The sequence below is a fragment of the uncultured Gilvimarinus sp. genome, from assembly GCF_963975215.1.
Taxonomy (GTDB): domain Bacteria; phylum Pseudomonadota; class Gammaproteobacteria; order Pseudomonadales; family Cellvibrionaceae; genus Gilvimarinus.
Genome location: NZ_CAXBFW010000005.1, coordinates 57,672 through 173,014 on the forward strand (window position 1 = coordinate 57,672; position 115,343 = coordinate 173,014).

General features: G+C 53.4%; 102 protein-coding genes, 2 pseudogenes and 1 riboswitch (2 of these 105 cut by a window edge). Of the genes and pseudogenes, 72 read left to right on the plus strand and 32 right to left on the minus strand.

What is annotated here, in order from left to right; translation table 11 throughout:
- Both AAC019_RS05370 and AAC019_RS05375 read left to right on the plus strand, forming a co-directional pair.
- On the plus strand, positions 1-1,026 hold the 3' portion of the coding sequence (locus AAC019_RS05370) for a fumarate hydratase (RefSeq protein ID WP_339897573.1). 495 nt of this gene lie to the left of the window's left edge; 1,026 of the gene's 1,521 nt are visible here — the last part of the coding sequence; the start codon falls outside the window, past its left edge; its stop codon occupies positions 1,024-1,026.
- Between the two features lie 213 nt (positions 1,027-1,239).
- Positions 1,240-1,572: a 4a-hydroxytetrahydrobiopterin dehydratase gene (locus tag AAC019_RS05375; protein WP_339897574.1), complete on the plus strand. Its 333-nt coding sequence runs from the start codon at positions 1,240-1,242 to the stop codon at positions 1,570-1,572.
- Between the two features lie 28 nt (positions 1,573-1,600).
- Here AAC019_RS05375 and AAC019_RS05380 read toward each other — a convergent pair whose 3' ends face one another.
- Both AAC019_RS05380 and can read right to left on the minus strand, forming a co-directional pair.
- The gene (locus tag AAC019_RS05380) at positions 1,601-2,326 is read right to left on the minus strand and encodes a spermidine synthase (protein WP_339897575.1); all 726 of its coding nucleotides are present in this window, start codon (positions 2,324-2,326) and stop codon (positions 1,601-1,603) included.
- Positions 2,327-2,383: 57 nt separating this feature from the next.
- Positions 2,384-3,013 carry a carbonate dehydratase gene (can, locus tag AAC019_RS05385; RefSeq protein WP_339897577.1) on the minus strand — a complete coding sequence of 210 codons (630 nt, stop codon included), beginning with the start codon at positions 3,011-3,013 and terminating at the stop codon, positions 2,384-2,386.
- Positions 3,014-3,113: 100 nt separating this feature from the next.
- Here can and sbcB point away from each other — a divergent pair, with 100 nt between their 5' ends.
- The 17 genes from sbcB (at position 3,114) to AAC019_RS05470 (ending at position 22,351) form a co-directional block, all read left to right on the plus strand.
- The gene (sbcB, locus tag AAC019_RS05390) at positions 3,114-4,592 is read left to right on the plus strand and encodes an exodeoxyribonuclease I (protein ID WP_339897578.1); all 1,479 of its coding nucleotides are present in this window, start codon (positions 3,114-3,116) and stop codon (positions 4,590-4,592) included.
- Between the two features lie 108 nt (positions 4,593-4,700).
- Complete coding sequence (locus tag AAC019_RS05395; RefSeq protein WP_339897580.1) at positions 4,701-6,593, plus strand: methyl-accepting chemotaxis protein; 1,893 nt, start codon at positions 4,701-4,703, stop codon at positions 6,591-6,593.
- Positions 6,594-6,783: 190 nt separating this feature from the next.
- Positions 6,784-8,004, plus strand: a complete 1,221-nt coding sequence (locus AAC019_RS05400) for an argininosuccinate synthase (RefSeq protein WP_339897581.1) — start codon at positions 6,784-6,786, stop codon at positions 8,002-8,004.
- A gap of 230 nt (positions 8,005-8,234) precedes the next feature.
- On the plus strand, positions 8,235-9,683 hold the full coding sequence (gene ccoN, locus AAC019_RS05405) for a cytochrome-c oxidase, cbb3-type subunit I (RefSeq protein ID WP_339897582.1): 1,449 nt from the start codon (positions 8,235-8,237) through the stop codon (positions 9,681-9,683).
- Between the two features lie 12 nt (positions 9,684-9,695).
- The gene (gene ccoO, locus AAC019_RS05410; RefSeq protein WP_339897583.1) at positions 9,696-10,307 is read left to right on the plus strand and encodes a cytochrome-c oxidase, cbb3-type subunit II; all 612 of its coding nucleotides are present in this window, start codon (positions 9,696-9,698) and stop codon (positions 10,305-10,307) included.
- A 2-nt stretch (positions 10,308-10,309) separates the two neighbouring features.
- A complete protein-coding gene (locus tag AAC019_RS05415) occupies positions 10,310-10,519 on the plus strand; it encodes a cbb3-type cytochrome c oxidase subunit 3 (RefSeq protein WP_339897584.1) in 210 nt (69 codons plus the stop codon).
- A 2-nt stretch (positions 10,520-10,521) separates the two neighbouring features.
- Positions 10,522-11,427, plus strand: a complete 906-nt coding sequence (gene ccoP, locus AAC019_RS05420) for a cytochrome-c oxidase, cbb3-type subunit III (RefSeq protein ID WP_339897585.1) — start codon at positions 10,522-10,524, stop codon at positions 11,425-11,427.
- A 92-nt stretch (positions 11,428-11,519) separates the two neighbouring features.
- The gene (gene ccoG / locus AAC019_RS05425; protein ID WP_339897586.1) at positions 11,520-12,941 is read left to right on the plus strand and encodes a cytochrome c oxidase accessory protein CcoG; all 1,422 of its coding nucleotides are present in this window, start codon (positions 11,520-11,522) and stop codon (positions 12,939-12,941) included.
- 32 nt (positions 12,942-12,973) lie between these two features.
- Positions 12,974-13,504: a FixH family protein gene (locus tag AAC019_RS05430; protein WP_339897588.1), complete on the plus strand. Its 531-nt coding sequence runs from the start codon at positions 12,974-12,976 to the stop codon at positions 13,502-13,504.
- A 12-nt stretch (positions 13,505-13,516) separates the two neighbouring features.
- The gene (locus AAC019_RS05435; protein ID WP_339897589.1) at positions 13,517-15,904 is read left to right on the plus strand and encodes a heavy metal translocating P-type ATPase; all 2,388 of its coding nucleotides are present in this window, start codon (positions 13,517-13,519) and stop codon (positions 15,902-15,904) included.
- A 19-nt stretch (positions 15,905-15,923) separates the two neighbouring features.
- Positions 15,924-16,175: a cbb3-type cytochrome oxidase assembly protein CcoS gene (ccoS, locus tag AAC019_RS05440; RefSeq protein ID WP_339897590.1), complete on the plus strand. Its 252-nt coding sequence runs from the start codon at positions 15,924-15,926 to the stop codon at positions 16,173-16,175.
- Positions 16,168-16,995: a sulfite exporter TauE/SafE family protein gene (locus AAC019_RS05445; RefSeq protein ID WP_339897591.1), complete on the plus strand. Its 828-nt coding sequence runs from the start codon at positions 16,168-16,170 to the stop codon at positions 16,993-16,995. The genes ccoS and AAC019_RS05445 overlap by 8 nt, the downstream gene beginning before the upstream one ends.
- Before the next feature lie 272 nt (positions 16,996-17,267).
- Positions 17,268-18,956, plus strand: a complete 1,689-nt coding sequence (locus AAC019_RS05450; protein WP_339897592.1) for a hypothetical protein — start codon at positions 17,268-17,270, stop codon at positions 18,954-18,956.
- A 70-nt stretch (positions 18,957-19,026) separates the two neighbouring features.
- A complete protein-coding gene (gene gloA / locus AAC019_RS05455) occupies positions 19,027-19,407 on the plus strand; it encodes a lactoylglutathione lyase (RefSeq protein WP_339897593.1) in 381 nt (126 codons plus the stop codon).
- A gap of 30 nt (positions 19,408-19,437) precedes the next feature.
- Positions 19,438-20,361, plus strand: a complete 924-nt coding sequence (locus AAC019_RS05460) for an MBL fold metallo-hydrolase (protein WP_339897594.1) — start codon at positions 19,438-19,440, stop codon at positions 20,359-20,361.
- Between the two features lie 95 nt (positions 20,362-20,456).
- The gene (locus AAC019_RS05465; RefSeq protein WP_339897595.1) at positions 20,457-21,779 is read left to right on the plus strand and encodes a DUF945 family protein; all 1,323 of its coding nucleotides are present in this window, start codon (positions 20,457-20,459) and stop codon (positions 21,777-21,779) included.
- Between the two features lie 119 nt (positions 21,780-21,898).
- Positions 21,899-22,351 carry a Spy/CpxP family protein refolding chaperone gene (locus tag AAC019_RS05470; RefSeq protein ID WP_339897597.1) on the plus strand — a complete coding sequence of 151 codons (453 nt, stop codon included), beginning with the start codon at positions 21,899-21,901 and terminating at the stop codon, positions 22,349-22,351.
- Positions 22,352-22,452: 101 nt separating this feature from the next.
- Here the strand turns inward: AAC019_RS05470 and AAC019_RS05475 are convergent, their stop codons facing one another.
- From AAC019_RS05475 to metG, 10 genes are all read right to left on the minus strand, one after another.
- Complete coding sequence (locus AAC019_RS05475) at positions 22,453-23,763, minus strand: HAMP domain-containing sensor histidine kinase (protein ID WP_339897598.1); 1,311 nt, start codon at positions 23,761-23,763, stop codon at positions 22,453-22,455.
- A complete protein-coding gene (locus AAC019_RS05480) occupies positions 23,760-24,431 on the minus strand; it encodes a response regulator transcription factor (protein ID WP_339897599.1) in 672 nt (223 codons plus the stop codon). Before AAC019_RS05480 ends, AAC019_RS05475 begins: the two co-directional genes overlap by 4 nt.
- A gap of 106 nt (positions 24,432-24,537) precedes the next feature.
- Positions 24,538-25,383 (minus strand): mechanosensitive ion channel domain-containing protein, encoded by an 846-nt coding sequence (locus AAC019_RS05485; protein WP_339897601.1) that lies wholly within the window; start codon positions 25,381-25,383, stop codon positions 24,538-24,540.
- Positions 25,384-25,621: 238 nt separating this feature from the next.
- Positions 25,622-26,338: an electron transport complex subunit E gene (locus AAC019_RS05490; protein ID WP_339897602.1), complete on the minus strand. Its 717-nt coding sequence runs from the start codon at positions 26,336-26,338 to the stop codon at positions 25,622-25,624.
- Positions 26,331-27,002: an electron transport complex subunit RsxG gene (gene rsxG / locus AAC019_RS05495; protein ID WP_339897603.1), complete on the minus strand. Its 672-nt coding sequence runs from the start codon at positions 27,000-27,002 to the stop codon at positions 26,331-26,333. The genes AAC019_RS05490 and rsxG overlap by 8 nt, the downstream gene beginning before the upstream one ends.
- Positions 27,002-28,054 (minus strand): electron transport complex subunit RsxD, encoded by a 1,053-nt coding sequence (gene rsxD, locus AAC019_RS05500; protein ID WP_339897605.1) that lies wholly within the window; start codon positions 28,052-28,054, stop codon positions 27,002-27,004. The genes rsxG and rsxD overlap by 1 nt, the downstream gene beginning before the upstream one ends.
- A 22-nt stretch (positions 28,055-28,076) precedes the next feature.
- Positions 28,077-30,389, minus strand: a complete 2,313-nt coding sequence (rsxC, locus tag AAC019_RS05505; protein ID WP_339897606.1) for an electron transport complex subunit RsxC — start codon at positions 30,387-30,389, stop codon at positions 28,077-28,079.
- Positions 30,389-31,027, minus strand: coding sequence for an electron transport complex subunit RsxB (rsxB, locus tag AAC019_RS05510; RefSeq protein ID WP_339897608.1), 639 nt, complete (start codon positions 31,025-31,027; stop codon positions 30,389-30,391). Before rsxB ends, rsxC begins: the two co-directional genes overlap by 1 nt.
- An 18-nt stretch (positions 31,028-31,045) precedes the next feature.
- Positions 31,046-31,621 carry an electron transport complex subunit RsxA gene (gene rsxA, locus AAC019_RS05515; RefSeq protein ID WP_041522876.1) on the minus strand — a complete coding sequence of 192 codons (576 nt, stop codon included), beginning with the start codon at positions 31,619-31,621 and terminating at the stop codon, positions 31,046-31,048.
- Positions 31,622-31,841: 220 nt separating this feature from the next.
- Complete coding sequence (metG, locus tag AAC019_RS05520) at positions 31,842-33,860, minus strand: methionine--tRNA ligase (protein WP_339897610.1); 2,019 nt, start codon at positions 33,858-33,860, stop codon at positions 31,842-31,844.
- Positions 33,861-34,101: 241 nt separating this feature from the next.
- Here metG and apbC point away from each other — a divergent pair, with 241 nt between their 5' ends.
- The 3 genes from apbC (at position 34,102) to AAC019_RS05535 (ending at position 38,180) form a co-directional block, all read left to right on the plus strand.
- Complete coding sequence (gene apbC, locus AAC019_RS05525; RefSeq protein ID WP_339897611.1) at positions 34,102-35,193, plus strand: iron-sulfur cluster carrier protein ApbC; 1,092 nt, start codon at positions 34,102-34,104, stop codon at positions 35,191-35,193.
- A 494-nt stretch (positions 35,194-35,687) separates the two neighbouring features.
- Complete coding sequence (locus AAC019_RS05530; RefSeq protein ID WP_339897613.1) at positions 35,688-36,578, plus strand: lytic polysaccharide monooxygenase; 891 nt, start codon at positions 35,688-35,690, stop codon at positions 36,576-36,578.
- A 177-nt stretch (positions 36,579-36,755) separates the two neighbouring features.
- Positions 36,756-38,180, plus strand: coding sequence for a mechanosensitive ion channel family protein (locus AAC019_RS05535; RefSeq protein WP_339897614.1), 1,425 nt, complete (start codon positions 36,756-36,758; stop codon positions 38,178-38,180).
- Positions 38,181-38,195: 15 nt separating this feature from the next.
- On the opposite strand, the gene AAC019_RS05540 is transcribed toward AAC019_RS05535, so the two are convergent.
- Positions 38,196-39,104 carry a ChbG/HpnK family deacetylase gene (locus tag AAC019_RS05540; RefSeq protein ID WP_339897615.1) on the minus strand — a complete coding sequence of 303 codons (909 nt, stop codon included), beginning with the start codon at positions 39,102-39,104 and terminating at the stop codon, positions 38,196-38,198.
- 235 nt (positions 39,105-39,339) lie between these two features.
- Here AAC019_RS05540 and dcd point away from each other — a divergent pair, with 235 nt between their 5' ends.
- The 3 genes from dcd to AAC019_RS05555 all read left to right on the plus strand — a co-directional run bounded on the left by dcd (position 39,340) and on the right by AAC019_RS05555 (position 42,082).
- The gene (gene dcd / locus AAC019_RS05545) at positions 39,340-39,909 is read left to right on the plus strand and encodes a dCTP deaminase (RefSeq protein WP_339897616.1); all 570 of its coding nucleotides are present in this window, start codon (positions 39,340-39,342) and stop codon (positions 39,907-39,909) included.
- Positions 39,910-40,237: 328 nt separating this feature from the next.
- Entirely contained in the window at positions 40,238-41,089 is an 852-nt protein-coding gene (locus AAC019_RS05550) for a putative porin (RefSeq protein ID WP_339897618.1), read from the plus strand.
- Positions 41,090-41,251: 162 nt separating this feature from the next.
- Complete coding sequence (locus tag AAC019_RS05555; protein WP_339897619.1) at positions 41,252-42,082, plus strand: putative porin; 831 nt, start codon at positions 41,252-41,254, stop codon at positions 42,080-42,082.
- Positions 42,083-42,160: 78 nt separating this feature from the next.
- On the opposite strand, the gene aroA is transcribed toward AAC019_RS05555, so the two are convergent.
- Together aroA and AAC019_RS05565 are read right to left on the minus strand one after the other, a co-directional pair.
- On the minus strand, positions 42,161-43,444 hold the full coding sequence (gene aroA / locus AAC019_RS05560) for a 3-phosphoshikimate 1-carboxyvinyltransferase (RefSeq protein WP_339897620.1): 1,284 nt from the start codon (positions 43,442-43,444) through the stop codon (positions 42,161-42,163).
- Positions 43,445-43,550: 106 nt separating this feature from the next.
- Positions 43,551-44,543, minus strand: a complete 993-nt coding sequence (locus AAC019_RS05565; protein WP_339897621.1) for a Gfo/Idh/MocA family oxidoreductase — start codon at positions 44,541-44,543, stop codon at positions 43,551-43,553.
- 86 nt (positions 44,544-44,629) lie between these two features.
- On the opposite strand from AAC019_RS05565, the gene AAC019_RS05570 reads away from it, so the two are divergent.
- The 6 genes from AAC019_RS05570 (at position 44,630) to AAC019_RS05595 (ending at position 51,029) form a co-directional block, all read left to right on the plus strand.
- Positions 44,630-45,178 (plus strand): NUDIX hydrolase, encoded by a 549-nt coding sequence (locus tag AAC019_RS05570; protein ID WP_339897622.1) that lies wholly within the window; start codon positions 44,630-44,632, stop codon positions 45,176-45,178.
- Between the two features lie 217 nt (positions 45,179-45,395).
- Positions 45,396-46,523 (plus strand): porin, encoded by a 1,128-nt coding sequence (locus tag AAC019_RS05575; RefSeq protein ID WP_339897623.1) that lies wholly within the window; start codon positions 45,396-45,398, stop codon positions 46,521-46,523.
- 33 nt (positions 46,524-46,556) lie between these two features.
- On the plus strand, positions 46,557-48,551 hold the full coding sequence (gene betT, locus AAC019_RS05580; RefSeq protein ID WP_339897625.1) for a choline BCCT transporter BetT: 1,995 nt from the start codon (positions 46,557-46,559) through the stop codon (positions 48,549-48,551).
- A 47-nt stretch (positions 48,552-48,598) separates the two neighbouring features.
- Positions 48,599-49,309, plus strand: a complete 711-nt coding sequence (locus AAC019_RS05585) for a divalent cation transporter (RefSeq protein ID WP_339897626.1) — start codon at positions 48,599-48,601, stop codon at positions 49,307-49,309.
- Between the two features lie 40 nt (positions 49,310-49,349).
- Entirely contained in the window at positions 49,350-50,093 is a 744-nt protein-coding gene (locus tag AAC019_RS05590) for a TIGR01458 family HAD-type hydrolase (RefSeq protein WP_339897627.1), read from the plus strand.
- A gap of 30 nt (positions 50,094-50,123) precedes the next feature.
- On the plus strand, positions 50,124-51,029 hold the full coding sequence (locus tag AAC019_RS05595) for a Gfo/Idh/MocA family oxidoreductase (RefSeq protein WP_339897628.1): 906 nt from the start codon (positions 50,124-50,126) through the stop codon (positions 51,027-51,029).
- 72 nt (positions 51,030-51,101) lie between these two features.
- On the opposite strand, the gene AAC019_RS05600 is transcribed toward AAC019_RS05595, so the two are convergent.
- Both AAC019_RS05600 and gltS read right to left on the minus strand, forming a co-directional pair.
- The gene (locus tag AAC019_RS05600) at positions 51,102-51,488 is read right to left on the minus strand and encodes a hypothetical protein (protein ID WP_339897629.1); all 387 of its coding nucleotides are present in this window, start codon (positions 51,486-51,488) and stop codon (positions 51,102-51,104) included.
- 27 nt (positions 51,489-51,515) lie between these two features.
- A complete protein-coding gene (gltS, locus tag AAC019_RS05605; protein ID WP_339897630.1) occupies positions 51,516-52,724 on the minus strand; it encodes a sodium/glutamate symporter in 1,209 nt (402 codons plus the stop codon).
- A gap of 336 nt (positions 52,725-53,060) precedes the next feature.
- Between gltS and AAC019_RS05610 the strand changes: the two genes are divergently transcribed.
- Together AAC019_RS05610 and AAC019_RS05615 are read left to right on the plus strand one after the other, a co-directional pair.
- Entirely contained in the window at positions 53,061-54,959 is a 1,899-nt protein-coding gene (locus AAC019_RS05610; protein ID WP_339897631.1) for a metallophosphoesterase, read from the plus strand.
- Between the two features lie 325 nt (positions 54,960-55,284).
- Entirely contained in the window at positions 55,285-56,265 is a 981-nt protein-coding gene (locus AAC019_RS05615; RefSeq protein ID WP_339897632.1) for a malate dehydrogenase, read from the plus strand.
- Between the two features lie 78 nt (positions 56,266-56,343).
- Here AAC019_RS05615 and AAC019_RS05620 read toward each other — a convergent pair whose 3' ends face one another.
- Positions 56,344-57,435, minus strand: coding sequence for a CvpA family protein (locus AAC019_RS05620; protein WP_339897634.1), 1,092 nt, complete (start codon positions 57,433-57,435; stop codon positions 56,344-56,346).
- A gap of 122 nt (positions 57,436-57,557) precedes the next feature.
- Here AAC019_RS05620 and AAC019_RS05625 point away from each other — a divergent pair, with 122 nt between their 5' ends.
- Positions 57,558-58,361: a putative RNA methyltransferase gene (locus tag AAC019_RS05625; protein WP_339897635.1), complete on the plus strand. Its 804-nt coding sequence runs from the start codon at positions 57,558-57,560 to the stop codon at positions 58,359-58,361.
- 434 nt (positions 58,362-58,795) lie between these two features.
- A complete protein-coding gene (dkgB, locus tag AAC019_RS05630; protein WP_339897636.1) occupies positions 58,796-59,611 on the plus strand; it encodes a 2,5-didehydrogluconate reductase DkgB in 816 nt (271 codons plus the stop codon).
- On the opposite strand, the gene AAC019_RS05635 is transcribed toward dkgB, so the two are convergent.
- The gene (locus tag AAC019_RS05635) at positions 59,605-59,862 is read right to left on the minus strand and encodes a Rho termination factor (RefSeq protein WP_339897638.1); all 258 of its coding nucleotides are present in this window, start codon (positions 59,860-59,862) and stop codon (positions 59,605-59,607) included. The genes dkgB and AAC019_RS05635 overlap by 7 nt on opposite strands.
- A 306-nt stretch (positions 59,863-60,168) precedes the next feature.
- Between AAC019_RS05635 and AAC019_RS05640 the strand changes: the two genes are divergently transcribed.
- From AAC019_RS05640 to AAC019_RS05690, 11 genes are all read left to right on the plus strand, one after another.
- Positions 60,169-60,702, plus strand: coding sequence for a sigma-70 family RNA polymerase sigma factor (locus AAC019_RS05640; protein WP_339897639.1), 534 nt, complete (start codon positions 60,169-60,171; stop codon positions 60,700-60,702).
- Positions 60,699-61,403, plus strand: coding sequence for an anti-sigma factor (locus AAC019_RS05645; protein ID WP_339897640.1), 705 nt, complete (start codon positions 60,699-60,701; stop codon positions 61,401-61,403). The genes AAC019_RS05640 and AAC019_RS05645 overlap by 4 nt, the downstream gene beginning before the upstream one ends.
- Positions 61,404-61,759: 356 nt before the next feature.
- Entirely contained in the window at positions 61,760-63,349 is a 1,590-nt protein-coding gene (locus AAC019_RS05650) for a DUF4331 domain-containing protein (protein WP_339897641.1), read from the plus strand.
- Positions 63,350-63,359: 10 nt separating this feature from the next.
- On the plus strand, positions 63,360-63,887 hold the full coding sequence (locus tag AAC019_RS05655; protein ID WP_339897642.1) for an Ig-like domain-containing protein: 528 nt from the start codon (positions 63,360-63,362) through the stop codon (positions 63,885-63,887).
- Between the two features lie 61 nt (positions 63,888-63,948).
- Positions 63,949-65,169 (plus strand): hypothetical protein, encoded by a 1,221-nt coding sequence (locus AAC019_RS05660; protein WP_339897643.1) that lies wholly within the window; start codon positions 63,949-63,951, stop codon positions 65,167-65,169.
- Positions 65,170-65,171: 2 nt separating this feature from the next.
- On the plus strand, positions 65,172-66,293 hold the full coding sequence (locus tag AAC019_RS05665; RefSeq protein ID WP_339897644.1) for a HupE/UreJ family protein: 1,122 nt from the start codon (positions 65,172-65,174) through the stop codon (positions 66,291-66,293).
- A 529-nt stretch (positions 66,294-66,822) separates the two neighbouring features.
- Positions 66,823-68,103 carry a TolC family protein gene (locus tag AAC019_RS05670; protein ID WP_339897645.1) on the plus strand — a complete coding sequence of 427 codons (1,281 nt, stop codon included), beginning with the start codon at positions 66,823-66,825 and terminating at the stop codon, positions 68,101-68,103.
- The gene (locus AAC019_RS05675) at positions 68,100-69,038 is read left to right on the plus strand and encodes an efflux RND transporter periplasmic adaptor subunit (protein ID WP_339897647.1); all 939 of its coding nucleotides are present in this window, start codon (positions 68,100-68,102) and stop codon (positions 69,036-69,038) included. Before AAC019_RS05670 ends, AAC019_RS05675 begins: the two co-directional genes overlap by 4 nt.
- A gap of 14 nt (positions 69,039-69,052) precedes the next feature.
- Positions 69,053-70,537: an efflux RND transporter permease subunit gene (locus AAC019_RS05680; RefSeq protein WP_339897649.1), complete on the plus strand. Its 1,485-nt coding sequence runs from the start codon at positions 69,053-69,055 to the stop codon at positions 70,535-70,537.
- Positions 70,538-70,605: 68 nt separating this feature from the next.
- Entirely contained in the window at positions 70,606-72,147 is a 1,542-nt protein-coding gene (locus AAC019_RS05685; protein WP_339897650.1) for an efflux RND transporter permease subunit, read from the plus strand.
- Between the two features lie 84 nt (positions 72,148-72,231).
- The gene (locus AAC019_RS05690; RefSeq protein WP_339897651.1) at positions 72,232-73,110 is read left to right on the plus strand and encodes a chemotaxis protein; all 879 of its coding nucleotides are present in this window, start codon (positions 72,232-72,234) and stop codon (positions 73,108-73,110) included.
- Positions 73,111-73,145: 35 nt separating this feature from the next.
- On the opposite strand, the gene AAC019_RS05695 is transcribed toward AAC019_RS05690, so the two are convergent.
- Positions 73,146-74,408 (minus strand): DUF2254 domain-containing protein, encoded by a 1,263-nt coding sequence (locus AAC019_RS05695; protein ID WP_339897652.1) that lies wholly within the window; start codon positions 74,406-74,408, stop codon positions 73,146-73,148.
- A gap of 124 nt (positions 74,409-74,532) precedes the next feature.
- Here AAC019_RS05695 and AAC019_RS05700 point away from each other — a divergent pair, with 124 nt between their 5' ends.
- Positions 74,533-76,536 carry an alpha/beta fold hydrolase gene (locus AAC019_RS05700; protein ID WP_339897653.1) on the plus strand — a complete coding sequence of 668 codons (2,004 nt, stop codon included), beginning with the start codon at positions 74,533-74,535 and terminating at the stop codon, positions 76,534-76,536.
- A gap of 119 nt (positions 76,537-76,655) precedes the next feature.
- Here the strand turns inward: AAC019_RS05700 and AAC019_RS05705 are convergent, their stop codons facing one another.
- A complete protein-coding gene (locus AAC019_RS05705; protein ID WP_339897655.1) occupies positions 76,656-77,138 on the minus strand; it encodes a hypothetical protein in 483 nt (160 codons plus the stop codon).
- Positions 77,139-77,641: 503 nt separating this feature from the next.
- Positions 77,642-78,133, minus strand: a complete 492-nt coding sequence (locus AAC019_RS05710; RefSeq protein ID WP_339897656.1) for a hypothetical protein — start codon at positions 78,131-78,133, stop codon at positions 77,642-77,644.
- A 498-nt stretch (positions 78,134-78,631) separates the two neighbouring features.
- On the opposite strand from AAC019_RS05710, the gene AAC019_RS05715 reads away from it, so the two are divergent.
- The 13 genes and pseudogenes from AAC019_RS05715 (at position 78,632) to AAC019_RS05775 (ending at position 93,196) form a co-directional block, all read left to right on the plus strand.
- Positions 78,632-81,562: a TonB-dependent receptor gene (locus AAC019_RS05715; RefSeq protein WP_339897657.1), complete on the plus strand. Its 2,931-nt coding sequence runs from the start codon at positions 78,632-78,634 to the stop codon at positions 81,560-81,562.
- Positions 81,563-81,741: 179 nt separating this feature from the next.
- Positions 81,742-82,902, plus strand: a complete 1,161-nt coding sequence (locus AAC019_RS05720; protein ID WP_339897659.1) for a Wadjet anti-phage system protein JetD domain-containing protein — start codon at positions 81,742-81,744, stop codon at positions 82,900-82,902.
- Between the two features lie 135 nt (positions 82,903-83,037).
- Positions 83,038-83,349, plus strand: a complete 312-nt coding sequence (locus AAC019_RS05725) for a helix-turn-helix transcriptional regulator (protein WP_339897660.1) — start codon at positions 83,038-83,040, stop codon at positions 83,347-83,349.
- Positions 83,349-84,560: a type II toxin-antitoxin system HipA family toxin gene (locus AAC019_RS05730; RefSeq protein WP_339897661.1), complete on the plus strand. Its 1,212-nt coding sequence runs from the start codon at positions 83,349-83,351 to the stop codon at positions 84,558-84,560. Before AAC019_RS05725 ends, AAC019_RS05730 begins: the two co-directional genes overlap by 1 nt.
- Before the next feature lie 255 nt (positions 84,561-84,815).
- On the plus strand, positions 84,816-85,859 hold the full coding sequence (locus AAC019_RS05735) for an NADP-dependent oxidoreductase (RefSeq protein WP_339897663.1): 1,044 nt from the start codon (positions 84,816-84,818) through the stop codon (positions 85,857-85,859).
- A gap of 30 nt (positions 85,860-85,889) precedes the next feature.
- Positions 85,890-85,958: pseudogene (locus AAC019_RS05740) on the plus strand (type 1 glutamine amidotransferase domain-containing protein); the annotation flags it as partial.
- Between the two features lie 279 nt (positions 85,959-86,237).
- Positions 86,238-86,831: pseudogene (locus AAC019_RS05745) on the plus strand (type 1 glutamine amidotransferase domain-containing protein); the annotation flags it as partial.
- 341 nt (positions 86,832-87,172) lie between these two features.
- Positions 87,173-87,949, plus strand: a complete 777-nt coding sequence (locus tag AAC019_RS05750; protein WP_339897665.1) for an ion channel — start codon at positions 87,173-87,175, stop codon at positions 87,947-87,949.
- Between the two features lie 380 nt (positions 87,950-88,329).
- On the plus strand, positions 88,330-88,800 hold the full coding sequence (locus AAC019_RS05755; RefSeq protein WP_339897667.1) for a hemerythrin domain-containing protein: 471 nt from the start codon (positions 88,330-88,332) through the stop codon (positions 88,798-88,800).
- A gap of 14 nt (positions 88,801-88,814) precedes the next feature.
- Entirely contained in the window at positions 88,815-89,675 is an 861-nt protein-coding gene (locus AAC019_RS05760) for an SDR family oxidoreductase (protein ID WP_339897668.1), read from the plus strand.
- Between the two features lie 77 nt (positions 89,676-89,752).
- Complete coding sequence (locus tag AAC019_RS05765) at positions 89,753-91,120, plus strand: MBL fold metallo-hydrolase (protein ID WP_339897670.1); 1,368 nt, start codon at positions 89,753-89,755, stop codon at positions 91,118-91,120.
- A gap of 232 nt (positions 91,121-91,352) precedes the next feature.
- Positions 91,353-92,714: an Nramp family divalent metal transporter gene (locus tag AAC019_RS05770; RefSeq protein ID WP_339897728.1), complete on the plus strand. Its 1,362-nt coding sequence runs from the start codon at positions 91,353-91,355 to the stop codon at positions 92,712-92,714.
- Between the two features lie 275 nt (positions 92,715-92,989).
- Positions 92,990-93,196, plus strand: coding sequence for a hypothetical protein (locus AAC019_RS05775; protein WP_339897672.1), 207 nt, complete (start codon positions 92,990-92,992; stop codon positions 93,194-93,196).
- Positions 93,197-93,291: 95 nt separating this feature from the next.
- On the opposite strand, the gene AAC019_RS05780 is transcribed toward AAC019_RS05775, so the two are convergent.
- The 4 genes from AAC019_RS05780 to AAC019_RS05795 form a co-directional block, all read right to left on the minus strand.
- Positions 93,292-94,482: a zinc-dependent alcohol dehydrogenase gene (locus tag AAC019_RS05780; RefSeq protein ID WP_339897674.1), complete on the minus strand. Its 1,191-nt coding sequence runs from the start codon at positions 94,480-94,482 to the stop codon at positions 93,292-93,294.
- Between the two features lie 177 nt (positions 94,483-94,659).
- The gene (locus AAC019_RS05785; RefSeq protein WP_339897676.1) at positions 94,660-95,352 is read right to left on the minus strand and encodes a hypothetical protein; all 693 of its coding nucleotides are present in this window, start codon (positions 95,350-95,352) and stop codon (positions 94,660-94,662) included.
- Between the two features lie 181 nt (positions 95,353-95,533).
- On the minus strand, positions 95,534-95,974 hold the full coding sequence (locus AAC019_RS05790) for a DUF2383 domain-containing protein (protein WP_339897677.1): 441 nt from the start codon (positions 95,972-95,974) through the stop codon (positions 95,534-95,536).
- Positions 95,975-96,360: 386 nt separating this feature from the next.
- Complete coding sequence (locus AAC019_RS05795) at positions 96,361-96,759, minus strand: CBS domain-containing protein (RefSeq protein WP_339897679.1); 399 nt, start codon at positions 96,757-96,759, stop codon at positions 96,361-96,363.
- Positions 96,760-97,017: 258 nt separating this feature from the next.
- Between AAC019_RS05795 and AAC019_RS05800 the strand changes: the two genes are divergently transcribed.
- Positions 97,018-98,022: an SDR family oxidoreductase gene (locus tag AAC019_RS05800; RefSeq protein WP_339897681.1), complete on the plus strand. Its 1,005-nt coding sequence runs from the start codon at positions 97,018-97,020 to the stop codon at positions 98,020-98,022.
- Positions 98,023-98,118: 96 nt separating this feature from the next.
- Here the strand turns inward: AAC019_RS05800 and AAC019_RS05805 are convergent, their stop codons facing one another.
- The 4 genes from AAC019_RS05805 to coxB are packed head-to-tail and all read right to left on the minus strand — an operon-like array spanning position 98,119 to position 102,867.
- Positions 98,119-98,877, minus strand: a complete 759-nt coding sequence (locus tag AAC019_RS05805; protein WP_339897683.1) for a cytochrome c oxidase assembly protein — start codon at positions 98,875-98,877, stop codon at positions 98,119-98,121.
- Positions 98,878-98,915: 38 nt separating this feature from the next.
- Positions 98,916-99,347: a hypothetical protein gene (locus AAC019_RS05810; protein WP_339897685.1), complete on the minus strand. Its 432-nt coding sequence runs from the start codon at positions 99,345-99,347 to the stop codon at positions 98,916-98,918.
- Positions 99,347-101,863, minus strand: coding sequence for a cytochrome c oxidase subunit I (ctaD, locus tag AAC019_RS05815; protein WP_339897687.1), 2,517 nt, complete (start codon positions 101,861-101,863; stop codon positions 99,347-99,349). The genes AAC019_RS05810 and ctaD overlap by 1 nt, the downstream gene beginning before the upstream one ends.
- A complete protein-coding gene (gene coxB, locus AAC019_RS05820; RefSeq protein ID WP_339897689.1) occupies positions 101,860-102,867 on the minus strand; it encodes a cytochrome c oxidase subunit II in 1,008 nt (335 codons plus the stop codon). Before coxB ends, ctaD begins: the two co-directional genes overlap by 4 nt.
- Between coxB and AAC019_RS05825 the strand changes: the two genes are divergently transcribed.
- A complete protein-coding gene (locus tag AAC019_RS05825) occupies positions 102,859-103,314 on the plus strand; it encodes a DUF2231 domain-containing protein (RefSeq protein ID WP_339897691.1) in 456 nt (151 codons plus the stop codon). The two genes, coxB and AAC019_RS05825, sit on opposite strands and share 9 nt — an antisense overlap.
- A 52-nt stretch (positions 103,315-103,366) precedes the next feature.
- On the opposite strand, the gene AAC019_RS05830 is transcribed toward AAC019_RS05825, so the two are convergent.
- Positions 103,367-103,801 carry a CopD family protein gene (locus tag AAC019_RS05830; protein ID WP_339897692.1) on the minus strand — a complete coding sequence of 145 codons (435 nt, stop codon included), beginning with the start codon at positions 103,799-103,801 and terminating at the stop codon, positions 103,367-103,369.
- A gap of 625 nt (positions 103,802-104,426) precedes the next feature.
- Between AAC019_RS05830 and AAC019_RS05835 the strand changes: the two genes are divergently transcribed.
- From AAC019_RS05835 to AAC019_RS05860, 6 genes are all read left to right on the plus strand, one after another.
- Entirely contained in the window at positions 104,427-104,663 is a 237-nt protein-coding gene (locus AAC019_RS05835) for a hypothetical protein (protein WP_339897693.1), read from the plus strand.
- An 89-nt stretch (positions 104,664-104,752) separates the two neighbouring features.
- Positions 104,753-105,220 carry a DUF6650 family protein gene (locus tag AAC019_RS05840; RefSeq protein WP_339897694.1) on the plus strand — a complete coding sequence of 156 codons (468 nt, stop codon included), beginning with the start codon at positions 104,753-104,755 and terminating at the stop codon, positions 105,218-105,220.
- 19 nt (positions 105,221-105,239) lie between these two features.
- Positions 105,240-105,773: a hypothetical protein gene (locus tag AAC019_RS05845; protein ID WP_339897695.1), complete on the plus strand. Its 534-nt coding sequence runs from the start codon at positions 105,240-105,242 to the stop codon at positions 105,771-105,773.
- Positions 105,774-105,894: 121 nt separating this feature from the next.
- Entirely contained in the window at positions 105,895-106,941 is a 1,047-nt protein-coding gene (locus tag AAC019_RS05850; RefSeq protein WP_339897697.1) for a hypothetical protein, read from the plus strand.
- Positions 106,942-107,051: 110 nt separating this feature from the next.
- Positions 107,052-107,495: a hypothetical protein gene (locus AAC019_RS05855; protein WP_339897698.1), complete on the plus strand. Its 444-nt coding sequence runs from the start codon at positions 107,052-107,054 to the stop codon at positions 107,493-107,495.
- 110 nt (positions 107,496-107,605) lie between these two features.
- Positions 107,606-108,943 (plus strand): P-loop NTPase fold protein, encoded by a 1,338-nt coding sequence (locus AAC019_RS05860; protein ID WP_339897729.1) that lies wholly within the window; start codon positions 107,606-107,608, stop codon positions 108,941-108,943.
- A gap of 151 nt (positions 108,944-109,094) precedes the next feature.
- On the opposite strand, the gene AAC019_RS05865 is transcribed toward AAC019_RS05860, so the two are convergent.
- Entirely contained in the window at positions 109,095-110,192 is a 1,098-nt protein-coding gene (locus tag AAC019_RS05865; RefSeq protein WP_339897700.1) for a Gfo/Idh/MocA family oxidoreductase, read from the minus strand.
- Positions 110,193-110,357: 165 nt separating this feature from the next.
- A riboswitch (cobalamin riboswitch) is annotated at positions 110,358-110,518 on the plus strand.
- Between the two features lie 101 nt (positions 110,519-110,619).
- Here AAC019_RS05865 and AAC019_RS05870 point away from each other — a divergent pair.
- The 4 genes from AAC019_RS05870 to AAC019_RS05885 form a co-directional block, all read left to right on the plus strand.
- Complete coding sequence (locus AAC019_RS05870) at positions 110,620-112,458, plus strand: TonB-dependent receptor (RefSeq protein WP_339897701.1); 1,839 nt, start codon at positions 110,620-110,622, stop codon at positions 112,456-112,458.
- A gap of 413 nt (positions 112,459-112,871) precedes the next feature.
- Complete coding sequence (cobO, locus tag AAC019_RS05875; protein ID WP_339897703.1) at positions 112,872-113,477, plus strand: cob(I)yrinic acid a,c-diamide adenosyltransferase; 606 nt, start codon at positions 112,872-112,874, stop codon at positions 113,475-113,477.
- A gap of 20 nt (positions 113,478-113,497) precedes the next feature.
- Entirely contained in the window at positions 113,498-115,033 is a 1,536-nt protein-coding gene (locus AAC019_RS05880) for a cobyric acid synthase (protein ID WP_339897705.1), read from the plus strand.
- On the plus strand, positions 115,030-115,343 hold the 5' end (the start) of the coding sequence (locus AAC019_RS05885; protein WP_339897707.1) for an iron ABC transporter permease. Its footprint extends 709 nt past the window's final position; the window shows 314 of its 1,023 coding nt (coding positions 1-314); it begins with the start codon at positions 115,030-115,032; its stop codon lies off the right edge, out of view. The genes AAC019_RS05880 and AAC019_RS05885 overlap by 4 nt, the downstream gene beginning before the upstream one ends.

Consider the following 115,343-nt stretch of genomic DNA (forward strand, 5'->3'; position numbering starts at 1 on the left):
TCCGACTCAGTCGTCGATTGGGTGCTGGATATGGTGCCAAAAATGGGCGCCGGCTGGTGTCCGCCGGGTATGTTGGGTATTGGGATTGGCGGCACGGCCGAAAAAGCCATGCTGCTGGCCAAAGAGGCGCTGCTGGACCCGGTGGATATCCAGGACTTGCAAGCGCGCGGCGCCGACAACCGCAGCGAAGAGCTGCGCCTTGAGTTGTACGATAAAGTAAACCGTTTAGGGATTGGTGCGCAGGGCCTTGGCGGCCTGACGACTGTACTGGACGTTAAGGTTAAAGATTACCCCACCCACGCGGCCAACAAAGCGGTAGCGATTATCCCCAACTGCGCCGCCACCCGGCACGCTCACTTTACCCTTAAGGGTGATGGGCCGGCGCTGCAAACGCCGCCGTCGCTGGACGATTGGCCGGAGATCAGCTGGGAGGTGTCCGATACGGTACGCCGCGTCAATCTGGATACAGTCACCGCTGAAGACGTTAAGCAGTGGCAGCCGGGCGACACCATTTTATTGTCGGGCAAAATGCTCACCGGGCGCGATGCGGCCCATAAAAAAATGACCGACATGCTCGCCAAAGGTGAACAACTGCCCGTGGATATGACCGGGCGCTTTATTTACTACGTGGGCCCTGTCGACCCGGTGCGCGACGAAGTGGTTGGCCCCGCCGGCCCTACCACGGCTACCCGCATGGATAAATTTACCCGCACCATGCTGGAAGAAACCGGCCTGTTGGGCATGATTGGTAAAGCTGAGCGCGGCCCCGTGGCGATTGAGGCCATCCGCGATAACGAGTCGGTGTACCTGATGGCGGTTGGTGGCGCGGCTTACTTAGTAGCCCAGGCTATTAAGTCGGCTAAGGTGCTGGGCTTCCCGGAGCTGGGCATGGAGGCTATTTACGAGTTTGATGTAAAAGATATGCCGGTTACGGTGGCTGTGGACAGCAAAGGTGAATCGGTGCACAAAACTGGCCCGCAAATGTGGCGCGCCAAAATCGAAGAAGGCGTGGTTAGCGTTAGCTAATAACGCTGCGTTACGTACCTTGCACCCGCTGGCGATACCTGCTGGCGATACCTGCTGGTGGTGCCTACTTGTGGTGTTAAGGTACGTGATTGCGCGGCATGGCTAGTGGTAGTTCACAGCTGGTAATCCGCAGGAACGTCTTGCCGTTTAATGTGTCGCAGTGAGTGTGAAGAGACGCTAACTAATCACCACACGATTGATAGGAGATTGACGATGTCTGCATTACACCAGCAAACCTGCGAAGCCTGTAGCGCCGATGCGCCGAAGCTCACCCAGGCCGAAATAGACCAGCACTTAACCGATGTGCCCAACTGGACGGTAAAAACGGTTGAGGGGATTCCGGTGTTAACCCGGGTGTTTGAATTTAAAAACTTTGCCGAGGCGCTAAGCTTTACCAATCAGGTGGGCGAGCTGGCCGAAGACGTTCAGCATCACCCCAAGCTTGTCACTGAGTATGGCAAAGTCACCGTAGATTGGTGGACTCACAAGATCAAAGGCTTGCACAAAAACGATTTTATTATGGCGGCTAAAACCAGCACACTGTAGCGTGCCTGGGTGGCGTTTGCGCCATTATTTAGCTTTGGTGGGTGTGGGCAATATACACACTGTTGCTTGCCTCAACTTGAGCAAACGGGTTGTAAAAACTCACCAACTCGCTCGTTACTTTGGCAAAAACACTTTCTAGCAGTGCTATAAATTGCGCGTCCGGTGGGTTTTGGCTCCACATGGCAAATACCCCCCCGGGCTTTATTTGCTGCGCCATGGCGCGCAGGTTGTCGCCGGTATAAAAGCCGGCGTTTTCGCTGTTAAGAAATTCGCTGGGGGAGTGGTCAATATCCAGCAGGATGGCGTCGAACAGGGCGCCTGGGGTGTCTGGGTCAAAGCCCAGCTCGGGCTTGGCTAATTCAAAAAAGCTACCCAGTATATAATGGCAGCGGGTGTCGTTATTCAGTGCTTCACCCACCGGCACTAAAGCCTTTTTGTGCCAATCAATGACCGGCGCGAGTGCCTCTACCACTAGCAACCTTGCGATGCGCGGATCTTTTAACGCCGCTTGCGCCGTGTAGCCCAACCCCAGCCCACCCACGACGACCTTAAGCTGTTGCCCGGGTGTGGCTGCAAGCCCTAAATCCGCCAGAGCCACTTCCGCATCGACGAATAAACTCGACATTAAAAACTCGTCGCCAAGTTTTACTTCGTAAATGTAATCGTCCCCGAGCGTTGGGATCAGTCGCCGACGCAGGGAAATTTCTCCCAGGTGTGTCGGTTGGCTGTCGAGCTCGGCAAAAAGGCGGGCCACGTCAAATCCTTGGGCAGCCCGTGGGCTACAGTGTTGTATTGTTAACCGCTGAAGAGCTTATACTAGGCGGTAGCGCTCGCTGATATCGTCCAGCCCCACAATGGGGTCCATCAGGTCGCGAATGATGCCGTCTTTAATGCTGTAGCACCAGCCGTGCAGGGTGAGCTCCTGACCACGCTTCCAGGCGTTTTGCACGATGTTGGTGTGCGCCACATTGGATACCTGTTGCACAACGTTTAGCTCACACAGCCGATCGATACGATCATCTTCATCACTGATGGACTCAAGCTCTTCGCGGTGGGCATAGTAAACATCGCGAATGTTGCGAATCCAGTAGTCGACGATACCGAACTGTTGATTTTGCATCGAGGACTTAACCCCGCCACAGCCGTAATGGCCGGTTACCATAATGTGCTTAACCTTTAGTACATCCACCGCAAACTGCATCACTGACATACAGTTTAGGTCGGTGTGAACCACAAGGTTGGCGACATTGCGATGCACAAACAAATCGCCCGGCATCAAATCGACGATCTGGTTGGCCGGCACCCGGCTATCGGAGCAGCCGATCCAGAGATATTCGGGAGATTGTTGCTGTGACAGTTTAGAAAAAAAATCAGGGTCTTCTGCTTTGATTTTTTCCGCCCAGCGGGCGTTGTTGGCAAAGAGTTCTTCCAGTTTGTTCATTGGGCCCCCTTAAGTTTTTAAGCGACGCCATTATATTTCAATGCGCCGCCAAAGTGTTACAGTTGGGCCATATTTGTTGCAAATACTATAAGGAGTCGCGGTGACAACCACAGCATCTGGGCAAAACACCTTTTATTGGCACGACTACGAAACCTGGGGCGAGGTGCCGGCGGTTGACCGACCCTCACAGTTTGCCGGGGTGCGCACCGATGCCAGTTTAAATGTGATTGGCGAGCCCTTAATGATGTACTGCCGCCCGCCCGAGGATTTGTTGCCCAAGCCCGAGGCGTGTCTGGTGACGGGTATTGCGCCGCAACAGGCACTGGCACAGGGTTTGCCCGAGGCCGAATTTATGGCAAAAATTGCCGCCGAGTTTGCCGTGGCGGGCACCTGTGGGGTGGGTTACAACTCCATTCGCTTTGATGACGAGGTCACCCGCTACGGTTTGTATCGCAATTTTTACGACCCTTACGAGCGCGAGTGGAAAGGCGGTAATTCGCGCTGGGATATTATCGACATGGTGCGTATGACCCGCGCCCTGCGCCCCGAGGGGATCGAGTGGTCCAATTACGACGACGGCACGCCGTGCTTTAAGCTTGAGGCGTTGACGGCCGCTAATAACTTGGAGCACGGCTCAGCGCACGATGCCTTGAGCGATGTGTACGCCACTATTGCGCTGGCGCAGCTTATCAAGCGCCGCCAGCCCAAATTGTTTGATTACGCCTACCGGCTGCGCAACAAGCGCTTTGCCGGGGGGATGATTGATATCGACAGTTTTAAGCCGCTGTTACATATCTCGTCGATGTTTCCGTCCAGCCAGGGCAACTGCGCACTGGTGTTGCCCCTGGCGTTTCACCCGCAAAACAAGAACAGCGTGATTGTCTATAACTTAAGCGCCGCGCCGGATGATTTGTTTGAGCTTGAGGCCGAGGCACTGGCCGAGCGGTTGTTTGTGCGCCGCGATGAGTTGCCCGAGGGGGTAGAGCGGTTGGCCTTAAAAGAGGTACACCTTAATAAATCGCCCATGTTGCTGGCGCCGGCGATGCTCGACGACGCGGCTGCCAAGCGGCTTGGTATCGATAAGGCTCAGGCCGAGACGCACTGGCGCCGCTTTGCCGACATGACACTGGTGGAGTCCACCGCACTGCGGGCCAAACTGGCAAAACTGTATCAGATGAGCCAGTTTGCCGAGCGTACCGACCCCGAGCAAAAGCTCTACGATGGCTTCTTAGACGATCACGATAAACGCTTGCTTGCGCTGGTGCGGCGCAGCAGTGGCGCCGAGCTCGCGGCCTCGGCGCTGGACTTTCACGATGACCGGCTGCCGGAAATCTTATGGCGTTACCGGGCGCGCAACTACCCCGATACTCTTTCACCTGAGGAGCGCCAGCGCTGGCGAGCCTTTTGCCTGCAGCGCCTGACGGACCCCGCGGCCGGTGCTGGCTTGGTTAAGCCGGAGTTTGATCAGCGAGTGAAGGCGTTGTTGGCCGACGATCAGTTGCCGACGGCGAAGCGACAGTTGCTGGCCCAGCTGCAAGAGTACGGCGATACACTGCTGTCAAATGCCGCCGAAGGCTAAAGAAAAGGCAAATATGGACGTTACTACTATATAAGAGGGCGATCTTGACGTGGGGTAACCCTGATTTTCGCCGCTAATAATAATGATTTTCAGCTAAGGTGGGTGTTTATGAGTCTGTCCCTAAGAAAAAAGATAAGTGGCTCGGCTGCGGTAGCCTTGATTGTGGTGGGGTCCGTTGTGGCTTGGCTGGCGTACTCCGCCGCCATGAGTCAAATGGAGCGCAGTATCCATAGTCAGGTTAACGGGATCTCCGGGACATTCTCGCAGTATGTGAGTAGCTGGTTTGCCAGTAAGGGGCGAGCTTTGGAGAGTTTTCCCGGTGAGGCGCTCCCCGAGGATTATGTAACCCACCTTAATCAGGTCAAGCGTGCGGCCGATGTCGATAACGTATTTCTCGGCTTTGAGGATGGCGGCTTGGTCAATGCCAAGCAGTTGGTGTTGCCGGAGGGTAACAACGATCCGCGCATCTGGAGCTGGTACATTAACGCCAAGAAATCTCCCAATCAAACTGTCGTCGAGGACCCGTCGGTCGCCTCGGCAACGGGAAAAAATGTGGTCTCACTGGGGCGTGTGGTGCGCGATGGCAGTGGCCAGGTTATTGGCGTAATCGGCGCCGATGTGGTGCTGGACAGCATTATCGAGCAGTTGCGCAGCATCGATTTACCCGGTGATGGCTCTATGTTTATCGCCAAGCGCAAAGGCACTGTGTTTGCCCATAGCGACCAGGCGCTACTCAATGCCGAGCTCACCTCCATATCCCCCGAGTTAACCGCCAATCACCTGGAGCAGTTAATCCGCCGTGATGAGCTGATTGATTTACTGGAGATTGACGGCGACACCTACCAATTATTTGCCGCCGAGGTGCCAGAGTCCGAGCTGGTGCTGGTGATGATGCTCAATCGCGATGCGCTGGTGGCGCCTGTGCTGGCAAGTCTAACGCAGCAGCTGTTGGTTATCTTGCTGTTGGTGGTTATCAGTATTGTGGCGCTGAGCTGGCTGATTGGCCGGTTGTTTCGGCCCTTGCACCGGGTGTCGGACGCCTTGAGTGAGATTGCCTCGGGCGGTGGAGACTTAACCCGCCGTCTACCCGTTACCTCAAACGATGAAGTCGCCTCGCTCGCTGCCAGCTTTAATCAGTTTGTCGAGCATATGCACGATTTGGTGGAGCATATTCGGCTGCAGGCAACGGAGCTGGATGAGAATGCCACGGCCACGGCGGGCCGGGCCAGTGACTCGGTGCGTGAAATGCTGCATCAGCGCGAGCAAATCGATAGCGTTACCCGGGCGATGAGCGAGATGACGAACGCCACGGGCGAGATTGCCCACCACGCGGAGAACACCGCCAACTCGGTACATGATGTTGTCTCTGGCGCCAAAGACGGCAAAAGGCAGGTGGATGTTACCACTCAGTCGATTAACGCGTTGGCGCAAAAATTGGAGCAGGCCGGCGGGGTTGTGGGCTCGCTGAATGAGCGGGTGCAAGAGATCAACGGGATCCTGGCAACGATTCAGGCAATTGCAGAGCAAACCAATCTGCTGGCACTTAATGCCGCTATTGAGGCGGCGCGGGCCGGAGATCAGGGGCGGGGTTTTGCCGTGGTGGCGGACGAGGTCAGAGTCTTGTCCCAGCGCACCCACGCCAGCACCGAAGAGATTCAGGGGATGATCAGTGCACTGCACGATACCTCAAAAGATGCCGTGACAATCATGGATGATAGCCGGGATCTGGCGGCTGGCAGCGTGGATAACGCCCACCATGCATCGCAGTCGCTGGTTACGATCAACGATGCCGTGGCGGCGATTAGCGCTATGGCGACCCAAATCGCCACTGCCGCAGAAGAGCAAAGCCATGTGGTGCAAGAGGTTATGCAAAACATGCAAACGATCTCGGATGTGGCCGAGCGCTCGCTGGAAGAAGCCGAGCAGGGTCAATCCCGGGCCAAGGTATTAAAAGAACATTCAGAGGCGCTTACTGACAAAGTCTCGACCTTCCGTCTATAGTTTTACCCTGTGAGCTGCGAGTGGGGTGAGGTTATCCACAGCGGTGTTACCCATGTGTTTATCTGTGTAATTGGGTGACATTGGAGTGGGAATTTCTCCAATTTGCGGGTACAATTTCGCCGCGCTGTGTAAGGCGTTTGTAAAACTGAACTGTTTAGCCAGTACGGCTAGCCAATTGCGGGAGTTTTCTATGTCATCCATCAAAAAAGTTGTATTGGCCTATTCTGGGGGGTTGGATACCTCGGTAATCGTGAAGTGGCTGCAAGAAACCTACAACTGTGAGGTGGTGACCTTCACGGCTGACATCGGTCAGGGTGAAGAGGTGGCTCCGGCTCGCGCCAAAGCCGAGGCGCTGGGTGTTAAAGAGATCTATATCGACGATCTGCGTGAAGAGTTTGTCCGCGACTTCGTCTTCCCCATGTTTCGCGCTAATACCATCTACGAAGGCGAGTATCTGTTAGGTACCTCTATCGCCCGCCCGCTGATTGCTAAACGCCTGATCGAGATCGCCAACGAAACCGGCGCCGATGCCATTTCGCACGGCGCCACCGGTAAAGGTAACGATCAGGTGCGTTTTGAGCTGGGTGCCTACGCCCTTAAGCCCGGTATTCAGGTGATTGCGCCCTGGCGCGAGTGGGACTTAACGTCTCGCGAAACCCTGATGGCTTACTGCGAAGAACACAATATTCCGGTGGATTTTTCCAGCAAAAAGAAAAAGTCACCTTACTCCATGGATGCCAACTTGCTGCATATCTCGTACGAGGGCGGCGTGCTGGAAGACCCCTGGACCGAAGCCGAAGAAGATATGTGGCGCTGGAGTGTGTCGCCGGAAAACGCGCCCGACGAGCCAACCTACGTTGACCTTACCTTTGAAAAAGGCGACATCGTTGCTATCGATGGCGAGCGCTTGTCTCCGGCCACGGTATTGGAAAAGCTCAACAAACTCGGTGGCGATAACGGCATCGGTCGCTTAGACATTGTAGAGAACCGCTACGTCGGCATGAAGTCACGCGGCTGTTACGAAACGCCCGGTGGCAGCATTATTTTGAAGGCCCACCGCGCCATTGAATCTATTACGCTCGACCGCGAAGTGGCGCACTTAAAAGACAGCCTAATGCCTAAATACGCCGAGATTATTTACAACGGCTACTGGTGGAGCCCTGAGCGCAAAATGCTGCAAACCGCCATCGACGAGTCTCAGGAGCCGGTTAACGGCGAGGTTCGCGTGAAACTTTATAAAGGTGCGGTGCACGTAGTGGGCCGCCGCTCGGCTGACAGCTTGTTTGATGAAAAAGTTGCCACGTTTGAAGACGATGCCGGCGCTTACGACCAAAAAGATGCCGAAGGCTTTATTAAGCTAAACGCTTTGCGCATGCGTATTGCCGCCAGTAAAGGTCGCAACCTGCTGTAAAATTAATGCACTGGCCCGCCTGTGGTGGGCCAGTGCATTACTGCAATGCCTTAATTTACCCGCGTTGTCATATGCAGTGCTAATGTTTGTACTATAGTTGATGCAAATCAATGTATAAGCACCGTTGGGTGCGTACCTTGCTCAGCACAACAGGCGCTAGTGGGTGAATACCTCACTTCTAATAATACTTATTTAATTAACTGTGTTTTGCCAAATATAGGGAAGATCCTATGAGTAGTAACCTAACAGCGGTGGGTGATCACCCGACTTACGACTATAAAGTCGTGCGTCAGTTCTCGATCATGACAATTGTCTGGGGTATTTTCGGCATGGGGGTCGGTGTGCTAATCGCTGCCCAGTTGTGCTGGCCTGAACTGAACAACTTGTTTCAACCCTTTACTCATTTTGGGCGTTTACGCCCGCTGCATACCAACGCGGTGATTTTTGCGTTTGGTGGCTGTGCCTTGATGGGCACCAGCTTTTATGTGGTACAGCGCACGTGTCAGGCCAAGCTCTGGGGCGGCTGGTTAGTGCCCTTTACCTTTTGGGGCTGGCAGCTAGTGATTGTCTTGGCAGCAATTACATTGCCATTGGGGCTTACCACTACAAAAGAGTATGCCGAGCTCGAGTGGCCCATCGATATCCTTATCACGCTGGTCTGGGTGTCTTACGCATTGGTGTTTTTTGGCACGATTGTTAAGCGCAAAACCTCACACATTTATGTAGCTAACTGGTTTTACGGTGGTTTTATTTTAACCATCGCGGTGTTGCACGTGGTTAACAGTGCTGCGATTCCGGTGAGCTTGTTTAAATCTTACTCGGCCTACGCCGGGGCCGCCGATGCCATGGTGCAGTGGTGGTACGGTCACAATGCCGTGGGTTTCTTTTTGACCGCCGGCTTTTTGGGCATGATGTATTACTTTGTGCCCAAGCAGGCGGGTCGTCCGGTTTACTCTTATCAGCTTTCTATTGTTCACTTCTGGGCGCTGATCTCTATCTATATTTGGGCGGGTGCGCACCACCTGCATTACTCTGCTCTGCCAGATTGGGCTCAGAGCCTGGGTATGGTGATGTCGCTGATTCTGCTGGCCCCCTCCTGGGGCGGCATGATCAACGGTATTATGACCCTGTCGGGCGCCTGGCATAAGCTGCGCACCGATCCAACCCTGCGCTTTTTAGTGGTGTCCTTGTCGTTTTACGGTATGTCGACCTTTGAAGGCCCCATGATGTCGATCAAAACGGTTAACGCCCTTAGCCACAACACCGACTGGACTATCGGCCACGTACACTCAGGCGCTTTGGGTTGGGTGGCGATGATCTCTATCGGTGCGGTGTATCACTTGCTGCCCATCTTGTTTGGCCGCAAAGAGATGTACAGCGTGAAGTGGGTAAACGTGCACTTTTGGCTGGCCACCATCGGCACCGTGCTTTACATCGCGGCCATGTGGGTTAACGGCATTATGCAGGGCTTGATGTGGCGCGCCTTTAACAGTGACGGCACTTTGACCTATAGCTTTATTGAGGCGGTACAGGCCAGCCACAATGGTTATGTGGTGCGCTTTATCGGTGGCGTCTTCTTCCTGTCTGGGATGCTTTTAATGGCCTATAACACCTACCGCACCGCGCAAGCACCGCGCGAGGTGGCGTCAGATAACAGCCCACAAGCGCAAGCGGTTTAAGGAGGCCAATAGATGAAAAACCACGATATCGTCGAGAAAAATATTGGTCTGATGACCGTATTGGTTATTGTAGCCATCAGTTTTGGTGGCTTGGTAGAGATTGTTCCGCAGTTCTTTTTGAAGGAAACCACAGAGCCGGTCGCCGGGCTTAAGCCGCTTGGCCCGCTCGAGCTGGAAGGGCGCGACATTTATATCCGCGAGGGTTGTCACGTCTGCCATACGCAAATGGTACGTCCGCTGCGCGCTGAAGTAGAGCGTTACGGCCATTACTCGGTGGCCGGTGAGAGTGTTTATGAGCATCCGTTTTTGTGGGGCTCTAAGCGCACCGGGCCAGACCTTGCCCGTGTCGGCGGCCGTTACTCGGACGACTGGCATAAAGTGCACCTGTTTAACCCGCGCATTGTTGTGCCAGAGTCAAACATGCCGGAATTCCCGTGGCTGTATGACAACAAGCTGGATGGCAAGCACACCGAAAACAAAATGCGTGCACTGCGTAAAGTTGGGGTTCCCTATACCGACGAAGACATCGAGGGCGCAGGCGATAAAGTTCGTGGCGTAACCGAAATGGACGCGATTGTGGCCTATTTGCAGCAATTGGGTACGCTGCTTAAGGAAAAACGCTAGTTATGGATAAGGGTACCTGGGGCGCCATCAGCACGGTTTTAGTCGCTATTGCATTTGCCGGCGTGTGTTGGTGGGCTTTTGCCCCCAGCCGCCGTAAACGTTTTGACGACGATGCCAATTTGCCCTTTGCCGACGAGCAGGACGACGGCGCCACACAACAAAAAGCAAAAGATAACACCCCATCGACCGATGATGTAGCAAGGCGGAATTGATTATGAGCATTTTTTGGAACCTTTGGATTATCGGCCTGACTTTGACCAACTTAGCTCTGCTTCTTTGGGTGTTGTTGGCCAACCGTAAGGTGGCGGTAAAGGACGATGAAGCGCCTGAGAACCGCACAACAGGACACGTGTACGACGGTATTGAAGAGTATGACAACCCGCTGCCCAGCTGGTGGTTTAAGATGTTTATTGCCACTTTTATCTTCGCCGCGGCTTACTTGGTTATTTATCCGGGGTTGGGTTCTTTTAAAGGCGTCGCCGGTTGGACCTCGCACAATCAGCTAGAGGCCAAGCAGCAAAAAGCCGAGGAGCTTTACTCCGAGCAATTTGGCAAATACAACGCTATGCCCATTGAGGATTTGGCCCGTGACTCAGATGCCATGAAAATGGGGTTGCGGTTGTTCTCCAACAACTGTGCGGTGTGCCATGGTGCGGACGGCGGTGGTAATTTTGGCTTTCCCAATCTGACCGACCACGATTGGTTGTACGGCGGCGAGCCGGCGACTATCAAGCAAACCATTACCGGTGGGCGCAAAGGGGTTATGCCGGCATGGGCACCTATTTTGGGTGAAGATGGTATTCACGAAACAGCCGAATACGTACTGAGCTTAAGCGGTCGTGAGCACGATGCCGAGCTTGCCAAAGCGGGCCAAAAACACTTTGAGCAAAACTGTGTGGCTTGTCATAGTGCCGATGGTAAGGGTATTCAGGCCATGGGTGCTCCTAACCTTACCGACGATATTTGGTTGTACGGTGGCGAGCCGCAAGATATTCGCCAAACCCTTCGCGAAGGGCGTAACGGCGTAATGCCGGCCCAGCAGGAGCTGTTAAAAGAAAGCCGTATTCACTTGCTGGCGGCTTACGTTTACAGCCTGTCACTGCCACTGGACGAGCAGTAATCAGTCATACCGGGGCGCCACCGCCCCGGTTCTCCCAATCTGGCGAAGACCGCCGAGTTTTGGGTAAAAGTCTCTCGCAATGAGGTGCTGCAGTGAGTAAAAAGTCATCGTCGTCCGAGCAATCCACGGACGAGCCTACCATTCGTTACGTCAATCTATACGAAGCCGAAGATAAAGTTTACACCCGCCGTATTACCGGCTTTTACCAAAAACTGCGTCGCTATACCGGGCTGCCGTTAATCGCGGGCTTCGCGCTTATGCCTTGGCTAACCATTGACGGCCGGCCGGCTATGTTGTTTGATTTGGCCGATCGCAAGTTTCATATTCTCTGGACAACCTTCTGGCCCCAAGATGGTATTTACCTCGCCTGGCTGTTGATTATTGCGGCCTTTGCCCTGTTTACCGTGACGGTGTTGGTGGGGCGAGTGTGGTGTGGCTTTACCTGTCCGCAAACGGTGTGGACTCAGATGTTTATCTGGGCCGAGTTTATCTGTCAGGGGGATCGCAACAAACGCATTAAGCTTGATGCAGCGCCCTGGAGCGTGAATAAAGTCATGCGTATTGGGGCCACTCATGCCATTTGGCTACTGATCGCGCTGGTTACCGCCCTCACGTTTGTCGGTTACTTTGTGCCCGTGCGCGAGTTGATTGGTGGTTTATTAAGCTTTGACAGCACTATCCCGGTGGTTTTTTGGGTGGGGTTTTTTACTGTGGCCACCTACACCAATGCCGGCTTTATGCGCCAGCAGGTGTGCAAGTACATGTGCCCCTACGCCCGCTTCCAGTCGGTGATGTATGACTCCGATACCCTAACCGTGTTTTACAACCACATTCGCGGTGAAAAACGCGGCCCCCGTAAAGCCGGAGAAGACTATAAAGCACAGGGCAAGGGCGATTGTATTGATTGCTCCTGGTGCGTTCAGGTCTGCCCGGTGGATATTGATATACGCGATGGCATTCAGGCCGAGTGTATCGATTGTGGCTTGTGTGTAGACGCCTGCAATACCGTGATGGATAAAATGGAATACCCTCGCGGGCTGATCAGTTTTACCACGGAAGATGCCATTAAAGAGGGGAAAACCCGCGTGCTACGGCCGCGTTTTATCGGTTATCTGGTGGTGCTGACCGTAATGATCAGTGTGTTTGTCGGCAATCTGGTACAGCGAACTCCACTGGGCTTAGAGATCCTCCGTGACCGCGGTGTGCGAATGTATAGAATCAGCGGTAAGGATGTGCAAAATGTCTACACCCTAAAGATTAACAACATGGATAATAAGCCCCACCGGTACGACATTAGCTTGAGTGGGGACTTTAATTACCGTCTGCAGGCGTATCGACCACTTGAGGTTGACCCGGGCGAGTTGCTGACCATCCCCGTGCGTGTTGCGGTGCCGCGGGATGAATTGACTGAGGTGAAATCTGAGATCGAGTTTACCCTTACGGCAAAGGACAACCCTACGCTCACAACCACCAACGATACGTCGTTTATTGGCCCGCAGCAGCGAGACTACTAGCGGCTAACGTGTAACCAACAGCAAGAGGCTTTATGACTACAGAGACGAACGTACCGCGCCCCTGGCAAAAAGAGCCTTGGTTTTGGTTTGTAATGACGCCTTTGATTGTCGTGGTGCTTGTGTCGAGCGTTACGGTCACCCTGGCGGTTAAGTTCGCCGACGACACGGTAATTGACAATTACTACAAAGAAGGCCGGATGATTAATCAGAGCCTTGAGCAAGACAAGCGCGCGTTGCAGTGGGGCCTAACCGCCGATATGAGCTGGCGGGCCGAGAGCGGCGAGTTGGTTGTTGCGCTGCACTCAGATACCATTCCGATGCCGGCGAGTTTGTCCGTGTGGCTCGATCACCCGTTCGATGAGCGACAGGACATGTTCTTAGTGTTAGAGCGTCGCGACGACTCGCACTTTAGTGCGCCACTGGTGGCACAGGATACACAGTGGTATGTCACGCTGGCGCCGGAGCAAGCCGAGGCCGAGCGAAGTGCAGCGCCCTGGCGCTTGCGTACCGACGTAAATTTTACCGAGCGCGCCGCGATAAAGCTCGCGCCTGCCGCGCTCTAACGTTTGCCTCCTGTGGCTGACACCACCGCGGAGCCGGTGCTTTGTTTTCACTGCGCCGAGCCCGTTCCCGCAGGCTCTGACTATTGGGTAGAAATAAACGGCGAGAACTGTGCCATGTGCTGCCCCGGTTGCCAGGCGGTGGCCAGTGCCATAGTCGATGGTGGTCTGACACGCTTTTATCAATACCGCACCGAGGCCAGCGAGCGCCCCGACCGGGCCGGGCAGTCAAGCTGGGACATTTACGATCTGGAGGATATCCAGCAGGACTTTGTGGTTCCGCTCGCCGATGGTACGGCGCAAGCCAACCTGTTACTCGAGGGCATCAGTTGCGCGGCCTGCAGCTGGCTTATAGAGACCCATCTGTCGCAGTTTGCCGGCGTTATACAGGTGCGGGTGAATGTCACCAGTTTTCGTACCCAGTTAACCTATAACCCTGAATTGGTGCCTCTGAGTAAGCTGCTGGCCGAATTGCACGCCATTGGTTATCGGCCGCGCCCCGCCACTGACGATCAGCAGCGGGCTCTGGAGGTGCGCGATAACCGGCTTGCTCTGGCACGCCTCGGGGTTGCCGGCTTTGGCATGATGCAGGCGGGTATGGTGGCGGTAGGCTTATACACCGGTGCCAGCGACGAGTGGCAAAGTTTGCTGCGCGGTTTAAGCATGTTACTGACCACGCCGGTGGTGTTGTTTAGCGCCTGGCCCTTTTTTCGTGCAGCCTGGCGCAGTTTAAAAGCCGGCCAGCTGGTGATGGATGTTCCGGTCGCGCTCGCCGTGGGGCTTGGCTATGGCGCCAGTTGCTGGGCGACGTTTACCGGCACCGGCGATGTGTACTTTGAATCCATCGCCATGTTTGTGTTTTTTTTGTTGGTCGGGCGTTACCTGGAGATGCGCGCACGCTATCGGCACCGAATTGGCGGGGCCAACATTGCCCAGTTGTTGCCGTCCGTGGCCAATCGTTGGGAAAGTGGTGAGTGGCGCCAGGTAGCTGCAAAATTGCTGCGCCCGGGGGACAGGATTCGCATCGCGGCGGGGGATACCTTTCCCGCCGATGGCGAGGTAGTGGCCGGAACATCTGGGGTGAATGAGGCGCTTCTGACCGGCGAGTCGGAGCCGGTGAAGAAAAGTACGGGCAGTTTCGTGATTGCCGGTAGTCAAAATAATGAAAGCCCGCTGGAGGTTCGCGTCAGCGCGATAGGCGGACAAACCCAACTGTCTGCTATCGAGCAGTTGGTGGCCCGGGCGCAGGCCGAAAAGCCGCCGCAAATGGCGCTGGCAGACCGCGTGGCCCGATACTTTATTGCCGCCGTGTTATTGGTGTGCACGGCGGTGTATATTGCCTGGAGTATGGTCGCGCCCGAGCGGGCGCTGTGGGTCGCCCTGTCTGTGCTGGTGGTGACTTGCCCCTGTGCACTCGCGCTGGCAATGCCCACCGCCATTACCGCCGCCACAGAGTACTTGCGCCGAACCGGGGTACTGATTACTCGCGGTCATGTGCTAGAGACGCTGACCAAAGTTAACCGCGTGGTGTTTGATAAAACCGGCACCCTCACGTATGGCCAGCTGCGCGTCGCCGAAGTTAAACCCTTGGCCCGTGATGTTGGCCGAGAGCAGTTGTTGGCGCTGTGTGCGGCGCTAGAGCAGGGCAGTAATCACCCTATTGCGCGGGCTTTTAACGACTACCCGCCAACTCAAGCGCTGCAAAACGTACAGCAGGAAACCGGCGGTGGCGTTAGCGGAACCATTGGCGCTGTGGAGTATCGCTTAGGCAACGTCGCCTTTGCAGCAGGCGGCGAAATCCCCGAGCTGCCCCCCGGGCCATACCTATGGTTGTTGCTTACCCAAGCGGAGCAGCCGCTGGCGTTTATTGGTCTGGCGGATCAATTGCGGGAGGAGGCGGCCCGGGTCGTGACATCCCTGATCGCCGGGGGCATCAAGGTTGAGCTGCTCAGTGGCGACACCCCGGCCAATACCGCGCGTTTAGCCGCCCAGGTGGGGATAACCCAGTACGAGGGCGGCGCCTCTCCCGCAGCCAAGCTGGCGCGCTTGCAACAGCGGCAGGCTCAGGGCGATGTAACGCTGATGGTGGGCGACGGTATCAACGATGTGCCGACCCTCTCCGGGGCGGATGTATCCATTGCCATGTCGGGCGCTTCGGATTTGGCCCGCACTCATGCCGATTGTTTGCTGCTACAAGATCACTTACAACCGTTGCTGCTCTGCCTGAGCCGGGCGCGCTCGACTCAGCGCGTGATACGGCAAAACCTTACTCTGTCGCTTGTGTACAATAGTCTGGCGCTGCCCCTTGCCGCGCTAGGCTTGGTGCCGCCCTGGGCGGCGGCGCTAGGGATGACGGCCAGCTCGCTACTGGTGGTGTTTAATGCTCTGCGGTTAACGCGCTGACGATTTACAGGAGACCAGTGTGGACAGCTTGTATTTTCTTATTCCCATCGCGCTGGTATTTGTGGTTATCGCGATACGCCTATTGTTTTGGGCCATTAACTCCGGCCAGTACGATAACCTGGATACTGAAGCACACCGCATCCTGTTTGATGACGACGCCCCAGAGGCGACCGATAAGAACGCGCCGCCCGCGGACTCTGAGCAAACAGCAGATGAGGCCGCTCAGCCCGTGACGCGGTCGGCGCGGGCGAAAGACGCACCCCATGATTGACTTAACGGCACTGGCCGCCGGCCTGTTACTGGGCTTTTTTAGCAGTACCCATTGCCTGGGGATGTGTGGCGGTATTATGGGGGCGCTCACCATGGCGGTAGAAGCCCCGTCTAAGCTGCGCTCGGGGGCCATTGTGGTCTGCTACAACCTTGGCCGGCTCACCAGTTACACCCTGATGGGGGCGGTGGCAGGGGCTTTGGGCGAAACCGTCTATGCTCTGGGGGCTGCCACGGTACTGCGTGTTATCGCGGCTCTATTACTGCTGGCCATGGCGCTGTATCTCGCCGGTTGGTGGCGTGGGCTGTTAAAGCTTGAGGCACTTGGCCGGTATTTATGGCGTTATCTGCAGCCTATCGGGCGCGCTCTGTTACCGGTGCGTGGGCCCGTTCCGGCACTGGGGCTAGGCTTTATTTGGGGCTGGTTACCGTGTGGCTTGGTGTACAGTGCATTGGGTTACGCGATGACGCAACCTGCGGCATCGGGCGGGGCACTGTTTATGCTTGCGTTTGGTGCGGGTACGTTGCCCGCGGTTTTGTTAGCGGCGTTTGCCACAGGACGAGTGCGGCGCTGGGCGCAGCAGCGCAGTTTGCGTCTGGCGGGCGCACTATTGTTGCTGGTTTTTGCCGGTTGGACGCTTTATGGCGCTGTTGGCCCGGGGCACGCTAACCATCAGCACTCTGATCATCATCAGCATTCTAACCATTCGCACCTACCGGGTGCAGACTCGTCCCAGCAGCCCGCCAGGAGCGGCGATGCCCCGACCGATGAAGGCCATGCTCCGGCGGGCGCGAGCGACCACTCTGGCCATCAACATCACTAAAATGTTGTGCAAGTTGAGCCCATCGTTACACTTTTATATGGTGCGGAATCGAGTTCGTGGTAACCTTGGCTGCGATAGGCAATGATTAAGTGGAGTACCCGTGATAACACTAAAAACACGGGGTGTACAAGGCGTTCGCGCAGGTATTGATCGAATTTTGTATGGTAAAACCTATAGGTTGCAAAAGCTTGAGATTAACCCACAGACAACGTCGGGGGGGGCAGATAGGTATTTATCGTGCCGTGCGCTGGTGTTGGCTGCCATTAACGCTTGTGTCGTTACTGCTTCTTCCGCTGCATGCGCTGGCAAAAGACAGCGAGCTGGATCGACAGCTTCGCGAGCTTGAGCAGAGTGTGCCCGAGGGCTGTCAGCTGCTCGATATCCGTGAAACCATTCGCAAGCGTTTTACCGGTAGCCGTCTAAGTACTCAAGATATCGAGTCGCTGGATGGCATGACGATTCGTTCGATCGGCTTTTTACAGGTCGGTGTTTTCGATGAAGATAACCCCGATGAAAACAATAGTCTCTATCGCTTTTTAAACAAAATTCACTTTAATACTAAAGAGTATGTGGTCGCGCCCCAGTTGTTGTTCGAGGCGGGGCAAGCGCTTGAGCCAAATGTCATTTTAGAAACCGAGCGTATCTTGCGAACGCGGGATTACTTCTCGATGGCCTTTGTTGTTCCTTATGTGGTGTGTGAGGGACAGGTCGATTTGGTGGTAGTCACGCGTGATAGCTGGTCGCTTGAAATAGATGCGTCGTTTAGCCGCAGTGGCGGCGATTCATCCACTGGGTTTGGCATCAGTGACGACAATATTTTTGGTACGGGTAATGGCTTTTCGGTTGGCTACGAGCAAGATGCCGAGCGCCGCGGTATGAGCTACACCTTTAGAACAGACCATGTTTTAAACTCCCGCGTGTCGACCCGGCTGTCTTACGCCGATAAATCCGATGGCGAAAACGTGATCGCGGAACTCGCTCTACCTTTTTATTCGCGCTCGTCGCGTTGGGCGGGCGGTATTGCTCACCGTGATATTGGCGAGGACGAAATCATTCGCGTCAAGGGCGATGAGGTCAACCGTTTTCGTCATGAAACCTTATACCAGGAGGTCTTTGTTGGCCGCCTGCTGCACACGGCGAAATATTCCACTCAGCGGCTTTTGCTGGGGGCGACCAACGAAGAGGATACCTTTTACGCAACGGAAGATACCTTTTTGGGGATCCCCGAAGAGCGCGGTGCCAAATACCCCTGGGTTGAATATCAATACCTGGAAGATCGTTACGCCGTGTATCGTAACCTCAACCAGATCCAGCGCACCGAAGACGTGGCCATGGGCATTACCTTTGGCTTTCGCCTGGGCTATGGCAAAGCAGAGCCGGGTAAGCACGGCGATGTGATTCGCTATATCGGTAACTATCAGCACATCATTGGTGTCGGAGACGATCACCTGCTAAGCCTTGAGCTGGGCGTGGATGGCCGCGACCACATGGATTCAAATGGCCAGGACAGCGCCGTTTGGCGCAGTAAAGTGGCCTACAACATTATGCAGAATGTCGAAAATCGCTGGTACGCCAGCCTGAGCTACGATGCCGGCCAGGATCTGGAGCAGTACGAAGAGCTTACCGTGGGCGGGATCGTTGGTATGCGCGGCTACCCCACCGATTTTCAGCGCGGACAAAAGCGTATGATCGCGACCATCGAGCGGCGCTACTACTCCGACTGGCACTGGTTTAACCTTGTGCGGGTTGGCGCCGTAGGCTTTATCGAGGCGGGTAAAGCGTGGGATGGCCCGATCTCAGACAATAATAACGTGCTCGCCGATGTGGGCTTTGGGCTGCGCTTCAGCTCCAGTAAAGTACGCGTTGGCAATGTGGTGCACGTTGATATCGCCACGCCGCTGGTTGATAAAGACGGAATTGATGAGTACCAGCTACTGATTAAAGCTAAAAAGCAATTTTAGACTGCCGTGGCGTTGCTCCCGCTGAGTCAATCCTGGCGGGGCAAGCCATTAGGTTATTCCCAGAGGCCCTATGCGATTGCTACATACCATGCTCCGAGTGGGCGATTTAGACGCGTCTTTAACCTTTTACACGCAGGTGCTGGGTATGCGGTTACTGCGTCGGGAAGAGTTTCCGGCGGGGCGCTTTACTCTGGCGTTTGTCGGCTACGGTGACGAGCAGGATACCACGGTGCTGGAGCTTACCCACAACTGGGATACACCGCACTATGACTTAGGGGATGGTTATGGCCATATCGCCATTGGTGTTGACGATGTGTACCAAACCTGCGAGCTTATTCGCGCGGCCGGTGGCAAAGTAATACGCGAGCCCGGCCCGATGAAGCACGGCTCGACCATACTGGCGTTTGTGCAAGATCCGGATGGTTATAAAATTGAGCTGCTGGGCGTCTGATTTGTACAACGTTTACGACAGGGGGTTAACATGGGTAAGTCATGGTTATGGGGCGCACTGCTAGCGCTCGGTTTACAGGCAACGGCCCAGGCCGCAGAAGAACCCGGCTTTAGCTCGCAAAAACTCGCTGGCGGATTGTACGTCTTATCGGGGCAGGGTGGTTTTACCGGCGGTAATATCCTGATTAGCACGGGCGCTGACGGCACCGTGATGATTGACGATTCTATGCCGCCGCATCTGAATAAGTTACGCGCCGCGATTGCTGAGATCAGCGACGCGGAAATTGCGTTTATTATCAATACTCACGTGCATGATGACCACACCGGCAACAATGCGGCGTTTGCCTCTGAGGGCGCGTACGTTGTTGCTCACGACAAAATGCGCGATCGCTTAGCGCTTGATAAAACACGGACTGCCGATGCGCTACCCGTTATCACTTTAAATGACCAAATGAGCTTTTATGTAAATGATCTGCCCGTCCGGGTGTTTCATTTAAGTCACGCTCACACCGACGGTGATCTGGCCATCGAGTTTCCTACCCTTAACGTTATTCATACCGGCGATGTGCTCTTCAATGGAATGTTTCCGTTCATCGATCTCGACAGCGGCGGCAGCGTTGAGGGCTATATTGCCGCCCAGCAGCGGTTGTTAGAAAAAGTAAATGACGATACGGTGATTGTCCCCGGACACGGCGCTCTGGCGAGTAAAGCCGACTTACTGCGAGCGAACAAGATGTTGCTCGATGCCCGGCAAAAAGTGGCCAAGCGCATCGCTCAGGGTGACACGGAAGCTGAGATACTGGCCGCGAATCCGCTGGCCAGTTATCACGAGCAGTGGAATTGGGAGTTTATCACCACCGAGAAGATGACCCGAACGTTATACCGCGACCTGACGGAACATCGTCATGCTCACGGCGGCAAGGCGGGTAAGGCTCAGGCTGAGTCGCATCATTAACATTGGCGATGACCAATACAATGGTTACTGTGGGCACAATGTCGGGTGACCATCGCACGCAAAAAACAGCAAAATACGAGTAAAAGGGAAGCAAAATGAAAAAGTTTTTAGGATTAATACTGTTGGTTTTGGCTTACGTTGGCTTGAGTTACTACTCGGGTATGGTCGGTGAGCAATATATTAACGATCAGGTAGAGCTAAGCCGGGCTCAGGCAAGCAATGCCAATGTGACACTTGATGTTACGCAGTACGAGCGCGGGATATTTCAAAGTAACTTTGATTTTAGTGCCAAGGCAAATACCGAGCAGTTTGCGATTGATTCGGTCACCATTGACGCTAAAGCCCAGGTGTTTCACGGCCCAATTATTTTTGCTGATGGTATTAAATTTGGTTGGTTTTACGCCCGTACAGATAACACCATAACCACCAGCGATACCGAGCTAAACACCTTGTTGGGAGGTGTTTTGCCGCAGGGGTTGGGGCGTTTGAACCTGTTGGGTGAGTACGGTGGTAGTTACGATGCCAACTGGCGCACCGAGGTCATTGAGTTTATTGATGAAGATGGGCAGGTTCACGTCGACGGCGTGGACGTTCACAGTGAGGGGCGGTTTGATTCGCTCGATAGCCAATCGACTATTATCATTGGTGCAATTAACGCAAGCCATAGCGATGGCACTGAGATTGGCGTTACTCCTATACACGCTAATGTCGATATGGAGTTTATTGCACCGCAAGTGCCGCTGTCCTCTGGCAAGCTGCAGTTTGATGCGTTAACGCTTAAGTCGCCGGAGGGGATGACAACCGCCATCCGCAACATAGAGGTTATGCAGCGCCAGCGCCTGGAAAACGAAAAGGTCGACACCAAAGTGCGGATGAGTGCCGAGCAGGTTGAGGGCATGATGCCGATGTCTAACCTTTATTATGAGTTGGAGTTAAACCAAGTTACCCAAGAGGCGATGGCAACCTGGGCCGAGCTTTCCCCTAAGTTGCAAAGCGAAGAGGATTACGCTACCTACGAGCAAGAGATTCGCAGTGCCTTGACCCAATTACTGCACAAAGATTTAGTCATTTTGATGAGCAGTGGCGGTGAAGCCATGAACGGTTATGTCAACACCAAAATGGACTTGCACTATGTCCCGCCGGGCAATGGCCGCAGTCTCGCCAGTGTGACTGAGGTAGAAGATTATTTGCGTTTGGTGAAAGGCAGTGGGCAGGTAGTGATCTCTAAGGAGATCATGACGGGCACGCCTTTGATTATGCTGTTGGCGCCTTACATGGATACCTACATTGTGCAGCAAGGCGATGAATACGTGCTTAATGCGCGTTTAAACGACGGTAAACTGTGGCTGGGGGATACCCCCATCGAGTTGGCGCCTATGATTAATAGCTATCTGGCAGCACCTGCGCCGACACCTTAATCGTTACCAAGCCGGGTGTTTTCAGTAGTTTACATAGGGCAACAAGGGTTTTCATTGGGGGGATTACTCTATAAGGGTAGTAATTGACACTAAGTTAATGAAGCCTTTGGAGAGACACCATGAACAAGACATTGACCACTATCTTACTGAGCTCGGCACTGGCACTGAGCAGCGCCGCTTATGCCGGTCATGGCCCGCGCGATATGATGGGCCCCGGTGTACTGCTGAGTGAGCGTATTGCCGAGCGACTGGAATTGACCGACGAGCAACAACTGCAAATTAGCGAGCGGATTGAGCTGTACCGCAGCGAGTACCCCAAGGGCGAGGGGCGCGAGGCGTTTGCCGGGCACCGCGAGGCGATGAAAGCCTTGATGGAGCAGGAAACGTTTGACGAAACCGCGGCCCGCGCGCTATTAAGTGAAGGCACCGAACGGCGTTTGGTACAGATGAAGTTGCGTCACGATCTGGCGCAAATACTGACCGATGAGCAGCGCGAGTCACTGGAGCAAATGCAACGGCGCCGCGGCGAAAAACACCGTAAAGGCCGCGATACAGAGCGCTCTCGCTGGTAAAGCAGTCATTGCACAACAAACCTCAGGCGGCGCCCAAAGCGTCGCTTTTTTTATGGTTTTTAGTTGAGCTGATAATTAACGAGCGCGTTGGGCGGGGTGTTTTATCCGGGGTAGCTTAGCGTAAAACACAGGCCGCCAGTGTCGGCCCGGGCAACGCTCAGTTTTGCTTTTTGCGCTTCGGCCGCCGCTTGCGCAATGGCCAGCCCCAAACCGATATTGCCCTGATGCCCGCGGGCGGGGTCGCCGCGATAAAAGGGTTCAAACAAGTGCTCCAGGCGCTCATCGCTCACGCCTGGGCCGTTGTCGGAGATTGACAGCTGCCATTGCCCCGGTTGACCCTCAAGCCGCACGTTAATCGTGCCCGCGTAGCGACAGGCGTTAGACAGCAGGTTGTCCAGCACCCGCTGTAACAGCTGCGGTTTAATATTGGTCATCAGCTGCGTTGGGCCCTGGTAAATTAGCTGCTTGCCATCGGTTTGAAAGCGCCAGTCATCCATCGCTTGCTGCACCTGCACCGCCATATCGATGTATTGATCTTGCTCGCGGTAGACCGAGCCCTCCAGACGCGACAGGGTTAACACCTGATCGACCAGATGCTCTAAGGTTTCACATTCTTTTTCGATACGTTCGATATAGGTGTTACTGCCCTGATCGGCAAGTAGCCCTGCGGCGAGTTTAAGCCGTGTCAGCGGTGAGCGAAGCTCGTGTGAGACATCGGCCAATAGGCGTTGTTGGGTGGCGATCGAGGCCTGTAGCTTTTCGGCCATCAGATTAAAGTCGTTACCCAGCTGGCCTAACTCGCCACTGCCCGCATCCACACGGGTGGCTAAATGTCCGTCGCCAAACAATCGCGCGGCATCAGAGAGTTGTCGAATAGGCCGGCTAAGCCAGCGCGCCAAAATAACCGATAGCAACAGCACTAAAGTCATCGAGGCAATTAACCGCCAGTGGGGCGAGTCCCGCAGCACTTGCCGCCAGATGGGCACCGGGCGCGGTGGCATAATCCACACCGCCAATAATTGGCGATCTTTGGTGTTTACTAAAAAGGGGCCGATGGCAACCAGGCCACGACCGAGTGCCAGCGTGTAGAGAGCGTCTTTATCGGCAAGTTCGGCCAAGCGCCAGTGCATCCGGTCACGCTCAAGCGGGGCGCGGGTTACCGGGTCATAAAACGCCATTCCGTGGCGGTTGCGCCCTTTGAGTAATCGCTCTGACGGGCGATTCTCATAGCGTTGCAGCGAGCGCTGATGTTTGTTTAATGCCGCTAGCTCATGTTTGTTGGGCTGGTGCAGTTCATCGTGTTGCTCGAGGTAGCGGCCGAGAAAAAAATTGGCGACCAGCAGTAACGTGAGCGACAACCAAAACCATAAAAACAATCGCCCGGTAAAACCGCTGAGTATCGCGGGTTTCACGGGGCCTGGACCAGCAGCTGGTAGCCCGAGCCGCGCACGGTTTTAATGCAGGCGGCGGGGTCGATTGCGGTCATCTTTTTGCGGATATGAGAGATGTGAATGTCCACATGTCGGTCAAAGGGTTGTAGGCGTCTGCCAAATGCCTCGCGCGAGATAACGTCTTTATCAACCAGCTCCCCGGCGCGTTCAAATAAAATATTCAGCACACGAAATTCGGCGGCCGTTAAGTCAAGCCGCTGGTCGTGGTAGTGAGCTTCAAAGGATTCTGGCCGCATGGCTAGCGCACCAACCCGGTTGTTGGGCTGCGGCTGTAGGCGACGTAATATGGCTTGGATTCGCGCCACCAGCTCGCGGTGAGAGAACGGCTTGCCGACATAATCATCCGCGCCTAGTTCCAGCCCCAGCACCCGGTCGATTTCGTCACCGCGCGCGGTGAGCATTAGTACCGGTACGTGCGACTCTTTGCGCAACGCCCGGAGCACGTCAAAGCCGTTTTGGCCGGGCAGCATGACATCAAGCAATACCAGATCTGGCTGCTCGCTCAGGGTGGTTTCGAGCCCGCTGGTGCCGTTGTGACTGGTAATAACGCTAAAGCCGTTATCGCGCAAATAATCACCCAGCAACTCACAAAGGGTTTCATCGTCATCTATGATATGGATACTGGTCATGGCTCTATTGTAGGCTAAGCGCCGGCTGGCTCACGGCAATTTACGTTAGTTTACGCCAAAAAAACGGGGCCTAAGCCCCGTTGTCTGCACAGTGCATAAAGCGTGTTTAAGCCGCCTCTGACTCCTGTGTAACCGGCGCGTCGGCGTGTACATCCACTTGCGGGAACGGGATAGTGATGCCGTTTTCGTCAAACGCCAGTTTGATGTTCTCGATCAGGTCAAATTTAAGGGGCCAATAATCGCCGGTTTTAACCCAGGGGCGTACCACAAAGTTAACGCTGCTATCGGCTAATTCAGAGACGGCAATTGTGGGCGCTGGATCGGCTAAAACGCGCTCGTCGGCGTTAACCACCCGCTCCATAATCTCTTTGGCCTTTTTGATGTCGTCATCGTAACTAATACCAAATACCAGATCGAGACGGCGGGTGGGGAGCTTAGAGTAATTGGTGATGTTGTCGTTATAGATCTGGCCGTTGGGGACGATGATCTCACGGTTGTCGGGGGTGTGCAGGGTGGTGGTAAAAATGCTGATGGTTTTTACCACGCCGGCAGTACCACCGGCCTCAACATAGTCACCGGCCGTGAATGGACGAAACACCAGCAACAAAAAGCCCGAGGCAAAATTTTGCAGCGAGCCTTGCAGCGCCAAACCGATAGCTAAACCCGCGGCACCGATTAAGGCAATCATTGAGGTCGTGTCGACACCGAGCTGGTCAAGTGCGGCAATAATAACGATCAGCAGTAGCAATGCGTTGGCGATTGCCTTCAGGAAGTCGACTAAGATGTTATCGAGTTTGGTTCTGCCAAGTACTTTGCCCAGCAGGTTGACCAGTATTTTTACAATGATTTTACCGATGATAAAAATCAGCAGTGCAGTAACGATGTTGATGGCCCACGGAATCGCATGGGTGTGGACAAAAGTCATGACATCGTCTTGGTTAAACTCAAACATAATGCTTCCCTCAATGTTGATTGCTTTAGCTGGTGCCTTAGCCAGAATAGTTGGATGCCAAGGTTGGCGCAGAACTGTGTCAAGGCTGTGACGAGTGGCGCAGCCGTTAGGGCCTTCCGTCACAACAGGCGATATCAAGTGACGACAGACCCTGGAGCCTTAAATGATTATTGCCATTAAATAGAGGTAGTGCAACTCTTAGAGGTCTAAGCGTTGCACATAAGATGGTTACAGTCGGTTAGGCAATGGTGCCAGTGGTGCGGACGCGTTTACTGCCCTTAACCGGCTTTTCTTTGCGGGCGGCGGCGCGCTGGGCTTGATGATGATCAATAATATTTTTTAGGGCAATCAAAAAGCCCGTCACAATAAAAGCGCCTGGGGGTAAAATCGCCACTAAAAAGCCGGGGTAATTGGCAAACAGAGTCAGCGTCCAATCGCGCGCGGCCTCGCCAAACAACAGGTGCATATTGGCAAATAGGGTGCCACTGCCTAAAATCTCGCGAATCGCCCCGACCGTCAGGAGTACCAAGGTAAAGCCAAGGCCCATCATCAGGCCGTCGATGGCCGAGGGTAGCACCGGGTTTTTGCTGGCAAAGGCATCGGCCCGGCCCAGAATCGCGCAGTTGGTCACGATCAGCGGAATAAAAATCCCCAAAATGGTGTAAAGCTCATAGGTGTAGGCCTGCATCAGCAGCTCGATGCAGGTAGTGAGCGAGGCGATAATCATCACAAACGCCGGCAGGCGCACGGCATCGCTGACGGTTTTACGAATCAGCGATACGGCAATATTGGAGCTGGTGAGCACCATCATGGTGGCAAGGCCCAGCCCCAGCGCATTGACCACCGAGCCGGATACGGCCAGCAGTGGGCACAGGCCCAGTAGTTGTACCAGAGCGGGGTTGTTGGTCCATAGCCCCTTTTTACTGATTGTTTGCCATTCGGCTGTATTACTCATTTGGCTCATCCACCTTTTGCGGCGTATTCACATCGGTGCGATCCGGAATTTCAAACAACAGGGTGCGCTTTGCCTGCACTTGTTGCAAGACCCGCTTAATTTGCCCGGTAACGGCGCGCGGGGTAATGGTCGCCCCGGTAAACTGATCAAAGGCGCCGCCGTCTTTTTTAACGGCCCAGCGCTCGGGTGCCGGGTCGGTCAATGACTTACCGTCAAAGCCTAAAATCCAGTCGCTTTTGTTGGTGTCGACTTTATCGCCCAGCCCCGGTGTTTCTTTGTGTACTAATGCGCGAGCGCCGGCAACAGTGCCGTCGCGGTTCACCCCAACCAAAAGGCGGATCGCACCGCTGTATCCGTCGGGCGCTACCGCCGGTACGATCACCGCAATGACTTTGCCGTCTTTGCGGGCGCGATAAATGGGCTCTGACACTTTCAGCCCCAGCGCCGGCAACATATCTGCCGGGGCGGGAATCGTGTCGTTTAGCATATCGTTATCAACGCGATCGGCGCTGACCAACTCGTACAGAGCGCTCTCAGCGGCGCGTCGCTCGGCATCGGCAATACGGTCGCGGGTGCTGACGTTGGTGACCGCCAGCACGCCGGCGGTCACCAGGGCAAATACCCCAAGTAGAATACTGTTTTTACTGATGGATGCACCCAGCATTAGAGATCAGCCTTTTTCGTTGCGCGTTGACTTTTTTTATGGCCGTACGTACGTGGCACCGTGTAGTAATCGATAAAGGGCGCGGCAAAGTTCATCAGCAGAACGGCAAACGCCACAGCGTCTGGGTAGTTACCCCAAATACGAATTACATAAATCAACACACCGATGCTGGCGCCATAAATTAAACGGCCGCGGTTACTGACCGCCGAGCTGACCGGGTCGGTGACGATAAAAAACGCCCCGAGCATAGTGGCCCCGGAGAACAAGTGAAACAGCACCGAGCCGCCGCTGTTGGAGCTGCCGCCGTCGTAAAAAATGATGGCCATCAGCGCCAGCGCCGCCAGCATGCTTACCGGCGCGTGCCAGGTAAAAATACGGCGATACAACAGGTAGGCGCCACCGGCTAAAAAGGCCAGGTTGACCCACTCCCAGCCCGCGCCGGCAAAACTGCCTGCGGCCAGCACCGGATCTTGCAGGTAGACGCCGTCGAGCATCAGTGAGCTATTTTGCTTTACGGTATCCAGTGGCGTGGCCGCGGTGTAACCATCGATTGAGCTGCCGGCCCAAATTTGTTTCAGGGCCTCTAATACGCCAGGGGTGTGACCGCCGATATCCGACGGCGCCGCCCACTGGCTCATTTGCAGCGGAAACGAAATCAGCAAAATAACGTACGCCACCATGGCGGGGTTAAAGGGGTTAAAACCCATGCCGCCATAGAGCTGTTTGGCCAGCACAATGGCACAAAAGCTACCCACCACGACTAACCACCAGGGGCAGTAAGGCGGCAGTGCCAGGCCGAGCAATACACCGGTAACCAGAGCGCTGCAATCGCGCAGGTAAAACAACACCCGCCGGCCGCGCACAGCCATCACCGCCGCCTCAAAGCCCATGCAGACGGCACTTGCCAGCAATACGTTGTGCAGTGTGCCAATGCCAAAAAAGTAGGTGAGCACAGCCAGTCCGGGCAGCGTTGCCATAACCACGGTGCGCATAACCTGACCGGTGCCTAGGGCCCGGTGTGTATGCGGTGATGTGATACGTGTCAGTGCCATGGTGTGTTCCGTCAGTTAAGGGCTATGCTTGCTCGTTTTGCTGGGCCAGTTGTTCGCGGGTAGCGGCCAGCTTCACCTCGAGTTTTTCGACACCGGCTTTAAAGGCGTCGATGTTTTCATCGTTTTCCGCCTCGGCCTTGCTCAGGCGGGCGCGGGATTTTTCCAGCCGCGCCTCGAGCGAGTCCACTTGGTTGCGCAGTTTGTCGGCCGCGCTCATGGTGCTCATGGCCGCCGCCCGGGCTTTGGCCTTTTCGATGGCGCTGCTCGCGGCATCGGCGGTGGCACCGCCCGAGGTATCGGAGGTGGCCGGGTCTCTCGGGGTGGGTTCGGCCACGCTCGAGGGGGTTAGCTCGTCCAGCTCTTTTTGTGTGCTGGCGATTTTTTCTTTCAGCTTGCTTACGCCTTGCTCCAGCGCGTCGGCCTTATCCGAGTCTTGCTCGCGCGCCTCGCGGGCTTTTTCTTCGGCTTTGGCTAAACGCTTGTAGAGCGACTCCAGTGACGAGCGCAGCTTGTCTTCGGGTGCCATGGCAACTTTGGCTTTGGCTCGCTCAATGGCGGCGCTCACCGGGTCGTCCGCCGCCGCTTTAGCGGGGGCGGGTTTGTCGGTTGGCGCCGGCTGGGCGCTGGTGGCCGCGCCCAACGAAGCCAGCTTATCTTGTGCGGCTTTCAGCTTAACGTCGGCCTGCTTGATACGCGCCTGTTGTTTCTCCCGCTGTTCGTCGGTGGCATCTTCCAGCGGCTTTTGCGCTTGTTTTAAGCTGTCTTCGGCCGCGGCTACTAGGCGCTCGAGCTTGGCGCGCTGTTTTTCGTCAGCGGCGGGTGCCGGAGCCGGAGCAGTTTTTGCGTCACCGCTAGCGGCTTTTTGTTCGGCGAGCTTCTTTTTCGCCTCTTCGGCGGCTTTTTTACGGGCCAGGCGCTTGGCTTCTTTTTCGGCTTCTTCTTTGGCGATGCGCTCTTTGCGAAACTCAAAGCGGCGCCGTGAGCGGTCGGACTTTTCTTTGTCGATGCGATGCTGACGAATCTCGCCTTTGGCTGCGCGATAGTATTGCACCAGCGGAATGTGGCTGGGGCAGACAAACGAGCAGGCGCCGCATTCGATGCAGTCGAATAGGTTGTGCGCCTCGAGCTTTTCCAGATCTTCGCTTTGGGCGTACCAAAATAGCTGCTGCGGCAGTAGGTCGGCCGGGCACGCCTCGGCGCACATACCGCAGCGAATACACGCCTGGGCGGGCGAGGGCGGCGGCAGCTCTTTGCGTGTCGGGGCCAAAATACAGTTGGTGGTTTTTACCAGCGGCACTGAGGTGTCGGGCAAAGAGAAGCCCATCATGGGGCCGCCCATTACTAACCGCGAGGCTTTTTTCTCGTTAAAGCCGTGTTGCTCCAGCACAAACCGAATCGGCGTGCCGAGTAAGACCTCGACGTTGCGCTGGGTATCGAGCGCCTCGCCCACTACCGTAGTAATTCGCTTAACCAGTGGCTCGCCAAACCGCACGGCGCGGTACACTGCCGCAGTGGTCCCCACATTTTGGCAGACAATACCAATGCTGGCGGGAATTTGGCCCGCCGGTACTTCGCGCCCGGTAAGAATTTGAATCAGCTGTTTCTCGCCACCTGACGGGTACTTGGTGGGAAAGCTCACCACCTCAATGGCGGTGCCTTTGGCCGCTTCACGCAGGCTTGATATCGCCTCTGGCTTGTTGTCCTCTACGCCTATGACAACACGGCCGGGCTCACCCAGCAACTTACTTAAAATTTGTGTGCCGGCAATAACTTCATCGGCCCGATTTTGCATCAGAATGTCGTCGGCGGTGATGTAAGGCTCGCATTCGGTACCGTTTATTATCAGGGTATCGATGGGCTGGTTGGCACGCGGGTTTAACTTTACCGCGGTGGGAAACCCAGCCCCGCCCAGGCCGGCGATACCCGCTGCCCGCACCCGTGCCAGCAAGGCCGTTTTATCCAGGTTTTGGTAGTCGGGCGCCTCATCGAGCGGTTGCCAGTTGTCTTTGCCATCGGTGTCTAAAATAATGCAGGTGTCGGTCATACCCGAGGGGTGCGGCACCACGTGTTCGACAATCGCGGCAACCGTGCCCGAGGTGGGCGCGTGTACATGGGCACTAAAAACGCCGTCGGCCTCGGCCAGCAGTTCGCCGCCTAACACCGCTTGCCCTACCTCGACTAACACTTTGGCGGGCGCACCTATATGCTGATTGAGCGGCAAAATTAACTGTGGCGCTATCGCCAGCGGCGTTAATGGCTCAATCAGAGACTGTGCTTTGTTTTCTGGCGGGTGAACGCCACCGGGAATATCCCAGACTTTAATTAACTGCGTCATTAGGCGGCTTCACCTGTCTTGCGTTGCGTGTGGCCGCGACCGGTATCGGTGGCAATTAAATCGGCGGCTTGCTCGTGGCTTGCCGCTGGCAGCTCCCAGCTCCAGTCGCGAATGCCAGACGCAACCGGGATCATATCGATACAATCTACCGGGCAGGGCTCTACGCACAGGTCGCAACCGGTGCACTCGTCGACAATAACCGTGTGCATTTGCTTCGCTGCGCCTAAAATTGCGTCCATCGGGCAGGCTTGAATGCACTTGGTGCAACCAATGCACTCGTCTTCTCGAATAAAGGCTACCGTAGGCACCTCGGACTCTTCGCCGTGCTCTTCGTCTAGCGTGGGCGCCTCGACGTCGAGTAGGTCGGCCAGCTCGTTAATGGTGGTTTGGCCGCCGGGTGGGCACTTGTTGATGGCATCGCCGTTGGCAATCGCTTGAGCGTAGGGCTTGCAGCCAGGGTAGCCACACTGGCCGCACTGCGTTTGTGGCAGCAGTGTGTCGATTTGCTCGACCAGCGGGTCGCCCTCCACTTTAAAGCGGACGGCGGCGTAGCCCAGCAGCGCGCCAAAAACGAGCGCGAGCCCGATCAGGGCGATCAGCGCCGAGGCAATTGGGTGTTGTGCAATAGTCTCAAACATAGATAGCAACGCGGTGGATTAAACCAAACCGCCGAACCCCATAAAGGCGAGCGACATTAAGCCTGCGGTAATCATGCCGATAGCGGCGCCTTTAAAAGGCAGGGGCACATCGGCGACCGCCAGGCGCTCGCGCATAGCGGAAAATAAAATCAGCACCAGTGAAAAGCCCAGTGCAGCGCCAAACCCAAATAGGGTGGACTCCATAAAATTGTGGGCCTTTTGGGTGTTTTGTAGGGCGACACCTAATACGGCGCAGTTAGTGGTAATCAGCGGTAAAAATACCCCCAATACGCGGTACAGCAGCGGGCTGGTTTTTTCGATAAACATTTTGGCCAGCTGCACCACCACCGCGATCACCAGGATAAAGCTGATGGTGCGCATGTATTCCAGCCCCAGAGGTTGCAATACCCAGGTGGCAATTAAGTAGCTGCATATCGAGGCCAGCGTCAGCACGAAGGTGGTGGCACTTGCCATGCCGATGGCGGTTTCCAGTTTGTTGGAAACCCCCATAAACGGACACAACCCCAGAAACTGAACCAACACAAAGTTGTTCACCAGGATTGCGCTGAGCAAGATAACCGCAAGTTCGGTCACACTGTTCACCTCAAGTTGTCCGCAGGCCAGCGTCCACTGGCACTAAAGGCGCATTATCCGTGATGCGCCCCTTGCGATTCAATATAAAACCCATTCTCAATTAGGTTGATTGGGCATATGCTTATAAATAGTTAGTGGAGTACGGGTTACGGAAAACGGATCAGAGCTTGAGGCCTCTTGCATGCCTTGTGTCGCTCCCCGTTCTCCGTTCCCCCTCCCTTTACATCACCCGTTGGCCAGGCTCGGAGCCGCTGTCGGGCTCCAGCAGGTAAATCTCGCTGCCACCGGGGCCGGCGGCCAGCACCATGCCTTCCGACAGGCCAAACTTCATTTTACGGGGCTTGAGGTTGGCGACCATGACGGTCAACCGACCTTCGAGATCTTCTGGCTGATAGGCCGCTTTAATACCCGAAAACACATTGCGGGTTTCGCCGCCCAGATCCAGCGTTAGCTGCAGTAGTTTATCGGCACCCTCGACATGCTGCGCTTTAACGATGCGCGCTACCCGTAAATCCACTTTGGCAAAATCGCCAAACTCGATTTCATCGGCGATGGGCTCGTCCGCCAGTGGGCCGGTGGCGGCGGGCTTGGCTTGCGCGGCGGCCTCTTCTTTACTGGCTTCAACCATGGCGTCTACCTTGTCTTTGTCGATGCGTTGCAACAGTGGCTTAAAGGCATTAATGGTGCCGGTGCGATACGCAGGTGTATCGTTCCAGTCGAGGGTTTCGCCTAAAAACGCTTCGGCGCGCCCGGCAAGCTCGGGTAATACCGGCTTAAGGTAGATCATCAGGGCTCGGAACATATTGATGCCCAAGCTGCAGACGCTTTGCACTTCTTGCTCGCGGCCAGGCTCTTTCGCCATGGCCCAGGGGGCGGCCGCGGCAATGTACTCATTGGCGGCATCGGCCAGCGCCATAATCTCGCGCATGGCCTTGGAAAAATTGCGTGCCTCGTAGTGCCCGGCGATGCTCTCGCTGGCCGTCACAAACCGCTGCCACAGCTCGGTATCGGCAGGGGTAGCGCTGAGCTCGCCACCGGCTTTACTGACAAACTTAGCGGTGCGGCTGGCGATATTTACCACCTTGCCCACCAAATCCGAGTTTACCCGCTGGACAAAATCGTCCAGGTTTAAATCCAGGTCGTCGACATTGGCGGTGAGCTTGGCGGCAAAGTAATAGCGCAAATACTCCGGGTCCAGATGTTTTAAGTAGGTCTGGCCGTTAATAAAGGTGCCGCGCGACTTAGACATCTTTTTGCCATTAACGGTGACAAAGCCGTGCACGTTTACTTTGGTGGGCGTGCGCATATCGGCCGAGTGCAACATGGCGGGCCAAAACAGAGCGTGGAAGTTAACGATGTCTTTACCAATAAAGTGGTGCACCTCGGCGGTGGAGTCTTTGTGCCAGTACTCCTGCCAGTCGATGCCGTTTTGCTCGGCAAAGTTCTTTAAGCTCGCGATGTAGCCGATAGGGGCATCCAGCCACACGTAAAAGTACTTATTGGGGTGGCCCGGAATTTCAAAGCCAAAATAGGGCGCATCGCGCGAGATATCCCACTCTTGTAAATCGGCGTCGAGCCACTCGGCCACTTTGTTGGCCACTTCATCTTGCAGGTGACCGGCGCGGGTCCACTGTTTTAAAAACTCGGAAAACTCCGGCAACTTAAAGAAAAAGTGCTCCGACTCTTTAGGCACCGGGGTGGCGCCGGTGAGTACCGATACCGGGTTGATTAAGTCCATGGGGGCGTAAGTCGCGCCACAGGCTTCGCAGTTGTCGCCGTACTGGTCGTCGGTTTTACACTTGGGGCAGGTACCTTTAATGTAGCGGTCGGCCAAAAACAGCTGTTTCTCTGGGTCAAACGCCTGCACGATTGAGCGCTGGGCAATATGGCCGTTGGCCTCAAGCTTGGTGTAGATCTGCTCGGCCAGCTCGCGGTTTTCGGGCGAGTGGGTGCTGTAGTAATTGTCGTGCGCGATCAGAAAGCCTTTAGAAACCTCAAGGTGCGCCGCGTGCATATTTTTAATGTGCTCTTCGGGGCTAATACCTTGCTCTTCGGCCTTAAGGGTAATCGCGGTGCCGTGGGCGTCGTCGGCACAAAAGTAATGGCACTCGTGACCGCGCAGGTTTTGAAACCTCACCCAGATATCGGTTTGGATCTGCTCCATAATATGGCCCAGGTGCAGCTCGCCATTGGCGTAAGGCAGCGCGCTGGTGACCATAATCTTGCGGCGTGTGCTCATAGTCTCGACGTTTACTCTCGTTAGTGGCTGTGGTGCGCGGCCAATGAGCCGCGCAAGGCCAGTCGCACGGCGGCAACGGGCGCAAAAATGGAGCGGCACTATACCATTTTCATGCTGTTTTTGCTCGGCGTTTCAGGGCTTTAGCGTTGGGTTTTGGTTTCTGTGGTTGGATTTTGCAACTGTGCCCCCACCAATAGGGCAACAATTTCTTTCAGGGCGCTTGCCAGAGGTTACCCACACTATGACTGATCAGACCGAAATTGCACATGTACTCGGCGCTATCGTCGACCCCTACAATGGCGCCAGCCTTGAAAGTTTAGGCGCAATTCAGTCGGTGTCGGTGACGGGCGGAAAAGTAAATGTTGCCATCGAGCTGGGCTACCCGGCGGCCCGCGACGAGCGTTTGGCGCAGTTGGTGCAGCAGGCGCTGTTAGAACTGGACGGGGTCGAGGCGGTGGATCTCGATTTAAGCTGGAGGGTGACAGCGCATCCGGCGGCCAACTCTGCTCAGGCGGTACCGGGCGTTAAAAATATTATCGCTGTGGCCTCGGGCAAAGGCGGGGTCGGTAAATCCACAACCGCTGCTAATATAGCCCTGGCGCTTGCCGCCGAAGGTGCCCGGGTTGGGGTGTTGGATGCTGACATCTATGGCCCAAGCCAGCCGCAAATGCTGGGCGTGGGGCAGCGCCGGCCGCAAATAATTGGCGAGGGCAAGGCGCAGCAAATGCTGCCCATCGAGGCCCACGGTTTGCAAACTATCTCAATGGGGTATCTGGTTACCGAGCAAACCCCGATGGTGTGGCGTGGGCCGATGGTCAGCGGTGCGCTAAAGCAACTGCTGACACAAACCCGCTGGGATGAGCTGGATTACCTGATTATCGATATGCCCCCCGGCACTGGTGATATTGCCTTGACGCTATCGCAAAGTGTGCCGGTCACCGGAGCGGTTATTGTTACAACGCCGCAGGATATTGCGCTGCTTGATGCCATTAAAGGCATTGAGATGTTTCGCAAGGTGCATGTGCCGGTACTGGGTGTGGTGGAGAACATGGCCACCCATGTGTGCAGTAACTGTGGTCACGAAGAGGCGATTTTTGGTGCGGGAGGCGGTGAGCGCATTGCAAAAGAGTACGACACCCAGTTGCTGGGTTCGCTGCCGTTGTCGTTAGACGTTCGTCAGCAAGCTGACGGCGGCGCGCCCTCCGTAGTGGCCGAGCCGGATGGCAAGCCGGCGCAGGCTTACCGGGCTATCGCTTTGTCACTGGCTGCTCGCCTGTGGCGTGTTGCTACCCAGGCAGCACCCGCTACGGTGTTTAATCAGGTGGACGACTAGCTGTCAAAATAAACACAAAGCAAACTTATAGAAATATAAAATATTCTTTTATATTTCTATAAGTGCTTAATTGAAGTTGAAATAAAATTAGCCTTGTATATTTCGTTATGTGATTAAAAGTTTGTTTCTTTGTGATTTTCAGCACGTCGATTACTTTAACGGTGCATTTTTGGCACGTTAAGTAACGTTTTGCCCTGATTGAGTGCTTGTTAGTAAGTAACATTCGTTATACTCCTTGTTGAAACTAAATAACCCCTGTGATTATATTCAGACGTCCCTGAGGTATAGGGAGCCTGATGCGGTCGCACGCCGATGGGGTGTGTGATTGAGATGCTCAGGCTTGCAACGTTTTACGCCGCGCGGGTGACGGCTGTGCCAGACAACGTTGTCTGTCGTGTTCGATTAGGGCGAACGATGGAAAGTAGCAGAAAGGATTTTAGTCATGCGCCGGGGTAAAGCACCCGTTAGTGATAATGTTAAAGAGGGTATTACGGATGAATGCAAAATGGTTAAGTCAAAAAGCTTTTAAAGGTATGTTGATTGGTTGCGTTACGGTAGCCAGCTTAAGCGCCACCTCGATGGTAAGCGCTCACGGTACCATCACCTCACCCGCTAGCCGTATTTGGAACTGTAAGTCAGAGGGGGCCGAAACATTGACCTCTGCGGCATGTCAGGCGGCAAAAGCCGAAAGTGGCACTCAGCAGTTCTACGATTGGAACGGTATCCGTCAGGGCGCTGCCGGCGGTAATCATACCTCGGTAGTGCCAAACGGTGAGTTGTGCTCCGGTGGTGATCCGGGCACATTTGGTGGTATGGATCTGGCGCGTACCGACTGGGTTGCTACCGATGTTGGTGGCTCGCAAACCTTTAGCTGGTACAACTCGGCGGCTCACGCTACTGATTATTATCGCTACTACATTACCAAGCCAGGCTACGATCCAACTCAGCCTTTGGGTTGGGATGACCTTGAGCTAATGCTGGAAACACCACCCGAGGCGGCTGAGCACTATCCGTCGCACCTGGTTAACTTGCCAGCTCGCAATGGTCGTCACGTGGTTTACGCCGTATGGCAGCGCTCGGACAGCCCGGAAGCTTTCTACGCTTGTGTGGATGTGAAGTTTGATAACGGCGGTGGCAACTCAAGCTCGTCGACCAGCTCAAGCTCTTCTTCTGTGTCGTCTAGCAGCTCGTCTTCAAGCTCACAAACCGGCAATACCTGTGTTGGTATTCCAAACTGGGGCACCGGCGATACTTACACCCAAGGCGATCAAGTGCGTTACAACGATAGCCGCTTTGAAGCCAAGTGGTGGACTCGCGGTGACGTACCGACCGAGCACGATGCTCAGTGGGACGTGTGGATCAATCAGGGTTCTTGCGAGAACTAATAGCGCAACCCGAAATAACACGGATGTAATAAAAAGCCGCTCCTTCGGGGGCGGCTTTTTTGTGTCTGACGGTTATTGATGAGTGCGCGTTAGCGCGCGCGCCGCTCCAGTGGTAAAGCGCAACCATTACCGCGTAGTATGAAGACTCTTCTGTAAGCTAATTAGGGCGGTGCGAGCATGATAAAGGACAACAATGGTCTGGCCGGACGCACAGGGTTGCTGCGATTTTTATTATGGCTTGGTTTGGTGTGCTCCGGAGTTAGTTGGGCCGAGGCTCCGGCGCAAGAGTTTGGCCAACGGGAGGACGCTAAACTCGATAGTGCCGGGCGTGTTATCGAACCGTCGGCGCCGTCGCAAGATGCCGAGATACAATCCCGCCTCAGGGCTATTTTGTCCAGTTCTGAGCAGTTTACGGATTTGGAGGTTCGGGCTGACAATGGTTTGGTGTTTTTACACGGCACCAGTACCAAGCCGGATTTTGTTGATTGGGCGAGCGAGGTTGCCAAAAACATCGATGGTGTTGTGGCTGTGGTTAACAATATATCGGTGGCCCCGACCGATTACTTAAGTGGCGCCACCTTAACGGCTGAGTTCTCTAAGGTGTGGCGGCAGTTTGTACAGGCGCTTCCGTTATTGCTGGCGGCAGTTATTACGTTTCTGTTTTTCTTTTTTATCTCGCGCCCGGTGGCGGCATTCTTGGTTCGCCCGGTAGGGTTTATGACGGACAGCTCGTTATTGCGGGTGGTTATGCGGCGGCTTGTGGCCGTTTTTATATTACTGCTAGGCTTTTATTTCTTTTTGCGTATCGCCGGGTTAACGCAATTTGCTCTGGCGTTAATGAGCGGCACAGGCTTGCTGGGTTTAGTGGTTGGCTTTGCGTTTCGCGATATTGCCGAGAATTTTATCGCCAGTTTGCTGTTAAGCGTGCAGCGACCGTTTCGTTTGGGCGAGGTGATCGATGTCACAGGGTTTCGCGGAGTTGTGCAAAAGGTGACAACACGGGGGACGACGCTAGTGGATTTTGATGGCAACCACATTCAAATCCCTAATGCGATTATTTATAAGAGTGTGATTCAGAACTTCTCGGCCAACCCTAATGTTCGTGGCAGTTTTGATATAGGCGTTGGCTACGATGCCAATGTGCGCTTTGCTCAGGAAACCGCGATGGCGTTAATGCTCGAGCACCCGGCGGTGTTGAGTGACCCCGAGCCCCAGGTGCTAATTGATAGTTTGGGCTCGTCGACCATTAACCTGAAGATTTATTTTTGGGTGGACGCTGCCGAGTACAGTGTTATTAAGGTGGCCTCGGCGCTGATGCGGCAGGTGGTTCGTGCCTTTGAGGCGGCGCAGGTATCCATGCCGGATGACGCGCGGGAAATCATCTTCCCTCAGGGCGTGCCCTGGGTGGGCCCGGAAGGTGATGCCGTGCCGCCACCGGAGGCATCGGAGGGCACCGCTCGGGTGCCCCAGCAGGCTATCGCACCGGAGGCTAAGACCGCAGACGCCGGCAGGTTATTGGATGATCTGGCGAGCGATACCGACGATATTCAACAGCAAGCCCGCCGCTCCCGTGACCCGGAAGGCGGCGCCAATATTATTTAACTCGCGCGCCACGGGTTATTGCTGGGCAAATGGGTTGTCTGTATCGGCGTAATTGATAAGGTTGATATCGCCGCGGCGAAAGCGTTTTTGAACCTCGGGCGATAGCAGCATGTCGAGCTCAGTGGCGCGGTGCTGCGAGACCAATGGCGCCATATCGGCGGTGTTCATAATCGGATTGTTTAAATCGATCAGTGCCTGCATCTCGGGGTTGGGGCGTGCGGCGTGCAAAATGACAACATTCACCTTGCTGGCATCCAGCTCGTTATCTAGGTGCGCTAAAAAGGTGTCCGCTTTTTCTTCGATGGGCACGTCAAACATGGTGCTGTATGCCTCACCCATGCGCATTGACATTCGCAGCTGGTATTTTTGGGCAAGTTCGGTCACCACCTTAACCATCTCATCCGTGGCCAGTGCGGTACGCATATGGTAATCGACATACGCAATCGGCAAGCCTGTGTCGATGGCGCGCTTAATCTGCGCTTCTAGCTCCAGCCTGACCTCATCAAGGTTAATATCCTGCGCCAAAAACTCAGCGGTGGATGGGTAAAAGTAGCCGGTATCGTTGATTAGGCTTGGCACCTCGTTGCGCCCGGCGATGGGCCCCCAGCGGTAATGGCGCCACTCGGCGTTAAGGGTGAGGTGCACGCCCACCGAAATCTGAGGGTTCGCCCGTAAAATCTCTACGGCCTCCTGATACCAGGGGGTGGTGAACATGACCGAAGCGGCAAACGGGATCTTTAAGTCGGCAATATCCTGTAGGCCTTGATTGGTGGCGTGGGTCATACCGATGTCGTCCACCCGAAGAATCAGTTTGGCGGGTTCGTCGGCCATGGCGTGGGCGCTAAGCGCCGATGCAGCCAATGCTATGGCTAAGGCACCAGTGGCTGCTAGCCATGTGTGTAATGCGCGAGTGAGTAGCTTCATGCCGGCGGCTCCGTTGTTATCGTGTCGGTATTGTGAATAAGCGGCTACGCTGAGTATTGAACCGTGGGACAACGTTGTCAATCGGAGTTTGGTAAAGTACTGTTGGCTGGGACCTTGCGTTAATTGGGAGGCGTAAAGTCGCAGGCTATAGGCGCCTTGCGAGTGACGCTCCCAATATGAGACAAAAACCGCTATTATGCGCGCCGGAATCACATTGCAATGAAAGGGGGTCACAATGAGTATCAAGTCCGATAAGTGGATGCGCCGTATGGTCGAGCAGCAGGGCATGATCGAGCCGTTTGAGCCGGGGCAGGTACGTTACGGGCCCGACCAGCAACGCATTGTGTCCTACGGCACCTCTAGCTATGGTTACGACGTACGCTGCGCCGATGAGTTTAAAATTTTTACCAACGTCTACTCGTCGGTGGTCGACCCCAAGAACTTTGATGAAAACAGCTTCGTCGATGTGAAGAGCGATGTGTGTATTATCCCGCCCAACTCCTTTGCGCTCGCGCGCACCGTCGAGTACTTTCGCATACCGCGCTCCGTGTTGACGGTTTGCCTGGGTAAGTCGACTTACGCTCGCTGCGGCATCATCGTCAATGTCACTCCACTTGAGCCCGAGTGGGAGGGTCATGTGACTCTGGAATTCTCCAATACCACACCACTGCCCGCCAAAATTTACGCCAATGAAGGCGTGGCTCAAATGTTGTTTTTTGAGTCCGACGAAGAGTGTGAGACGAGCTATCGCGATCGCGGTGGTAAGTATCAAGGTCAGCGCGGTGTTACCTTGCCAAGGACATAAGTCCTTGGTGGGTTTTTAGTGTGTTGAAAAATTATTTACAAATCTAAACTTTTTCGCATCCCTCCCGAAACTTTCTGTTTTTATAGACGTCCTATAGCTTGTTCATAGAGTGCACACATTGATGTGTATTTTATCTGGAGGCTTTGCTACAGGACGTTACCGTTCGTTCCTCCCGCTTACTGATTTTTAGTACATCAAATTTAACGAATTTCCGCGCTTGATAACGCGGCACGGCTTCGGCTGGCCTGCGATTAGGGCCTGCTTGAATGATTAATAAAAAGCGGTTTAAGCCGCACTTAATTTGGGGTGCCATTTTTAAGGAGTTTTTATGCGCATTACCGTAGGACTAATAGCATCCGTTGGTTTTTTAACGTCGGTGCAAGCTTTAGCCGAGACCTATCAGTGGGAGGTCGAGGGTGGATATCGCAGTAGCGAAGAGTCAGCGCCGTATTTTTATGGCAGGGATCGTGACGCCTATAGCGTGTCAGCTAAGTATTATTTTTCGCCCGTCTCTACCGTTGGCCGGCCACTGGCCGAAGCGGCATTTTTAGCGCGAGCCAGCAGTCTTAATCTTCTGATGGATCACCACAAAGACACGTTTGATCAAACCTATTGTTCCAGTGAGGGGGATTGTACGACCATTAAGAGCGACGACTCTGAGAGTGGATTGGGTGTGGGTTTTGAGTATTACGTGCCCGATAGTATTTTTTATTTTGCGGGGCAGGTTAAGCAAAATCACCGGGATATGAATACTTATTATACGAATGGTGAGCGTGAGTGGTATGGCTCCCAAAACAGTAACCGGACATCATGGGCTGCGGCCGTGGGTGTGACGCCGGTGGACGGGTGGTTAATTGCCGCCAGAATCGGCGAGCAGAACGACTTTAATGGCAGCGAAGAAACCATTGAAACCAAGTATGTTTTACCGCTGGGTGAAAACGCACTCAAATTAACGGCTGCTTACTATGTGGATGGCTATGACTACCGCCACCGCGACTGGGAAGCCGGCGCTGATTATTTCTTTACTCCCTCGTTTAGTATCGGCGGCACCTACGCCGATGGTGACAGCTACGGCGTGCGGGCCGAGAAGTTCTTTACTGAGTCTTTTAGCGTGTCGGCGGAATACGAAGATGGTGATTACGAAGAATCCTTTGGGGTTTCGTTAAAAGCGCGTTTTTAATCGCATTTTTTGCAATCGCTACTTTAGTAAACAGCGCTGGGTGGGTACACTAGCGCTGTTATTTTGGGCAGCCCAAGCCTAGGTGCACGACTCAATAAAAACAAAAGTCCAGAGGTGTATCAGCCTTTATGGAGAGCGTTTAACTTACGACAAGGAGTTTGTATGAAACGAGTATTCTATGGCGCGTTACTCAGCGCTGTTAGCCTGTCTGCGATGGCAGATCCCTATAGTTATCAAGTAGAAGTCGGTGGTAATTATGAGTATGTCGATGGCGGCTTGTTTGATAAAGACGATAGCTTTGGTGCCTTTGGTACTTATTATTTTTCTCCGGTACAGCTAGAACAGCACGCTTACGGCGAGGCGGCGTTTCTGGAGCGCGCGAGCTTTGTGACATTGTATGCCGGATACTCTGATAACTCTCGCGATTCTGCGCCTTGCGCGATATGTACCGGTGCATTGGCCAATGAAGAGCGTCAGCACTACGCCGTGACGGTAGGCGGTTATATTGCCAATACTATACTTTATAGCTCTGCTACCTACGCCTACCGACACTTTGAGGCAGAATATACGGATGATAGGATTTATTCCGACTCAAGAACAACCTGGTCTGCCGAGCTAGGTGTGGCACCGCTGGAAGGGTGGCTTCTTACTACTGGCTTCTCAGAGTATGCGGCATTATTTGAGCACGGCTGGAATGTGAGCAGTAAATACGTGGGCGAGTTGGATAATGGGCGTTCCTACAATGTAGAGGGCACTTATAGCGACATTGATAATGGCCCGAGCAGCTGGACAGTGGGTGGAGATTTTTACTTTACGCGAGCGTTCAGCATTGGTGGCACTCTAGGCGAGCACGATTATTATACGTTGCGCAGTCGATGGTTTGTTACTCCCGATGTTAGCTTGAGCTTAAAGATGGTGAATTCTGAAGAGCTGGGGTACGTTTATTATGAAGAGCCAAATTATTACACACTGGAGCTGACCGGGCGCTTTTAAGTCACGCTTGAATATAATTTGAGCATCAAAAAAGCCGGCGATATCGCCGGCTTTTTTGTGCGTGTAAGCTTTGCTGCGTTACCGGGTAATCCGCGCAAACTCATCAAAGTAGGTCGGGAAGGTCTTAGACGTACACTTGGGGTCGTTAATGACAATTTCGGCATCGCCAAAACTTGCCAATGAAAAACACATCGCCATGCGGTGGTCGTTGTAGGTATCGATAGCCGCGGCTGTTAGCTGCTCGGGTGGTTCGATGTAAATATAGTCCTCGCCTTCATCGACGGTGGCGCCTACTTTGCGCAGCTCGGTGGCCATGGCTGACAAGCGATCCGTCTCTTTAACGCGCCAGTTGTAGATGTTGCGAATACGGGTTGGCCCCTTGGCAAACAGTGCGGCGGTGGCGATGGTCATGGCGGCATCGGGAATATGGTTTAAATCCACATCGACACCTTTAAGGCTGCCGGTGCCGGTAACCTCAATCCACATGTCCGAGTAAGTCACCTCGGCGCCCATTTGCTTCAGTACCTCGGCGAATTTTGCATCGCCCTGAATGCTGGCGCTGCCGGTGCCGTGCACTTTGACCGGGCCGCCGCCGATAGCGGCAGCGGCTAAAAAGTACGAGGCCGATGAGGCGTCGCCCTCTACCATAATCTCGCCGGGCGATTGATAGGTTTGTTTGCCGCTGACGTTAAAGCTTTGGTAATTGTTATTGGCAACCGTGACACCGAATTTCGCCATGGTGTCGAGGGTAATATCGATGTAAGGCTTGGAGACCAACTCGCCGTCGACCTTAATGACCGTATCGCCATTCAGCAGCGGCGCTACCATCAGCAGTGCGGTAAGGTATTGGCTTGAGATATTGCCCTTGATGCTGACCTCGCCACCGGCCAGTGCTTTACCTTTAATGAGCAGCGGCGGGAAGCCATCGTCTTGCTGGTAGCTAATGTCGGCGCCCAGTTGGCGCAGTGCGTCTATCAGATCGCCAATCGGGCGCTCGTACATGCGCGGCTCACCGGTAATGGTAAATTCGCCGGCGCTGGCGGCCAGGGCCGCGGTGAGCGGGCGCACCGCCGTGCCGGCGTTGCCCAGGTATAAAATCGCGGCCTCGTCGATGGCAAACGTGCCGCCCTTACCGGTAAGGGTACAAGTTTGTTTATCGGCGCTTAACTGGTAATCCACCCCTAGCGCGGTAAGCGCTGTGAGCATATGGCTGACATCGTCACTGTCGAGCAAATTGGTAATGGTGGTTTGACCCTTGGCCAGCGCGGCCAACAACAGGATGCGGTTGGATAGGCTTTTGGAGCCCGGCAGGGTCACTTCGCCCCGAGCGGAGGTAACGGGTGGTAGGGTCAAGGTTTCCATAAATAGCCGGCTCGCGTCAGAAAAAGGCGATATTTTACCGGAAACCGCCTACTTTGCGCTACGGGCAGGGGCGAATCATTCGCCCCGCGCGAGGCCTGCTGTTTTGCTACTCAAAGTCATATTTAAGCGGCAGTTGCTCGCGGATACTGTCCAGTACCCGCATGATGCCCAGTGTCTCGCCCAGAGGGATAATGGGGCTCTCAATCTCGCCGGCGCGGATACAGCGGGCCGCTTCGCGCACCTGAAAGATAAAGCCATTATCGGCGTTGGTGTGAGTATGCTCTTTTTGTTCAGCCCACTCGCGCCCATCCAGGCTGCGCATTGAGAAGGTGCCTGAGGATTGAAAGTTGGGGTAATCAATTCGGCCAGTTTCGCCAAATAAACTCACCTCTTGCCCCAGCAGTAAATTAAAACTGGTGTTGATCGTGGCGATACAACCGGAGGGAAAGACCAGCTGGTAAGAGGCAATTTCATCGACGCCGGTATCGCTAAAGTGGCAGTGACTGTGGATACTGCGAGGCAGCTCGCCCAACCAGTAGCACAGCATACTGATGGGGTAGATGCCCATGTCCAGTGTCACGCCGCCGGCGAGCTTAGGGTCGATTAAACGCGGCAAGTAGTGGTCGGGGGCGATACCGCCGAAGTTAACATTGGCAATTTTAACCTGGCCGATACAGCCTCTGTGCAGCGCGTCGCGCAGCGCCACCATCGAGGGTAAAAAACGGGTCCAGATCGCCTCCATTAAAAAGACACTGTGGCGCCGGGCGCAATCGATGAGAACCTGTGCTTGTGCTGCATTAACCGTAAAGGGCTTTTCGATGACCACATGTTTGCCGTGGGCCAGCGCGAGCAGGGCGTTATCGGCGTGAAAGTTGTGGGTCGTGGCAATGTAGATCACATCAATGTCGTCGCGAGATACCAGCCGGGCGTAAGTTTCACTCTCAATGCGATGCTGCTCGGCAAAGGCCTGCGCTCGCTCGGGGGATTTAGAGGCGATGGCCACTAGCTCGTTGTCGGGCTCAAGCGTTATGGCTTCGGCCATTTTATGGGCAATAATGCCGGCACCAATAATGCCCCAGCGAATAGATTGGTTGGACACAGGATCTCCCTATTGTAGTGTGATGTTGGCCGACGCATCGACCCTAAGCGCAGCAAAGCGTGGCGTAATTTAGCTCAGGAGTAAATATGAGTGATGCAAAGATAGCTCAGTTGAGCAGTAAAGAAGTGTATAAAAACCATTGGTTGCGGGTGCGTGAAGACCGTGTTCGCCGCCCCAGTGGCGCTGAGGGCGTTTACGGCGTGGTCGAGAAACCCGACTTTGCCGTGGTCGCAGCGATTGAAGACGGTCATATCTATTTAGTGCAACAGTATCGCTACACCGTGGGGGAGCGTTTTTGGGAGATGCCTCAAGGCGCATGGGAGCAAAACCCCGACGCGGATCCGGCGTTGTTGGCCGCCGGTGAGTTGCGCGAGGAGACGGGTTTGGTGGCCGATAAAATGACTCAGCTGGGCTATCAATATTTGGCATATGGTTTTTGTGATCAGGGTTATCATATTTATTTGGCCGAGCAGCTCACCCAGCTCGAGCGCAAACTGGATGCTGAGGAAGAGGATTTAGTGGTGCAACGCTTTAGCTTGCAGCAAATGCATCAGATGATTCTGGAGGGGGAGATACGCGATGCCACCACGGTTAACGCCTATGGCTGGTTACACTGGCGAGGTTACCTGACGTAGTTTCTGGCGGGCCTCAAGCCCTGTGCCCGATTGCAAGTGGGGTGGGGTGGTCTATAGTTTTATGGCGGACGTATAGAAATCAGTCTAAGTCATCCTACGCTTGGGGGCACCCTCAGAAATAAGCCACCGGTTTGCGCCGTCTCTCTAATACTGCGCAAACCAAGTGGCAGCGCAACACCGATCACGGAATCATTCACTGACCAGATGAGATCGAACAATGAAATTTCCGCCAGAGCGCAGCTACACGATAACAAGCCTGTCACTGGTAGCCGTGGGGCTGTGCTTGTCGCCCTGGTGTGCAGCCCAGTCCGAGGAGGATGCCGCCGCCGATCCGGCCAGTAACCTGCTGTCGGCGGGGGTGTGGGGTACCTACCAGTATTTACCCGATGACCCGGCAAATAAAAACAGTGGTGGTGAGTTTACCGGTGAGGCGCTGATTTTATACGCCGATGGCGATGCCGGAGACACAGGAAGCTGGCTCTACTCGGCTGAGTTTCGCGCCGGCCCCGGTAGCTTTACTGACCCGGCGAACAACTCCACCGGTGACGAATTCACCCTGCATAAGGCTTGGGTGGGCTGGCAGTTGGGGCAAAACAACACGGTGCGAGTGGGTAAGTCGCAAGTGCCCTTTGGCTGGAAGACCAGCAATTTCTGGCCCGGCGATATCCTGCTGGCAGGCTATGGCGACCAGATGGATGTCGGCGTAAAGTTAACCGGTGGCGCCTATAATTTGCATTATGACGCCGCGTACTACCACGCCGACGACTGGGGTAGCACCAGTACCGACACGGTGGATGACAACGGCCACTGGGGTAGCTCCACGACCTACCGCAAAGTCAAAACCTGGGTTGGGAACGTCTCTTATGCGCTGACGGAGCAGCACGCGATTGGCGTGTCGCTGCAGAGCGGAAAATTGCAGGATTTAACCGGTGACCCCAGTCGCCCTGTGACCGGAAGCCACGAGGCGGCTGTGGTGTATTACGAGGGAGTGCTGGGTGACTTTTTCTCTAAGGCGTCTTACATAGCCGCCTCGCGTGACTTGCCCGAAAGTTACGCAACCAGCGCCCAGTTACCCTCTAGCATCAAAAACCAGCGGCTCGCGGCAGAGGTGGGCTACAACATCGGCCCATGGGCAATTTATCTTGATGCATCGGCGGCAGAGCCAGACACCCAGGGCAGTAACGCCAGTAGCATTAAAGCGTTGGCACCGGGCGTCCGGTACGACTATGGCCCGGGCTGGGTCTATTTAGAGTATCTCAATCAAGATGGCTACATTGACCGCAATGGTCAGGTCGGCGAGGGTGACTTTGAAGCGCTGTACTTATCGTTAGACTTTTATTTGTAAATTAATAATTCATCGTTTGTGAATGGGGGAGTTATGGCGTCTGAAGACGTGTCAGAACGCGCAAAAGAATCGTGGATAAAAATAAACCCGCCGGTCTTTTTTGGTGCCGGCGGTTTGTGTTTGTTATTTGTGTTGTTTGCGGTGCTTGTGCCGGACACGGCCGAAACCTTGTTTGGGGCGGTGCAAGGCTGGGTCATTCACTCGGCCGGCTGGTTTTATATTTTGGCGGTAGCGCTTTTTTTGCTCTTTGTGGTGATCTTAGCCTTCTCTGACTTTGGCCGTATCAAGCTTGGCCCGGATCACAGCGAGCCGGATTACAGCTATGCGTCGTGGTTTGCCATGCTGTTTTCCGCAGGCATGGGTATTGGCCTGATGTTTTTTGGCGTGGCCGAGCCGGTGATGCACACCATGAGCCCACCCGTGGGTGACCCTGCAACAGCCGAGGCCGCCCGCGAGGCGATGCGCATCACCTTCTTCCACTGGGGTGTTCACGCGTGGGCGATCTACGCGGTGGTGGCTTTGTCACTGGCGTACTTTGCGTTTCGGCACAACCTTCCGCTAACGATTCGCTCGGCGCTTTACCCGCTGATCGGCGACAGAATTTACGGGCCTATTGGCCATGCCGTGGATATTTTTGCAGTGCTTGGCACCTTGTTTGGGGTGGCGACATCGCTGGGCTTTGGCGTCATGCAAGTGAATGCCGGGCTGAACTACTTGTTTGATATTCCCATTGGTACCGGCATACAAATTTTGCTGATTGCCATTATTACGGTATTTGCCACTATCTCTGTGGTGCTTGGTCTTGACGGTGGTATTCGTCGCGTGTCCGAGCTCAACCTTATTCTTGCGGTCGTGTTGTTAGTGTTTGTTATTGTCGCAGGGCCTACGGTTTATTTATTGCAAACCTATGTGCAAAACATTGGCTATTATCTGTCACGTATCGTCGATACCACTTTCAATTTATACGCCTATGAACCAACCGGCTGGATTGGCGGCTGGACGCTATTCTATTGGGGGTGGTGGATCGCCTGGTCACCGTTTGTGGGGATGTTTATCGCGCGGGTGTCACGCGGCCGCACGATTCGTGAGTTTGTGATTGGCGTACTGATGGTGCCGGTGGGTTTCACCTTTTTGTGGATGACCTTCTTTGGCAATACAGCTATTCACATGATTATCGATCAGGGGATGACGCAACTGGCCGATGCGGTAGCGGCAGACACCTCGGTGGCGTTATTTCAGTTTTTTGAGCTGCTACCTTTTTCAACTATTGCCTCGTTGTTGGCAACGGTGCTGGTAATTACTTTTTTTGTGACCAGCTCCGACTCCGGCTCGCTGGTGGTGGATATGCTTACCTCTGGCGGCGAGGGCGATGATACGCCTGTGTGGCAGAGAATCTTCTGGTCGGTTGCCGAGGGCTTTATCGCAGCGGCGCTGCTGCTCGCGGGTGGGCTGCAAGCCCTGCAAACCGCCACCATCGCCAGCGCACTGCCGTTTACCTTTGTTATGTTGCTGATGTGCTGGGGGTTACTGCGTGCGCTGCGGCTGGAGATCGTGAAGCGCACCAGCTTGCGCGATGCGATGTTGGCGCCTCGGGTTGCCCACAACCCGGTGAGTTGGGAAAAGCGCTTGTCGCGCATTGTACGCAACCCTAAACGCGATGAGGTGCTTGCCTTTTTAGAGTCCACGGTAAACTCGGCCATGGCGCGAGTGGCCGAGGAGCTGGGCAAAAAAGAAATACGCGCTCAGGTGGAGAGTGATGAGAATGACCGTGTCTGGCTGACAGTCTACCACGGCGATGAAGCCGACTTTTTTTACTCGGTTCATGTGCGTCCCTATACTCCGCCGTCCTTCTCGATGCGAGACACACGCGCTAATCGCGGTGAAAAACTGCGTTACTTCCGCGCCGAGGTCTATCTCAAGGAGGGTGGTCAGGATTATGATGTTATGGGCTGGAGCGAGGAGCAGGTGATTGCCGATGTGCTCGATCAGTATGAAAAGCATATGCATTACCTGGACGCTGTTCGTTAATGGCGCCGCGCCCTGATTAACCCACTGTCATCTTTAAGGAAGCGTGTGTGCAGCAAGAGTTAGTGATTGTCCTAATCACCTGGGCGGCGGGTGTCACCGCATTAGTGGGTGGCCTGGCCGCTCGTTTTGAAACCTTCCGGGAAAGCGTCGCTAAACAGGAGTTTATTCACGCCATCGTGGCTTTTGGTGGCGGGGCTTTGTTGGCGGCCGTCGCTTTTGCCTTGGCGCCCCATGGCATGGAAACGCTGTCGCCACTGGTGCTGGCCATTAGTTTCTGTGCCGGGGCATTACTCTTTTGCGGCCTGGATGCCTTTTTGGCCAAACGCGGGGGTACTTTTTCTCAGTTTTTGGCTATGTTGATGGACTTTATTCCCGAGGCGCTATCGCTGGGGGCTATTTTTGCCGGAAACCGACAAATGGGGTTAGTGCTGGCGGCGTTTATCGGGATGCAAAATTTACCCGAGGGATTTAACGCGTTTCGCGAACTGAAAAAAAGCGGTGTGTCCGGGGCCGTGATATTGTGGGTCTTTTTGGGGGTTAGCTTTTTAGGGCCAGCCGCCGCGTTAGTGGGCTATTATTTTTTACAGGGTCGCGAAGAGGTCACGGCCATTGTGATGACGTTTGCCGCCGGCGGTATTTTGTATCTTATTTTTCAGGATATCGCGCCGCAAGCGACCATGCGCCGTCACTGGACACCGCCCCTGGGCGCGATTTTAGGCTTTTTAGTGGGTATGTTAGGTACGGTTGTTATTGCCTAGAGCAGATGCTTTGTTGGGCGATAATGGCCTGGGAGCTACCATGGCGATTAAAGCAGTCTTCTTTGATTTGTCGGGCGTTATCTACGATGGTGATACTCTGTTGCCGGGCGCGCTAGAGACACTGGCACACCTTCGCGAGCAACGTTACACGCTGCGTTTTGTTACTAATACCGCCACTAAGTCGCGTGCACAGATATTAACGAAACTCCAGAGTCTTGGTGTTCAATTGTCTTCCGCCGAATTGTTTACCGCACCCGACGCCGCCCAGGCCTTTGTGCGCCAGCACGAGTTAACCCCCTTCGCCTTGGTTCACCCGAGTATTGCGCCCTTGTTTGACAGCCCGGTTGAGCCAAACTGTGTTGTGCTGGGTGATGCCCGTGAAGCCCTTAATTATCGCAACCTTAATACAGCGTTTCGCCTGTTGCTTAAGGGGTGCCCTTTGTTGGTGATTGGCGATAATAAATATTTTCGCGAGGACGGCGAGCTCAGCCTCGATGCGGGGCCCTTTGCCCATGCGCTGCAGTGGGCGGCCGGCTGCGAGGCGCGCGTGTTTGGTAAGCCCAGTGTCGACTTTTTTAATCAGGTGGTGGCTACCACACACTACAGCGCGCGGCAGTGCTTAATGGTGGGTGACGATGTTCTGGGGGATGTCGGTGGCGCGCGCGATGCAGGGCTTGAGTCGGTGCTGGTTGGTACGGGTAAGTACCGCCGTGGCGATGAAGATGCTTTGACGCCAGCGGCCACTTTGATACCGACAGTCGCAGAGGTTACAACGCTGCTGTAACATAAACGTCTTTTATCCGAGACGTAATCTATGCGCATTGCCATGGTTGGGCTTGGGGATATTGCCCAAAAAGCCTATTTACCCGTAGTCGCACGACACCGTGCTGTTTCACCGATACTCTGTACCCGCAACACCGGCGTGCTGCAGCGTCTGGCGGGGCAGTATCGCGTGAGCGAGACTTATACCCACTACGATCAGCTGTTAGCCGCTAAGCCAGACGCGGTGATGATTCACGCTAGCACCGAAAGTCACTATTACCTTGCCCGTGCGGCGCTGGAACAGGGCATCGGGGTGTTTGTCGATAAGCCTATTAGCTATCAGCTAGCCGAGGCAGAGGCCTTAGTCGAGCTGGCTAAACACAGCAATACGCCGTTGTTTTGCGGCTTTAACCGGCGCTATGCACCTTTGTATCAGGCCCCTCTTGCGACGGCCCCCATACATTTACACTACCAAAAAAATCGTTATAACCTGCCGGATGATGCCCGGGTTTTTATTTACGACGATTTTATCCATGTGTTGGATTTTGTGCGGCAAGCGGCGGGTGTACAACAGGTGGCCGGGATCGAGCTGCAGGTGAGTGCCTATACGCCGCAAAATAAGCTCGGTAGCGTGAACGTCAGTTTTACCGGTCAGGGCGGCAGGTACTTTAGTGCGGCCATGAACCGCCTGAGCGGCCAGGCCCGTGAGCGCCTAGAGTACAGTAGCTTAAATGAAAGTTGGCAAATTGATAATGTCGCTAGCGGCATTCATTACCGTGAGAATCAAGCCTTTACGCTAGGCTTTAGCGACTGGGATGATACTTTGTACAAGCGCGGCTTTGTGGATATGTTTGAGGCATTTGTTGCTATGCTACAGCGCGGCGACGCTGATGCCCCGTACCTGGACGGCGTATTGGCAAGCCATCAATTGTGCGAGCGAGTGCTGCAGCGCCTATAGTGCCCTGCGCTCGCGGTTTATTCGCCAGCGCAGGGTGCAGGCTTTGGCATGCTAAGGTTTTTTTCAAGCCCGCTAGTAGGACATTAGGTTATCTGGCTCCGAGCGGTCCTCCACTTTAAGCTTTAATTCAAGGCCGCCATCTTTTACCGAGCTTTGCTCTCCGATAATAACACTGAGCTTGGGCTCTATTGTACGCCCGGCTGCGGTTAATTGTGTCTCGGCAAAGGCCGTATTATCGTTGTCGGAGGTAATCGTCAGGCTAAGCTCGTAGCCCTCGTCACCGCCGCTTCTGGTGACGCCTTTTTTACCGTTTGCCAACAGCATTGAGGGGGTCCCCAGTACCTCGCCGTCTGAAATGACGGTGGCCGAGACCAGGTAATCATTGGCCGCCTGAGCGTTAAAAACAACGCTGAGCAAGATGGCTGTGAGTAAAAATCCGGTTATCGTCGATCTATCCATGAGCGCTCCCGTGGGTTGAGGTCAGTTTTACCAGCTGCCCATCAAACCCAGACAGAGTTTGATGGTGGCAGCATTGAGTATATCGATAAAAAACGCACCGACCAAAGGTACGATTAAAAAAGCCTTGGGAGATGGCCCGTAGCGGTGGGCGGTAGCATCCATATTAGCGATGGCGACGGGCGTCGCCCCGAGCCCAAGGCCGGCAAACCCTGATGAAATAACCGCGGCATCATAGTTGCTTCCCATTACCTTGAAGACCACGTAAATAGAAAATAACGTCATCGCCAACGTTTGGATCAGCAGAACAAAAATGATCGGGGTAAAACTGTTGGCCAGTGACCACAGCTGTAAACTCATTAAGCTCATGCCTAAAAACAGGCTTAGGGACACCTCGCCAAACTTTGCGACGATCGCGTTGCTGACGGGTATTCTCAGATGGTCGGCGCCGTTGGTGAGTAGGATGCCGACAAACATGGCGGTTAAAAAGCCCGGCAGCAATATGTCCCGCTTTGACAGCAGCTGATTGGCCAGCTCGCCCAGCTGCACGCACAGCGCTAACATTAAAATAACGCCCAGCACCGAACCGAGGCTCCAGGGTTTGTGGTCGATTTCGGCTATCTCGGTTTCAATGTCATGCTGCTCCTGCGCATCGATTAGAGTGGGGGATAGCTGGTATTTCTCAATCAGCCACTTGGCGATGGGTGAGCCGATAATACCGCCGGCCACCAGGCCAAAGGTGGCAAAAGTGATACCGATAGCGCCAGCCTCAAAAAGCCCCGCGGCCTCGGCCTCGGCGCCCCAGGCAATGGCGGTACCGTGTCCGCCCGCCAGCGATACACTGCCGGCCATAAGCCCATAACCTAAGTGCACATCCAGCAGTGCGGCAAGGCTTACGCCGATAATATCCTGCAGCAGTAAAAACACGGCGGCAATCGCCACCAACTTAGCCAGTGCCCGCCCGCCGCTGGCTAGCGTGCTAAGTTTGGCGCTAAGGCCAATGGTGGAGAAAAACACCAGCAGTAAGAAATCTCGTATTTGCATATCAAACAGCAGCTGAATACCGCCGGCAAAGTACAACAGGGCCGTAAGCGTACTAAACGTAATGCCGCCGGTTACCGAGGGCGGAATGTTACTGTTGCCCAGAACGCGCAACCGCTGGTTGAGGTAGAGCCCGAGATAAAGCACCAAAATACAGATGATTAAGGTGGGAATGGGCGGTAATGTCAGTGTCGTCATAGCGTCCCTTGCGTTGCTGAGCCCAAACGGCTAGCCGGCTCTGGCCGGTAAACCTGATTATAGCGATATCGCCACGGGATGAAACATTTAGTGCTGCCTGCACGGGCTATAAGGAGGTAGCCTTACGCTACTGACAACGTCCAAACGGGGAGCTACATCAACCTCTGATGGACAACCACCTGTAAGAGAAACCGGCGAGTGATATGCATTTTCGCAATCCCCGCGCGGCGAATAGCTTAGTTGCCACACAGCAGTGGCGAAGCGATAGACATTGTCATCTTTGCTCGATTAAGCTCGGGTATTTAATGCGTTGATAAGATCGTTCAAGGACTGATTATGTTTATAGTATGCCCCCGTACCTGTCGTCATCTGACGCTACTGCTCGCTTGTGTGTTTGCCCCTCTGGTGTGGGGGCATGGCTCTGATGAACACCGCCACGATGGCGCGGCTGAGAGTACTGGGGATATAGTTCAAATCCATGCCAGCGACCTGGTGAACCCCTGGACGCATTTAAAATTTAACAACAACCCGGATGATTTTCAGTTTGCCATCGTTACCGATCGCACGGGTGGGTTACGCCCCGGAGTGTTCTCGGAGGCGGTGGATAAGCTCAACCTGCTGCAGCCCGAGTTTGTCGTTAGTGTGGGTGATTTAATTGAAGGTTATACCGAAGACCGCGCGCAGCTTGCCACCGAGTGGAACGAGTTTGACTCTATGGTTAAGCGCCTGGCCATGCCGTTTTTTTATCTGCCCGGTAATCACGATTACACCAACGAGGTTATGGCCGAGGTATGGCGCGAGCGCTACGGCGCCAGCTACTACCACTTTGTCTATCGCGATGTACTGTTTGTTATGCTCAACTCCAACGATGGTGGTAGCACTCACACTATGTCGGGTGAGCAAATAAAATGGCTAAAAGGCGTGTTAGCCGATAACCCCGAACCAAAATGGACGCTGGTGTTTACCCACGCCCCGCTGTGGGATCGCGACAACCAAGACCGTTGGAGCGAAGTAGAGGCGCTGCTCGAAGCGCGCCAGTACACCGTGTTTGCCGGCCATCACCATCGCTACGTCAAAACTGAGCGCAAAGGGCATAAGTATTTTACCCTGGCCACCACGGGCGGCATTAGCAGTATGCGCGGCACCCGCTTTGGCGAGTTTGATCATTTGGTGTGGGTCACTATGAGTGAACAGGGCCCGATTATCGCCAACTTGATGCTCGATGGCATATGGGACGAAGACGTGCGCACGGCGGCCATGCGCGATAATCAAACTAATATGATCGATAAAGGCCGGCTAGCGATGCCGGCGCTGCTGCACCGCGGCAACTTTACCGAGGGCAGCGCCGAGATGCGTTTTACCAACGACTCCGATTTACCCTTTACCGTTAGCACCAGCGCGCGCAGCAACTCGGGCTTTAGTGTGGTTAATGGGGCGAAACACAGCCTTACGGTGCCGCCGAATGAGGTGCGTACTTTACCACTTACCCTAAAAAGCATAGAGCCTGCTACCGGCAACCACGCGGCGGCCGAGATCGAATGGCAACTTGAGTATCTTGAAGACGGTAAACCCATCACCTACAGCGGCAGCCGAACACTGGCGCTCAGTCGCGAATACCCGATTGCTGTGCTTAACGACCTCGAGATAGACGGTAAGCTCGGCGAGTGGGCCGGCCAGACGTTTTTTAGCGCCGCTGATAACCAGTACTTTCAGGCTGAAAACTGGAGCGGTTTAAGCGATGCCGACTTTAGCTGGTCCGTGGCCGAAGGCGATCAGCACCTGGTGATTGCGCTTAAAGTGGAGGACGATCAGCTGGTACGCAACGACAGCCAAAATGTCTGGAGCCAGGATGCGATGCTTATTACTCTGGATGCGCGGCCCAAAGCGCGCCGTTTACTTAAGCAAACCTATGATAACCGCGTGCCGGGCGAGCGCTATATGGTGCTACAGCCCACCGCGCAAGGCTTTGTCAGCGATCTAAAAGGTGAGCCTAAAGTGCCCGATAGCGTGCGGCAGCGTGTGGTGTTGACGGATACCGGTTACACCGCCGAGATTGCCATTCCTTTTAGCGAGCTCGATGCGGACCATGGCAGCGAGTGGGACGGGGCGCGGCTTAATGTGCTGTTGCGCGATGTCGACCCCGGCGAGCCCGGCATGGTAGGGCGCGAGTGGTTGTCGGCCTGGGGCTATGAGTCGACGGTGGCCGGCAGCGGCAGTTTTTACCGGGATAAATAGGCCAAAGCGCCTATAAATCGCGCCCTGTCGGTGTAGGCATCCGGGCTGACAGGGTGGGCGGGCTCACCATAGATGAAATTTTCTCTCAATAGCCTATAATACCGGCCCGTCCAGACGTGGTAATGCCTTAACGCCCTAACCGTCATTCCCGTCTTGGTCCTCTGGCTAGCGCAACTCTTGCCAGCCTTGCGAGAACCCGGCTGCGTCCTCAACCTTGGGCGCCGGTTAGGGGTTCTGCGAGGTTCGCCGCCTTAGCCGGATCAATTACCTCACTGACAGGCGGTGCGGCAACCCCGCTTAAGCCTGCAAACTACGGAGAAATAAAGTGAAAGCACCCGTTCGAGTTACCGTCACCGGCGCCGCTGGTCAAATCAGCTATTCCCTGTTGTTCCGCATCGCCTCTGGCGCCATGTTGGGCGAAGACCAACCGGTTATTCTGCAATTGCTGGAAATCACTCCTGCGCTGGAAGCCCTAAAAGGCGTCGCTATGGAGCTGGACGACTGCGCTTTCCCGCTGCTGGCCGGTATGGTTTGCACCGACGATCCAAACGTTGCCTTTAAAGACAGCGATTACGCGTTGCTGGTAGGCGCCCGCCCGCGCGGACCGGGTATGGAGCGTAAAGATCTGCTCTCTGCCAACGCCGCTATCTTCTCGGTACAAGGCAAGGCGATCAACGATCACGCCTCACGCGATATTAAAGTGCTGGTAGTGGGCAACCCTGCTAACACCAACGCTCTGATCGCGCAGCGCAACGCACCGGACATTAACCCCCGTCAGTTCACCGCTATGATGCGTCTGGATCACAACCGTGCCCTGACTCAGCTGGCACAAAAAACCGGCAAAACCATCACAGACGTTAAAAATCTGGTGGTATGGGGTAATCACTCGGCCACTCAGTACCCGGACGTTCACCACGCGACTGTGGCCGGTGAAGACGCTATGAGCCTGATCGATCAAAGCTGGTACGAGAACGACTTTATCCCGACCGTACAGCAGCGCGGCGCGGCGATTATTAAAGCCCGTGGGGCGTCTTCTGCTGCATCTGCGGCTAACGCGGCAATCGATCACATGCGCTCCTGGGCGCTGGGTTCTCTTGAGGGCGATTGGGTCAGCATGGGCGTATACAGCGATGGCAGCTACGGCATCGAAGAAGGCCTGATCTACTCGTTCCCATGCGTTTGCAAAAACGGCGACTGGGAAATCGTGCAAGGCGTAGAGAACAACGAGTTCTCGAAAGGCCGTATGCAGGCTACCGAGCAAGAGTTGCGCGAAGAGCGTGACGCGGTTGCCGACTTGCTGCCATAAGCGGTAACAAGCACGTTAAAAAGCCCGCCTGAGGTTGCTCAGGCGGGCTTTTTTGTTTTTACGGCGGCTCCGCGAGGGTCACTCGCCCTGAGGGCGGTCTGAATAGTAAGTGCGGCCATTTTCATCGGTGTGGCGATAAATGGTTTTGCCCGACTCATCCACCGTGCCATCGCTTTCGTCGGCGTCCTCAATTCGGTATTCACTGTCGGCTTGCACCTGGCCCAGGGTACTGGCGCCTTCGACAAATATAATCTCTGCCAGCTGATTCACCTTGGGGTTCATCAACAGCGGGAGCTTATTCTCGGCCTGAACCTGACGCTGAAATTCCGGATCTTGCAAAATCGCTTTAACCCGTGGGTCGTCTTTTTTAATTTGATACTGCTGCCAGCCAATGGCGATTTTTTTAGCCGTCTCGCGGGCGTCGTTGCGGTTGTCGATGTCCATCCCGGCATCGTGCATTAAGCGGCGTAGGTCTTCGTCCTCCATTAGGCGCCTAAACGCCGGTATGCGCATCAGCTCGTCCACCTCGCCTTGCTGCATCAGCCGTTGCGCGCGTGGGTCTTCTATCAGCTGGCGCATATCGGGGTTGTTGCTCACCCGGGCAACCCGATCGAGGCTTTCTACCGGCGTGGCAACCATCGACTCGGTAATACGCACGGCATTGTCACTCTTACCCGAGAGCGCTACTAAACCACCGGCCGACTTACTGATCAGTGCGCGGGCGGCATCGTCTACCGGGGTCGCGGCCTGGGAGGGTTGATCTTTTTTCAGGTTTTGCGCGGCATCATAGACGCCAAATAAATACACCAGCAGCAAGCCCACCAAGGCGCCAGCCAACGCGCCCACCGCGGCGCCCCCTAGGCGCGATAGCGGGCCGGGGGCGTCTTCCCCCTGAGAGGGGGTGAGTTTCACCAGGATCCAAAACACCAGGCGAATGGCCACCAGTACGGCAAAAAACAGCGCCAGAGACCCGGCAATGTAAGCGGCAATACCGTCCAGCGGGGTGTGCAGCTTGACCTGCTCGGCAACGTCTTTACTGTAATAAAAGGTGGCGGCGTAGGCGCCTGCCAATGAAACGATGCGTGCCAGTGACCCCCAAAAGCCATTAAAATATCCGCGAATGGCAAAAAATGCCGTGGCGATGCCAAAGATTACGGCTGATACACCCATAGGTTTGTCCAGTTCATTGTCGTTATAGAAGCGAGAATCTTATCTCACGCCAACCCAGTGTTCCAGACAATGGCACGAAAAGCCCGGCGCGCTATCACCCCGAAACTGTTAAGAGACACAATATGAATCATTACCGCTGCCCCAGCTGCCACGCACCGCTTGAGCGTACCGGTGCAACCTACCGCTGTGCGGCAAACCACAGCTTTGATATTGCCCGCAAAGGCTATGTCAATTTGTTGTTGGCGCATCAAATGAGCTCGAAGCAGCCGGGGGACAATAAAATGATGATTAACGCCCGGCGCGAGTTTTTGTCTCAGGGGTTTTATCAACCGTTGGCTGACCGCCTGCAACAGTTGTGTGGCGAGCACAAGGTGCAGCGGTTGTTGGATGCCGGCTGTGGCGAGGGCTATTACGCAGAGTGTATTGCCGGGCAGGGGGTTAGCGTGGCGGGGGTGGATATCTCTAAAGAGGGCATACAAGCCGCTTGCCGGCGCAGCAAACGTATTGACTGGTGTATTGCCAGTGTCGCGGAATTGCCCTATATGGATGAGGTGTTCGATGCGGTGCTGTCGGTGTTTTGCTTTGTCGATGAGGCCGAGTTTAGCCGTGTACTGCAGTCCGGGGGGGTGGTCATTTTTGTCGGCCCCGGGGAGGATCACTTGCCCCGGTTACGTGCCGCGCTATACGACGAGGTTCGGCCTTACCGCAGCGCCAAGCAAGAGGACTATTTTGCCGGGCTAAACCTGGTGAGTCAGGAGCGTTTGCGCTTTGCTATCACCGTTGACGGTAGCGAGCAGATCGCCAACCTGCTAAAAATGACCCCGCATTACTGGAGCTCTAGCCCGTCCCAGCAGGCTTCGCTGCTGGCGCTAACGCAATTACACGATACGGTCGATATGAGCATTCAGGTGTACCGTAAGAGCTAAAACACATATTGCGGCGTGCTTTTTGTCCATTATGTGTATAATGGCGCCAGTGTTAACAGGCCCTCATAGATCAACGAAAAAAATGACCAGCGTGGGCTACGCTTTAATCATTGCCGGTTAAGCCCGGTAACGACCTTGGGGGCGTTATGTAGTTCAACAACGATGGCTGACAGCCTCTTCAGCTTTAATAGGCTGTTAATCGGGTGCCCCGGCCCGCTTACTGCCGCGCCTCAGGTGGTCAGGCTCGCGCTTAGCGTCTTATTTTTTTAGTTTTGTAAAACCCTCTTGCCGAGCTCGCTCGGCTTTTTTGTGCCCGGCGTTTGTGGTGAGCCGCTGTGTATGACGAGCAGTCCTATTAACTAATGTAAAGCGCCCTTGAGTTACCGCCAGCGAGTCGCCATTTAATGTGCACAGTTAATCATCAGGAGAAGATTATGTCGGTTGCTATTGCTTTACCTCAGCCGGGGCTGGGGACGTTTCGGTTACAGGATGATGTGGTGATTGCGTCGGTTAAGTCGGCGCTGGAGCTGGGGTATCGTCATATCGATACGGCGGCAATGTATGACAATGAGGCCGCCGTGGGCCGTGCCATCCGCGAGAGCCAGATACCGCGCGAAGAAATTTTCGTTACCACCAAAATCTGGTTTGACCGGCTGCGGGGCGATGATGCTATTGCCGCTTTGCGTGAGAGTTTGGCGAAACTTGAATTGGATTACGTCGACCTGGCGCTTATCCACTGGCCCTCACCTAATGGTGAAGTGCCCATGGCCGAGTATCTGGGCGCGCTGGATAAAGCTCGCGAGATGGGCTTGACCCGTGCGATCGGCGTATCCAACTTTACCATTGCGCAGATTGACGAGGCGTTGAGCTTGCCCGCAGGTAAGCACATAGTGACCAATCAAATTGAGGTCCACCCGCTGTTGGCTAACACTAAACTGGTGCAGCACTGTCAATCTAAGGGGCTACAGGTTACCGGTTATATGCCGCTCGCGGTCGGTAAAGTGATGGATGAGCCTGTATTGCAGGATATTGCCGCTAACCACAAGGCGACTGCCGCGCAAGTAGCTTTGGCTTGGGTGGCCAGTAAAAACATCATCGTCATTCCCTCATCCACCAAGCCGGCCCATCAAAAAGCCAATCTGGAGGCTCTGGAGCTGTCCCTCAGCGCTGATGATATCGCCCGCATCGATCAGCTGGATCGCGGCGAGCGGGTGGCCAACCCGCCATTCTCACCCGCGTGGGATCAGTGATCGCGCAGCGCGCGAATCAAGCCCCGTTTATCCAGCGTCGAGCGGCCGCTAATATCTAGCTCGGCCGCCCGCTGGTAAAGCTCTTTTTTAGTCCATTGCTCATAGGGCGGGGCATGCCCGCCCCGCACGCCTGTGCGGTGGCGCGGTGCGTTGGCAATGCGTGCCGCTTTCTCTTTGCTCGCCCCCTCACGGCGCAGGGCTTGATACTGTTCATCGTCTTTAATGCTTGGGCCGTAATCTTTAGTCGCCATAGTGCTTCTCCCGTTAGCGTTCAGTGTGGTCGCTGATCACAATTAGGGCGATGCATAATTCCTTCCAGATTTTTTGTGCGCTGTTACTTATCTGCGGCTAAGATTATTGCCAGTTCACGGTTTTAGACGGGGCTGTGATTTTATGATTTACACATTTGTGCAAAATTTTCATATCCATTGTGCTCACAGTAGGTAAATCAATGATACTTAATTGCGTCAGAATGCATCCAAAGGCAGCCTTGCCCTCGTACTGCATACAAAGCCACAATCGCGATCAACCAAAACATAATAGCTGCGGGAGACCCCATGGAATCGGATCATATAAAGTTGCTTAGCGCGACGGCAACGGGTGACAAACAGGCATTTGCCGAACTGTACCAAAGCACATCGGGGCGTTTGTACGCGGTGTGCTTACAGCTGTTGCAGCGCAAGGACCTTGCCGAAGAAGCTATGCAAGAAGCCTACGTAAGGGTGTGGCACAACGCCTGCGACTATCACAGTGATAAGGGGTCGGTGCTTGTCTGGATGGTGAGTATTGCCCGCTACCGGGCTTTGGATATTTTGCGCTCGGCGGCTTACAAGCGTGAGCGCGGTGACCTGGACCATGAACAGAGTACCGACCATACCCCAGAGGTCTCGCTGTTTGATGCGCGCGAACGAGCGCATATCGACGAGTGCATGGACACGCTGGACGAAGCGCAACGGCAAACGATACAGCTGGCGTATTTTCGCGGTTTAACGCATTCGGAGCTGTGCGTGCATACCGGGTCGCCGTTGGGATCGATCAAAAGCTGGATACGTCGCGGACTACAAACATTAAAGAGGTGCCTTGAGCGATGAACTATCTTACCGAAGAGCGAAAAAACGGCCTGTCAGCCGAGTATGTACTGGGCACTTTGCACGGTGCGGCGCGTTTGCGTTATCAGGGGCTGCTCATCGCACACCGGCCCATGCGTCAGGCGCTGTGGCGCTGGGAGCGGCATTTAAACGCTTTGGGAGCGGCACTGCCCGAGCGTCAACCGGCTCCGGGTGTATGGCATGCTATTCAGCGACGTCTTGGCTTTGAGCAAAACACGGGCGCCAAGGTTAGCCCATTATCGGGCAGGCAACGTCGTCCAGCCATGGTGTGGCCCTGGTTGGCCAGCGCCGCGAGTATTGTCGCAGTGGCTCTTGCCGTTACCCTATGGTGGGGGCAGGTGGGGGTGCCCAGCGTGCCATCGCAAGTGGCGGTGATTCAGGGTACTCAGTCGGAGGCGCTATGGTTGGTCGAACTCACAGAGACGGATATACGGGTGCAGGCCACCGACCAGTTTAGCCCGGTATCAGGTAAAGATTACGAGTTGTGGTTAGTGGCGGCCGACGGTCGTGCGCCGGTCTCGCTGGGGTTGCTGCCCAAAGATGGTCAACTTACCCTGGCCCGCAATCAGCTGTTTGATCAGGTGCAAGTGGCGGCGCTGGCGGTCAGTTTAGAGCCGTTAGGCGGCTCGCCCAGCGGCTCTCCGAGCCAGGTTCTGTACACGTCGCAGTTGGTAACACTCTAACGGCGCTGTGCATTAAAAGCTTTTTGTTGCGAGCATCGTCGCTATTAAAAGCGCCCCACGTATCAATGATGTAACGTGAGGCGCTAAGGGACGGTAGCTCGCAAAATTTTTATAATCCGTAATCCGTAATCCGTAATCCGTAATCCGTAATCCGTAATCCGTAATCCGCTCTCTACTTAATGATTTCGATTCGAAATGTTAAAATCCAAAGCACCGCATTAATGTTATTAAAAACCTAAAATAATTTTTACAGGCAGTTTTTTTAGAAAAACTTCGAGGTTTTTTAAAAAAAAGGCATCCAATAGCTGATCTCATCCGTTAGGACAGTGACGTTCATGAAATTTAAGGAGAAGATCATGCAAAAGTATAAATTAACCTGTGCCATTGCCGCGATTTGCGGCAGCTTAGCAATGGGTGCCAGCGCCTCGAGTCACCGTGAGGCTCCCAACATCACCCGAATGCCCACCGTAGATTCGACTGACTTTTACGCTTTTAACAGCTATGAAGCAGGGCGTGGCGACTATGTCACCATTATTGCTAACTACATCCCACTGCAAGACGCCTACGGCGGCCCAAACTATTTTGCGATGGACCCTGCCGCGGTTTACAGCATTCATGTGGATAACGACGGCGATGCGGTAGAAGACATTACCTTTCAATTTCGCTTCTCATCCATGCTGCCAGCTGATGGTGAAGGCGTTGCACTAGAGGTCGGCGCCGAAGGTGAGAAAAAATCCATCGCGGTACCGCTTAAAAACGTCGGTGGTATCTCAGCCGGCAACGAGGCCAATGCCAACTTTTCTGAGCACTACTCTGTAACCATGGTTAGCGGTGATCGTCGTACCGGTACGGCCATGGAGCTGGAAGAGGCCAACGGTGGTGGTGCCATGTTTAGCAAGCCGCTCGATTACATCGGTAACAAAACCTTTGGCTCGGAAGACGGTTACGCTGAGTACGCCGACAGCTTTGTGCATGAAGTCGCCTTGCCTGGCTGCGATATGAACGCCCGGGTGTTTGTCGGTCAACGTAAAGATCCCTTCACCGTTAATCTCGGTAAAACCTTTGACTTGGTTAACTACGTTCCGGTTGAAGGTGACAGTGCCGCCGGTGCCGGTGATGGCGGTGGTTTTCCCGGCGGTATTACTCAGTCGATGGAAAACGATGACCTGCGTTGGAAAAACGTTACGGCGCTCGCCATCGAAGTGCCCAAAAGCTGTGTTACCGGCTCGGGTAATGGTGTAATCGGTAGTTGGACAAGCGCCAGCTTGCCGCAAGCGCGCATTCTTAACCCCATGGCTGATTTCGACAAGCCTGAAGTTAACGGCGGCGCGCTAACGCAAGTGTCGCGTCTGGGTAGCCCACTGGTTAATGAGTTAGTGATTGGCCTAAAAGACAAAGATACCTTCTCGGCCAGCGAGCCAAAAGACGATGGTCAGTTTGCCGATTATGTCACGCACCCAAGCTTGCCAGAGCTGTTAAACATCTTGTTTAAAGATGCGGTGAATCAAACGCTGGATACTGATTTTGCGACTCTGGCGCCAACAAACTTCCCTCGGTTAGATTTAGTCACGGCCTTTTTGACCGGTTTTGAAGGCGTTAACCAGCAGGCTACGGTTACCCCCTCTGAGATGCTGCGTTTAAACACGGGCATTGCGGCAGTGCCGGCCGATCAGCAATCGGCTTTTGGTGTGGCAGGTGATGACTTAGCGGGCTTCCCCAACGGCCGTCGCCCTGGTGATGACGTGGTGGATATCGCGCTGCGGGTGGTCATGGGCCGCTTGTGTCATCCAATACCCGTTGCCGGTGAGGATACTGATCTTGGCCTTTGTGCGCCGGAAGATGCCGTGGTAGGTACGGTGCCATTTACCGATGGCGCCCCGCTTAATGCTGGCATGATGGACGCTTCATTCCCCTATCTGGCCGACCCCATCGCCGGGTCTGAGTAAGGAGGACACTATGAACAGCATTACACGCACCGCATTAATTGCGCTGACCGGTAGCCTGCTGTTGGCCGGCTGTGGCAGCGACGATGACGACGATTATAACCCCGAGCCTATGCCTGAGCCGGAGAACCAGGCGCCGATGGCAGAGACGGGAAACTTTACCACCGAGGCCGACACTGTGCTGACGGATAGGTTGTCAGCCACTGACGCCGATGGCGATGCACTGAGCTTTATGGTGATGAACGAGCCGAGCAATGGTGAGGTAATGGTCGAGGCTGACGGCAGTTTTATGTACACGCCGGCAGCCACCTTTACCGGTACCGACAGCTTTAGCTTTACCGCATCTGATGGTGAAGCCACCTCGGGTGCGGCGGAGGTAAGTATTACTATCGAGGCTATGCAGGTTTCGTTTAGTACTTACAGTCGCTCGGTGTTTAACCAGCAGGCAATGGACGAGCCTTTGCCGGTTAATGGTCGCGAGTTTGAGCAAGACGTTACGCAAGACAACGCCTATGACGACTTGATACAAGCCGCTGACTAAAGGATGTGATTGCTCTGCTCCGGGCCCATAACGCCCGGAGTAGGGCTTACGGAGATCATACATGCAATATAAAAATCACATGGCAATCTTGTTACGGTTGGTGTCATCTGCATGCAGTTTGCTGCTGTTAAGTGCGGCGCTACCGTTAAATGCTGCACCTTATACGCCCACCGATAGCGATGAAGTGCTGGCCAACTGGGGCGAAGCTGTTGATCGAATAAATGCCCCATTAAAAATACCAGAAGTAAATAAAGCTACCACCACATTGGCACTAACAAGAGCGGCCGAACAATTAGCCGGTGCCGGTAAGCCGGGGCAAAGCTACCGCTATCAATTGGCCGAGCGCTCTTTGGCCTCGCTGGCCAATCAACTGCCGGATAATCGTGCGCAGCGGCAACAGTACCGGTTGCTACACGCCAATGTGTTGCAACACAGCCACCGCTTTAAAGAAGCGTTGCAAGAGCTGGACACCCTGTTTGATCAGGCACCCAACCATGTTGCCGGTCGCCTGATGGCGGCGCGAATTAACCTTGTGATGGGGCAGCCTCAGTTTGCCCGGGAACACTGTCTGGCCCTGTTAGGCCAAACCGATTTATTAACCGCAGCCGGCTGCTCGCTGGAGGCGCGTTCTTATATTGACTCAGAGCAGGGCGGATCACTGCAAGACAGTTACCGCGAGCTGAGCGCGTTAATCCAACGCGAAGGCGTGCCTAATGACGAAAGAGGCCCGTGGCTGGCACAAGTATTGGCCGATATGGCCACCCGCCTCGACCAACCGGCGCAAGCCGCTGAATGGCTGAGTAATTTTAACCCTCGAATCAGTACCAACTACTTAGCGCAGTGGGCCGATACCCAGCTGACACTGGGTAATAACGCCGAGGTGTTGCAAACTCTGGCCCCGGTGGTTGAGGCGACCGGGGTGGTGGACGATGCCTTGTTACTGCGTTTAGCCATTGCCGAAAAAGCGATGACACCAGCGAGTGCTGCCGCTAACGAAAAGCGCGGCGAACAGCCGCAAAGCTTACAGGGGGCAACCAACGCTTCGGCATTACGCTGGCAGGCATTGATGCAGGCTCGTGTCGCACTGCGTGAAGCGCGGGGCGACCGAGAGCACGCCGCACAAATGGCGCGTTACTATTTAGATTTACAGCCCAATGCTGCACGTGCGCTGCACTGGGCAACGTTAAACACGCTGAGCTCGCGTGAGTATACCGACAACGAACTGCTGCGACGCGCTGAACAATTGGCCGGCGGCGCGCCCATTACTCAAAGCGAGGGTTGATTGTGCGAATTGTATTAACACTGCTTTTTTTATTGTTAAGCTCACACGCGTTTGCCCATCAAATCAGTACCGGTTATCTCACGCTGCAGCCACTTGATGAACGCGCCGGCACCTATCGCGGTGAGCTGCAATGGCGCCTGTTTGACCTGGAGCGTGCTGTCGGGCTCGATACGAATCGCGATGGCGCATTAACCTGGGGCGAAGTGCAGGCGGGCGATAAATCGGTTACCTCTCTGGCGCTACAGGCCTTTACGGTCAGTACCCGTGAAGGGGCCTGCGACGTTAATGTGCTACCCAAGTGGCAAATCGATAAGCATTACAATGAGGCTTATGTGTGGCTGCCTTTACAAGTGCAGTGTGAGTCGGCGGCGCCACTACAGATAACCTATAAAGGATTGTTTGATGTCGATCCCGATCATAAATTGCTGCTAAATCTGGTTTCCCCGGATCAAGGCGCCGCTTTAAGCCGGGTGCTTAGTGAGCGCTCTCCCACCGTCGAGTTAACCGTAACCGATGGTCAGTGGCCAGGCTTTGTCGAGTATGTGTATCAGGGCGTTGTCCATATTTTAATTGGCCTGGACCATATTTTATTTTTACTGTGTTTACTGCTCGGTTGCGTACTGGTTAGGCGTCACGATTATGGCCGTGCACCCCGCTGGGAGGGGCAGCACTCAAAGCGCGTTATACTGTGGCAGACGTTGGGCATCGTCACCGCCTTTACTCTGGCGCACTCTATTACCTTAACCGCGACCGCCTTGGACTTGATCAGTTTACCGAGCCGCTGGGTCGAGGTAAGCATTGCCGCTACGGTAATTTTGGCTGCATTAAATAATGTTGTGCCCATCGTGTTACGCCTTGGCTGGATAACGTTTGGCTTTGGGTTATTGCACGGCATGGGCTTTGCCGGAGTGTTGGGCGAGCTTGGCTTGCCACCTAACGGCCGGTTTATGGCGGTGCTGGGTTTTAACCTCGGTGTCGAGATAGGCCAGCTGGCGATTATCCTGGTGGTGTTGCCGCTATTAATGTGGGTGCGCAATTGCCGTTGGTACTGGCGCTTTGCTATGCCCGCAGGCTCGTTGATAATTGCTTTAGTGGGGGCAAACTGGTTGCTTGAGCGGCTTTAAGTGGTCGCAGGCAGAGCGTTTGTTTGCCATTAACTGGTAATCATAGGGTCTGTTTGATAAAGTCCTGAAGGTTATTTGATGAATACAACAGGATTCGAGACCTTCTCTTACACATGTATCGACGGCTTTTACAGTTATTGATGTTCGTTATTCTGGCGCAGTCTACTTTGGCGGCGGCAGACGCGCATGTGCTGCACGAGGTATCCGGTGAAGCGTCCCATCAACATCTGGTAGGTGATGGCGATGCAGACGCGCACGCTCTACGCCACTGGGTGAGCCGGGCACCAGCGACGAGCCAAGCTGTCATCATCACTGCTGTCATGGCCACAATTTTAAATACCTTAATGAATCTCTGGCTCTGCCCGGCATTGCCCTCGAGCTTATCGTAGGGTGGGGGTACAGCGCCCACTATGTTCCGCCGTTGGTAGCCCCTGAGTTTCGCCCTCCCATCGTTTAATCCTCTGATTGTTTAATGCTACGTTTTGCGTATCGCCCATGGCGATGCGCCTGTTAATCAGTGGATATTACTATGAAATTTTATGCGATATTGCTGCTGGCATTGATGGCCAGCGGTGCGACGGCTAGCGCTCGCGCGTTAACCTTTGAGCAAACCTGGCAAAAAGTCTTGCAACAACACCCGTTAGTAAGTGCCGCTAACAATAGGTTAGCGGCGGCCGATTTTAAGCGCGCGAAGGCGGGCTTACGCCCTAACCCCAGACTGATATTTGAGGCTGAAAACCTCTATGGCTCGGGCGAGTATGAGCGCGCGGGGCAGGCCGAGACGGCTGTGATGGCCGAGCAAACTTTTGAGCGCGGTGGCAAACGTGCCGCCAGAAGCCGCTTGTCAGAGCAACAATTGGCGGGGCAACAGTTAGAGTCCCGGCGGCAATTGCGCTTGTTGCGTCAAGAAGTGCGCCGCCAATTTAACCGGGTGTTACTGGCACAAGAGCGGTTGCAGCTTACCCAAACTCAGCAACAGCTCGCTAGTCAGAACACGCAAACGGTAGCCCGCTTGCACGAGGCGGGCGCCGCCACCTCCGATGATTTGGCTCGCGCTCGGTTACAGTTGCAAAGCACAGAGCTGGAGCTCACCCGCATGCGCCAGCAGCGGCTTAATGCATCGCAACAACTGGCGGCTCTGTGGGGTGATATGTACCACACCGATGTGATCGAGGCCGAGGGCCCCCTGTTGTTTATCAACGAGCCCTTAACCATCAACCAAGCGTTAGCGCCGCTCGACTCTGGGATTGATCAAAAAATTGCCGAGCAACACATTCGCGCGCAGCAAGCTGAGGTGAACCTCGAAAAAGCCAACGCCAAAGTCGATGTCACGGTGGCCGCCGGAGTTCGCCGTTTTAGCGCCTCCGATGAATACGCCTTTACCGTGGGTGCCAGCGTCCCGCTGCAGATTTTTAATAATAATCAGGCCGGTATCAATGGTGCTTACGCCCAAATGCGGGCTGCGCAACAAGACGCCGACTATGTAAAGCGTCAAGTCAGCGCGCAAGTATTGGCGGCATTTCGCCGCTGGCAACAGGCCGATCAGGCTTTGACTACGCTCGAGGCCGACATCTTGCCGGCGGCTGAAAACGTACTAAGCGCAACCCGTAAAGCCTACGAGCGGGGCAGCTACAGTTACTTGCAAGTGCTGGATGCGCAGGACTCTCTGCTGCGCGCGCAGCGACAACGGCTTGACTTACGTGCCGATGCCGCCGATGCCATGACCCTTCTGGAGCGCTATATCGAACCGCTCGATCCGATAGCCGCTTTATCGGCCACCACTATTGCTCAGCCGGAGGCAACCCCATGATCCGTTTATTATGCTCGGTATTAATAATCTTTATTCCCGTGATCGCTATGGCGGCCGGGGCTCATGACGAGCACGAACACCCGCAAGAAAGCGCGAGTGAAAAACACGCTGACAACGGCATTAGCTTGCCCCTTGGCGTGTTTGACGAGCTGGGTGGCAAACTGGCAACGGCCGCGGCCGGGCGCATTCGCGAGGAGCGCACGTTGCCCGCCGAGGTGCGTTTAAACGCAGAGGCCGTCGCCCATGTAACGCCGCGCTTTGCCGCGCAAATTACCCAGGTCAATGCCAGCACTGGCGATACGGTGAAGGCGGGGCAAGTGCTGGCGCGGGCGGAAAACTCCGACACACTGGCAAGCTTTGAGCTTAAGTCGCTGATCGATGGCGTGGTGATAAACCACCACGTAACGTTGGGCGAGCACCTTCAGCCTACCGATACCGCCTATGTCATAGCCGATTTAAACCGTCTTTGGCTGGATATCGCCCTCTACCCAAAACAACTGGCAAAGGTTCATACCGGTATGGCCGTGCGCTTGACCACCGAGTTTGGCGGCGAGCCACTTGAGGCGACGATCGATTATGTGGCGCCATTGGTTAATGAGGCGACGCGTACGGGGTTGGCACGGGTATTTTTACCCAACCCAGACGGGCGCTGGAAGCCGGGTATGTTTGTCACGGCCCACCTAACACTGTCGGATGTTGCGGTTGCGATACGCGTACCGCAAACGGCGGTGATCGACCTAAAAGGGCAAGCGGTGGTGTTTGTGCGAGAGCAGAGCCATTGGCGAGCACAGCCGGTAAAGCTGGGCCGCCGTGATAGTGAGTACGTCGAGCTTGTTGCGGGGTTATCCGCCGGGCAGCAATACGCTGCCGCCGGCGGATTCTTTTTAAAAGCTCAATTAGAAAAAGACGAGCTTGAATCCGGCCATCATCACTAACCCGCGGAGGCGTTATGCGATCAATACTAGAAAGTGCGCTTAATAACCGCGTATTGGTGATGTTGCTGTCACTGGCGGTTTTGTTGAGTGGTTATTTTGCTTACCGCCACCTGGCGGTGGATGCCTACCCGGATATCTCGCCGGCATTAGTGCAGGTGTTTGTGGAAACCGAGGGGCTGGCACCCGAGGAGGTAGAAAAGTATGTAACTTACCCCATTGAAAGTGCCATGAATGGTTTGCCGGAGCTTGATCATGTGCGCTCGGTATCCAATTTTGGTTTGTCGGTGGTGAATATTTACTTTAACGACAACACCGATATTTATTTTGCCCGCCAGCTTGTGGCCGAGCGCTTACAGCAAGCGCGCAATCAAATTCCAGCGGGGTTTGGTGATCCGGTGATGGGCCCGATCAGTACCGGTTTAGGGCAAATATTATTTTATGTGTTGGAGGACACCAGCGGAAACTTCAGTGAAGTAGAGCTGCGTGAGATTCAGGACTGGATCGTTAAGTTTAACTTACAAACGGTGCCCGGCGTTACCGAGGTGCTCTCAATTGGCGGCGAGGTAAAACAGTTTCAGGTACAGCTCGACCCGCTGGCGTTAGTGCGGTTTGATGTCTCTTTACCTGAGGTGAAAGCTCGCATCGAGACCAATAACGCCAATGCCGGCGCGCAGTTTTTAGTTAAAAATGACGAGCAGTATTTAATACGTTCGGTGGGGCTCGCGCGCAACCTGGACGATATCGGCAAGATTGTGGTGAAAACCATTGATGGCACGCCCGTGTATTTAGAGCAACTGGGCGAGTTGGTCATCGGCGGGGAAATTCGCCGTGGCCTAACCACCAAAGATGGCAAAGGCGAAGTCGTTGTTGGCATGGTGTTAAAACTGCTCGGCAGCAATACCGCCGAGGTGATCGACGCGGTTAAAACCGAGCTTAACAACATCAACGCCAATTTGCCCAAGGGTGTTACCGTCGCCCCGTATTACGATCAAGCGCAATTGGTGCGAGCGGCGCTTACCACGGTAACCAGCGCCTTGATACAGGGCGTGGTCTTGGTCGTGCTGGTGCTGGTGGCCTTTATGCGCGGCGTGCGCTCGAGCTTAGTGGTGGCTTTATCGATACCCTTCTCAGTGGCGGTGGCGTTAATTGCAATGCCGTGGCTCGGGATTTCGGCTAATTTAATGTCGCTAGGGGGGCTGGCGATTGCCATTGGCTTGATGGTCGATGGCGCGGTAGTGGTGGTCGAGCAAATCGATCAGCAGTTAAAAAGCGGCGCGCAAGAGTCGCGCCGGCAGTTGGTGCTTGGCGCCTGCGACGCTGTGGCCCGGCCAATTTTATTTGCGATTAGCATTATTATTATTGTGTTTTTACCGCTGTTTAGCTTACAGGGGGTCGAGGGCGCGACCTTTAAACCGCTGGCTTATACCCTGGCTTTAGCGATGGCGGGCTCGTTGATTTACGCTTTACTGATAGCGCCGGTCGCCGCTTTTTGTGGATGAAAAAAACTAACGCTCGCGGCAAGGATAGCGTTCAATCGCGAGGGAAAGTTCGCACAGGGTACGAGCGTATGGTTGGGTTTGTGGTGCAAAGGCGGCCACTTGCGGTGGGTATCGCAGTATTGATGTTGGCGCTGGGGGCGGTGATTGCGCCGCGCTTAGGCTCTGAGTTTGTGCCGCGCTTTAACGAGGGCGATTTGCTGATTCGCGCCACTATGTCGCCGTCCATCTCGCTCGAAAAAGCTCGTGCCTCTATGCTGTTGTTTGAAAAGCAACTGCTGGAGCGCTTCCCCGAGGTGACGCAAGTGGTAACCCGTGTGGGTCGGGGCGAGGTCGGTGCTCATGCCGACCCTGTGAATAACGCCGAGATATTTGTGGCCTTAAAACCGCACAGTGAATGGCAAAGTGCTCAGTCGCTAGACGGTTTGTACCGCGCCATGAGTGAATCGTTTGCCGATTTTCCGGGCGCTAAGTTTAACTTTACCCAGCCGATTGCCGCGGCTGTGGATGAGTTGTTAACCGGCACCAAGGCCGAATTAGCCGCCAAACTGTTTGGCGATGACCTGGCGGTTCTGGACGATAAAGCGCAACAAATCGCCCAGGTGTTGCGTGGTATTCGCGGCGCCCAGGATGTGCAAAAAGATCAAATAGCGGGCACCGGGCAACTTAAAGTTACCCTCAATCGCGAGCAGATCGCCCGCTACGGGCTTAATGTGAGCGATGTGCAAGATACCATCGCTTTGGCGGTGGGCGGCGCTAAAGCCGGGCAGGTGTTTGAGGGCGTGCGCCGCTTTGATATTTACCTGCGTTTGAATAAAGCGGCGCGGGACAGCGCCGAGGCGATCGAGCAGTTAACTGTGCGCACGGAGGCCGGTATGCAGGTGCCGCTACAGGAGCTAGCCGCGGTGGAGTATGTCACCGGGCCACGGCAAATTACCCGCGAAAACAGCCAGCGCTTTATTACGGTGCAGGCCAATATTCGCGAGCGGGATATCGGCTCGTTTGTGCAAGAGGCGAATGCCGCCATTGCCCGCGAGGTGGATTTACCTCCGGGGTACTTTGTAAAATGGGGCGGCCAGTTTGAGCTGCAGCAAAAAGCCAACCAGCGCTTGCTGATTGTCGTACCCATTACCCTGGCTCTGGTGTTGCTGATGTTGTATATCAATTTTGGCTCGCTGCCGAATGCGCTGCTTATTATGCTCAATATCCCTTTGGCGCTGGTGGGTGGCATTGTCGCGCTGTGGTTGGCGGGGCTGAGCTTATCGGTGCCGGCCTCGGTGGGTTTTATCGCGCTGTTTGGTATTGCGCTGGAAAACGCCCTGGTGTTGGTGAGTTACCTAAACGAGCAAGTGCGTCAGGGGGTGCCCGTGGCCCGCGCCTGTGTCAGGGCCGCCAGTGCGCGGTTACGGCCGGTATTGATGACTGCGGTGACCACCGCTTTGGGGCTTATTCCGCTGTTGTTTGCCGGCGGTACGGGCAGCGAGGTACAGCGCCCCTTGGCCACCGTGGTAGTGGGGGGCTTGGTTAGCGCGACTGTCTTAACCCTGTTGGTTATCCCGGCGCTGTACCCCTGGTTTATGGCTGACAAAGAAAAATCAAGCCACCGGGCGTAAAGGAGTGCAAGTTTGGCGCTGCGAGGCTAAACGTGGCGCCTAACATTGCTATACTGCCTATGTCTTAAGCGTTATGAGCTTGCTATGAACACCAATATTCAAAGTATTTCTCAGGGGTTGTTGCTGTTTTGGCTAACACCAACTCAGCGGTTTGCCTTGGGTACGTTTAAAATTAAAGAGATCGTTCCTTTCACGCCAATCCGGCCCATGCCGGAGTCTGCTCATGCCGTTCTGGGGGCTGCCAATATCCGCGGTGCCACCTTGCCGGTGGTTGATTTGGCGGCTGCTATGGGCGGTAAAAGCCTGTCTGATGAAGACCAGCGCAGCGGTTTTATTATTGTCTCCGACTGCCAGCGTAAACGCGTGGGGTTTTTGGTCCGTAAACTCGATCGTATCGTTCAGGTGCAAGGTAAAGATATCGAGCCACCGCCGCGTCAGCTGGGTAAGAGCGCTTATTTAACCGGCGTTACCCGGGTAGACGACACCCTGGTGCAACTGGTGGATGTTGAGCGTATTTTTGCCAACTTTGATATCGCCACAGCCACGCCACCGGCCGACGATTTAGCCGCACAAGCCTCGGCGCTAAAAGCATTAAATATTTTAGTGGTTGATGATTCATCAGTGGCGCGCAAACAGTTGGGCGATGCGCTACAGGCGCTGGGGGTTGCGTTTCGGATTACCGACGATGGCCGCGAGGCGCTAGAGATGATGCAGGCCGACGCGCGCAATGGCCGGCCGGTAGATTTGCTGGTGAGCGATATCGAGATGCCGGGGTTGGATGGCTATGAACTGTCGTTTGCCGTGCGCGATGACCCTGCATTGGCGGGGGCTTACCTGATTTTGCACACCTCGATCTCCAGCGAGATTAGCGTCAGTCAGGCGCATCAGGTGGGGGCGGATGAAGCCCTTACTAAGTTTGATGTGAATGAGCTGATTAGCGCGATGCTGCGGGCGGTTAAGTAGCATAAGGTTAGTAAGCTTGTAGTTTGTCCTGTGCATTAATCCCGCGTTGGTTTATCAAGTACCAACGCCTCGAGTATTGCAATGTCGTCGGCTAGTGGCAGCTCATGTTTGGCCAATGCTAGCGCCCGGTGCGACTGAGCTCGCGCGAATTTAGCAAAATCATCGCCATTGCTCGCCAGTGCGGCTAACGCTTTTTGCAGGCGAATTTGCACTTCTATCAGGCCGGCTCCATCGCGGGCGATAGGGCTGAAAAAATCCACAAACAATTCTTCCAGTTCGATACGCGGTACATAAACAGCGGAATACGGCACTTCAATATTGCTCACATCCTCAGGTGTCACCTGCCACTGGCTAATTAATCGTACCCCACGGCCCAGCACTTCGATGGCGGTGCCTGGGTCGTTAATGCCGGGTGAGAGCGCGCGCGAGGCGATTTCCGCCATGACGAGCAGGCCAAAGCGCGGGTCCTGATCAAATGAGCGAGTATCGCCAATGGTAATGGCCTTCACCAAGGTGCTTGTAGTCTCCTCCCGTTCGGGGCGCGAGATGTACATCAGCGCTTGGTGCGGATGAACAAACTTGCCCGGCAGACAGACGATATACACCTGGGCCTCGTGCTCAGTGGCCCAGTGGTTGAGTGCCTGCATATCAATGTGTTGCACATAGCCGGTGTTGTCGGGGTATATCGGATGACTGTTTTGGGGGATATCCGTTAGGTCATCCAATCGTTGCCCATCTAACCAAGGGTGCTCCCCGCGCCGTTTGATCGCCGCGCTGGCAGCACTTTCGACTCGGTCGGCAATTTCACTCACCCGCCCCAGGCGAGCCAAATGGTTAATCCAGAGCAAGATGGTGCCTACAATTAACACCACCACCGCAATGGTCACCAAAAATAGAATCACTCGCCCCTGATCGCCGTATAGCCCTGTGCTCAGTGCGATGATCCCCACTAAGGAATAGACAAACGAGCCGACAAAAGTGGCCAGAGCGTTTTGCGTGGTGGAATCTTCCAGTAACAGGCGCGTCGCACGGGGGGTGAGGTTGTTGGCTGCCGCGCTGTGGGCCGACACCATCACGCTAAGCGAGAAGGTGGTAACCGCCAGCATACTGGAGGCGAGAATCGAGAGAATCTTATCAACCGCCTCGGCGCCAATTAAGCCCGAGATGGACTCTGGGATAAAACCTTTTAAGGCGATGGCCATGAGCGCCGTGACTACCGCGAGAATAGCAAAGGCCAGAGTTCGCATCCACAAGGCGCGGCTTAGCATTAAAAATTTCCAGCCGAGTTTGGTTAGCATGGTGAACTCCGGTTCTGTGGTATTAAGGCTTAGGTCATACCGGGGCGCCCCGATTTGTATGACTAATGGCTTTTGTTTGCTAGAATCGCTGCCTGAACAATAACAGCATAAGTGGATGATGTTTATGGAAAAATATAAAAAAGCACTGGCTCAGTGTGTCCGATGTGTAATCTTTTTGGTCTTTGCACACGCCTCTAGCGCTGCCGAAGGCGATCAGCCAGTCGCCACACCCCCCATTGATCAGGTGGTTTCAGCGTACGGCCCCATGTCGGAAACTCAGCAAATTGCTCTGTCAGCCGATGGCACACGGGTGGCGTTTCGCAAGCTGACCGCCGAGCGCGATATGGTGATTGTCTACTCGCTAACCGAAAATAAAATGCTCACAGGGCTTAATGTTGAGGACATCAACCCCAGCGGTTTACGTTTTTTGGATGCACAGCATCTGGTGTTGTGGGCGTCGGACCATGGGCGCATTAGTAATCGGTATCGCGGCTCCTTTGATTTAAGTACCGCTTTTGTATTCGATGTCGACAGTGGCGATTTAGAGCGTTTGCTACGTCCCGGTGACGTGATTGCCGAGTACGCCACCCGGCTGGGGCGAATGGTTGGGGCGTCCAGCGATAATCAGTATCTCTATATGCCAGCGCCTGTACCAGAGTCTAAAAATGACCGCAGCCCCGATTTATCGCTGTTGCGGGTGAATCTTGATTCGCCGCGCAAGCCGCGTCAAATCGTCAAAGGTAGTTACGACACGCTCGACTATTTTATAGACGGTAACGGTAATGTGCTGGCGCAAACGGTTTACGATAATGAGACGAATCTGTTTGAGGTTAAGGTGCCGCGTGATGGCGACTGGGAGACTGTATATTCGCGCGAAACGGAGACCTTGGACGACGTTAGTTTTAGCGGCGTGACACCGGATTTACAATCCTTGGTGCTGCTCAAAACGGATCAGAACACGGGCCGGGTTGCTTACTACACCTTATCGCTGAGTGATGGCTCAATCTCAGAAAAACTCGTCGGTCGCGATGACGCCGATGTGGGCGGGTTAGTGACCAATTTTAACCGTATTGTGGAGGGTGTCTGGTATTCTGGTTTTACGCCCGAGTATCAGTTGTTTGACGCAAAGAGACAGGCTCACTTAGATAAAATAACCGCTCAGTTTCCTGGCCGTTATGTCATGTTGAGCGACACGACCCCCGATTGGCGTCACTTAATTGTGTGGGTATCCGGCGATGACACCTCCGGCGCCTATTATCTCGCCTCCGATGGAGAAAAACTGCGGTATTTGACCAGTAGCCGTCCCCGGGTGAGTGCCGATATGGTACAGCCCGTCGTCGAGCACAGTTTTAAGGCGCGCGATGGCCTGACGATCCCGACGCTGCTGACCTTACCCTTGGCCCATGCGGATAATCCGCGCCGGTTGCCTACGATTATTTTCCCCCATGGCGGCCCGGCGTCTTACGATCGAAAAACGTTTGATTGGATGGCGCAGGCGTTTGCGGCGCGGGGCTACCTCGTGGTTCAGCCGCAGTTTCGTGGCTCTACAGGGTTTGGCGCCAAGCATTACCAGGCCGGATGGGGCGAGTGGGGCCGTAAAATGCAAGATGACCTAACCGACGCGGTGGAGTACTTCGCCAAGGGCGGTCTGGCTGACGCTGATCGGGTCTGTATTGTCGGGGCAAGCTACGGCGGCTATGCGGCGCTCGCTGGCGCGGCCTACACGCCAGAGTTGTATCGCTGTGCGGTGTCTATTAATGGCGTCTCAGACGTGGAGGGGTTGATCGACGATCGTCGCTCCTACGGTCAGGATAATAGCTGGGTGGTGTCTTACTTTGAGCGCTCAATGTTTAACGGTGAGTATTCAAAAGAAGATTTAAAAGCGATATCTCCTATTTATGCGGTTGATAAAATCAAGGCGCCGGTACTGTTGATTCATGGTGAAAATGACACGGTGGTGCCAAAAGCGCAGTCAACAGAGATGGAAGACGCGCTTGAGGATGCCAACAAACCAGTCACTTTTATCGAGTTGGACGAAGATAGCCACTATTTGGAGAGTAATGAAACTCGTCAGCAAACGCTAAAAGCGATTTTGGAGTTCGTTGATCCTCACCTATCGGGTAGCTGATAAAATATGCTTGGCTTTCTACGGGCATATTTTCGGCCATTTTATTGATGGCTAGCCAGTAACGCTCAGCCTAACTAGTACTGCAAGTAGGCCCCGCTCTCAGCGGGGCCTTAACAGGCTTATTTAGCGCTGTACTTTAAGGTAACAAACTGACCCTCTTTTAAATCTGAGGTTTCAGCGCCGTCGTGTAAACCAGAAATCGCCACGGCCTCTGGCAAATCAATTACCCTTGGCGCGCCGCCGTCGGCGGGGCGTATCAAGGCAATATTCTGTTCTAAGTTCACCTCTAAGATCTCAGCTTTCACCACCGTTTGCGGTTTGGTAATTTTGTTGAGTTTTAATTTTACGTTTTGTCCTACCTCAACCGATGCCATGTCGGTGGACTTACGTCCATCCAGGTCGATTTTTGGCGTGCCGGTAAAACCATAAGTTACCAGCTCGCCGGTTTTATCGGTCAGCACGGTCAGGCTATTGGTTTCGTAGTCCACCGACTGAACAACACCTTTCAGTGTGACGTCGGCGGCCAGAGCAACGCTGCTAGCCGTAAGTGCCAGGCCCGCAATCAGCGATGAAACAGTAGTACGTGCAGTAAAAATAGACATATTCAAATCCTCTAAGCTGTCTAAGTCATTTCAGTTAATAAACGCTGTACAAGGTGAGTGGGCAAATCTCAGCCTTATTGCTGTACGCGAACCTTTGTTAACGATGTGTCGTCCGCGTAGGAAACATATTACTGATACTTTCTATCTTTTTGTTACCTAAAGTTACTAATTTTTATATCAATTGTTTATTTAAATCTAAATACCCTGATTTTTATTCTATAAGGAAATTAAAACGCGTTGTTATGGTGCGTTATCTTAAGTTGTGCTTATTTTTAGGGTGATTGCGTGGTAATTAGTAACATTATTTTGGTGCGCATGGGCTTGGCGCTGCCCTTAAATGTGGCGAGCCTGATAGGCGTGTTTAATGGGCAGAGTGGTCGGAGAATAGGGGCAGGTAATGAGGTTGGAGGCAGGGCTTACTGTTTTGCTTAGCGCGGAGGATTGGCGATGGGGTGATTGTGGCCGGGTAAACAAGTGGGCCTCGTGTGAGGCCCACAGAAGCATTATTGTGGCGCGTACTTAAAGGTCACCTGTTGGCCGGCCTCTAAATCTTCGATGCCGGCACCCTTATGCAGTCCAGAAACGCGAATGGCGTCTGGCAGGGCGATAGTGCGAGGTGCGCCGCCATCGGCAGGGCGGATCAGGGCAATATTCTGCTGTAGGTTCACTTCCAAAATCTCACCTTCAATAATACGGCTTTTGGCTTGTTCGGGCTCAATTCTGGAAAGCTTCAAAGTAACGTTTTGGCCAGGCTGTAAGCTGGACATGTCGCGTACCGCGCGACCGCCTAAACGTACTTTCGGGGCATCGGGAAAACGATAAGTCAGTTTTTCGCCGGTTTCGTCCGCGATAATAGAAACGCTTTTATTGGCTAAGTCCACAGACTCGATAACACCGGGTACTTTTTTGTTGGCAGCGCTGGCGCCTGCGGCGATGGTCAGTGTAAGGCCAGCAATAATGGTTTGTAGGGTCGAGCGGTTAGTGAAATTGAACATGGTTGGTTACCTCGTATCAGTCAACGCTAAATCAGCTTAAAGAGGGGATCACCCTCGGAGTAAAGCAAGCGTTATCACCTGCTCGATGCCTATTTTACATATCAAGGTTACACATATGTTACGACGGGTAACGAATGTGTGAATTTTTTGAAATTGGCGTTAATTTCGATAAATTGCTGTTTTTATATGGATAAATTGTTTTTCTTAGCAAAGAGAATCCCCCTTCTTGTGATGCCTGTAACGCAAGGTAACGATTCATGCGGCATCCTCGTCGCATGGTCTACCCATTGAGCCAAAGCGTTAACTGCGCGCTATGTTGGTAAAAATAATGAAACGCCTCTTGCCATATCTAAATTTTACGATTAGCCTGATACCAACTATCACAAAAGATTAATATAAAAGTTACCGGATAACATTGGTGGTATGGAGGCTGACACTGGAATTGGGTGTGTTTGCCTAAGCAAGCACAAAAAAGTAGTACATGGGGGAGATCGTATTTTGAACCGGTTTAGTTTTAAGCGCAGTGCGCTTGCAGTAAACGTAGCGCTGGTTGTCAGTGGTATGTCGTTAAGTGGAGTTGCAGCGGCGCAACAAAATCTTGATGAAGCGCCTATTGAAGAGGTAACCGTTGTGGGTGTGGCGGCAAGCCAGACACGCAACTTAGATCAAAAGCGCTTTAATGTCGGGGTGAGTGACACTATCACCGCCGAAGACATTGGTAAGCTTCCCGATACAACCATCGCCGATACGTTACAGCGTGTTCCCGGTGTGCAAATTCGCCGCTCGGCGGGTGAGGGGTCGACCATTAACGTGCGCGGCATGCCGCAAGTGACCGCGCTTATGAATGGCGAGCAATTTTTAAGTGCGGGATCAATCACCACCGTACAGCCAGATTTTACCGATATACCTGCATCGCTAATCTCGGGTATTACCGTACACAAAGCACCCACAGCATCACTGCTGGCTGGCGGTGTGTCCGGCACCCTGGATTTAAAAACTATTCGCCCGTTTGATCTTGACAGTGGGGTAACTCTGGCAGGCAATGCCGAGTTGGCCCAGGGCAGCGAGTCTAAGGGCGATGATGGCAAAGTGTCGGCATTTGCCGGCTTTAACGGCGATGATTATGGCTTGGTGGTAACCGCTACGTACGATCAAAAAACCATGGCGAATTATCGCAATGGCACCATCCTGAACGGGATGGAGTTAATTGGTGAAGATATTCGCGATCAGCGCGATTTTAATGGCGATGGCGACAACAACGATACCTTTTTGTCGCAGCGTTTTTACGGCGTAATGGATCGCGGCACCGAGCGCGACCGCTTTGGTTTAAGCGCGAGCTTCCAGGCTAATATTACCGATAGCTTGGAGTTTATCGCCGATGTGTTTTACACCGAGATGGAAGACGCCGACCGCAAGCAGGGCATGATGATCGACAGTGCGCGCGGCAACAACTGGGCCTACTCCGATCAGTTTGACGAGCGCTTAGCCGGCCCCCTGGGTGGCTCTATTTATACCGTCAATCGGGCCGAGCTGCAGGTGCGTCGCGTTAGCTCCTACGCCGAGTCTTTGACCAATGATCGCGATTCTACCAATGCGAATCTACAGCTTAATTATGAGGGCGAGGGGCCGTGGAGTGGTTCTTTGCGTTACCTGCACGGTGATGCCGGACGCTCGCACACCGAGAATGTGGCACACGGTTACCTAACCAGTGGTGCGCAGCACGGCCTATTGCGCAACGATGGCTCGGGCGCCGAGCCGGCTAACCCAAGGGGTTATGGCCCTGGCGATGCACTGGTGCAATTTGATCGCACAGGCGATTATATTTCGCTGCAGTTTGAGCCGGGCTTTGGCTCTGATATTAATCAGTACAATTTAGTGTCGACCTACTCAGAAAATAACTTCCAGGAAGATGCCACCCTTGATGTACTGCGTGCCGACGCTAAGTACAGCTTTAGCAGCAGTGATATCGCCAGTATCGATTTCGGTTTGCGTCAAGGTAAGCGTGACGTCACCCGGCAGACGCATATTCTTGTTGCGCCCTTTACCACTGGCGACTATTCCGCCGATGTTATGTGGAAGGATTCAGGTGCATCGCTGGGTGATACCAATGGCGACGGTGAAAACAGTGTTGCCGGTGGCGATATGACTCTGGGGAGCACCAACTATTACAGCGACATGCCACAGGGTTGGGTAAACGAAGTTAGCGACTTTGGGCCGGGCAGCGTGCCGGGCACCTTCTACTTTATTAACCCCGAGGTGATGGACGATAACATCGGCTTTCAAAACGCCATTTACCCGGGCAATAAAAAATTGGTTCAGCCCTCGCGCTCGTATCAAGTCGAGGAGCAAACGCAAACGGCTTATGTGCAAATGAACCTGGAAGGCGATATCGCCGGGTTAAGTTATGTCGGTAACCTTGGCGCTCAGTATGTTAAAACTGAGCTGGATATCCTGCAGAACATAATCGGTGGTGATCGTCCTTGTTCGCTGTGTACGGCATCAAATAAAATTGGCGAAGAAACCATATCGCGCAGCTACGATGACTTTTTGCCGGCGGCCAACTTTGCCCTCGATATCACCGAAGATTTAATTTTGCGTGCCGGTTACGCCAAAACCCTGACTAACCTTGATATCGATGATTTGGCGGGCGGCTTAAGTGTCGGGCGCAGCCGCGCGGGGGATGTACTGGGCGATCAGCTAGGGGTTAGCCCCGATCTACTGGTGGCAATCAACGGTACCCAAAATGGCAACCCGCAGCTAGAGCCCTGGCGCTCGGACAACTATAACCTGTCGCTGGAGTGGTACTTTGACGATTCTAGCCTGCTAAGCGTGGGCGCTTTTTACATGGATATCGAATCGTTTATCGAGCAAGGCACTATTACCAAAGGCTTGCCTGATGCCGACGGGGTGATTCGTCGTGAGTTGCCGGTGACCACCGATATTAATGGTGAAGGCGGCAGCATCGAAGGGTTAGAGTTTGCCTATCAGCAAGCTTTTGATTCTTTGCCCGGCATTTGGGGCGGCTTAGGGGCGAGCTTTAACTTTACCTACGCGCCCAGCGATAGCTCCAACGTCGATGTTTATGGCGACGAGTTGCCGATTCAGGATAACTCTGAAAAATCCGGTAACGCTGTGCTCTGGTACGACGATTACGGTTGGCAGTTCCGTATTGCGGCTAACTACCGCAGTGACCGGCTCGACCGTTTAGCCGATGCCATGGGCGAAGGAGTTGTCCCCATCTGGACGGATTCGACGGTTTACGTTGACCTGTCGGCCAGCTACGACATTAACGATTACGTCAGTGTCTATGTACAGGGCAGTAATATTACCGACGAGTTTGAAAACCAGTACGCCCAGTGGGATGACTATGTCATTACCCAAAACGTCTATGAAAGCCGCTGGTCGGTAGGTGTGCGCGGGCGCTTTTAAACGCCTGTTTTGGTTTTGCTAAGTTTTACTTTCGCCTAGTTTCCCAGGCGTATCCTCTTGGCCCCGATGCTTGCATTGGGGCCTTTTTTTTAGCTTTTGCTCGAGCTGCTTCCCCCCAGGCGCCGGCTACTGAGTCTGTTACACTGTAAGCCATTGCAACTGCCTAAACGCTTATGGTTATGACGCATTCGACAACCGCTAATCCTTCTAAAATAGGGCCGCCGGTTTGGTGGAGCCCAGAGCTGCTGCCCTGGCGTTTGCTGCATCGGTTTCTCGATCAGCTCGAGGCGGGCCGCCGCCCTTATATAAAAGTTACGCCTAAAACTGTCCCCGAGTTGTACGATTTTCAGGGGCAAGATGTTGAGTTTTTGTGGGCGCTGCTGGATGACCTCGACCGCCAATACCACATGCTGACCATCAAACGGGCGCGGGTTGCACCCCAGCAAGAGCCTTACGACAACGCGCAAATTTACTTTTTACCCGATAAAGAGCCCGTGGCGCGCCAGTGGTTAAATCGGCCCGCACTCGACCCCTACGCCATAACCTGGGCGCACGAATTGCAGAGAGTGTCCGATAAGTTTGAAGACGCCGGCGATGCTCTTAAGAACCGCCACATTCGCGCCAAGGGTATGTCGGCGGCGCAAGTGGTGCGCGCCTTTGCCCGTATCGGTGACGAGCTGCAACAGCCTATGTCGCTAAGGGCACTGTCGGCCCGCTGTTTTGCCGGAGACTCTAAATTTTTAGAGCCGCACGAGTCGCTGGTGCGTGCCCTTTACCCGGCGCTATCGCAGCAGCTACAGGTGCGCCCGGTTATGTTGGTGGTGCATCTCGGTCAGCCACTCACGCACTTATTGTTTGTCGAAAACCAAGACACTTTTTTAATGCTGGCAGAGGCTAACTTGCCCGGCATTACGGTGATTTACAGCGCCGGCTTTCGCGCCAGCGCGGCGCGAGTGCGTGAGCCGGGCCAAGCGGTATTTTCCTTTCTTAATCCCCAGGCCGATATCGCAGGCTTTAAACAAGCGTGGTTTGGCGGCGAGGCTCGCTCGCTGCGGGTAAGCTTTTGGGGAGACTTAGATTATGCCGGGCTGGCAATTTTAAAAGCGCTGCGCCAAAGCTTTACCCAGCTGCAGGCGTGGCGCCCAGGGTATGAGCCATTATTGCAGCGGTTAAATAGCGGGCTGGGGCACACTCAGGCGTCGGGCGTTAAAAACCCGCAACCCGACCCGGGCGTAACCGGCTGTGAGTATGCCGATACGGTATTATTGCCGGCCATTAGGCGCGAGCAGAGTTACGCCGACCAAGAGGCGGTAACTCTGTCTGACTTACTCTTCGATTAATTCAATATGCCTATATAGGTATTATATGGCTTAATATATGCCTTTATAAGTATATATATTTTGCTCGCCCCGGGCTTTTGTGATACGCTGTTCGCTTACTTATTAACCAGCATGCATTCTGGGCGCGAGGTTTTTATGCCGGGTACCGATTATCAGTTGGGCATCGACGAGGATGCCAAACGGGCCTTTGAGATCTTTGCCAGCAACCTTAAACAGGCGCGCAAAGCGCGAGGCTGGACGATACAAGAGGCCGCTGCGCGCGCGCTATTATCGGTTAATGCCTATCGGGCGGCCGAGGCTGGCAACCTGGGTACCGCCGCCGGCGTGTACCTTGCCGCGCTAAACGCCATGAACTTAGCCGATGCCGTGGCCGATTTAGCCGCGCCACATCGCGATGATGTAGGCCGGCAAATTCAGCAGGCTAATGCCAGGTTGCGCGAGCGCTAATGGCTTACCAGTCAGCTTATGTATTTGCCCGCCTGGCCAATGGTGAGCGCCGCTTGGCCGGCACCATCACCTGCGAGCCACCGCTGGCTGAATTTGTCTACCGCAAAGAGTGGTTGGCCGAGCCCGCAGCCTACCCGCTAGACCCGGTCAACTTACCGTTGGTTAACCGCACATTTCGCACCCAAAACCCCAAGGGCACTTTTGGTGTATTTACCGATGCCGGGCCCGATGACTGGGGTACGCGCATTATGCTGATGCACCACAACAGCAGCCCGCAAAATGAAGTAGAGCGGTTGCTGCGCACCAGTGGCGGCGGGGTAGGGTTGCTGGAGTTTAGTTTGTCGCGCAGTTATCCGCGTACCCCCACCGATTTGCCCGGCATTGAGCTGCTTGATGAATTAGCAGCCGTTGCGCAAAAGGTTCAGGAGCGCGAGCCCCTTACGCCAGAGCAGCTCGCATTAATTGAGCCGGGTTCATCCATGGGGGGCGCGCGCCCTAAAGTGGTGGTCACCGATGGCGCCAGCCAGTGGTTGGTGAAGTTCTCGCGCGAGCAGGATTTACTGAACATCCCCGCGCTGGAGTATTTAACCATGACGTTATTGCGCGAGGCGGGTATCCGTGTGCCTGCAATTGCCTTGCGCGAACTGGGGGCGGGGCGCAGCGCGTTTTTGATCGAGCGGTTTGATCGTATGGCCGGCCAGCCTCTACATTTTGTTTCGGCCAACAGCCTGTTTAACACCTCTCGGCTGCGCCGTGTGCGCGACTCGCGTAAAAACCCTTATAGCTACGTAAACCTCGCGACTATTTTGCGCAAGCATTCGGCCGAGCCGGTCACCGATTGTCGCGAACTCTTTACCCGCATGGTATGCAATATTTTGCTGGGCAATACCGACGATCACGCCCGCAACCATGCCATGGTCTACTCGGTTAGTGCCAGGCAGTGGCGTTTATCACCGGTGTACGATGTGCTGCCCACCTTGGGTGGGGTGCGCGGTCATCAGGCTATGGGCGTGGGCACGTTTGGCGCCGATGCCACGCTGGAAAACGCCCGCTCGCTGTGCAAGCTGTTTTATTTTAATGCCGCCGAAGCGCAGCGCGAAATAGACAGGTTGCACGGGTTAATCGCCACTTTACCCGAGCGTGCTGTTAAGGCGGGCATGGCCGCCGGCGAGGTTCATATGCTGCAAGGCGTTTTAAACGTTAACGCCTAACCTGCTGCGGATTTGTGTCATTCGTCTTACCGCTTGGCTTATATCGTCTAAACTTATGTAAAGCTTGTCACGCCTGCGTATCCGCGTTATCTCCCTTGGCGCTATTATCACCGTATAAAACTGTGATGGCTTCGCGATCTTTTGATGTGACACTTTTTGTTGCTTGATTCGCCCCTTGTAATAGTAAGCCGGTAACCTCACCTAAGTGCTTATTGGCAGCTCTTCTTTCATCGTAAAATGTTTTCGAGGTTTGTTATGTCCCAGTCAGCATCAAACAATCGTCAGCTACTGCTGGCGTCTCGTCCTGAAGGCCGCCCAACGGCCAAAAATTTTAAGCTCAATGAACAGCCGTTGCCAGCGCCTGCCGACGGGCAAGTCCTGTTACGCACGGTGTTTTTATCCATCGACCCCTATATGCGGGGGCGTATGAGCGACGCCGAATCTTACGCCGCCCCGGTGGCGTTGGGCGACGTGATGGTGGGCGGCACCGTGTCTCGGGTAGTGAGCTCTAAGCTTGACGGCTTTAACGAGGGCGACTGGGTAGTGGGCTTTACCGGCTGGCAGGATTACGCCCTATCCGGCGGTGACGGCCTGATGAAACTCCCTGACAGTCTTACCGAGCCTTCCTATGCGCTGGGCATTTTGGGGATGCCGGGTTTTACCGCCTATATGGGCTTACTGGATATCGGCAAACCCCAGGCCGGCGAAACCGTTGTGGTTGCTGCGGCCACCGGCCCGGTGGGGGCAACCGTGGGGCAGATTGCCAAAATCAAAGGAGCCCGAGCCGTGGGCGTAGCAGGGGGCGCCGAAAAATGCCGCTACGCTGTCGAGACGTTAGGCTTTGATGCGTGCATCGATCACAAAGCGCCAGATTTTGCCGAGCAATTACAAGCCGCTTGCGGCGATGGTATCGATGTCTATTTTGAAAACGTCGGCGGTAAAGTGTTTGACGCGGTACTGCCGCTGCTTAATACCGGCGCCCGTATCCCACTGTGCGGCATGGTGTCTATGTACAACAGCACAGGCTTACCTGATGGGCCTGATCGTTTGCCGCTGCTGATGGGTACACTGCTTAAAAAGCGTGTTTCGGTAAAAGGCTTTATCGTGTTTGACGATTACGGCCCCGAAATGCCCCAGTTTATGAAAGAAATGAGTCAATGGTTAAGCGAGGGCAAGATCCAGTATCGCGAGCAGCTTGTAGAAGGCTTAGAGCAAGCGCCCCAGGCGCTGTCGGATGTGCTTGATGGAAACAATTTTGGCAAGCTTGTGGTGCGTGTCGGTCCAGACGAGTTGAGCTAAGTCAGTAATTTATTAAGCTATGAGGTTAGTATGAAAGTATTAATGGTTTTAACATCGCACGATCAATTAGGTGATACAGGCAATAAAACCGGTTTTTGGGCGGGGCCTGCCTACACTGTGTGAGCTACCTCTGTTGAAACTAAATAGCTCTCAATTAAGGCGCGAAGAGAGCAGTTTGGTTATTCCAAATAAACGATGAGCAACGCAGAGTGAGAGCTATTAAGTTTCAACCTGAAAGGCTGGAGCCATTATTCCGACCAGCTGCGTTTCGGCTCGCTAAGATAGAGGAACTATCCCGCACTCGCAGCGCCTTGCTGGGCGAAAAAATGGCAGCCTGCAGAGGCAGCTCACACAGTGTAGGCAGGCCCCAAGTTTACCGCGCCTTACTACACCTTTTTAGGTGCGGGCGCCGAGGTTACCCTGGCGTCCCCCAAAGGCGGGCAGCCGCCCCTAGACCCTAAAAGTGATGACCCCGACGGCCAGACCGAGTCGACCAAACGCTACGCGGACGATACTAATGCGCAACAAGCATTGGCAAACACTAAAGTTTTGGCTGAGGTAAATGCAGACGAGTTCGATGCCGTATTTTACCCCGGCGGCCACGGCCCTCTATGGGATTTAGCGCAAAGCGATAAATCGGTCGAGTTAATTGAGTCCTTTGCTAAGGCCAATAAGCCTCATGGCTTTGTGTGTCATGCGCCAGCTGTACTGCGTGATGTTAAAGGTTCCAGCGGTGCGCCTTTAGTGCAGTGTAAAAAGGTAACCGGCTTTAGTAACAGTGAAGAAGAGGGCGTAGGGCTTACCGAGGTAGTGCCGTTTTTGCTGGAGGATATGCTAAAGGAGAAGGGTGCCACTTATCAAAAGGGCGATGATTGGCAGAGCTACTCGGTTATTGATGGTGCGCTCGTTACGGGCCAAAACCCCGCCTCCTCAGAGCAGGCCGCAAAAGATCTTTTGAGCCTGTTGGGTTAGTTCACCTCACCTTTACTCCACATTGGGAATAAATTTTTCCCGCTCTGGTTTTGCTCTAAATATGGCGCTGATTTCTCAGCGCCATGTCATTCTGATAGTCTAATAGCGTCTTTAAATTACTACGCGACGAGACTTCTATGCCGCCACTTTCCATTTTTCAGGCCGCTCTGGCCGCTCTGATTATACTCTTCACCTTATTCGATGCTTTTGTAACGATTCTAAGCCTGCGAGGTGGCGGGCCTGCCACATCTCTCATCTCCCGCAAGTTATGGCAGTTGATGTTGTTTTATCACCGTATTAAACCGTCGCATAAATTCCTCGCCGCGAGCGGACCACTGCTGATGATTGTTATTGTAGCCTTCTGGTATGGCATGCTGTATCTCGGGTGGTTTTTGCTGTTTCAGTCGGCCGAGGCTAATATCGTTAACAGCAATACGCTTACCGCGGCCAGCAACCTGGATAAACTCTATTTTACTGGCGTAACGCTCAGTGGCCTTGGCTACGGCGATGTCACCGCTAATCACTTTCCCTGGACGTTACTGAGCACCTTAGCGGTAAGCACCGGAACCTTGTTAACGTCTCTGGGGCTTTCGTACATCATCGCGGTTGTTCCGGTTGCACTCGAGAAACGTCAGCTTGCCACTCAAATCAACTCGGTCGTGGATGACCGAGGTGGCATTGTTGAGCGCTTAGATGATAAAGCGAGCGTCGATTTCGTTTGGCAGAAGCTGTTTGATATTCAGTTAAACGGCATGAAGTTTTCCACTAAGTACGGGGCCTATCCGGTAGTGGCCTATTTTCACTCATCGCAGCAAGACAGCGCGTTTTCAGTTGCTTACTTAAAAGCGGCGGATATTTTATTTTACATTGCCAATCATCCGAACAGCGCGTTAAGGCCAACCCCTGTAGCCGTAGAGACCGTAAAAAACCTCATTTTTGCTCACTCAGAGAACTTAAGGCATGTTGTCGCGGATGAATCCACCGGCCTTGAACGCTGGCCCGATCGCTACCAGCCAATATCCAGTCTCCCACAGGGCGATTCCGGGCTTTTTAGTTGGGAAGAGTATAAGCAACTACGGGGCTTATTAGTCACCGCCTGCCTTTACGATGGTTGGTAGGCATTCTTCCTATGGCAATGAGATTGTTAATGATCATTCTATATTCGTCGTCGGGGCTGTAAATAATTCATAGGATTGTGGCCTTTACGCTAACAACGTCGATTACTGGTGCCACTTATTGTCACGCCTTCGCGCTAGAGCCCGTCGTTAACGGGCTTTGGCTGTCTCATCCCTTTTTGGCACGGCTTCTGCAACTAGCAGGCTGTTGAAAAACGTTTTCGAGGCAGTCAATGCAAGGCGAAATCGGGCGAAAAAGCGGAGTTTATGGTTTATAAATGAGCACTTTTAGCCCGGCTTCAACGCTGCAGTGACCACGCAGATAGTTTTTCGGGAGTCTGCTAGCCGTATACCTTGATTTAATTAGGCCAAGAGGAATTGTTATGTCTATTTACACTTATTTGAAGAAAGATCACGAAAAAATCAAAGACTTGATGGACAAAATTAAAGTTTTGGGCCCCGACGAGTCTGCAGAGCGAAGCGATCTATTCAATCAGCTAAAAGCAACCATCATTGTTCACAGTAAGGCCGAAGAAAAAGCCTTTTACGACCCGCTTAAAAATCACTCCAAAACCGAAGACGAAGTCGAGCACGGTGAAGAAGAGCACCAAGAGGCTGAGCAGCTGCTATCAGAGCTGACCAACTCAGATCTAACTGGCTCTGCTTGGTTTCAGAAGTTTTTATCCCTTAAAGAAAGCCTTGAACATCATATCGACGAGGAAGAAAACGAGGTCTTCTTTGATGCTAAGAAAGTTCTGGATGGCGAGCAAGCCGACTTTATGGAGACGGCAATGCGCAACGAGAAGCAGCGTCAGGTTACCGACCAATCTATTGAAAAACGTCCTCACATCTAAGCGGGAGGCTAGTCATGGGTGATAAACCATCTTCGTTTGCGCATCAACATCAATCTCACCAACCCGGTGATGAGCGTAAGATGCAGCCACAGCCCGAGTCGTTTATGAAGGACTATAAAGCCGCTGGCAAGCTCAGCGGCAAGATCGCGCTTGTGAGTGGCGGTGACAGCGGTATAGGCCGCGCGGTTTGTATCGGCTTTGCCAAAGAGGGCGCGAATGTCGCGTTTATTTACAAGGATGAAGACGCCGATGCAGAAATCACCTGTGAGCATATTCGCAAGGCCGGCGCAAAGGCTTTGGCGATAAAGGGAGACATCGCCAGCGCCGATTTTTGCCGCGACAGTCTGCGCAAGACAGTTACTGAGTTTGGCGGATTGAACGTTTTGGTTAACAACGCCGCAGAGCAGCATGTGCAAGAGGACATCACGGATATCTCTGAGGCGCAGCTTCGCCGAACCTTCGATACCAATATCTTTGGTACGTTCTTTTTGACTCAGGCCGCCATGGAGCACTTGGGCGACGGTGACAGTATTATCAATACCACCTCCATTGTCGCCTATCGCGGCAAGTCAGTCTTGTTGGACTACGCCGCCACTAAAGGCGCGCTAGTAGCCCTGACGCGATCCTTGGCCGGCAGTTTAACCGAGCGCAATATCCGGGTAAACGCAGTGGCGCCCGGCCCGATCTGGACGCCACTCATACCCGCGTCTTTTAGTGCCGACGACGTTGAGAATTTCGGTGCTGGTTCCCCAATGGGGCGAGCTGGTCAGCCGGATGAAGTCGCGCCTAGCTATATATTCTTAGCATCAGACGATGCGAGTTATATGACCGGGCAAGTGCTGCACCCAAACGGCGGTACCGTGATAGGTGGGTAGTGTCTAGGTGATGGCCAATGTCTAGGTGATGCGTGCTTGACCAAGGTTTATTTCTCTAGATCTTAGAGGAGACCCATATGGAACTCGTTAGAATAGAAACGCCAAAAATCTCTCATTATGCTTATGTACTAGCCGACGGCGGCGAGGCGGTGGTGGTAGACCCGCGGCGAGACGTGGATGCTTATCTACAAGCCGTACAGTCGTTAGGCGCCCGTATTAAATATGTCATGGTCACCCACCGGCAGGAGGACTTTGTGCTCGGCTCCACCCATTTGGCGCAGGTCACCGGGGCCGAAATTATCACAGGTGATCATGAGCTATTCGGGCCTGGAACCCAGCGGCTGGCCGAAGGGGAGTGCGTTAGTGTTGGTGATATAACGCTTAAGGTGCTGCACACACCAGGGCATACCCCCGAGAGCTGCTCTTACGCGATATTTACTCCACAGAACAAAGACAGTGCCTGGGGCGTATTTACCGGCGATACGCTGTTCTTTGGTACTACCGGTCGAACTGATTTACCGGATGCTGAGAAATCCATAGAAAACGCCGGCCTTCTGTACGACTCCGTGCACAGCAAAATTGCTGACTTGGGTGATACAGCCTTGATACTTCCGGCCCACGGGCCCGGTTCGGTGTGCGGCAGTGGTATGGCCCACAGGCCGTCGTCGACGTTGGGCGACGAGAAACAATACAACGACGTCTTTACGCTAAATCGTGACGAGTTTTCACGCAAAAAGGGAGGCGAAAACCTTCCGCGTCCCCCGTATTTTGAGCACATGGAAAAAGTTAATCTGGATGGTGGGATGACGCCACGCGTACCGTTTTCGACGCCATTGCTCGATGTGCATACTATTGCCAAAGCGCAGAGTGAATCACTGTTGCTGGATTGCCGCGAGCCTGAAGGGTTTGCCGGTGGCCACGTATCGGGCAGCTTTAGCGTTTGGTTAGGTGGAATGCCCGTATTTGGTGGTTGGGTCGCTGATAAGCAATCCACTGTGTATTTGGTATCGGACCGCGATCAGGACGTTGAAGAGGCGGCGTTACATTTGAGTCGTATCGGTATCGATGGCGTTGCCGGAGGGTTATCAGGTGGCTTTAGTTCATGGCGGAGCTCAGGCCAGCCCATTGAAACCTCCGGCGTTATAACCCCGTTGGAGGTTAATCAAGCTGGCAGCTCTTTACAGGTGCTTGATGTGCGGGAGCTGGATGAATTTTCTGGCGGGCATATTCCCGGCGCTAAGCACATGTTTGTTGGTCACCTTCAAGAGCACCTTAATGACCTCGGGCTCCACCCCGAAATGCCCGTGGCGGTAACCTGTGGCGTAGGGCATCGGGCCGGTGTTGCTGTCAGTATTTTACTTCGGGCGGGATTTCAGGATGTCAGAAACGTTCTCGGCGGTATGAGCGCCTGGAAGAAACTAGACTTGCCCCTTGATCGTGATTAATAGTTCATCGGTTCTTTCGTAATCGTCGAAGCATAACGCGCAACGCCCTACAAATTGCATGCTCGGGCCAAACCTCTTTTATGGCTTCGAGCGGCCCCGTTGCATCCGTTAAATGTGGGTGGTCGTAAAACAGGCGCTATTAACCCATAAATAGGAGATAAAAGAATTGTTTAGACAGTCCTCCCCAAAAGCACCCGAAGGTTGGAGTAAGCTGCGTTGGTACGGGCCTGGTTTGCTTTGGATGCTCTCTGCAGTAGGTACCGGCTCTATATTGTTCACCCCTAGAGTCGCGGCCGTTTATGAATACCAACTATTTTGGCTGCTGCTTTTGGTGGTCTTCTTTATGTGGGTCATGATCCGGGAGATGGCGAGGTTCTCCATTGTTACCGGTCAGACGATGCTCGAGGGGCTTAGTACTCTAAAGGGGCCTGCTAATTGGGCGGTCTGGTTTATATTTGTCCCGCAACTGCTGGCAGCAAGTGTGGGTATCGCCGGTTTAGCCGGTGTGGTGGGCAGTGCTTTGCAAAGTATTCTGCCCGGTGGCGCCAGCCTATATGCATGCTTGTTAATCGTGTTGAGTACCGTGTTTATCGCCAGCGGACAATATTCGGTGATCGAGCGCTTCAGCCGGGTTATGGCGCTGCTGTTGATGATTATGGTAATCGTCGCTGCGGTGGTTGTATCGCCCAATGTGAGTGATGTAGTGTCCGGGATGAAACCCAGCTGGCCCAGCGATCCAGATTTATACATTATTCTCCCCTGGGTCGGGACGATCCTCGCAGGCTCCATGGGTATATTGTGGTTTGGCTACTGGACAGCCACCCGGGGCTTTGGTGGCGGTATCGAGAGCCCCGATGAGGACGACGAATGCGAGCATTCAGCAAGCTCGGAGGACGCCAACCGACCAGATGAGGCAGCCCGTCAGGAGCGAGCGCAAGGTTGGATAAAAGTTATGACCGGTGCCGCCACTCTGGGTGTCATTGGTGGGCTGGTGGTTATCACCTCTTTTTTAATACTTGGCGCCGAACTGCTAGCCCCAGAGGGCAAGGTTCCCAAAGGGGCCGGCGTAGCGGTAGACCTTACGGGCTTGTTTTCTGATGTGTGGGGTAGTGTGGGCGAGTATCTCCTGTTAGCGGCTATTGTCATTGCACTCGGCGGGAGTGTACTGGCCAATCAAGACGGCTGGGGTCGCAGCTTCGCTGATATTACCTTGATTCTAACGCGCAAACAGCGAAACTCCGGCGAACTTAATAAAGCCTTGATGGCTGCAAAACGCGCGGCCGGGAAACTTGGCTTTGCACTGTTTAAGCGCCGCCACTTAAAACGTATTTTTGTTATAACCATCACCGGTCTGGTGCCGATTGCTATTGTTTTGGCCTTTAAAAACCCCGTTAAGGTTATGTCGGCCTCTGGCATTATTGCGGCGATGCATACACCCTTTATTGCCTTATCTGCACTGTATGTAAACCGCACTCGTTTGCCAAAAACGTTACAGCCAAGCTTAATGGTTACCATTTTTATGGTTGCAGCAGGTATATTCTATTTGGGTTTTGCAGGTGTGTATTTGTGGGATTTATTGCTGAATTCTCAATAGCGTAGAAGATAATTAGCATTGGACATGGATTTACTGTTAATAGCGATAAACCCTTTGACTGGCTCTCAACGTATATTTGCCGGAGGACAGAGGTCGCCGTCCGCGGCCTGGCCATTCCTTTTGTCTATGGATTGTGGTGTGGCTATAGTTTTTGGCAGATGATGTCACCCTCGAAAGCTGTAACACAAGCGTAGACCACTCTTTACTTATTTTGGGAAACCTGATAAATAATTGTCTGATTGTTTATCGGGTGAGCCTTGGCTAAGGAGAAGGTAATGGTGGAGGCAGTAGGAGTGTTGAAAAACGTTGGCAATATTGATAAGGACAAGCTCCTTGAAATTGAAGCCCAGCTTAAAGAAAAAGGGTTTGATAAGGCTTCGAAAATTTCGAAAAACGATAAATATCGTTATGCCATAACTTCTCAAGTTAGCCGGCAAGGCGACGCGAGAACCACTCAATATACTATTCAGTGGATTGAGTAGCATAAGAATATGGCTGTAAGGTCGTACGCTTATTTTTATGCCGGCAGCCCATCTTTTGACGCGCTGCCGGCATAAAAGTCCAACCATCGAAATATTTATAACGTAATTTCTGCTTTTAGCCAGCCCGACTCTCGCTTATCAAACTCTTTATAAGCGTCGATAATCGAAGGCATATCCTCGTCTTTAGTTAACACACCAGCTGTATCCAGTGCTCCAGAGCGAACCAGGGGGATCAGTAAAGGAATGTACTTGCGGTGTGGGCAGTTGCCCATGCGAATCGTTAAGTTACGGTTCATTGCTAAGCCGATAGGAAACGTCTCGAAGTTAGGTGGGTAGACCCCAATAATTGATAGCGTCCCAGCCTTTGCTAGAGAGTTGATAGCCCACCGTATTGCCTGTGACGGGGCGTCGCCAGGCTGCCAAAGCTCTCCATCAGGATTCTGCTCTGGGGCCGCTTCTTTTTGCTCTCGTTCAAAATCGCTATTCTCGTCTCCGTGGTTATGAGGGCATTTAGCGTCCACACCAACGGCGTCGATGGCGCTGTCGGTACCTATGCCGCCGGTTAGCTCGAGGATCTTTTCAACAGGGTCTTCTTTTTCGTAATTAATCACCTCTGCACCTTGACGCCGAGCGGCCTCCAGCCTATCTGGCCGAGAGGATACGGCAAATATACGTCCCGCTTGCATAGCTTTAGCAGAGGCAATAGCCAGTTGCCCGACAGGCCCACAGCCAAAGATAGTAACGCTGTGGCCCGGTTTGATGTTTGCCATATCAGCGCCAAAATACGCGGTCGGGAAAATGTCGGAGAGTAGAATCGCCTGATCGTCAGTAATATCATCGGGCAGCTTGTATAGATTTACTGAGGCGAATGGCACACGGGCCTTTTCGGCTTGAAGCCCGTCGAAGGGCCCGGTTTGCTCTGGTCCTCCGTAAAAAGAAGTCCCCGATTGCGCTCCGTGAGGGTTAGCGTTGTCGCATTGCGAGTAATAACCCGCTCGACAATATGAGCAATAGCCGCAGGCGATAGTGGATGGAATGACGACCCGGTCACCGACCGACAAATTCCGAACATCCTCGCCAATCTCTTCAATGACGCCTACGCCTTCATGACCTAAAATTGTGCCTTTCTTTAGGCCAGGTACCGTACCCCGTACAAAGTGAAGGTCGGTGCCACAAATAGCGCTGGCGGTGATTTTGACAATGGCGTCAGTCGAATTTTTTAGGGTTGGTTCTGGTCTGTCTTCCAGGCGTATGTCGCCGACTCCGTGAAAAACTACAGCTTTCATGTTGATCTCCTAACGGTTGGTTTCAAGGGTTGTCCGGCTGTCTGCTTTAACGCAATTCAATCTATGTGTTTTGCGCCAGCTTGGTTGTCGTATCTCGATATTCGTATCGACGTGATCACCACATGCGGGTCGAAAATAATGTGGTCGTTAAACAACGTTATCGATAGCGATTAAGTTTTATCGCTCACCTCCAAACGTCTTTGACTCTATCCATTTTCTTAGTATTTGAAGGTGGCTTCTTTTCTCAGAGGCGATTTTCCCAATTTTTGCCGACAGGGTTGTTAGGCCAGCATTGTTACATTGAGTTTGTAGTAGACCGTCTTCAAATTCACTGATAAGTTCGGCGGTGTATATTGACTTTAGAGCTCGGAGATAGCTAACGTTATGATGTTCTATCCCTTGTAGTAGGTCTTCCGGGACTACAGGGGAGGGGAATAAAAAGCTCTGAAAGGGCGTGTCTGCCGGGGCGAGTTCAGCAATTTCTTTGGTTAGAATGGAGGCGTGTTCAATGCACTCTTTTCTCATTCTTAGAGCCTGCTCAAAGAACTGAATGTCCGATTCTGATGCATCTTCTATTTCATCACTATGGCCATAAATGGAGAATATTTCGTACATCTTGATAACGGCACTCTCAGAGGATAGCCTCTCAGATAGTCTGTTTAACAAAGGTAATATATTTTTCAGGGTTGGGTCGGGTGGCGATTTCCGGGTTTCTTTGCGAAGGGTTTTGTCGTAATTTTTACTTTTAACCAATTCAATGTTAGCTGCTGAATTATGAGGTTTTGTTTTCTCATGTTTCTGGCTAATGTGGCCACTATTATCAACATTACCTGATCTGGAGTTAGTGATGATATCATTTGAAGTTAACATCGTTGTCACCCTATTTTCGCTTTGTGCCTGACAAAGGCTGGCTAAAGGTCGCGGTATCAGCTTGATTCATCTTTCAATATCTTCGGCTGCGATTGCGTGGATCTTACAGTCGAGTGTTTGACGGCTGGGTTCCCCTGTCGGCTCTAGCGGGGGTGCCTTGGCTGGAAAACACTCGACCGTTTTAGTGATCAGTGGTGATCTGACCTAACCACGCCATATGGCGCCGAGAGTTATCAAGGCCTTTTTGCAGAACTGTCTGGATGGGCTCTGCATGGCCAATGACAAAAGATCTTTGGTAACGCTTCTCGCATATTTTTTCACTCTCACCAAGAGCCCTTAGTAAAGCCTGATCGCTTTGAGTCCTTGCGAAAGCAACCTTTTGTATTGAGAGTGACCTGCTCTTGCTTGACTTTTTGTGAGGTGTTCCACCTTCATTTACAATCGTTTTTCGAAGTAGTACTGAGTGAAGCTTGTAATCAGTTAAATGTTGCGATAGGCGGAGCTTAGCCTGTTCGTCTTCTATACTTTTTAGGGCTGTTCGGTAGGCGATAATTGCTTGACGATCCATGTCGAGTAGGTCGTTCATCTCGTCGATTACCTGAGTTGGTTCCATTAATATCATGGCTTTTACCTATGGCTAATGTTTGTCGGTTAAGCGACCATGCCTAAGCAGGCATCAATGCAGTCCCGGCATGCTTGAGCGCACTTCTGGCAGTGGTCATGATCATGGCGTTCGCACTCCTCTGCGCACAGTTTGCAAATGTCCGCACAGAGTTCACAGACGGCGTCGGCAGCTTCGCTGTTTCTTGCCATATAGCTAGTGGCTAACCTACAAATGGCGGCACAGTCAATGTCTAGTCGTATGCAGCGTTCGAGGTCTACGCTAGTTCCGCCCTGAAGGCATTCCGTGGCGCAGTGCTCGCAAGCAAAAGCACAATCGTTGCACGCGTTAATACATGCTGAAATTTTATCGCTATTCATATCTAGCTCCTGACAGAACGGTGTGTTTTATGCCCAGTTAGTTACGTCTTTTAGGATTTCACCCGTGATGGATGGGTTGATGTGCTGCGCCACATCGCCAATGCTAATTACGCCGACAAAGCGTTTGTCGGTGTTGACGACCGGAAGGCGACGGACCTGCTGGCTCCCCATAATCTGAGCGACTTCTTCCAGGGGCTGATCTTCGTTGCAATAAAAAAGTTCGTCGCTGTATATCTCTTTTACGTGGGTGCTCTCGGCATCTTTGCCCTCGCTGGTGGCGCGCAACACAATATCTCTGTCTGTTAGGGTGCCCTGGAGTCGATCATTCTCGCCGACGGGCAGGAATCCCATTTTTTCGTTCGCCATTGTTTTTGCGGCTTCTTTTATCGTTGTTGACGGGGTGACTAGGGCTGGATCTTTGCTCATGACGTCTCTTACCTGCATGGTTCTCTCCTTAGCTTTGGTGTGTGAGTGCCTTGGGCACGCTACACTCCCGGAGCAATCGATATGCCAAAAATAGATTGGTTATATTCGTTTCGGTTTTCGTCGAATTTTATGATTATTCTATTTTCTTATAAAAATTAGAAAGATAAATTTTACATGTCATCTCAATCATCGCGTAGTCGGAATGAAGCGTATCGATGCGTTTTTCTTGTTTTTAATTTGTAATCCTTGCAATAGGTTGTGAAAGCTTTAGCGCTAAATGATGTGTTTAGAGCTTTTAGGCCATTACAAAAAATTGCGGTTTTTAAAAAATTTTCTGGCTTATGGTTGGTGTGTGATAAAAGTCACGGAACATTTTTTGCAACGTGTTTTTATGTTGTTGGGTTAATCATATTCTGGAGAGTGTTTATGAGTAGTAAACCGTGCAGAGTTGAATCTTTCGAGTCAGAGCCCCCGAACAGCTCTTGCTCTGATCATCTGTTATTTGAGAGTTTTTCACGAGACTATCGCCCAGAAGGCAGGTTGCATGGGATGGTCGCGTTAATCAACGCGGCAGACCCTGGTATAGCTAAGGACGTGAGTTTTTCTTTGAGCCAGGAGGGGGCTAGCGTGGTGCTCGTTTTTGGGGAGAAGGATCTTCCAGCTAATACGAGCAATGAATCTTATTGCAATGTTGGCGTGAAAGTTTTGAATATGAGTGCCGACCTGGGTGTCACACTTTGTTGCCGAGCCGCTGTTGAGCGGACCATAGCCGAGTTCGGTAAGTTAGACATTTTAATCAATATTGCGGCGGGCTCTGAGGCTAAAAGTTCACTTTCAACGATCTCTGAAGAGCGGCTAAGGCTCACGTTTGATGAAAATGTATTTAGTGCGCTGTTTCTCGCTCAAGCGGCAAGCAAATATATGGAGGGCGGTGGCGCTATTGTAAATATCTCCTCTTTCGATAGCGACAGCCAGGATCTTGGTTTTTTGGACTACACCATGACTCATGAAGCCCTATCGGCTCTAACCCGTACGTTGTCAGCCAACTTGCTTGACCAAAGTGTTCGGGTCAATGGGCTAATGGTCAGGCGTAATGTTTCTCAGGGTTCTGAGGGCGTGATTCCAGCCTCTGGTATCGTTTCGAGGGGCAACTCTGACGGCTTTGACAGGGGGGCAACGTCGTCCTGCGGCTCGTCTGGTTATGTTTTTTTAGCCTCGAATGCCTCATCCCCGTTAACGGGAAAAACCTTTTTGCTCCGCTAGCATCGATACGCGAGAGCCAGCACTTGTAGACGTGATGTGGCCATGTGTTAGCCAAGTGGTACGGCTTATGCGAAGGCTGCCACGGGTCACAACCGTTTAGGGGTGTTTTTCTGCGCGGGCAAACCAGCGCCAGCCCAAATAAAAGGCGGCTGAGAAGTAGGGTATGCCCCCAAGTACCCACATCAATAAACCGGCTAGCTGCTGATGATGCACTGGCCGGTTTTCTCCGTACCAAGATACCTCTGAAAAAGTCAGCAACGCCCCTAAAAACCCTGTGTGCATAAGCGTGACCAATAGTGCGAGCAGTGCCGGTGGCGTGTTTTTGTGTTGGCTGCGCAGCACCGACCACCAGAACACACCGGCGCTGACTAAAAAACACAGGTGCTCGAACAGGTGCCACCATAAATTTTCCAGCGCAAGCACGTACAGTACCGGTGTATGCCACAGCCAAATGATGGCGCCGTGAATCAGCGTGGCGAGCATGGGCTGCCTGGCAACTAATAGTAGCGGTTTAAATACCAGGCCGGTTAACGTGGGTTGCAGTGCATACCATTGCGGTAGGGGCCGGGCGATAACCCAAAGGGGCGCTATGACGGTCATCATCAACATATGCTGCACCATGTGCGCCGCGGCGTTGGTTTCGGCCCAGTCATCAAGCGGGCCAAATAAGGTGATAACGCTCAGCGCATTGGCGAGGTTAAACAGCCACCAGTCCCGTTTGCCGGGGCGCTGTTTTAAACAGCCAAGCCAATAACTGACCCAAACAGCGGCCAATAGCACGGCGCCGGTAAGTACCGCGCTTTGGCCAGGGTCGGTTAAAGGGTTGTGGGCGGCGGCCAGCGCTGGCCAGAGCATAAGCCCTACACCAACCATAGTTATGTGAAGCAAGCGGGTTAAATACATGGTGTTAATAAAACCAAAGGCAGGCCGTTTATAAGGGTTGCCAATGCGGCCACCCCATAGACAGATACGGCCACATAGTTAATAAATTGCGGCGTCGACGGTGCATTTACCTGTTGATTATTTACCTGTTGATTATTTTCCTGTCGATTATCTTCTTGTTGATTTTTTGTCGGTGCATCAGGCCGTGTTTTTTTAACCAACTGGATAATACGCCAGCCGCGCCGGGCTTGGGTAAGTAACCCTGCGGTCACCATGAGTGTAAGCGCAAGTAGCGCGATGATAACCCAGTTAGCCGCGCTAGTGTGTGGCTCCGGTGCAGCGTACTCGCAACTGATGGATAAGCCGGCGTAGAGCACAACAAAATACAGCGCCCACGTTATTAACCCTAAGATTAACTGTATTGGATGAAAGGGCGATAGCATTAGGCTAAATTCCACATTTTTGGCAACAAAATGACAACCGCATATATCAGCCAAAAAGTACCGGTGGTGTATACCCACCAACGCTGTACCACGTTTGGCTCGTAGGGCGCGTGTATGCCGACGTAATTTTTACCCATGCGCAGCGCCTGCAGCGCTGTCATTACCACGGCTAACGCGCTGTGCAATATTTGGTACAGCAGCATAACGGTTATAACGGCATCGTGAGCGGTATTTTGCGGCGTAAGATTTGAGCTTTGCCACATGCCAATTAGCAGCAATAGGTGGATTAAACCTAACCCGGATATGCCCCACAACTGCGGTTGCAGGTGCGTGGTGATATCGCGGCGCAAGCGTTTGATCACCCGATTAAACCAAACAAGTGCGACTGTTAAGAACACCCCTGAGCTAAGCAGCCCCAGCCAGTGCACCGGGGGGGTATCTGGCACCTGCCAGTTGGGGGCCACCGTCCACAAATACAGCCAGCCAAACAGCAGCGATAAAAACAGCGAGCCGTTGGCCAGCAAGGTGACTTTCATGCCCCACAGGCCGGGGCCATCGTGGGTGCGTGAGTGCAGCGGTGGGTCGCCCTCAACCACTTGCGCATTGGGTGCCGCGCGCGGGTGTGCGCCATTCTCCCACGACCAGCGCAATAAAAAGCCGGTGCTGACCAGTGCCATAACAATAGCCACCCAATAAAACTTACTGAGCAGGCAGATACACAGGCCGGCGGTGGCCAGCGCCGCAAAAAACGGTAACCAGCTGTTGCCGGGTAAGTGGATGATCTCGCGGATTTTTCCGGTAAGCGGATCGGTACCCCAGGTTTCCCGGCGGCCGTGATCAATCGTCGCCAACCCGTGATGGCCGTGCTCTATGGTGGTTTGCAAGTCGGGGTTGTCCCACAGCGGGTGGCGGCTGGTGCACTCTGGCAAAGTGGCAAAGTTATAGGCGCTGGGGGGGAGCGACGTGCTCCATTCCAGAGTGTCGGCGTTCCACGGGTTGCGCTTGGCGCGCTCGCCAAAACGAAAGTGCAAGATAATATCGAGCAAACAAGTGGCGACCCCGGCGGCCATAATAAAACTGCCCACCGATGAGATCATATTGGGCAAATCCCAGCCTAAATTGGCCTCGTAGGTGTAAATACGCCGTGGCATACCCAGCAAGCCGGTTACGTGCATAATAATAAAGGTGACGTTAAAGCCAATAAATATCAGCCAAAACCCCCAGCGCGCCAGTGAGCGGTTGGGCATACGGCCAGAAAAGTGCGGTAGCCAATAATAAATGCCCGCCATAAGCGGGAAGAACATGCCCCCCACCAACACAAAGTGAAAGTGCGCCACCACAAAGTGGGTGTCGTGCACCTGCCAGTCAAACGGCACAAGCGCGAGCATAACGCCGGTTAAACCGCCAGCCACAAAAATAAACAAAAAGCCAAGCGCCCAAAGCATCGGGGGCTCGTAAACCGGGCGGCCATTCCAGAGCGTGGCGATCCAGGCAAACACCTGAATCGCAGTGGGGATGGCCACCATCATACTGGCCGCCGAGAAAAACGCCTGCGCCAAGTGCGGGATGCCCACGGTAAACATATGGTGGACCCACAAGCCAAAGCTGATAAAGCCGGTGGTGATAATCGCCATTACCACCCAGCGGTAACCGGCAATGGGCCGCTGGCAAAATACCGGTAAAATGGTCGATATCATTCCGGCGGCGGGCAAAAACAGAATGTAAACCTCGGGGTGCCCAAACAGCCAGAACAAATGCTGCCACAGGATGGGGTCACCGCCGCGCGCTACATCAAAAAAGGGCATGCCGGCCGCTCTCTCAAGCTCCAGCAAAATACTGCCTAAAATCAGCGGCGGAAAACCAAATACAATCATCAGCGCCATGGCGAGGATGTACCAAACAAACAGCGGCATATGCTGTAAACCCATGCCCTTAGTGCGGGTGCGCATGATCGATACCACAAGCTCAACACCGGCCGATACGGCCGATATCTCGACAAAGGTAATACCCAGCAGCCAAAAGTCTGAACCCGGCCCTGGTGCATAAACGGCGCTGCTTAAAGGCGTGTACATAAACCAGCCGGCGGCGGGGGCGATTTCCATTACCAAGCTTGAGGTAAGAATAATGCCGCCAAACAAGTAGCACCAATAGCCAAAAGCGCTCAGGCGCGGAAACACTAAGTCCCGCGCGCCAATCATTTTGGGGATTAAATAAATCGCAAACCCTTCCATCACCGGCACGGCAAACAGAAACATCATAATGGTGCCGTGCATGGTAAAGACTTGGTTGTAAATCTCGGGCGTCAGTAAGTCGTGCCCCGGCAGCGCCAGCTGAGTGCGAATCAGCATGGCAAGCAAGCCGCCAATTAAAAAGAACACGCCACCGGTGATTAAAAAGCGCAGGCCAATCGTCGTGTGGTTGACGATCGTCAAGGCTAATAAGCCGCGCGGGTTGCCCCAGACTTTGTCAAACTGATGGTGAAAGTCTTCGGCCGCTTGTGGGTCGTTACTGTTCAATCTAAAGTCTCCAGCCAAGTGGCAATGGCGTCTTGTTGCTCGGGCGTTATGTCTGAGTGGAGCGGGGTGCTTTCGCGTTGTAGCCACGTGGGGTGAGTGTTAAGCCACTGGGCAATGCTTACCTGCGCACCACCGCGTGGGCTGGCCCCCATTAGCCGCCGTGCCCCGACGTTGCTTAGATCGGGCGCGCCAGTACCTTGAGTAACGCCTTTTACCCGGTGGCACTCGCCGCAGTGCGTGGTAAAGGCTTGTGCGGCACTTTGGTGCTCGGGCGCGACCACGATGTCTTGCTGCTGGCGCTGCTGCCAGGCGGCATAGTCGCTTTTGCTTAACACCTTAACCTGAAACACCATGTGTGCATGCCCGGTGCCGCAAAACTCGGCGCATTGCCCGCGCATGGTGCCCACCTCACTTGCCCGCAGGCGTATGCGGTTGGCGCGGCCGGGCACCACATCAATTTTACCGCCTAATCGCGGCACCCAAAACGCGTGAATCACGTTGTCACTGTAAACCTTTACCTCTATGGGGGTATCGACTGGTATGGTCAGCTCGTTGGCGGTAACCACCTCGGTGTTGGGGTAGCGAAATTCCCACCACCAGCGGTGCGCGTGCACATTAATGTGTAGCGGCTCGGTGGTTTCGTCCGCTAGGGTAAGAACATGCTGCCCGGCGGGAATCCCCGCGCCCAGTAGTACAATGATGGTAATTAATGGCAGAATGATGCCGCCGCCTATAATCCAACGGTTGGTCGAGCGGATCGCATCGGCAGGGCTTACCTTGGCGTGTTTGCGTTGCATGGCGTACAGCCATAAACCCAGCACCACAAACAGCACCAGTGTAAAAAAGCCAAACATGCCCCACCAAAGCCAGGCAATTACCTCGGCGGCTGGGCCTGCTGGGTCAAGCGCCGATTGCGGGCCGCTACAGCCGGTTAACGCGGCGGCAAACGCTACTGATAACCCTTTTTTTATGGCCTTTGGCTCAGGATACAATTTATGCCGCATTCGCCCATCCCCAGCCGCACGGCTATTGCCGGCCACCCCATTCACCCCATGCTGATTCACTTTCCGGTGGCCGCGCTGATGGCGTTGGTGGCCACAGACTTTGCCTATATTGCTACCGCCGATGCGTTTTGGGCCCGCGCCAGCTTGTGGTTGGCCGGCGTTGGCGCCTTGGGCGGTTGGGGCGCTGGCCTGATTGGCCTGATCGACTTGGTATCGGTAAAGCAAATCCGGCGCCTTATTACCGCCTGGAGCCACGCGCTGGTCGCGGTAATGGCGCTGTCTATCGTTACCCTTAATTGGCTGCTGCGCTACCAAGATATGCTGGCCTGGGTTAGCCCGTGGGGCGTTACCTTGTCGGTGGTAACAGCCTTGCTGATCGCTTTGGCGGGTATCCTCGGCGGGCAGCTGGTGTACGAACACGGTGTGGGTGTCGATACCGACGCTTGAGTCAGGCGCTCCCATACGCGTACACATAGGCATACACATAGGTGTAGTCATGCTATAGCTCCTGCAGGGGCTTGGCTAACACCAGCCAGGTAGTTGCCGTCATGGTGGCGCCCAGCAGCAGCGCGATGAGATAGGCGTATGCTTTTACCCGCTGCACCTTGCCTCGCTCGGTTTTAGCAATCAGCAGCCCCGTTAAAAGGTGCAACACTACCAATAGCGTCACAAGCATTAACTTAACCATCAGCCACACATCCCAAATACCGTAGCGGTAAAAAACCAGCGTGCCGGCAATTATGGCGGTTAGCGCTGCGGGCGTGGCAATCCGGGTATACACCAAGCGCGGTAATGCTAAGTAATTGGCACTGTGGGCCGGCTGGGTTACTGTGTTTGCACCGCCGGTTCGGCCAACAAGTAAACCCGGTAAATACAGCAAAGTCCCGCACCAGCACAGTAAGGCGGCAATGTGGAACATAAGTAACCAGGGCATGAAGGTCTTCGTCCTTGCGTTGGAGTTAAAAGCGCTTGCGGTGACACCTAATGTCTCTTGGCTAGTGTCAATATTTTCGCCCTAAAGCGCAAGTGCCGCGCGCCGTAAGCCACGCCCCAGCGGCAAAAAGCACGACTGATTAACGCCATTTATGGTGCGTTGTGATGCTGAAGAGTGGGTGCTGTGAGTCGTTTATTGTTGAACAGGGTGAGAAGGCTAGTTTAGTGAGGATAGACGTTTGCTGTGGCCAAGCTGCAGTGGCGAGCACAACGCTCGGGGCTGACCCGCTCAACCAAGGGCGAAGGTGGGAGTAAATTCAAAGGTAGGGCCCTTTGAGCAACAAGCTCACTGGTCTTCGTTTGCCCAAGCGCCATACTTTAACTGTTTGAAATATAAGCAACTTTTTTGGGCGTCGAGTGTATAAAAGACCCCGTGGGGGTCTCGTTAAACACGATGGCTTTGTTTCCACAGTGACAAAACGTAGAAATGGATGCGCTAACCTCTTGAACTTGATATGATTTTTCGAAAATAAACGGAGCAAAAGAGGTGGGGTTTGGCGTTGTATAAACGAAATTCCGCCTAATAACCTGTTATGCAGCGCTGATTAACACAGGAAGTTGGCTCTATGGATGAAGAAATGCTGCCTCCATGGCTTCAGTATCCGAAAATACCGTTGGGGTCTATGGGTTGGCGTATGGGGCCTGGCGAAGAATACTGGTATCAGTTCGTTGACTGGTACGGCAGGCTTAATGCGGGAGAAAGAGAAGGGTACAAGGCGCGCTACCCCAAGCCAGAAAGTTGGAAGGTGTTTTGGCCATACATCCCTGAAAAGCTTGAGGCCTATCTTGGAACTAACGCATAACAAGCCGCTGTTGCCGGACAATTTTTCCACCGCTGCGCGGATCCAAAATTGCCGCAAAGCTCCGCGTTATGCCTCAATTGGAGTAATAGATGGAATTTAAGTCAATACTAGGAAGAGTGAACGGAATTAGCACTCCTATATTTGGTGTTTCATGGAGCCCTGAAAATACTGAGAAAGATAAAGCTAGGAGGCTTATTACTTTTCTAGAGGATAGAAGAGTTCTCTTCTATGAAGAAGAGAGGGAAGGCGCAGATTTTTGTAGGCAATCTGTAGAGCTAATTCGAGAGAAAATAACAGATTTTTTGCAGGATTTTGAAACTGATAAAGATATTGTGAAAGCCATTAGAAAATTCAGAAGTGCGTGCCGGGCTTTCTGCAATGAAGTCGGAGCTATAAACTTCAATAATGAGCCAGTCCCAGTTCAGCGGTCGATCCTTAATGCGGAGCTTGCGAAATTACGAAAAATAGCTGGTGTCACAATTGGCTCTCTTGCTATTTCTTACGGTCTGGATGTGGAAGATGAATTGGCTTCTATCATCCCATTTAAAGTGGCATAACAGACTGTTAGGCTCAAATATGAAAATTTTAGCTATAGCTACTTTTTTACTATCACCAGTCTTAGTTTTGGCTGCAACTCCAGACGAAGAAGGTCAGGCGTTGAGAACTTCCATACCAGTACAGATTTATATGGGAACTTGCGTCGTGGGTCGTGCCAATCCTGGAGCAGTTGGTAGTCAAGCTTTAGAAATGGGATTCTCAATCGCCTCAAATGAACAGGCAACTAGATATTTGAGCGGTAATGAAGGACAAGCTTGGTATATGAATAGCCCACAGGGTGAATTTGGGATTACAGTATTAAACAATAGTCTCTGCTCTGTGTTTATACATCAAGGTGATCCTCACGAACTACAAGCCAGCATGGAAGCATGGTTGCCGCCACAAAATAGTGGTTTTAGCTATACCAAAGAAATGACCTCACAATCAGCCAGCTTATCAACATATATGTATAAAATATTTCGTGATAACCAACTGATGGAGCAATGGACAATAACCACAAATGCACAGCCTAATACAGGTATGTCAGCAATCATGTCATATGATGGGCCATGAGCCTAACTAGTGTGTCATGTCGCACGCTGGAAATCGCGCGCTGGGACGGCTTACACTTCGTTCCAGCCGCCCCATACACAGGCGTTAGGTTTCCGAGTTCCCCATAAACTAAGAAGGCGAAATGATTCTATCAAAGTATGCAATCGAAGCTATGGGCTACGAAGAGTTCCCAGAGACTGACCTGATAGAGGTTCACTTTGGCATTCTTAAAGCCTATTCGATACGTGGAATGGTTTTTGAGCAGTCATGCGAAGAAAAAATCTCTGGCGTTGTATCCCTTTCGGAGCGTTGTACTATCGCAATCGCTCAGTCTATTAATGAAGCCTCGAAATTGTTAACTGAAGATATTTTTGCCGATGATGAGGAAGAATGGATTTCCGATAAAAAGGCTAATCCACCATTTCTTCTAATCTATTTTAAAGAAAGAGTGCCACGAGGCTTGCGAGGCGGATATAGAAGAGAAAAGGACGGCTATATTTACACTTATGATGCGTTTCCTGAAAGTAAGACAGAAATAAGGGAGTGGGAATCGGATGTTCTACCTGGGATCGTAACTGCGTTAACAGTGAAGCTGTCAACACTTGAAAGACAAATAAAGTTTATACCCTTAGAGCGCAGTATTTTTGGTAAAACCAATGACGGTATTACGCTATTTGACTTAAAGGTTACCGGAAGTTCTAGTGCATATATATCCTGTCCAAAAAGCATAGACAAGATTAATTCATCTCTAGAAAGTGCTAGAAGTTTACTACCTGTTTTAACTAAAGATGTGTGTAGAAATTTCTATGAGGCTCTTAATGAGCCTGATAGGATGAAACAGTTTCTCGGATACTTTCAATTCATTGAAAGATATACGCATAGCACCTATAAATCATTGAATTACAATGATAATGCGAAAGCAACGTTCAATGTGCCTGGGCGAATTAATGAGTCCGCTACTAAGTTTTTTGAAAGGATATTTACTGATTCTAAAAATCTATCTCAACGGTTTCATTGGTGTGCAATAATTGTTTGGAAAAACATCGAAGAAAATGACGTGAATTATTTTCTTGAGCTAAAAAAGGTTCGTGACAGGCTAAGTCACGGTGAGCATGTTGAAGAATCGGAGCTGCCGGTAGGAAGAGCAAAAAAATTGGCTTTAAAGCTACTCGGTGCAGACCAAACCTAACAAATAAAAGCGCGCGGACCTGGTGAAGCTGTCACCTTTTTTGCTTGCTCAAAAAAACCGACAACTTCACCAGGTCGGTGTTTTAGGTGTTATGCAAGAAGGAGGTAAAGTTGGATTTTCCACCAATAGATATTAGTAAGGTGCCTGTATATACAAAGCTTGAAGTAGCTGAGCTCCAGCTTGAACGTGCGTTAAATTTACTATTAGAAGAAGCTGATTATATTTCTTCTATAACTTTAGCAGGGGCAAGCGAAGAAATATTAGGTAAGCTCTTGAATGAGCAAGGGCAAGAGGGCGATTTGGAGGGTTTTGTTAATGCTTGCGTACAGCTTGGGCGTGATGAATTCCAAGAAGATTGGCCTAAAAGGGAGTTCGTTTCAATGGCTAACTATTTTCGAAATGGATTGAAGCATTACACCGATGGCGATTCTATCAGTGTACCTGAAGAAGCGGCCGTAGAGATTTTGAATAGAGCAATAAACAACTATTGGAAACTTACGTCCAAAGAAACAGAGTTAATTAAAAGGTTCATGGGAAAATACAGTTTAATGTAAAAATGCATAATCGGGTAAGGACGGGTATTTAGCCCGTTCTCCCCACTACACATCTTCTTGAGCCGTTATACGTAAAGGAGTACAAATGAACATCGTTACCCCCCCCGATTATCGTCGGAGAAAATGAGGCATTCGAACAAGATGTCCTTGGTCGAAGTAATTTTGGCCAATCTCTATTGAACTTAGTGTCTCAGTCAAGCGATGAGCTTGTTATTTCTCTCGATGGAAAGTGGGGTGAAGGAAAGACTACGTTTGTAAAAATGTGGCAAGGTATGCTCAACCAGGCGGAGGTTCCTAGTATCTATATTGATGCTTTTGCAAACGACTATATAGATGATGCATTTATTGCTGTTGCTAGTGCAATTACTACATATATTGAAGAGGATTCTGTAAGCCCAGACGATGAAAAGTCAAGGGAGTTTAGTGAAAAGGCAAAGCGAGTTGGGGTCCAGTTATTATCTTGGACTGCTAAAGTCGGAATTAAAGCGGCCACATTGGGTGCAATAAAAGATAGTGACATAGAAGAATTAAAAGATATTCAGTCCGATGTAGCTAAAGGGTTATCTACAGTCGTAGGAGATTTTGTTGGTGAAAGGCTGGCTTCACACAAGCAAGATGTAGAGCAGCTTCAATCATTTAAAAACTTGCTGTCGGAAATGCCGAGCCTTCTTAGTCCTAAGGGTGACAAGCCGTTCATAATAATTATCGATGAGCTGGATCGTTGTAAACCTACTTACGCCGTAGAGCTAATCGAGAAAGTTAAACATCTATTTTCAGTGAGGAATATTGTATTTGTACTCGTCATGCATAGAAAGCAGCTTGAAGAAGCTGTCAAGTGTGTTTACGGAGAAAACATAGATGCGCACACCTACCTTCAAAAATTCATTAACATAGAAACTACAATTCCTAAGAAAATTGGTGACCGTCACGATAACGACATCAATCAGTACAATAGAAAGCTTTTCGACCTGCATAAAATGGAAACGTGGGGAGATGAGCGTAATTTAGTGGACTCCTTGGAAGTGCTTGCGATGCACTTTAATTTGACATTGCGCCAACTTGAGAGGGTCTATACAAATCTTGCTGTTTTTTACGCGTCTTCATCAGAGAATCAACTTAGGCTTGTTCCAGTAATTTCTTTTCTAGCCGTTATAAAAGTAGTTGATCCATCCGTGTATGAGGCTCTTTTACATCAAAAAATAACCTACGAGGAACTTTGCCAGAAGGCGAGTCTGCCTGAGCATGACCAAGAAAATAGAAGCTTGACAAAGCTTCAGTTTTTAACAATGTGGCTTAAGTTCTCGCTTATAACGGATGAGCAATTTCAACAGCTGGATGAAAATGATCGAATAAGAAGTTTCGGCCAATCATTGTGGCAGTACAATGTAGAGCGAGAGCGACTAATGCCTATCTTTATCCAAAAATTAAGTATGTTTACTGTTGCATAGAAACGGATAATAAACGACACGTTGTTGGACTGCTTTTCCGCTGCGCTCTAAACCAGCCGTAAATGCCAGCGTTGTCGAAGTGCTCAAAAAACAGTAACTAATCAGACTGTTAAGCGCAACTAAAGCCCTCCGCTAAGGAGGGCTGCCAATCTTACAGCGTAATCCTTTTCTCTTCATCAGACGATTCAATCGCCGCGCGTACAATGGCGATATCACGCATACCTTCTTCGCCCGGCACGATTACCGGCGAATCATTAATAATCGCCAGGGCGTCGTCGTCCATCTGTTTGGCTTGCTGGTTGGCGAGGTATTTATCGAGGTTTTTGCCATCGCTGGTGGTGCCTTGCACACCGCTGTATTCCGACATGGGCTTAAGTTGATACCAGCCGTTTTCGGCGTTTACCCGCAACTGGTTACCCGATTGCACCACCGAGGTCATACACTCGGCGACGATATCGTTGGGAAACTCCAGCGTTAAGTGAGTGGTGTTGTCCACCTCGGTAAACTTGGGGTGATCGAACGAGCGGGTTGCTGTAACGGCAATGGGCTCTAGCCCCGTGGCGTAGCGCGCGCCGTTGATGGCGTACACACCCATGTCGTACAGGGCGCCGCCGCCCATGTGTTTTTGCATGCGCCAGTTGTCGGCGGGTAAGCCGTTACCGCCGTAGGCTGCCTGGGTGTTAACGGTACGGATAGCGCCGTAAGGCAGGTCGCGGGCGTATTGCATCACGGTTTGGGTGTTGGGCTCGTGTTGCATGCGGTAACCCACCGATAATTTCACTTTATTTTTGCGACAGGCATCGATAATGCTTTGGCACTCTTCGGTGTTGAGGGCCATGGGTTTTTCACACCACACGTGCTTGCCGGTGTTGGCGGCGATAACCGCGTATTTTTTGTGTAACCCGGTGGGCACCACGATATACACAACGTCGATCTCGGGGTTGTTGGCGATCTCGTGCATGGTGTCGTAGTTGTAGACGTTGGCGTCTTTAATGCCGTACTTTTCTTGCCACACGGGGATCTTGTCGGGGCTACCGGTTACAATGCCTTTAAGCTCGCAGTGCTCGGTGAGTTGTAGGGCCGGCGCCAGTAAGTCGCGGCTGTAATAGCCAAGCCCCACAAGCGCTACGCCGAGCTTTTTGCCGCCGCTTGCTGCCAGCACCTGTCGCCCGGCACCAACACTGAGTAAAGTGGCCCCCATGCCCATTTGCTGTAGTAGGCGGCGCCGTGATGTTAGGTAGTTGCTCATAGCCAGTCCCTCGATCAATGGTTTTAGATAGTAGCTATTGCAGCAGGGCTGGCGCTTGCCCGCAATGACCTTTACATAGGTTAATATTTAAACGGTGACATAGAGCAAAGCCGCTGTTGTTTTAGAAAGCGCCAATAATTGACAAACCCCCGCGCGCACCGTAAATTGCGCGCCACGATAGCAGGTGCCTACTGCCACCCTAACCGGTGGGCTGAGTAGGTTAAACGGGAAGTCCGGTAATCCGGCGCTGCCCCCGCAACGGTGATCAGAGCATGTGCCAGGCACACTCTGTAAGCCCGATACCGGCCTGGATCGAACCGTGATGGAGCGGAGGGCTACCATCTGGCAATACGACTTCCCACGCTTTGCGTGCCGCATTGCTATTCCTCCCTCGATCCCAAGCCAATATCGACTTAGGGGTTGAACCTTGAACAAGCTTATTCTTAGCGCGGCTATTAGCGCCGCTACTGCTGCGCCTGTCGCCGCACAAACCGTCAATCAGAACACCAATCAGAGCCAGGCACTGCTGCCCACGCTGGAAACCATCGTGGTGGTCAGCTCGCGCCAGCCCGAGGCTATGCGCCAGGTGGCAACGTCCGTATCGGTACTGGATGAAGCGCAAATTAAAGCCCGTGGTTTTACCGCGCTGGCCGATGTGTTGCGCAGCATGCCATCGGTGTCGGTGACTAACGCCGGCGGTATGGGTAAAGCCAGCTCGATTCGGGTACGGGGTGAGTCGGGTTATCGCACCATGGTGCGGGTAGATGGGGTGGATGTTACCGACCCTACCGGCACCCAGGCCAGTGCGCAAATTCAGCATATTTTAAGCGCCGATGTGGGTAAGGTAGAGCTGTTGCGCGGCCCGCAGGGTTTGATGTACGGCGCCGATGCCGGTGGTGTACTGAATATCTCTACCGAGAGCGCGAGCGACGATACCGAGCTTAAGCTTGCCGCCGAGGGCGGTAGTTTTAACAGCCAGCGTTACAACGCCAGCTTAGGTGGCGCCAGCGATACTCTGGATTACTTTGTGGCGGCCTCTTACGCCGAGACTGACGGCTTTAATACCAGCCTGGACGACACCGAGCTGCGCGATGACGATGGCTACGACAATACTACCTTGCACGGCCGGGTAGGCTGGAACGTGACTCAGGCGCTGCGCTTAGAGGCGGTGGTGCGCGATACCGACGCCACTAATGAGTTTGACCGCTGCGGCTGGCCTTACGCGGACGATTGCGTGGGTGATTTTGATCAGACGAATACCCGCGTAAGTGCCTCGTACAATACCGAGCACCTTCGCAATGAACTGGCTTACTCTAATACCGATGTAGCCCGCAAAAACTACGCCTCGGGTGAGGTGTCTTACGATACCGAAGGCGAGATTCAAAAACTGGAGTGGCTTGGTAGCGCCGAGCTGAATGAGGTGCACACGCTGGCCTATGGCCTTGAGCAGCGCGAAGATACCGTGCGCGATATGAGCCGCGACCAGTGGGGCGCCTACGCCGAGTACCAGGGGCACTACGGTAAAGGCTTATACGTTACCGCTGGCGCCCGCCATGACGATAGCGATGACTTTGGCGATTACGATACCTACCGCGTTAGCGCGGCTTACGTGTTACAGCTGGCCGCCGGCTCGTTAAAGTTTAAATCGAGCTACGGCACCGGGTTTCGCGCCCCAAGCTTGTTTGAGATCGACTACAATCGCCAGCTGGATAACCCGGATTTAGCACCCTTAACACCCGAAGAGAGCGAAGGCGTCGACGCAGGCGTTGAGTTTTTTGCCAATAATGGCCTTCACTTAGAGCTGGTGTACTTTGATCAAAGCATTGAGCGCGAGATTGACTGGGATTCTGGCTACGTGCAAACCGCCGGCACCAGTACCTCTGAGGGTGTCGAGCTGATCGTCGATGCCCCCCTGGCCGATTGGTTAGTACTAAACGCTAACTACACCTATACCGACGCAACAACCGCAGAAGACGCCGTGCGCGCTCGACAGCCAAAAGACATGGCGAACGTGGGCCTTACCTTTTTGCCTGGCAGTGACCTGCAAGTGTCGGTTAACCTGCGCACAGCCGGCGGCACAAAAGATCGCTACGGCGACGCCATCGCTAATTACCAAGTGCTGGACGCCAGTGTGCGCTACGCGCTTAGCCCGGCGCTTACCTTGTACTTGCGGGGCGAAAACTTAAGCGATGAAGACTACGTCGAGGTACCCGGTTACCGCACGGCAGGTGCTTCGGGTTATGCTGGGGTGGAGGTTACTTTTTAGCGATAATGTTAGGGCCCGTAACGGGGTTAGTGTTGTGGGCAAGGCTATTTAATGTTGTGTGCTTGATAGTTGTACACACATAAATAGCTGCCGCTAACGCGGATTTTTTATAAGCTCGCATCGCCGAGCGTGGCGAGTGACTTTTCTTTGTTTGGCCAAAGCAAAGTAACCAAAAGAAAGGCCACCCCGGCACCTCAGCCCTGCGGGTTCCCTCGCTCCGGCCGATTTTAGGGGGCCGCATCGACACGCCGTCCATGGCGTGGCGATGCTTGCGCACGCATCCATGCGTGCTTACCCCCTAAAATAGGCCTACGCTCGGCTGGTCGCAGGGGAGCTAAAAGCGGCACTTCGTAGCAAGGTGTGCAAGCAGCTCGAAGCTTAAAATTTAATGCAAAATTACAATTGGAGGCCAAATGAGCAACGATAAAGAACAGCGCCATAAAGAGGCGATGAAAAAGCAAAAGGCTAAAGTCGATGCCAATATCGCCGCCGCCGATGAAGAGCGCGGTGTGGCTATTTTGCTTACCGGCAACGGCAAAGGTAAATCCAGCTCGGCGTTTGGCATGGTGATGCGCGCGCTGGGCTACGATCACACTGTGGGCGTTGTGCAGTTTATTAAAGGCGCGCAGTTATCGGGCGAAGAGTTGTATGTAAAAAATAAGTGCCCCGAGGTAACCCTCTACCAAATGGGCACAGGCTTTACCTGGAACACGCAAGATCGCAGTGGCGATATTGCCGCCGCTGAAGAAACCTGGGCCCAGGCCGAGGCCATGCTGCAAGACGAGCGTTACGACTTGGTGGTGTTGGATGAGCTGACCTATATGATCGGCTATAAATACCTGGACGAGCAAAAAATTCTGGATGCCATTAAAAATCGCCCGCGCGAGCAAAGCGTGGTGGTAACCGGCCGTGGCGGCGGTAGCGCGCTGCAAGAGCTGGTGGATACCGTGGCTGAGATAAAAGATATAAAACACGCGTTTCGCGCCGGTGTTAAAGCGCGCCAAGGCGTGGATTATTAATTTGTAATACGGGCGTTACTATGCGCGCACTTATGGTTCAGGGCACCACCTCGGACGCTGGCAAAAGCACGCTGGTGGCGGGCCTTGCGCGCCTGTTACAGCGCCGTGGTATTGCCGTAGCGCCGTTTAAGCCGCAAAACATGGCGTTAAACAGCGCGGTTACGGAAGATGGCGGTGAGATCGGTCGCGCCCAGGCGCTGCAAGCGCAGGCCGCGGGGCTTGTGCCTCACACCGATATGAACCCGGTACTGCTTAAGCCTTCATCCGATACCGGTGCCCAGGTGATTATTCAGGGTAGGGCGCTGGGTAATATGCAGGCGCTGGATTACCACGCCTACAAAGCCACCGCCAAGGCGGCTGTGTTGGAATCTTTTACCCGGTTATCGAATCAATACCAGTGTGTATTGGTTGAAGGCGCCGGCAGCCCCGCCGAAATTAACTTGCGCGAAAACGACATCGCCAATATGGGCTTTGCCGAGGCTGTCGATTGCCCGGTTATTATTATTGCCGACATCGACAAAGGCGGCGTGTTTGCGCATTTAGTGGGTACGTTAGCGCTACTCTCGCCCAGTGAGCAAGCCTTGGTTAAAGGCTTTGTGATTAACCGCTTTCGCGGCGATATCGCCTTGCTGCAACCGGGCCTCGATTGGTTAGAGCAACGCACCGGCAAACCCGTGCTTGGGGTTGTACCTTATTTGCACGATTTATACTTAGACGCTGAAGACGCCATTAGCACCGCTCAGGTAAAAGGCGAGCAACAACTGAATGTGGTAGTGCCGGTACTGCCGCGCATTAGCAATCACACCGATTTTGATCCGCTGCGTTTACACCCATCGGTAAACCTGCAATTTGTGTCCGTGCGCGACGAGTTGCCTCCGTGCGATTTAGTGATTTTACCCGGCAGTAAAAACGTGCGCGCGGATTTACAACAGCTGCAGCTAAATAACTGGCAAACCAAGCTCGATAAGCACCTGCGTTATGGCGGTAAATTACTGGGTATTTGCGGTGGTTTACAAATGCTGGGCAAGCGCATTGATGACTCTATGGGCGTCGAAGATACCGCCGGTAGCATCGATGGTTTTGGCTATTGCGATTACGTGACGGAGCTAACCGGCCAAAAGTCGCTGTTAAATGTACAGGGCAGTTTTAGTTTAAATGGCGCCGGTGAGGCATCGGCGCGCACGGGGCGCTTTAGCGGTTATGAAATTCACTGTGGTAACAGCTATGGGCCGGCGTTTGATTCGCCCGCCAGTGTTACTCGCCATGCGCCTTTTACCATTGCCCCCGATACGCTCGACGGCCAACCAAGGCCCGAAGGCGTGGTCAGTGACGACGGGCAAATCTTAGCGACTTATATCCACGGTTTATTTGACGCCCCCGAGGCGTTGAGCGCGCTGCTACATTGGGCCGGGCTCGATCGTGAAGCCAATACCGACTTTGATTTACAAACGCACCGGGAGGCTCAGTTAAATCGGCTGGCCGACACTCTGGAGCAGCATCTGAGTGATACATGGCTTAGCGAGCTTATGGCCGGTGGCGAGACAGCTGCGCCATGAGCCTGGCCAAACGCACGGCACCGCGATTCGCGTGGCTTACATTGAGCGGGCTGTTGGCGTTAAGCTTTTTAGTGGCAATTGCCTTTGGCTCGGTAGATTTATCCATCCTTGACGTTGTTCGCGCGCTTACCGGCCAAACCCTGGAGGGTTATGGCGCGGCTATCGTGCATTCGATTCGTTTGCCCCGCGCCTTGCTGGCGGCATCGGTTGGGGCGATTCTAGCCATTAGCGGCGCTTACTTGCAGGGGTTGTTTCGCAACCCGCTGGCCGACCCATCGTTAATTGGTGTTACCGCCGGCGCCTCCGTCGG

Excerpts from the sequence above, each read along its gene's own strand:
- rsxB (WP_339897608.1), bottom strand. The coding sequence starts at position 31,027 with ATGTTTGAGACTATTGCACAACACCCAATTGCCTCGGCGCTGATCGCC.
- AAC019_RS05635 (WP_339897638.1), bottom strand. The coding sequence starts at position 59,862 with ATGGCGACTAAAGATTACGGCCCAAGCATTAAAGACGATGAACAGTAT.
- AAC019_RS05550 (WP_339897618.1), top strand. The coding sequence starts at position 40,238 with ATGCGCATTACCGTAGGACTAATAGCATCCGTTGGTTTTTTAACGTCG.
- AAC019_RS05610 (WP_339897631.1), top strand. The coding sequence starts at position 53,061 with ATGTTTATAGTATGCCCCCGTACCTGTCGTCATCTGACGCTACTGCTC.
- AAC019_RS05710 (WP_339897656.1), bottom strand. The coding sequence starts at position 78,133 with ATGTTCAATTTCACTAACCGCTCGACCCTACAAACCATTATTGCTGGC.
- AAC019_RS05555 (WP_339897619.1), top strand. The coding sequence starts at position 41,252 with ATGAAACGAGTATTCTATGGCGCGTTACTCAGCGCTGTTAGCCTGTCT.
- AAC019_RS05620 (WP_339897634.1), bottom strand. The coding sequence starts at position 57,435 with ATGGGTGTATCAGCCGTAATCTTTGGCATCGCCACGGCATTTTTTGCC.
- AAC019_RS05625 (WP_339897635.1), top strand. The coding sequence starts at position 57,558 with ATGAATCATTACCGCTGCCCCAGCTGCCACGCACCGCTTGAGCGTACC.
- AAC019_RS05700 (WP_339897653.1), top strand. The coding sequence starts at position 74,533 with ATGGAAAAATATAAAAAAGCACTGGCTCAGTGTGTCCGATGTGTAATC.
- AAC019_RS05660 (WP_339897643.1), top strand. The coding sequence starts at position 63,949 with ATGCAATATAAAAATCACATGGCAATCTTGTTACGGTTGGTGTCATCT.
- AAC019_RS05570 (WP_339897622.1), top strand. The coding sequence starts at position 44,630 with ATGAGTGATGCAAAGATAGCTCAGTTGAGCAGTAAAGAAGTGTATAAA.
- AAC019_RS05430 (WP_339897588.1), top strand. The coding sequence starts at position 12,974 with ATGACTACAGAGACGAACGTACCGCGCCCCTGGCAAAAAGAGCCTTGG.
- AAC019_RS05705 (WP_339897655.1), bottom strand. The coding sequence starts at position 77,138 with ATGTCTATTTTTACTGCACGTACTACTGTTTCATCGCTGATTGCGGGC.
- AAC019_RS05415 (WP_339897584.1), top strand. The coding sequence starts at position 10,310 with ATGGATAAGGGTACCTGGGGCGCCATCAGCACGGTTTTAGTCGCTATT.
- AAC019_RS05830 (WP_339897692.1), bottom strand. The coding sequence starts at position 103,801 with ATGCCCTGGTTACTTATGTTCCACATTGCCGCCTTACTGTGCTGGTGC.
- AAC019_RS05850 (WP_339897697.1), top strand. The coding sequence starts at position 105,895 with ATGATTCTATCAAAGTATGCAATCGAAGCTATGGGCTACGAAGAGTTC.
- AAC019_RS05675 (WP_339897647.1), top strand. The coding sequence starts at position 68,100 with ATGATCCGTTTATTATGCTCGGTATTAATAATCTTTATTCCCGTGATC.
- AAC019_RS05835 (WP_339897693.1), top strand. The coding sequence starts at position 104,427 with ATGGATGAAGAAATGCTGCCTCCATGGCTTCAGTATCCGAAAATACCG.
- can (WP_339897577.1), bottom strand. The coding sequence starts at position 3,013 with ATGAACAAACTGGAAGAACTCTTTGCCAACAACGCCCGCTGGGCGGAA.
- AAC019_RS05490 (WP_339897602.1), bottom strand. The coding sequence starts at position 26,338 with ATGAGTAATACAGCCGAATGGCAAACAATCAGTAAAAAGGGGCTATGG.
- AAC019_RS05535 (WP_339897614.1), top strand. The coding sequence starts at position 36,756 with ATGATAAAGGACAACAATGGTCTGGCCGGACGCACAGGGTTGCTGCGA.
- AAC019_RS05735 (WP_339897663.1), top strand. The coding sequence starts at position 84,816 with ATGTCCCAGTCAGCATCAAACAATCGTCAGCTACTGCTGGCGTCTCGT.
- AAC019_RS05765 (WP_339897670.1), top strand. The coding sequence starts at position 89,753 with ATGGAACTCGTTAGAATAGAAACGCCAAAAATCTCTCATTATGCTTAT.
- AAC019_RS05590 (WP_339897627.1), top strand. The coding sequence starts at position 49,350 with ATGGCGATTAAAGCAGTCTTCTTTGATTTGTCGGGCGTTATCTACGAT.
- AAC019_RS05840 (WP_339897694.1), top strand. The coding sequence starts at position 104,753 with ATGGAATTTAAGTCAATACTAGGAAGAGTGAACGGAATTAGCACTCCT.
- betT (WP_339897625.1), top strand. The coding sequence starts at position 46,557 with ATGGCGTCTGAAGACGTGTCAGAACGCGCAAAAGAATCGTGGATAAAA.
- AAC019_RS05795 (WP_339897679.1), bottom strand. The coding sequence starts at position 96,759 with ATGAGCAAAGATCCAGCCCTAGTCACCCCGTCAACAACGATAAAAGAA.
- AAC019_RS05690 (WP_339897651.1), top strand. The coding sequence starts at position 72,232 with ATGAACACCAATATTCAAAGTATTTCTCAGGGGTTGTTGCTGTTTTGG.
- cobO (WP_339897703.1), top strand. The coding sequence starts at position 112,872 with ATGAGCAACGATAAAGAACAGCGCCATAAAGAGGCGATGAAAAAGCAA.
- AAC019_RS05760 (WP_339897668.1), top strand. The coding sequence starts at position 88,815 with ATGGGTGATAAACCATCTTCGTTTGCGCATCAACATCAATCTCACCAA.
- AAC019_RS05845 (WP_339897695.1), top strand. The coding sequence starts at position 105,240 with ATGAAAATTTTAGCTATAGCTACTTTTTTACTATCACCAGTCTTAGTT.
- AAC019_RS05865 (WP_339897700.1), bottom strand. The coding sequence starts at position 110,192 with ATGAGCAACTACCTAACATCACGGCGCCGCCTACTACAGCAAATGGGC.
- AAC019_RS05595 (WP_339897628.1), top strand. The coding sequence starts at position 50,124 with ATGCGCATTGCCATGGTTGGGCTTGGGGATATTGCCCAAAAAGCCTAT.
- AAC019_RS05695 (WP_339897652.1), bottom strand. The coding sequence starts at position 74,408 with ATGCTAACCAAACTCGGCTGGAAATTTTTAATGCTAAGCCGCGCCTTG.
- ccoP (WP_339897585.1), top strand. The coding sequence starts at position 10,522 with ATGAGCATTTTTTGGAACCTTTGGATTATCGGCCTGACTTTGACCAAC.
- AAC019_RS05720 (WP_339897659.1), top strand. The coding sequence starts at position 81,742 with ATGACGCATTCGACAACCGCTAATCCTTCTAAAATAGGGCCGCCGGTT.
- gloA (WP_339897593.1), top strand. The coding sequence starts at position 19,027 with ATGCGATTGCTACATACCATGCTCCGAGTGGGCGATTTAGACGCGTCT.
- AAC019_RS05785 (WP_339897676.1), bottom strand. The coding sequence starts at position 95,352 with ATGTTAACTTCAAATGATATCATCACTAACTCCAGATCAGGTAATGTT.
- AAC019_RS05445 (WP_339897591.1), top strand. The coding sequence starts at position 16,168 with ATGATTGACTTAACGGCACTGGCCGCCGGCCTGTTACTGGGCTTTTTT.
- rsxD (WP_339897605.1), bottom strand. The coding sequence starts at position 28,054 with ATGGCACTGACACGTATCACATCACCGCATACACACCGGGCCCTAGGC.
- AAC019_RS05600 (WP_339897629.1), bottom strand. The coding sequence starts at position 51,488 with ATGGATAGATCGACGATAACCGGATTTTTACTCACAGCCATCTTGCTC.
- ccoO (WP_339897583.1), top strand. The coding sequence starts at position 9,696 with ATGAAAAACCACGATATCGTCGAGAAAAATATTGGTCTGATGACCGTA.
- aroA (WP_339897620.1), bottom strand. The coding sequence starts at position 43,444 with ATGGAAACCTTGACCCTACCACCCGTTACCTCCGCTCGGGGCGAAGTG.
- AAC019_RS05465 (WP_339897595.1), top strand. The coding sequence starts at position 20,457 with ATGAAAAAGTTTTTAGGATTAATACTGTTGGTTTTGGCTTACGTTGGC.
- AAC019_RS05375 (WP_339897574.1), top strand. The coding sequence starts at position 1,240 with ATGTCTGCATTACACCAGCAAACCTGCGAAGCCTGTAGCGCCGATGCG.
- ccoN (WP_339897582.1), top strand. The coding sequence starts at position 8,235 with ATGAGTAGTAACCTAACAGCGGTGGGTGATCACCCGACTTACGACTAT.
- AAC019_RS05395 (WP_339897580.1), top strand. The coding sequence starts at position 4,701 with ATGAGTCTGTCCCTAAGAAAAAAGATAAGTGGCTCGGCTGCGGTAGCC.
- AAC019_RS05655 (WP_339897642.1), top strand. The coding sequence starts at position 63,360 with ATGAACAGCATTACACGCACCGCATTAATTGCGCTGACCGGTAGCCTG.
- AAC019_RS05825 (WP_339897691.1), top strand. The coding sequence starts at position 102,859 with ATGCCGCATTCGCCCATCCCCAGCCGCACGGCTATTGCCGGCCACCCC.
- dcd (WP_339897616.1), top strand. The coding sequence starts at position 39,340 with ATGAGTATCAAGTCCGATAAGTGGATGCGCCGTATGGTCGAGCAGCAG.
- apbC (WP_339897611.1), top strand. The coding sequence starts at position 34,102 with ATGACTGATCAGACCGAAATTGCACATGTACTCGGCGCTATCGTCGAC.
- AAC019_RS05470 (WP_339897597.1), top strand. The coding sequence starts at position 21,899 with ATGAACAAGACATTGACCACTATCTTACTGAGCTCGGCACTGGCACTG.
- AAC019_RS05640 (WP_339897639.1), top strand. The coding sequence starts at position 60,169 with ATGGAATCGGATCATATAAAGTTGCTTAGCGCGACGGCAACGGGTGAC.
- coxB (WP_339897689.1), bottom strand. The coding sequence starts at position 102,867 with ATGCGGCATAAATTGTATCCTGAGCCAAAGGCCATAAAAAAAGGGTTA.
- AAC019_RS05400 (WP_339897581.1), top strand. The coding sequence starts at position 6,784 with ATGTCATCCATCAAAAAAGTTGTATTGGCCTATTCTGGGGGGTTGGAT.
- AAC019_RS05750 (WP_339897665.1), top strand. The coding sequence starts at position 87,173 with ATGATTGTTATTGTAGCCTTCTGGTATGGCATGCTGTATCTCGGGTGG.
- AAC019_RS05810 (WP_339897685.1), bottom strand. The coding sequence starts at position 99,347 with ATGCTATCGCCCTTTCATCCAATACAGTTAATCTTAGGGTTAATAACG.
- dkgB (WP_339897636.1), top strand. The coding sequence starts at position 58,796 with ATGTCGGTTGCTATTGCTTTACCTCAGCCGGGGCTGGGGACGTTTCGG.
- AAC019_RS05485 (WP_339897601.1), bottom strand. The coding sequence starts at position 25,383 with ATGTTTGAGTTTAACCAAGACGATGTCATGACTTTTGTCCACACCCAT.
- AAC019_RS05530 (WP_339897613.1), top strand. The coding sequence starts at position 35,688 with ATGAATGCAAAATGGTTAAGTCAAAAAGCTTTTAAAGGTATGTTGATT.
- AAC019_RS05480 (WP_339897599.1), bottom strand. The coding sequence starts at position 24,431 with ATGACCAGTATCCATATCATAGATGACGATGAAACCCTTTGTGAGTTG.
- AAC019_RS05780 (WP_339897674.1), bottom strand. The coding sequence starts at position 94,482 with ATGAAAGCTGTAGTTTTTCACGGAGTCGGCGACATACGCCTGGAAGAC.
- AAC019_RS05540 (WP_339897615.1), bottom strand. The coding sequence starts at position 39,104 with ATGAAGCTACTCACTCGCGCATTACACACATGGCTAGCAGCCACTGGT.
- rsxC (WP_339897606.1), bottom strand. The coding sequence starts at position 30,389 with ATGACGCAGTTAATTAAAGTCTGGGATATTCCCGGTGGCGTTCACCCG.
- AAC019_RS05725 (WP_339897660.1), top strand. The coding sequence starts at position 83,038 with ATGCCGGGTACCGATTATCAGTTGGGCATCGACGAGGATGCCAAACGG.
- rsxG (WP_339897603.1), bottom strand. The coding sequence starts at position 27,002 with ATGCTGGGTGCATCCATCAGTAAAAACAGTATTCTACTTGGGGTATTT.
- AAC019_RS05685 (WP_339897650.1), top strand. The coding sequence starts at position 70,606 with ATGGTTGGGTTTGTGGTGCAAAGGCGGCCACTTGCGGTGGGTATCGCA.
- AAC019_RS05670 (WP_339897645.1), top strand. The coding sequence starts at position 66,823 with ATGAAATTTTATGCGATATTGCTGCTGGCATTGATGGCCAGCGGTGCG.
- gltS (WP_339897630.1), bottom strand. The coding sequence starts at position 52,724 with ATGACGACACTGACATTACCGCCCATTCCCACCTTAATCATCTGTATT.
- AAC019_RS05755 (WP_339897667.1), top strand. The coding sequence starts at position 88,330 with ATGTCTATTTACACTTATTTGAAGAAAGATCACGAAAAAATCAAAGAC.
- AAC019_RS05575 (WP_339897623.1), top strand. The coding sequence starts at position 45,396 with ATGAAATTTCCGCCAGAGCGCAGCTACACGATAACAAGCCTGTCACTG.
- AAC019_RS05730 (WP_339897661.1), top strand. The coding sequence starts at position 83,349 with ATGGCTTACCAGTCAGCTTATGTATTTGCCCGCCTGGCCAATGGTGAG.
- AAC019_RS05790 (WP_339897677.1), bottom strand. The coding sequence starts at position 95,974 with ATGATATTAATGGAACCAACTCAGGTAATCGACGAGATGAACGACCTA.
- AAC019_RS05645 (WP_339897640.1), top strand. The coding sequence starts at position 60,699 with ATGAACTATCTTACCGAAGAGCGAAAAAACGGCCTGTCAGCCGAGTAT.
- AAC019_RS05460 (WP_339897594.1), top strand. The coding sequence starts at position 19,438 with ATGGGTAAGTCATGGTTATGGGGCGCACTGCTAGCGCTCGGTTTACAG.
- AAC019_RS05805 (WP_339897683.1), bottom strand. The coding sequence starts at position 98,877 with ATGCTCTGGCCAGCGCTGGCCGCCGCCCACAACCCTTTAACCGACCCT.
- AAC019_RS05680 (WP_339897649.1), top strand. The coding sequence starts at position 69,053 with ATGCGATCAATACTAGAAAGTGCGCTTAATAACCGCGTATTGGTGATG.
- metG (WP_339897610.1), bottom strand. The coding sequence starts at position 33,860 with ATGAGCACACGCCGCAAGATTATGGTCACCAGCGCGCTGCCTTACGCC.
- AAC019_RS05880 (WP_339897705.1), top strand. The coding sequence starts at position 113,498 with ATGCGCGCACTTATGGTTCAGGGCACCACCTCGGACGCTGGCAAAAGC.
- AAC019_RS05775 (WP_339897672.1), top strand. The coding sequence starts at position 92,990 with ATGGTGGAGGCAGTAGGAGTGTTGAAAAACGTTGGCAATATTGATAAG.
- AAC019_RS05650 (WP_339897641.1), top strand. The coding sequence starts at position 61,760 with ATGCAAAAGTATAAATTAACCTGTGCCATTGCCGCGATTTGCGGCAGC.